Raw genomic sequence first — 115,343 nt, forward strand, 5'->3', positions numbered from 1 at the left:
TTGTTTGGTCTGATATATGAACTGACATTCTAAAACTATAACATAAACTTATTATTAAATTAATAATAAGTAGATAATTATTTTATTTAAACATTCTTACAGTATTAACAAAATCTGGTCTTAATACATATTCTGATCGATGAGAGTATTTAATTTTTTCTAATACCTGAATTCCATAAATTACTTTACCTATAGGAGTGTATTCACCTTCAAATAATGGTTCATCATCAAGAATTATAAAAAATTGACTATCCTCTGTATTATATTTTAGCGACCTTGCGAGACCAACACTGCCTTTATCAAAGTTAAATTCAGCATCTATTTCTGATTTAATGGTACCCAGTTCAGATTTACCCGTCCCAATTTTTCCATAATCAATTTTATTTTTTTTTCCAAACTGAATGTCACCAGTTTGTACAAGCTTATCCTTAATCACTCTATGAAAAGCTACATTGTCATAAGATTCTGAATTAATTAATTTTTTAAATCTTTCAACCCCGTTTGGAGATATCTCAGGATAAAGTTCAATGATAACATTTCCACACTCAGCATTAAGGACAACAATATTCTCTGGTTTTGAATAATTAATTTTTTGTGGATCAAAATTTTTTACAAACAAGCATTTATTTTTAATTATTACTGCAAAACTTAAAGCAAAAACCCCCAATAGTATTAGAAATATTAAAATTAACTTTTCATGTAGTGAGGCTTTAACTTTTTTAATCATTTTTAAAATACAAAAGTACTATCAATTTTTCTTAATTTATCTTTTATAAATTTGATTTTTTCATTCAGAATTTTATCATCTGAATTTTTATAATTCCCCATTATTAAATGCGAGTATACTTCTGCCATATCTTCAGATGGAATTGTCATCGAGTATTCAGTAAAAAAACCATTTGTTTTGTTATATGTATCAAGACCTAGCTTCTTTGAGCAAGTTGAGCATTCTGCATATTTAAAATTTGGCTGATTAAATTTTTTCCATTCATCCTCATTAAACAGTTTTTTAAAACCATCATTAATAATATGAAATAACTCGTGGTGGATTACTCTTTCAAAGTATTTTTCATTAAATTTTAAATCTATAATTAGTGTTTTCATTACATGATCTGGAATTCCAGCTGTATTTATCCCTGAAATAGATAGGTTTTCACACATGACAATATATTTAAGATTAATCTTTTTCAAAAACTCTTTTGAATATCGATTTAAATTGTTAGATATTATTTGATATTTTTTATCATAAGTTTTTTGGTCTGAATTATTACATACAATATTCTTTTGAACTCCTAGTCTAAAAGGTTTTGCTGCATAGAAATACCTAAGTTTATTGGGTGTTTTTAATTCATAGATTTCTAAATTGGGTATTTTAATAAGATTATAAATAGAATTAGAGTTTGCAGATGTTATTAAAAAAAATGATATTAAAACTAGCTTAAAAATCCTCATATGCATAATTTAGATGATATTCGATTTAAAAAGAATGTGGTACATTTTGTTTATAAATGAAAAAAGAGCGAAATAAAAATCCAGTTCAACCAGTAAGTGGAACAAAAGTTCCAAGATTTGCAGGTCCATCAACATTTGCAAGGTTGCCAGAATTAAGAGATGTTGAAAGTTGTGATGTTGCAATTGTAGGAGTACCATTTGATGCTGGCACAAGTTATAGGCCTGGTGCAAGATTTGGCCCACAAAGTATTCGACAAGCTTCAAGACATTTGAGAACCAATTATCATCCAAGTTATGATGTCGAACCTTTTAAGGTTCAACAAGTAGCAGATGCGGGGGATATTACTTGTAACCCATTTAGTATTGATGAAGCTATTAAACAAATTGAAGTGGGTGCTACAGAATTATTAAATAAAGTAGGAGGTATAATTAGTTTAGGCGGTGACCACACCATTGCTGTACCACTTCTTAGAGCGATTAATAAAAAATGTAATGGACCAGTTGCATTAGTTCATTTTGATGCACATCTTGATACCTGGGATACTTATTTTGGAGCACCCTATACACATGGCACTCCGTTTAGAAGAGCGAGAGAAGAAGGTTTATTTTTAGATGATGCTTCAATGCATGTTGGTATTAGAGGCCCACTTTATAGTAGAGATGATATTAAAAACGATGAAAGTTTTGGATTTAAGATAATTCACTGCGATGAATTTCAAACAGAGGGAACGGATAAAATTGCTGAAAGAATAAAAAAAAGAGTAGGTGATAATCCTTTATATTTATCAATCGATATTGATGTACTTGATCCAGCATTTGCACCTGGAACAGGCACACCAGAGATTGCAGGAATGACTACAAGAGAAATGGTAAATGTATTAAGAGGGTTATCTGGATTAAATTTAGTTTCTGCTGATGTAGTCGAAGTTTCACCCGCATATGATCATGCTGAAGTAACCTCACTTGCTGCCGCAACAATTGTTTACGAATTAACAAATCTATTTGCAAAATCATAAAGAAAGGATAGTTTCTCAAAATGTTAGATAAGAAAAAATTTTATATAAATGGTGAATGGGTTTCTCCAAAAAAACCTAATGACTTAAAAGTAATAGATCCTTCAACAGAAGAAGAATGTGCAGTTATATCTTTAGGTGGAATTGAAGATGTAAATGATGCTGTAAGTGCTGCTACAAAAGCTTTCGAGACTTGGGCATTTTCTTCAAAAGAAGAAAGATTAGAATATTTAGAGGCTCTTTATGTTGTGTATAAAAAAAGATGGGCTGAAATGGCTCAAGCAATAACTCTTGAAATGGGAGCACCAATTGATTTTTCAAATCAATTACAAGCTGGAACTGGAGCAAGTCATATAAAATCTTATATAAAAGTTTTAAAAGAATATACGTTTGAAGCAAAATTAGGTGAGCATGCGCTTAATAATAATATTTTACATGAGCCAAAAGGAGTTTGTGCATTAATAACCCCTTGGAACTGGCCAATGAATCAAACTTGTTTAAAAGTGATCCCAGCGATTGCAGCAGGATGTACAATGGTTCTTAAGCCATCAGAAATAGCACCATTATCTTCAATGATTTTAGCTGAAATGATTGATGAAATAAAATTACCCAAAGGTGTTTTTAATTTAGTGAATGGTGATGGAGCAGTAACAGGCGATGCTTTAACTAGCCATCCAGATGTTAACATGGTTTCATTTACAGGCTCTACGAGAGCAGGTGCTTTAATTTCCGAAAATGCAGCAAAAGATTTTAAAAGAGTAAGTTTAGAACTGGGTGGAAAAGGAGCAAACATTATATTCAAAGATGCTGATGCTGAAGCGGTTGAAAGAGGAGCACTAAGATGTTTTAGAAATACAGGACAATCTTGTAATGCTCCAACGAGAATGTTAGTTGAAAAATCAATGTATGATGAAGCCGTTGAAAGAGTTAAAAATTTTGCAAATTCAATGAAAGTTGATGTTGCAACAAAAGAGGGTGATCATATAGGACCTGTGGTTTCAAAAACACAATTTGATAAAATTCAATCTTTAATTCAAGTTGGAATAGATGAAGGTGCAAAATTAGTTGCTGGTGGAACGGGTAAACCTGATGGTTTAGATAAAGGTTACTTTGTAAAACCAACTGCTTTTGCAGATGTGAATAATCAAATGCAGATTGCAAGAACAGAAATCTTTGGACCAGTGTTATCAATTATACCTTTTGAAACAGAAGAGGAAGCAATCGCGATTGCTAATGATACTCCTTATGGTCTTTTAAATTTTATTCAAACCCAAGATCAAGAAAAAGCAAACAGAGTTGCAAGAAAACTTAGATCTGGAATGGTTGATATCAATGGTGCTGGTCTAGCACCTGATGCACCATTTGGTGGATATAAACATTCTGGTATTGGTCGTGAAGCTGGAAAGTTAGGTCTTGAAGAATATCTTGAAGTTAAAGTGGTAAGTGGTTGGAACGACTAATTCCATCTAAAATACTTAAATTTAAAAAAAAATTTCCAACTGTTCAAATTAGGTTTTTTAATTTTTTTTAGTTAATTATAATAAGTTTTACTCTAGAACATCTCTAAACAGCTCATCTTTTTTGTTTACACTACCTTATAAAGTACATAACGTCGCACTAACGTTTGAGTCGATGTACTAAATCACTTGAATATAAAAACAAAAATAAAGGGAGAAAAATATGAGTAGATCGTCAAAACTCTACAATTCAGATTTAGCTCCAACTCCAAAAGGTAAAAAAAATTGGGGATGGTTCGAAATCTTTAACGTGTGGGCTAATGATGTTCAAAGTTTATTTGGTTATACTTTGGCAGCATCCTTATTTTTAGCTTCAGGATTAAATGGCTGGGCTGTATTTGCCGCACTAATTCTTGCAGGCTTTTTTATAATGTGGCTTGTAAACTTGTCAGGTAAACCAAGTGTAAAACATGGAATACCGTATCCAGTATTCGCTCGTGTCAGTATGGGTGTGTTTGGAGCAAACTTTCCAGCAATGGCTAGAGGTCTTGTTGCAATGTTTTGGTATGGAGCACAAACTTATGCAGCATCAACTGCTGTAGCACTTTTAATTACTGGTATCACTGGTATTGAAGGTGAAGTTATGCTTCTTGGTATGACAGGTGTAATGTGGGTTTCATTTATATTTGTGTCAGCATTCCAAGTTTATTTATTTTGGCAAGGTGTTGACCTTGTTAAAAAGTTTTTAAACTTTGCTGGTCCTGCAGTTTATGCGGTTATGATATTATTAATGATAGTTATCTGGGCTAAAGCTGGTGGAGGATTATTTTCAGAAGTTGGAACTATATTCTCTGGCGGTGAAAGAACTGGTGGTTTCGAAGGTTTGGGATCATTTGGAGCTTTCTTAGCTGTATTTTCAATTATGGTTGGATATTTTGCTGCAGTAGTAATCAATTTTGGTGACTTCGCTAGATTTGTTAAAAACGAAGATGAAATGAAAAAAGGTAACCTATGGGGATTAGTAGGAAACGTGATTTTATTCTCTTTTATTACTTTAATGATTACTGGTGGAACAATCGCTATTTTTGGTGAGTATGTTTCAAGTCCTACTGAGATGGTAGCTAAAGTAGATAATCTAGGTTTAACAATTATTGCTGCATTTGCTTTCTTTGCTGCAACAGTTGGAATTAACATGGTTGCAAACTTTATACCTCCTGCGTATGACTTAGCAAACTTAATGCCTAGCAAAATCAATTTTAAAACGGGCGGACTAATAACTGCTGGTTTTGGTTTTGTAATTGGTGGAATGTGGGTTGCTGTTATTACTCAAATGGGTTTATTTCCATTTGTTAATACTTTAGGCGCAATTCTTGCACCAGTTTTTGGTATCATGATGGTTGATTATTATATCATTAAAAAAGAAAAATTAGATGTAGACGCATTGTTTGATGATAGTCCTAAAGCGAAATATCATTACAATGGTGGCTTTAACTACAAAGGAATGTTGGCTTGGATACTTTCAGGTTACATTGCTGTTGGTACTGTATGGCCAAACATTCTAGTTTTAGGATTAGGTGATTTCTTCGCTAACTTAGGCGGCGGCGGGGGATATGCTTGGATAATTGGAGCATCGTTAGGTGCTGTAGTTCACTTAGCTATATCAAAAAGATAACTAAAACTCTCTTTTTAGTTATTTAGTTATATATAAAGCCCATTGCATTAGTTGTAATGGGCTTTAATATTTTAAAACTATTTCTTCTTTATCAAAATTTTTAATAACAAGGTTGTCACCAGATCCTTTTCTATCAACAACCAGGAAATTCATATCTTCAGTAGAGATTAAAGGAAAATGCCATACATCTGCATTGTAATTAACACCTATGCCAGGTGGAACAATAAAAGACTCAACTTTATTTAAATCAGGTTTATCACCTGCGGGTGCAACAAACGCTAAAAAGGTAGTTGGCTTCATTGGAATAAATGCTTGGCTACCTAAAGGATGCTTTTCCATCATATCTATTTTCATAGGAAAAGTTCTTTTAAGGGCTGAAAAAATACAAATAGTTGTCTCTCCATTATCCTTAGAGGTATTAAGATTAGCTATACCATCAAATCTTTTTGCAAACCCCTCATTGATTTCAATTGGATTAATACCATCTGTGGTAATCATGTCTCCAAACTCAGAAAAGTTTTCTTTAGTGATTTCTTTTGGGGTGATTGTAATATTCATTATTTAGCTTTACCAAAAATTCTAAATCTAGAAATACCTCCATCAGGAAAAATATTAATCTTAATAAAGTTTATTTTATCATTTTTCATTAATACATTCCTAAAAGTATGTGTCTTATTCGCCTTTAACATAGTTTTGTTCATTAAAGTTTTCCATTTATTTGAACCACTGACAATCGAAGACGAAGATTTTTTTGTTGTAATATATGCTGCTTGTAAAGAGCAATGACTTGGAAAGTTTCCTTTAAAATGATGAGTTGATATTTCAATTTTATCAATCTTTTCACCATCAATAGAATTTAATATTAACCAATCAAATCCTTTGTCTCTTCTTCTTCTGGTTTCCCAACCATCTCCCATATTTTTTGCTTTTCCTGGAGCTAAAATATTTTCAGCCTTACCAAAATGTTCATTATTACAAGCAATAACTGATGCTCCATCCAAAAGAGAAGCAAGATTAATTGTTTTATTTTTAAAATCATTTTTTTCTTTAGATATGTTTCCATAAAGTCTTAGTCTTGCAACACCACCGTCTGGAAATATATTTAATTTGATATGTGTAAAAACTGACTTAGAAGAAGTTTTGAAAATATGAGGACTATTTGCTTTAGTCTTTTTTTTACCCAGTAATGATTTCCATTTAAAATTTTTAATATTGTTTGATTTTGAATTACAGGCTTCAATAGAAATCATCGAAGGTTGATTTCCGTTAAAATGAGAAGTATCAACATTCACTTTTGAAATTGACCCAGGTTTACCTAATTTGATGATTAAATAATCATGACCAGGAGTTCTTTTTCTTCTCGACTCCCATCCATCCATCCATTTACCATTTTTATCAAATAATCCCTCTTTAAATACAGGTGCAGAGGGGTCAATTATTCTATCCGCAGATGCAAAAAAATCATCTGTTCTGAATATAACTTTTGAACCTAATCTAGGTTGAGCTAGATCAATTAGTCCGTTTGTAAATATTATTTTTTTTGACATTATTAAGAGTAGTTTTTAATCCAATGCTTAGCTATATCAATTCTTTTACAAATCCATACATTTTTATGTTTTTTTATATAGCTTAGAAATTTTTTTAAAGCTTGTATCCGACCTGGTTTACCTATTATTCTGCAATGCAATCCTACAGACATCATTTTTGGATGAGTTTTACCTTCTTCATATAAAGCATCAAAGCTATCTTTTAGATAAGAATAAAAATGATCACCTGTATTAAATCCTTGGTTTGTTGCAAATCTCATATCATTGTTATCAAGTGTATAAGGAATAATAAGTTGTTTTTTTTTATTTCTTACCTCCCAATAAGGTAAGTCATCACTATATGAGTCACTATCGTATAAAAAACCACCATCTTCAAAAACTAAATCTCTTGTATTAGGGCTGCATCTTCCTGTGTACCAACCAAGTGGTCGTTCACCAAATATTTTTTGATGGTTTTTAATTGCCATTTTCATATGTTTTTTTTCTTCAGATTTTTTAATATTTTGATAATCAATCCATCTCCAACCATGTGAAGCGACTTCATAATCTGAGCTCATTAATGCTTTGCATATTTGAGGGTTTTTAGCCAAAGCCATCCCTACACCAAATATAGTTACTGGAATTTTTTTTTCTTTAAATATTTTATGTAATCTCCAAAATCCTCTACGAGAACCATATTCATAAAGAGACTCCATATTGATATGTCTTCCCTTAATCGGTTGTGCACCAATAATTTCAGATAAAAAAACCTCTGAATTTTTATCACCATTTAATACACAATTTTCAGCACCTTCCTCATAGTTTAAAACTATCTGAACTGCTATCCTTGCATTATTAGGCCACTTAATCTTTTTATCTTTTGAGCCATAGCCAACCATATCTCGAGGATCTTTTTTAGACATATGAAATTATAATTTACTTTATGTTGGTTAACAATTTATTAATTTAAAATAGACTCTGCTTTAATACCATCAAGCAATTTTAAACATTTTTTTAGTTCATCTAAGACGATGAATTCATCAATTTTGTGAGCTTGTTCAATTGATCCTGGGCCACAAACTACTGTACTAATTCCAATCTCTTGAAACAAACCTGCTTCAGTTCCAAATGAAACTACTTGTCTAGAATTATCTCCTGTTAAGCTCGAGATTAATTCACAAGCATCAGATTTATCTTCTCTATCAAATCCAACAATCTCCCCAATAATATCTTTTTCAATTGATGCGTTTGGAAAAATTTTTTTCATTTCTGGTAACAACACTTCATTTGCATACTTATCAATTTCCTGATTTAAGAATATACCATCTTCTTTAACCACTGGTCTTGTCTCCCAATTAACATGACACTTATCTGCTATTACATTATGAGCGATACCTCCAAAGACACCTCCAATTGAAAGCGTTGAATGGGGTGGATCAAAAATTGAGTCTTTTGGCGCTCTTTCTTTAAGTTTTTCTCTTAATTCAATTAACTTATTTACGTATCTTGATGCATATTCAACAGCACTGACACCTTTATGTGGTGCTGAACTATGTCCAGCTAAACCTTTAAAGTAAGTTGTGTATTCATAACATCCTTTATGAGCATCAATGATTTTCATATTAGTTGGCTCACCAATAATACAAATTCCATCTTTAATATCTCTCTTTTTTAATTCCTCTATTAATATTGGCGCTCCTTGACATGCGGTCTCTTCATCAAAAGTAAAAGAAAAATGAATATCTCTGTCTAAATTTGATTTTGAAAAAGTAGGGGCATACGCTAAAGCACAAGCAATAAATCCTTTCATATCACATGATCCTCTGCCAAATAACTTATCTCCTTTTATAGTCGCTGTGAAAGGATCTGAACTCCATCCTTTTGAAACAGGAACAACATCTGTGTGACCTGATAGAATTATTGGTTTTTTTGTTTGAGAACTTTTAGCTTTTAATGTTGCAAATAGATTTACTCTTTTTTTTTCATCATCGTATGTTCTAAATGAAGTTGCCCCAAGTTTTTTTAAGATATCATCACAATAATCAATTAAGGAGCTATTATCTTCTCCTGAAATAGTTTTAAAACCTATTAGGTCTGTTAAAATTTTAACTGAATTATCAAATAATTGTTCTGAATTATTTACTGTACTCATATTTAAGTTCTACTATATATTAATTGTATGAAAGAACAAATTACCTTTGATGACTTTGATAAAGTAGATATTCGTGTTGGAACAGTCATTTCAGTTAGAAAAAATGAAAAGGCTAGAAAACCATCTTTAGTTGTCGAGGTTGATTTTGGTGCAGAAATAGGAATTAAGCAATCATCGGCTCAAATTACTCACTACTATAACGAGGAAAACCTTAAGGGAAAACAAGTTATCGGAGTATGTAATTTTGCTGAAAAAAATATTGCAGGCGTGGTATCGCAAGTGCTTATTTTGGGATCGATTGATAAAGAAGGCAAAGTAATCCTAGTCCATCCATCACAAAAATCTGAGAACGGTTTACCAATCGCTTAATAAATGCATCCTGAAATTTTATCTATAACATTGTTTGGAATTGTGGCTGCATTCACTCCAGGACCAAATAATTTTGTTGCATTTTACTCTGGTTTTAATTTTGGGATAAAAAGAACGCTACCCCATATAATGGGTGTTAGCTTTGGTTTCCCCTTTCTTTTACTTTGTGTAGCTTTAGGATTGGTTAATATCTTTAAACTTTATCCATTAATTCAATTGGTTTTAAAATATTTAGGAACGATATTTTTAATTTATTTGGCATATAAAATTTCATTTTCAGGATCAGAAAATCAAGAAAGCAAAAGTAAAAATCCCGTAAAATTTATAGAGACATTTATCTTTCAATTTTTAAATCCTAAAGCAGTAATTGCTTCAGTAATTGTAGTCTCCACCTACATAAATGCAGGAGAAAATTTTGTAAATTATACGACTCAAATTATTATCTTAGCTTTACTAGTTTCAGTCACTAGCATCACTCTCTGGACATTTTTAGGCAAATTTCTAAGGAAATTCGCGACAAATCAGAAATTTATTAATTATTTTAATTATGCTATGTCACTGCTTCTTTTATTAAGCATAATTACTTTTTATTTATAATATGACACCTGGAAAAAAAAATTCTTATAAGTCTTTATCAGAAATTGCTATAGGCGGGAAAAACTACAAATATTATTCACTTAAAAAAGCTGAAGAAAACGGACTTGAAGGAACCTCAAAATTACCAAAATCTTTGAAAGTTCTTCTTGAGAATTTATTAAGATATGAAGACGATTTATCTGTTAATAAAAATCAAATTGATTCAATTAAAGGATGGTTAGAAACCAAAAAATCAAATACAGAAATTGCTTACAGGCCTGCTAGAGTTTTGCTTCAAGATTACACAGGTATTCCAGCAGTCGCAGATTTAGCAGCAATGAGAGAAGCTGTAAAAGATAAAAATAAAGATCCAAACACTATTAATCCATTATCAGCTGTTGATCTTGTAATTGACCATTCTGTTCAAGTTGATCAGTCTGCTAAATCAGATTCATTTGAAAAAAATGTTGATATAGAATTTGAAAGAAATGGAGAAAGGTATTCTTTTTTAAAATGGGGCCAACAAGCATTTAATAATTTTAGAATAGTCCCGCCTGGAACTGGAATTTGTCATCAAGTAAACTTGGAATATCTATCAAAAGTAGTTTGGTCAGAAGAATTTGAAGGTAGCAATTATCTTTTTCCTGATACTTTAGTTGGTACTGACAGCCATACTACAATGGTAAATGGTTTGTCTGTATTAGGTTGGGGTGTTGGTGGAATTGAAGCTGAAGCAGGAATGCTAGGGCAACCTATTTCAATGTTAATTCCCGAAGTAATAGGGTTTGAAGTTACAAATAAAATGCCTGAAGGAACCACTGCAACAGATTTAGTTTTAACTGTTGTTAAAATGTTAAGAGATAAAGGAGTGGTTGGAAAATTTGTTGAATTTTATGGTGAGGGTTTAAAAAACTTAACTCTTGCTGATAGGGCAACGATTGCAAATATGGCTCCTGAATATGGTGCAACATGTGGATTTTTTCCAATTGATGATGAAACATTAAAATATTTAAAATTTTCAGGAAGAGATCAGCACACAGTTGATGTAGTTGAGCAATATGCAAAAGAACAAGGTTTATGGGCAAGTGATGAAATAGAATTTACAGATACAATCTCACTAGACATGTCTACAGTAGTTCCAACTATTTCTGGACCTAAAAGACCACAAGATAAAGTATTGTTAACAGATGCACCAACTTCATTTAAAAAAGTTTTAGAAGATGCAACCAATAAAAAAGATCACTCTGTTTCAAAAGTATCTAATACGGATTATGAAATTAAAGATGGTTCAATTTTAATTGCAGCAATTACTTCTTGCACCAACACTTCAAATCCAAATGTTTTAATTGGAGCTGGGCTGCTTGCAAAAAAAGCAGTTGAATTAGGATTAGAAGTTAAACCGTGGGTTAAAACTTCTTTAGCACCAGGATCACAGGTGGTTACTGATTATTTAGAAAAAGCAGGATTAAACACTTATTTAGATAAATTAGGCTTTAATTTAGTAGGGTATGGTTGCACCACTTGCATTGGTAACTCTGGTCCATTGCCTGAAAATATTGTTAACGCAATTCAACAAGAAAATATTTATGCGGTTTCCGTTTTATCTGGGAATAGAAACTTTGAAGGAAGAATTTCTCCACATATTAAAGCAAATTATCTAGCATCACCACCATTAGTAGTTGCTTATGCAATAGCAGGTCACATGGAAGTTGACTTATATAAAGAGGCACTGGGTAAAGATAAAGATGGAAATGATATTTTCTTAAAAGATATTTGGCCATCTAATAAAGAAATCGAAGACACTTTAAAAAAATCTTTAAATGCTGAAATGTTTATTCAAAGATATTCAAATGTTTCTGAAGGACCAACTCAGTGGCAAAAAATTCAAACAGAAGAAAGTAGTATTTATAGTTGGGATGAGGGATCAACTTACGTAAAAAAACCTCCTTTCTTTGATAATCTACCAGATGAGCCTGAAGGATTTAAAGAAATTAAAGATGCAAGACCTTTGTTAATTTTAGGGGATATGGTTACAACAGATCACATTTCACCAGCGGGAAATATTCAAAAAGAAAGTCCAACGGGTGAATATTTTATGGAGCATCAAATTCTTCCGAAAGATTATAACTCGTACGGTTCAAGAAGAGGAAATCACGAAGTAATGATGAGAGGAACGTTTGCAAATATTAGAATTAGAAATGAAATGGCTCCTGGAACAGAAGGGGGTTTTACTAAAATTTACCCTGAAGAAAAAGTAATGCCTGTTTATGATGCGGTGGTTGAGTATAAAAAAAGAGGAACAGATTTAGTTGTTATTGGTGGTAAGGAATATGGAACTGGTTCTTCAAGAGACTGGGCTGCAAAAGGAACAAAATTATTAGGTGTTAAAACAGTAATCGCTGAAAGTTTTGAGCGTATTCATAGATCGAATTTAATAGGGATGGGAATTTTGCCTTTACAATTCACAAACGATGTAAATAGAAAAAACTTAAATCTTATTGGTTCAGAACTAATAAGTGTTCTAGATGTTGAAAAAGGTATCAATCCATCAGATGAAGTAACAATTGAGATTAAATATGCATCAGGCGATATTAAAAAAATTAAAACTTTATGCAGAATTGATACTAAAAATGAATTAGAATACTACAAAAATGGAGGCATACTCCAATACGTTTTAAGGAATATGATTTAGTTATGGAAGAAGATATTTCAATTATTAATAGCAATACAAGAAATGAAAAAGTAAGAAACTTTTTTGTAAACAACAAAAATAAAATTATCTCGACAATAATTGTTTTGATTATTGTGATAGTAGGTGCTTACAGTTTTGACGGCTATCAAACCAATAAGAAAAAAGAAATCTCAAATAAATTCAATTCTACTACTTTAGCTCATTCGGAAAATACCAAAGAAACAACTGTACAAAATTTAGTTGAAATTATTAAAGAACAAGACTCAACGTATTCACCTTTGTCTCTTTATTTCATTATTGATAACAAATTAATTTCTAATCAAAGTGAAATTAATGAGTATTTTGATATTTTGATTGAAAAGACCTCATTAGATAAAGAAATTAAAAACTTAGTTATCTATAAAAAAGCATTATTTAACTCAGATCAAGCTCAAGAAAGCGATCTACTAAATATGTTAAATCCATTGATTAACTCTAAAAGTGTATGGAAATCACATGCTTTATATTTAATGGCTGAGTATTTTTATTCTAAAGATCAAAAACAAAAATCTAAAGAATTTTTCAATCAAATTGCTAATTTAGAAGATGCTAACTCAGACATAAAAGCTGAGGCACAAAAAAGATTGAAAAGAGATTTGAGTGATTAGACTACTTTTATTAATTTTTACATTATTTTTTTTATCCAACTGTTCTTTAAAAGAGGGCTCAGGATTATGGAATAAAAAAGAAAAAATAGAAGATCAAAAAAAAGTAAAAAAACTTTTTTCTAAAGAAAAAAAAAAAATTACAGAGTTTAATCCTGAATTAAAATTAGATACGTCAGAAATAATATTTAATGTTGATATTAATGAAAATCAAAATAATTCTGGTGCTGAAAGCTATAAAGGACTTAATGAAAAAATTAATACTTTTAAATTTTCAACAATTAAAGATACCAATCAATTAAATTACAAACCTATTTTTTTAGATGATGGACTTATCTTTTTTGATAACAAAGGAACCATAATTAGATACGATGCAAATGGTAAGGTCATTTGGAAAAAAAATATTTACTCAAAACCTGAAAAAAAATTAAATCCAAAGTTATTTTTTGCACTAGATGGAGAAAATTTATTAGTTGCTGATAATCTTGCCAAATATTATTCAATCAATATTAATTATGGTGAGTTAAACTGGTCAATGAATAATATGTATCCATTTAATTCTGAGATTAAAATAACTGAAAACATGTTATTTGCAGTTGATTACAAAAATACTTTAAGATCTTTTAACATAAGTGACGGTTCTGAGTTATGGAATTTTCAAACAGAAAACTCTTTTGCGATTTCAGATACCATAAACTCTCTTATAGTTATTGATAATTTGGTAATTTTTAGTAACTCCATTGGTGATATTACTGCTGTTGATATTGAAAATGGTTTAATCACTTGGCAACTTCCCACCCAAAGCACTAATATTATTAATGAATCTTATAAGTTTAGAAATTCAAAATTAGTTTCTGATAAAAAATCAATTATTTTTTCAAACAATAAAGATGAATTTTATTCAATCGACATAAAAACAGGAGTTGCTAATTGGATTAATGAAGTTAACTCAAGTGTAACTCCAATTTTAATTGGAAATTTAATTTTTACTGTATCGAATGAAGGTTATTTATTTGTAATAGAAAAAAATAATGGAAATATTATTCGAATAACAGATCTCTATAAAAATTATAAAGAAAAAAAACGAGCAGATATTAAACCGATTGGTTTTGTAATTGGAAATAGAAATTTATATTTAACAAACAGTGATGGTCAAATGTTGGTGATAGATTTAGTGACTGGAAAGTCGATTTATAATATTAAAGTTGCTAAAAGCTTTGTTTCTGAGCCGTTTATTTCAAATGAAAATTTATTTGTAATTAGAAAAGGATCTATCATTCAATATAACTAAAAATGTTCTTAAAATTTTTAGATAGGATTGGAAGAAAAAAGGTAGTTTTAGACAGAGGTCCCTCGCATCCAAGATATAATGAAGCAAAACCTTGGATGAATAGATATTATGTTCTCTTTAGATATAGACCCAAATGGTTTCCCTTTAATATTTTAATCCATGAAATGTTAGCAGACGATCATGGTGAGGGGGTTCACAATCATTTGTGTCCTTATATAACAATAATTTTAAGAGGTGGTTACTGGGAGACAACTAAAAAAGGTAAGTTTTGGAGAAGACCAGGCTACATAGGGTTTCGTTCCGCAAATGCTCATCATAGAGTAGATTTAAAAGAAGACACAAACCCTATGACAATTTTTATACCAGGGCCATTTGGACTTAGAAAAGGGTCAAGATCAGAATATGGTATAGATTTTAAAACTAAAAAATGAATTTAAATCAATTATTTCAAAATCATTGTAAGAAAAATAATTTAGAAATTAATCCCAATCAATTAAATCTAATTAATGAACTTAATCATTTTTATGATTTAAATTTTAATCAGTCATTTTTAAAAAAAATATTTTCTAAAAAAAACTCTAAGTCTGGCTTTTATTTATATGGAGACGTTGGCGTTGGAAAAACTATGATTTTAAATTTTTTCTTAGATCAAGTAAATGAGAGAAAATTAAGAAAACATTTTAATGAGTTTATGCTAAATTTTCATGATTTTTTTCATGATAGAAAAGATAAAAATGAAGAAAATATAATTAATCAATTTGTTAAAGATTTAAAATTAAAAGCATCTTTAATTTATTTTGATGAATTTCAAGTAACTAATATTGTCGATGCAATGATTTTAGGAAAATTATTTGATCAAATATTCAAAGAAGATATTAAAATTATTGTTACTTCCAATACTAAAATTTCAGAGCTTTATAAAGAGGGTCTTCAACGAGATCAGTTTAAACCTTTCATAAAAATAATGGAAGATCAATCAATTGAACATGAGCTGAAAATTGAAGATGATTATAGAAAATCAAACGATAATCAAAAACAAAGATATTTTTATCCACTAAATGAAGAAACAAATTTTAAGATTAATAAATTTTTCAGAACTATCACAAAAGGAAAAAAACAATCTTTAAAGACATTAAATGTAAAAGGAAGAGATTTTAAAATTGAGAATTTTTATGAAGGTATTGCAAGATTTGATTTTAATGAACTCTGTGATCAAAATTTGGGAGCTGAAGATTATTTAGAAATAATAAAAAATTGTAAATTTATTGTAATAAATCAAGTACCTCAATTTAGTGATACTAATTCAAATCAACAACAACGTTTTATAACTTTATTAGATGTTATTTATGATAAAAATATTTCAATAGCAGTTACTGCTGACCAAAATTTAGATCAATTTACTTCATCAAGATTATTAGAAAAACCATTTAAACGTACTATTAGCCGTTTATATGAATTAACATCTAAAGAAAATAATTTGTGATACAGGAATTTTTTAATCTTCAAATAAATACCAATGGTCAAAAGCTATATGAATTTACTAATGATACCATTCAATGGATTAATAAAAAAAATTTTAAAAACGGTATGCTTAACTTAAGTATTCAGCACACTAGTGCATCATTAATTGTTCAAGAAAATGCTGATCCCGATGTTCAAACAGATTTAATAAATTATTTTGATAAATTAGTTCCAATGAATAACAAATTATATGTTCATACCACTGAGGGTGAAGATGATATGCCTGCGCACATAAAGTCAGCACTAACTAATAATCAAATATCTTTAAGTATTAAGGATGGTGAGTTGCTGCTTGGAACTTGGCAGGGATTATATTTGTTTGAACACAGACTTTACCCACAACAAAGAAAAATTATTCATCATTTTCTTGGTGAGCTTTAGGTTTTTTTTTCAGACTTTTATATTTAATTTTAATGATGAAATTGAATTAATTTATCCAAAAAACTCAATACTTTCTTGGCAGACGAAGATTTTTTAGAAAAAACACCTAATATGACCATATAAATTTTTTTTTTAGTTATTTAATAACATATAAATATTTTTTACCCATAATGGTCAAAAATTTAATATATCTATAAATAAAATGATTTAAGAAGCTTATAAATGCTTAAAAAATTAGTCAAAATATCTTTAATTGTTTCACTTGGTGCGTTGATTTCTTGTGCAAAGAGAAGTCCTGAACCAATAACATCTGATGTGATTTTAAAATCTGCTAAAGGTGACTTAGCTCAAATTAAAAAAATTAAAGAACAGAATGATCTATTTAAACAAGGCTTAAAGGTAGATTTATATACTGCAATTGCGCTCGCTATAGAAAATAATAAAGATTTAAAAGTTAAAATTTTAGAAACATCTCTTTCTTATAAAAGGATTGAAGATGTAGAATTTGACATGCTACCATCAATGACAGCTAATGCAGGTTATACTGGTAGTGACAGATATAAAGCCACAACAAGTGCAACAGTTCCAAGTAGTGATAAAGCGGGAAGCTTGGGTTCATCTTATTCTACATCAAGAGATAGAGAGGTGAATGAACAGGACATTGGTTTTTCTTGGAATATATTAGACTTTGGTCTTTCTTACATTAGAGCAGGACAAAGCTCTGATAGATATTTAATCTCAAGAGAATTGGAACGTAAAGCCGCTAGTAACATTAAAAGAGATGTAGTTAGAGCTTATTGGAATGCACTTTCAGCAAATAAATTAATCAAAAGATATGATCCATTATTAATTAAAGTAAATAAAGCTTTAAACGATAGTCAGAAAATCGAAGAACTGTTGTTACAAAAACCTATGGACGCTCTTTTATATCAAAAAGAATTATTAGATATTCAAAGAGCATTACAAAGCCAAAAACAAAGTTTTGTTAATGCTAAAATCGAATTAAGGTCGTTAATGGGCTTACTGCCTAATGAAAAAATTACTCTTGTAGAAACAGATCTACCATTGAATGAATTAAATATGAAATTAGATGAAATGGAAAATTATGCGCTAGTGAATAGATCAGAATTAATGGAAAACCGTTATGAAGAAAGAATTTCAATTGCGGAGACAAAAGCGGGTATGAGATCTTTGTTACCAGGTTTAAATTTTAATGCTTCATGGACGAGTTCATCTAATGATTATTTAATGAATAAAACTAACTTTGAATATGGATCTTCAATTGGTGCGAACTTATTTAATGTTTTTAGAGCACCAAAAATTAAAGAAATAAATAAAAAGACTACTGAAATTATACAAGAGCAAAGACTAGCTTTATCAATGGCGGTATTATCACAAGTTCACATATCTAATATCGAATATCAAATGGCTTTAGAGGAATATGAAACTTCAAAACGTTATTATGATGTTTCAAGAAAAATTACTCAGCAAGTTAGAAATGCGCAAAAAATTGCAAGATTTGGAGAATTAGAATTGATAAGAGAAGAGGCAAGTTTACTAGTTGCTGAACTAAGAAAAGATATAGCCTATTCAAAAGTTCAATTTAGTATAGCTCAAGTTTACACATCAGTTGGTATTGATGTTACTCATTTAGAAAGTAATAGTGCAGCTAAGGTAGGCACAAAAGAATATGCTCAAATTATTAAAAATAACTTCAAATTATCAGGAGAAAAATACAAATTAGATCTAAATACTGACGGAATTAATGCTAATAAAAATAGAAGAGTTGTAGATAGAGATGTAGGCAAGCCAAAGACAAAAGAAGAAAAAAAATTAGCAAGAGAACAAAAAAAATTAGCAAAAGAAAAGGCTAGGAAAGACAAAAAACAAGCCAAATTAAAGGATAAGCAGGATAAAAAATTAGCATTAGAAAAAGCTAAGAAAGATAAAAAATTAGCATCAGAAAAAGCTAAGCAAGATAAAAAATTAGCATTAGAAAAAGCTAAGAAAGATAAAAAATTAGCATCAGAACAAAAAAGATTAGCATCAGAAAAAGCTAAGAAAGATAAAAAATTAGCATCAGAAAAAGCTAAGAAAGATAAAAAATTAGCATCAGAAAAAGCTAAGCAAGATAAAAAATTAGCATTAGAAAAAGCTAAGAAAGATAAAAAATTAGCATCAGAACAAAAAAGATTAGCATCAGAAAAAGCTAAGAAAGATAAAAAATTAGCATCAGAACAAAAAAGATTACCATCAGAAAAAGCTAAGAAAGATAAAAAATTAGCATCAGAAAAAGCTAAGCAAGATAAAAAATTAGCATTAGAAAAAGCTAAGAAAGATAAAAAATTAGCATCAGAACAAAAAAGATTAGCATCAGAAAAAGCTAAGAAAGATAAAAAATTAGCATCAGAAAAAGCTAAGCAAGATAAAAAATTAGCATTAGAAAAAGCTAAGAAAGATAAAAAATTAGCATCAGAACAAAAAAGATTAGCATCAGAAAAAGCTAAGAAAGATAAAAAATTAGCATCAGAACAAAAAAGATTAGCATCAGAAAAAGTTAAGAAAGATAAAAAATTAGCATCAGAAAAAGCTAAGCAAGATAAAAAATTAGCTAAAATTAAATCTACCGAAGCTAAAAAATTAACTAAAGACCAAAGACGATCAAAGATATTAAAAGCTAAAGAAGAAAAAAGATTAAAGAAACAAAAAGCAAAAGAAGCTAAAAAATTGGTTAAAGACCAAAGACGATCAAAGATATTAAAAGCTAAAGAAGAAAAAAGATTAAAGAAACAAAAAGCAAAAGAAGCTAAAAAATTGGTTAAAGACCAAAGACGATCAAAGATATTAAAAGCTAAAGAAGAAAAAAGATTAAAGAAACAAAAAGCAAAAGAAGCTAAAAAATTGGTTAAAGACCAAAGACGATCAAAGATATTAAAAGCTAAAGAAGAAAAAAGATTAAAGAAACAAAAAGCAAAAGAAGCTAAAAAATTGGTTAAAGACCAAAGACGATCAAAGATATTAAAAGCTAAAGAAGAAAAAAGATTAAAAAAATTAAAAGCTAAACAAGCTAAAAAATTAGCCAAAGAAGAAAAAAAATTAAAGAAACAAAAAGCTAAAGTAGAAAAAAGATTAAAAAAACAAAAAGCTAAAGAAGAAAAAAGATTAAAGAAACTAAAAGCTAAAGAAAACAAAAAATCTTAGTGCTAGACTTAAGAATAAAAGATAGGTAATTTAAAGTTATGAATAAAAAAAATGATCAAAAAACTACTCAATCTAAAAATAACATTGAAATTAAAATAGATGCAAAATCTGGAAAAGCTTCAGGCAATCTATTCAAAAGAAATCCAGTAGTTTCAAACAATCCTTCTTTAAAAGTTGGTCAAAAATTATCTGGTAAAGTTGATTTTAGTGCAAATAAAAAAAAAACTAACTAGAAATAAAATTAGTTAAAAAAGTACCTTGTCATTCAGGCTTGAAAATAAAAATAAAAAATATTCTAATAAAACATCGGCAAAACAATTTGAAATTAGGGACAAATAAAATTTGTTTCTTTAACAGGTCAAGTTGATGTTCAAGAAAATATCTAGGATGATTAAAGTTTAGATTTTTTAATCTAATCTATTTTTTCAACTTATTTACCTCGAGTCTTGAATGATCAAAATGGGTTTTTTTTGCTTCTTTCACCCATAATGATCAAACTAAAAACTTCTATTTTTCATACTAAGCTAAAACTATTATATGGGTAAAAAATCCACAAAAAGTAAAAACAAAAAAATATTTATTGAACCTTTAGAGCAAAGAATAATGCTCGATGGTGCTGGTGCTTCTACGTTTTTGGATTTAATCGATGAAAGATCACAAGGTGATAGTTCAAATAAAACTATTTATGATGTTAAAAAATTTAAAGAAATAAAATCAGAGGATGGATCAAAAGACCTCCCCTTTACTAATGTTCCAAGAGATCAATTAAAAAGAAAACAAATTGTTTTCATTGATAAACAAGTTCCAGATTATGAAAAATTAGCAAAGTCGTTTAGAAAAAATGTTGAAATTCATTTTATTGAAACTAACGAAGATGGATTTAAAAAGATTGAGCAAACTTTAGAAAATGGTAGAAAATATTCAGCCATTCATATCATTGGCCACGGTAGTGCGGGACAAATTTTATTTGGAAATGCATTATTAACAAATGAGAGCCTAGATAATTACAATAATACATTAGTTAACATTGGTGAAAGCTTAACTAAAAAAGGAGATATCCTTTTTTATGGTTGTAACATTGCAGCAAACGATAAAGGAGAAGCTTTATTAAAGAAAATATCCAATTTAACTAAGGCTGATATTGCAGCATCAAATGATTTAACTGGTAAAGGTGGAGACTGGGTTTTAGAAAATAACTATGGAATTGTAGAAACAAAAAATGCCGAAGTAATAAATTATGAACACTTCTTAGCCTATGGGGTAAGCAGTGTATCTGGTCAAGGTGTTGAAAAACATGGTGCAAATAATTTTTGGCCCAGTTCATCTGGTCAAAAGGATTCTCAAATGAGGATAATGATTACTCTTGAACGAGAAAATATATCACAAGCAAATATTTCTACTATAGGTGGCCAACAAAGAACTAGTTCTTATAATAGTTTTGGTTCTGTTAGCTCATCTAATATGATTAATTCTTATATGGTCTATTTAAACGATAACACCAAACCCACTAAAAAAACAGCTTCATTTACTTTTGAAGGTGAAATTCTGGGATATTATAAAGAGGCAAAAAGAACAATAGGTGAAACTTGGACTAAAAAAGGTAAAACCTTTAACAACGAAGATTTTGCAAAACCAGGGGCAATTTATCCTAATAAAAAACATACATCAGTAGCAAAAGCTGGAAGAGAGTATGAGGAAGAAGGACAGGAAGATAAAGTTTCAATAAGTAATGGAAATAAAACATTAACTATGACAGCTCAAAATGGAAGCCCTGGAGATTTCATTAGAGTAATCACTAAGGCACCAGCAGCTAACACTGCACCTGTTGCAAGAGATGTAACTAAAGCTGTTAATGAAAATGCAATATCATCGCAAGGTGATATAGTTGCATCTTCTGATGATGCAGATGGAGATGCACTACATATTTCATCTATTTCGTATATAGATGTCAATAATCGACTTAAAAACCAGAGTATGCTTGCAAACAGGAATTACTCTCTTAATACCTATTATGGACTTTTAAACATTAATTCATCTACAGGGATATTTACTTATGATGCAAGTAGCACATCTTCTACTTACGATGCAGGTACGCAGGGATTAAGCGCAAGTACTTCCTCTTTTAATAGGATTAATCAGTTAGATGTTGGAGATACAGCGTCTGAGACTTTTACTTATACTTTAAGCGATGGAACAGCCGATGATACAGGGGTAATTACTGTTAATATTACAGGGATAAATGATACCCCTATCGCAGTAAATGACCAAAATACTATTACAGAAGGTGGAACGATTACACGATCTTCAACTACATCAGATACTAAAGAATTAGTAGATAACGATACAGATGTTGATGGCTCTGATAATAGAACAAATTTTAAAGTTACATTAGCAAAAAAAGGAAACGCGGAAAGAGCAGGTGATACAGCACCAACTGTTTGGAATGGAGATTATTTAGATCAAACAACAAGACCTAATGCAACGATTAGAGGAGATTACGGTTCATTAACAATTTATTATGATGGATCATATACGTATACAGCTGACTCACAAATTGCAGGATTAGATAGTGGAGAAGAAGTAAGCGATTATTTTAATTATTTAGTTAAAGATGACTCAGGTGAATTTAATGCAAAAATTCCAACTGACTCTTCCCCAGTGCCTTATGATAAAAATAGTTATGGTGTTTTACAAATTTCAATTAGTGGTGTTGATGATGAAGCGGTTAATGCTGCCCCTACAGTTACAAATGATACCGCATATGTATATGAGGATTATGTTGTAACAGCTGTTAATGGTGCTAGTGCTAATGATGGATATTCATCATCTCCGTTTAACAGTTCACACGCAATATCAGCAGATAGTAATTATAATAGTGCCCATGGAGATCATACAGGAGATTTGCTTTCAAATGATTCAGACAGTGATGGTGATACGCTTACAATTACAGCAGTAAGACAAAAAATTTTTAATGCTCCATTAAACATGCAAAATGATTATACAGATGTTGGCGCAAGTACATCTGTGATTGTTAATGATAATAATAGGGAACTTGGTAGTGGTGGTCAAACAGTTTCAGGTAATTATGGAACACTATCAATTGGTGCAGATGGATCCTTTTCTTATGCTGCAACTGCATCTGCTACTGATACATTAGATTTAAATGAAACTGTTACAGATTCTTTTGAGTATAAAGTTTCTGATGGAACTGATATTGCAATTGGAACCTTAACAGTAACTGTTAAAGGAATAAATGATTTGCCAGTTGGAGTGAATGATACAGACTCTGTAACTGCAGGATCAAGTATTTCTAGATCTAACGATACTGAATACGATGTTTTTGTTAATGATACTGATATTGATGGAGATGATATTCATAGTAACTTTACCATGTATGGAATTTACCATCAAACAACTAATACCCAAGGAACCTTTTCTGGTGGTAGCTCAACGATTAATGGTACTTATGGAACGTTAACGATTAATACAAACGGAAGTTACAGTTATGATACATCAAGTAATTCAAATGCATTAGCACTTGGAAACGGTGTAACTGCATCTGATACATTTAGATATTCATTTTACGATAATGATGGCTCTTCAAAGTTGAGTGGAATCAATAAATATGCTGTATCCAGTTCACCTTCAGCACAAGCGCATTTAATAATAACAGTCACTGGACAAACTCCTAGAACCACAAATGACACAGGTTATATAGCAGCTGGATCTACTTTAAATGTTGCTGATGGAGCTAGTGCAAATGATGAAGATACAAGTGGAGATAACAATGATGCAACAGGAGATCATACTGGAGATGTATTAGGAAATGATACAGGAACTTCAAATACGGTAACAGCAATTTCATCTTCAACAGGTGAAGCAGGAACTATTGGCTCAGCTTTAGGTGGATATTATGGAGAGTTAACAATAAACGCTAATGGATCATATACTTATGAAGCAAATAACGCAGCACAACTTGGTGCAACAACAGCAACAGATGTATTTACTTATACCGTAACAGATGCAACTAGCGGAAACACTGGTACTGCAACAATTACAATAACAGTTTTAGGTTCAAATGATGCACCGACTGCTTCGGATGACACTGGATATATAAATGAAAATTCAACATTAACAGTTGATTGGGATGTTGCAGATGATGAAAGTGGAACTGATAGTGATTATAACAATGAAAGCGGAGACCATACAGGTGAAGTTTTATTAAATGATGAAGACGTTGAGGGAGCTACAATTACAGTTACAGCCATTAGACATAGCGAAGATGCTAGTGCTGATGCAACTTCTATAACAGCAAGCACAACTTATTCAAATGGATCTTCTATTTTAGGAGATTATGGTGTTTTAACAATTGGTGCAGATGGAAGTTATACTTATAATGCTAACACTGCAAATGCATTAGATGATGGCGATACCGCAACTGATGTATTTACTTACACTGTTTCAGATGGAAGCTTAACTGATACTGGAACATTAACAATTACTATTGAAGGAATTAATGATGCACCAGTTGCACAAGATGATTATGGTTTTATAGATGAAAATGCAACCTTAACAGTTAGTGCAACAGCAGATGCAACGACAGATCATATAACTTTTGATACAAACAACTCATCAATCACTGCAACAACAGTTTCTGCAACAGATAGAGAGAGATATCCACAAGATCTATCATTCAATAGTGATGGTACTTCTGTTTATATTGGTGGTCCAAGTACGGATAAGATATTTGCATATGAATTAGGAACAGCTTACGATATTTCATCTTTACAAGACTCAGATACAACTAGTGTTCAGACTAATTTGGATGATGTTAGAGGTGTTACAGTTAAGGGCGATGGTACAAAAATATTTTTCACTGGAACGTCTGGTTCTGATAATGTTATTAAACAATTTTCATTAACAACTGCTAATGATTTATCCACTGCAGATACTGTTGCATACAATGCATCTTCAAATACTGATGGATATAAAGAATACACATTTACTGATTTTACATATGTTCGGCAGCATGGATTAACATTTAGTTCAGATGGAACTAAGTTTTTTGTTCTTGAAACAGACAACAGTAATTCAGATGATTTTCTGCATCAATATTCATTATCAACAGCTTGGGATATAAGTACAGCAAACCATGATGGTAAATTAACACTACAAAGTGATATTTATACTCCATTAGGTTTTTCAAGAGATATTTGGAAACCCAGAGGACTTACTTTTAATAATGATGGAACAAAATTACTTATACAAAACCAAGGTGCTCCAAATAATATTGTATTCCAGCTAACTCTTAACTCTGCCTATAACATAAACGATACGGTCACATTAGAGGAAAGAAAATTACTTACATCAAGTGGTTATGTTTATGGATTAGCTTTCAATGGTGATGGAACAGAGTTAAATATTATATCTGATGATGCATCTAATATAAAATATTATAATCTTGATTTAACAAATACAGCTTATGATATTGGTAAGTATCAAGAAACTGGTACTACAGGGGAGTCTACTGGAAATGTAATAGACACACAATCAGCTTCTCACTATGACAATGATGTTGATGATGCATCTAGCTTAACAATTTCAGCAATTAGAACAGGAACAGAAGCTGCTGGAACTGGAACTTCAGGTAGCGTTGGATCATCTTTAACAGGAACTTATGGAACACTTACTATTCAATCAACTGGTGCTTATACTTATGCTGCTAATACTGCTGCAACGGAAGCATTAGATGCAGGTGATGTTGCAATAGATTACTTTACTTATACTTTATCTGATGGAACAGCTACTGATACAGCACAACTTACAATAAAAGTAACAGGGGTAAATGATGCTCCAACTACAACAAATGATACAGGCTATATTGCTGAAGGTTCAACCTTAGCAGTTTCAAATGGAGGCTCAGCTGTTACTGGAACAAGCAACGGAAGTAATAGTGGGGATGTTTTAGATAATGATACGGATATTGATATAACTGCCGATTCTTCAGGAAATGTAACAGAAAGTTCTGATGATGCCTTAACGGTTACAGGAACAGTAAGTCAAAGTGGTGGAACAAATTCAGCTGGGGGCTCTGTCAGCACAAACAGTCAAACAGCAAGCGTTGGTTCAGCAGTTACAGGTTTGTATGGTTCTTTAACATTAAATTCTAATGGTTCTTATTCTTATGTTGCAAATAATGCAGAGTCTTTAGATGTTGGAGAAACGGTTACCGATGTTTTTACATTTACAGTAACTGATACTCAAAGTGCAACAACTACAGCTACTTTAACAATTACAGTCATTGGAACAAATGATCTTCCAACTTCAGCTAATGCAACAGTTTATGTAAATGAAAGAAACACTGATGCATCATATGGGGAAAGAACCCCTTCAGCTAATTTTATTAAAACTTTTGCATCAAGTGATTTTGCTTTTACGGATGCGGATACTTCTGATAGTAGTTTAAGTGCAATTAAAATTGCAACCTTACCATCATCTGGAACTTTAACTTTAAGTGGATCTGCAGTTTCAGCAGATCAAGAAATCGCTACAGCTAGTATTTCAAGTTTAGTTTATACCCCAACTGCTAATTCTGAAAGTAATGATAGTTTTACCTTTAAAGTTTCAGATGGAACAGGTTTTAGTGCTTCAGCTTATACAATGACAGTAAGTAATAATGCTGCTCCAGTGGTAACTGATAAAAATATTGAAACAGCTGTTATTTCTGGAGGGGGTACAAGCACAGGGGATGTTCATAATTTTGTTACAGATAGTGATGATGCTGACAGCGTTTTAGTGGTAACAGGGGTTGCCGCAGGAAATGAAAGCACAAACTCTTCAATTATTTCCAACGGTACAGGAGTTGGATCTGCTATTGCTGGAAGCTATGGAACATTAAATATCGCTGCAAACGGAACTTACACTTATACTTCAACAGTTTCTTTATCAGCTGGTGCAAGTTCAGTGACGGATACATTTACATATACAACAAGAGATAATGAAACAGATACAGATGAAAATTATGCATATGATACTGGAACAATCACATTTACTATTGTTCCATCGTTAACCTTAGTAGATGATACGGATACGGTAACAGTTGGAAATACTGTTACAGTTAATGATGGAGATGCAGAAGATGTAATTGCAGACGACAGTACATCTACAGGAACTTTAACTGTCTCCAATATCTCTTTTACTAACAGTTCAGATACTACAACTACAGAAACGGTAACAAATAGTGGGGTTACTATTACAGGATTATACGGTCAGTTAACCATTTACGAAAATGGAAGCTATACTTATACGCCAAATCAGAATGCATCAACTGCTCTTGATGCACTTGAAACTGGTACTGATGTTTTTACTTATACAGCAACCAATGGAACGGATAGTGGAAATGCTACTCTTACTTTTATAGTAACGGGTATTAATGATGCTCCAACCTCTTCTGACGCAACAATAAATATAAATGAAAACAATCAAACATCATCAGCAGGGGATAGAACACCATCAAATATTACATATACTTTTTCATCAAGTGACTTCGCTTTTTCAGATACTGACACTGGCGATGCAATTACGCATGTAAAAATAGTAACTTTACCAACTAATGGTGATTTATCTGATGATGGTACAAATATTACCTCTACTAATTATGAAATGGCCATTGGGGATATTGGTGATCTTGTTTATACCCCAGATGCAAATTCTGAAAGTGATGATAGTTTTACCTTTAAAGTTAAAGATGGAACAACTTATAGTTCATCTGCAGATACTATAACTATTTCAGTTAATGCAGCACCTGCAGCTACAAATTATACACATGGATCTTCGGTTGCAACAAGTGCTACAGCAAGTTCTAATCTTGTTTTATCAGTTGCAAATAGTGGAGTTGATAAAATTGATGATAGTGATGATGAAAGTGATAGCTCAAGCCATGTTTTAACAATTACAGGGGTTGCATCTGGTGCTGAAAGCTCAACTATTCCAAGTGGGAGCGTTGGTTCAGCTGTTACAGGAACTTATGGATCTTTAGTTTTAAATTCTAATGGAAGCTACACTTACACAGCAAATGCTTCTAATAATATTACCTTTGGAGGAACTGCAACTGATGTATTTAATTATGCAGTTCAAGATGATGAAGGAACAACAGGGAGCGCAGGATCGAATGCCTTAGATGTTGGACAATTAACCTTTACGGTTCAAGCTTTAGGAAACGTTGCACCCACTGCATCTGATGGAACAATTTATGTAAATGAAAATAACCAAGTATCCTCAGCGGGGGATAGAACACCAAGCAATATATCCCATACATTTCAAGCAAGCGATTTTTCACTTTCTGATACAAATGAAGCTGCAGGACAAGCATTAAATATTAAAATTGTAACGTTACCATCCTCTGGAACTTTATCTTATAGCTCAACTAATCTTACCTCATCCCATGTAAATTCAGGAACTTCTACAACGTACACAGTTTCAAAAGCAAATATTGGAAATTTAGTTTACACCCCTAATGCAAACTCTGAAGCTGATGATAGTTTTACTTTTAAAGCTTATGATGGAGTTACAGATAGTACATCAACTTACACAATATCAGTTTCTGTAAATGCTGCACCAAATGTAACAGATACCACGGTTTCTGGAACGGTTGCTGCAGGTGCCACAAGTACTGGAGATGTTCATGATGGTGTTGCTGATAGTGATGACGCTGACAGTGTATTAGTGGTAACAGCTGCAAAAGCTGCTTCTGAAGGTGGAAGTTATTCAACAGTAATTAATTTAGGAAGTAATAGTAATTTAGTAACAGCTGCAACAACTTCTTCTAATGGATTGTCTGTTTCTGGTACTTATGGAACATTAGTTATTGGTGCAGATGGGTCTTATATTTATACAGCAAGTGCAACTAATAATATTGCATATGGAGCAACAGCTACCGATACATTTACTTTTTCAACTAAAGATGATGAGTCAAATTCAGGCTCAACAGCTTACGATGTAGGTGAGCTAATCTTTACTGTAGGCTCATCAGTTTCTCTTGCGGCAGATGTTGATACTGTTGATGAAGATGCAACCGTAACTGTTGCTAATGGTGACGCAGAAGATGTATTAGAGGATGATACAAGCGCATCAACTGTTTCTCATATTGGAGCTGCATCAGACAGTTTAACTTCAATTTCAACTTCTCAAGCGATAACAGGTACTTATGGAACTCTAACCATGTATGCAACAGGAGCATACTCATATGTTGCAGATCAAACAGCAGCTGATGCTTTAATTGCAGGAGCAACAGCAAATGATGTATTTTATTATAAAGCAGCAGGTGCAACAACAACATTAACTATAACAGTTACAGGACTTGGCCCACTAGCTGCAAATGATACAGGCGTTGTTAATGAAGATGCAACTGTTACAGGAACAGCAACAGTTTCAGGAACAGGTGTTCTTGGAAATGATGACAATGGTGGAAGCACTTATGAAAGTGAAGACTCTACTTTAAGAGTTACACAAGCAAAACCAGATGGAGGATCTTATACATCAGTTGCCTCTGGAGGATCTTCAAGCATTGTTGGGACCTATGGAACATTAACCCTTTATAGTACAGGTCAATATTCTTACACACCCAACAATACAACCGCACAAACAATTACAAAAGATGCAACGGTAACCGAAACTTTTGTTTATGAAATAAAAGATGATGCTGATGTTAACGCTAGTACTGCAAATCTAGTATTTACAATAACTGGACTTAATGATGATATAACTGCAGTAGATGACATGGATAGTGTTGATGAAGGAACAAGTATTATAAGAGACAATACATCTGCTTCTTCATTAGATTATGATGATTTAGATCCAGATAGTGGTAACACTTTTGCAACTCATCAAATAACAGCTATAAAATTAGGAGGTACCGAAGGATCGGGTACAGCAGGGACAATAGGGGAGCCTTTAAAAGGAACATATGGAAGATTAACAGTTTTTGCAGATGGAAGTTACATCTATCAAGCAAATAATAATATTTTAGATGGAGACGGTAACAGAATTATCTCAGGCGATACCGTCACAGATACATTTAATTATACTGTATCTGATACAGATGGAGATACCGATACTGCAGTATTAATTATTACAATTAATGGAACTAACGAACCACCGGTTGCAGCAACAGACTATGGTGAATTAGATGTAGGAGGATCCTCTTTATCTAAAACACCTTTAACAGGGGTTACTTCAAATGATGCTGACATTGAAGGATCTGATTTAACCGTAAATGGAATAAGAACAGGGGGTGAAAATGATACTGGAACAACAGGGAATATAGGCTCACCACTTACAGGAACATATGGAAATATTACTATTAATGAAGATGGAAGCTACACTTATGAATTAGATAACACCAATGAAAATTTAGCTAAAATCCCTGAGGGCCACAATTTTTATGAAGTATTCACCTATACCGTAACAGATGACACTGGACAAACATCAACGGCTGAAATTGTCATTCAAATAAATGGTGTAAATGATGCTCCAACCGCTGTAGATGATGAGGCAACATTAGATTTAGAAACATCATCAAACTTAGATAATTTAACAAGTAGTTCTAATTTTGTTAAAGCAAATGATAATGATGTTGATTTATTTGATGACATTACCATAGATTCAATTCGAACAGGACAATCTTCAGACACTGGAACATCGATTACAGTTGGACAAAGTTTTACATCAACTTATGGTAATTTCTTTATTCAGTCTAATGGAGGTTATTCTTATAACGCAAACGATGGATTGGCTGACACATTAAAACCAGGTGAAAAAATTTATGAGTATTTTACTTATACGATTACAGACAGTGCTGGATTAACTGCAACTGCTCAGCTTACAATTGAAATATCTAGTTCGGCCAATCAATCAAATATTGAATTGCAAGAACAAGGTTTCCAAGACCTTATAACCACAGCCTCTTTAAATGGAAAAGATCAGTATGATTTACCAGATAGAGCACCCTTAGATTCATCAAACTTTTATGAAAGTCAATTTACGATTGGTAAATTTAATGAAAATTTAAAGCTAATTGATCTAAGAGCTCAGTTTAAAGATAAAGATGGAAACTACACAACTTTTTCAAAAGGAAATCCTGATGATATTTTAGTTCTACAGTTTTCAGTATTTAACGATCCAGGAATTGAACTTGTTCGTTACAAAGGAGAAATGAAGGATGGTTCTGCTTTACCAGACTGGGTTAAGATTAATCCTAAATCAGGAGTAGTAGTTGCAGAAATTCCATCAGACATAGATTTATTAGAATTTAAAGTAATTGGAATTGATGACAAAAACAATGAGTTTGAAATTGCGGTTATAATTGAAGCAGGTGAGTTAAGAGCTGACAGAGAACTTGCAAAAGAGTTTGCTGGTGAGATTGATGAAAACATATCTGTGGATGAAGATGGAAATGTTGAAGTTCAGTCAGGTGAAGAACAAACTAATAATGAAACTGAAAATAAATCAATTAATGGTAATGAAGTAAAAATTAAATCTAAAAAACAAATTAATGATTTTGTTAAAGGTGATGTGTTTAAATCCAAACCTTATATTAGAGATAACAAATATATCATTAACTTACCCGATGAAATTAAAAATAATTTAGAAAAAGGTATTGCAGTTTTAAGAAATGGGGAAAAAGCACCTAAGTGGGTTAAAGTAAATTTAAATAAAGGAGAATTAATTTTAGATCCTCCTAAGAATTTAAAAAATTTAAATTTAACAATTGTGACTTTAGATAAAGATGGAAACAAAATATCTAATGATGTTACATCAAAAATTAATAAACGTTCTGCTGAAAGATTTGCCAAACAAGTAGAGATTAAAGAACAATCAAAATTTGTCTCCCTGAATGATCAAGTTGGAAAAGAGAATTTTCAATTAGATGATTATGGTGAAGATATTTTGAGAAGATTATAATCCTCCAGGTTGCAAAAATTAATTTTTAAAAAAGAAAAAATTAATTTGTAATTAGCTAGGTTCAATTAGTTCAAAATGGGTTTTTTTAACTACATATACCCATTTTGGTAACCCTTAAAATCCTATTTTTTCTGCTAGGTTTAAAGTGATTTTATGGGCAAAGAATCCATAAAAAACAAAACCCAAAAATTATTTATTGAACCGTTAGAGCAAAGAATAATGCTCGATGGGGCTGGGGCTTCTACGTTTTTAGATTTAATTGATGAACGAAATCAACAACAAATTACAATAAATTCTTCAAATAAAGACATATATAAAGAGGGAGATAATTCCAATAAAGACATTCCATTTACCAATATTGCAAGAGATAAAATAAGAAATGATAAGAAAAATATAGTCTTTATTGATAGTGCCGTTGAAGATTATGAGACAATTACAAGTTCTTTTAAGGAAAATACTGAGTTTTATCTAATCAATGCAAATGAAGATGGCTTTAAAAGAATAAGTGAAATTTTAAACGATAGAGAAAATATTGATGCTTTACACCTAATTGGTCATGGCTCATCTGGACAAATTTTATTTGGAAATGCATTTTTAAATAATGAAACCATAGATAATTATAAATCAACTCTAACATCCATTGGTCAGTCTTTAACCACAAGTGGGGATATTTTATTTTATGGTTGTAATGTTGCATCCACTGAACAAGGTGAAATTTTAATTAAAAAAATATCAGAGATTACTAAAGCAGACATTGCAGCATCAGATGACTTGACTGGTAAAGGTGGAGACTGGGAATTAGAAAAAAAAAATGGAATTATTGAAACAAAAAATGTTCAAGTATTTGATTATAACAATTCTTTAGGTACCGCAGATACTTATGGTATTGCTTCTTATAATTCTGACGTAGTTGAAAAACATTCAGCAACAAATTTTAAAGCTTCCTATTCTGGAAATGGAAGTAATGATGGTGGACAAAGTGATCATCCCAACGATAGGTTTATGATAACGCAAGAACAACAACATAAAACCTCAGGTACGTTCTCATTCACTAATACTGGAGGTGAAAGTCAGCGACACAATTATGCAGCAACAAGTGTTACTGCAAGTTCAACAAATCCAATAAATATTTATCTAGTATATTTGAATAACAATATAAATAGATTAAGCTCCTCTAGTAACTGGGGAGAAATAACTTTTGAACATGAGATAATTGGTATCTATAATAGAAATCGCGATACAATTGCATGGTCAGGTGTATCTAAAGATGGAGCCACTTACCCAACTTCAAGTGCACAAAAATTTAATAGAAGGGGATTTGAAGATACATCAACAAATGGTGGGAATGACGATTGGGTAGTTTCTAATAACAACAAAACTTTAACTTTAAAATCTGATAATGGAGAAAAAGGTGACTTCATGAGAGTTTTTACTTATGCGAGTTTACCTGTTGCTAATAATGATACGGGTTATATTAATGAAGGAGAAACCTTAAGTGTTTCTAATTCTGCCTCTGCCGTTTCCGGAACAACATCGGGAAGTCATAGTGGAGATGTTGAGAATAATGATACTGACAGTGGAGGACATACTTTAACAATTACTTCTGTTAGAAAAGGCTCAACTGAGGGTAGTGGTTCTTCTGGATCAGTTGGATCTGCTTTAAGTGGTGATTATGGTCAGTTAACCCTTAACTCAAATGGTTCTTACAGTTATGTAGCAAATAATGATATTTCTGGTTTGGAAAGTGGATCCACTGTTACCGATAGTTTTAATTACACAATTTCGGATGGACTAAGCTCTGATATAGCAACAATAACAATCACAATAATTGGTCAATCTACAAACGATGCACCTTCTGCAGATAATGAAACTAATTCAGTTCTTGAAAATAATACAGTCACTGTAACTGATGGAGCTTCAGATGTTTTAGATGGAGATACTGATACTGACAATGACCCTTTAACAGTAACTCAAATTGCAGTTACTGGAAGTGGAGATAATGCAGTTACCGCAAGTAGTACTTATAACTCTGGTTCACCAGCAACGATAACAGGAACTTATGGAACACTAACTATTGGAGCTGATGGAACATACACTTACGTTGCAGACCAAAGTGCTGCAGATGATCTTGATGCAGGAGATATTGTTACAGACAGTTTTACTTATACCGTTTCAGATGGAACAGCTACCGATACTGCAACATTAATTATAACAGTCACAGGTATTAACGATGCTCCAGTTGCAGTTGACGATACTGATAGTGTTAATCAAAATACAACAGGTACAAGAAGTTCAGGATCAAAACTATTAATGGCTGATGACAGTGATGTAGATGATCATGATAGTTTCACAGTTACTCAAATTGGTTTAACAGGACAATCAAGCTCAGGTGTAAACGCTGGTAGTTCATATAATTCAAATGGAACTCCTATAACAGGTACCTATGGTACCTTAACAGTGGGTGCAGATGGAACATATACTTATGTTGCAGGGTCAAGCAATGGTACCGATAGTTTCACTTACACAATATCAGATGGGACAGCTACTGATACAGCTACATTAATTATTACTGTTGCCCCAAACTTTTCACCAACTGTCGTAAATGATACGGATAGTGTTACAGAAGGTGGAACAGTAACTGAAACCACTAATAGTCAAGGCACCGTTTTATCTGATGACAGTGATGATGATGGAGATAACTTAACTGTTTCAGGAACTGTTAGCCAAACAAGCGCAACTGCAAACGGTGGAAGTTCTATTACAATCAGCAGCCCTAACAGTGCATCTGTTGGATCTGCAGTTACTGGTTATTATGGTCAATTAACTTTAGACAGTGATGGTACTTATTCATATGTCGCTAATCAATCAACGGCAGAAGCCTTAGATGGTGGCGAAAGTGGAACAGATGTATTTACTTTTACCGTTTCTGATGGAACAACGACAACCTCTTCAACAATTACCATTACTGTAAATGGTGCAAACGATGCGCCAACTGTTGTAGATGATACTGACAGTGTTACAGAAGGCGGAACAGTTATAGAAACTACAAACAGTGCTGGTACTGTTCTATCTGATGATAGCGACGTTGATGGAGATAACTTAACTGTTTCAGGAACCGTTACCCAAACAAGCGCAACTGCAAACGGTGGAAGTTCTATTACAATCAGTAGCCCTAACAGTGCATCTGTTGGATCTGCAGTTACTGGTTATTACGGTCAATTAACTTTAGACAGTGATGGTACTTATTCATATGTTGCCAATCAATCAACGGCAGAAGCCTTAGATGGTGGCGAAAGTGGAACGGATGTATTTACTTTTACCGTTTCTGATGGAACAACGACAACCTCTTCAACAATTACAATTACTGTAAACGGTATATTTCAAGCAAGCTCAACAGTAGAAGAAGATGGCTCTGTATCAGTAACTGATGGAGGGAGTGCTTCGAGCCCATCTGCAGTTTCTCTTGCAGATACAACAACGCCGCACTCGTCTTTTGATAAAATTAGATTTATAAATTTTAATGACGATGGAACAAAATTAATTGGTTTAAATATATCCTATGATCAATTAGATCAATATCATCTTGCTACACCTTATGACTTTTCAAGTTACACTTCACATGAGGCTCAATCTATTTCGGGCTTTAATAGTAGTCCCACTGGCTTGGCTTTTAGTAAAGATGGATCAAAAGTATATACAGCCATATCAACTATCGCTGAAGATACTCTTATTCAAACAAGTTTATCAACAGCGTGGGATACTGAAACTGTAAGCTCAAGTGCTGATAACACTATAAATCTCAGAACCCTTTTTGGTATTGGTTCAAGCGAATACATAAGAGGTATCTCAACTAGTGAGGATGGAACTGAATTTTATATAATAACATCAGGTGATAAAATGCACCAAATTACTTTAGGAACAGCTTGGGATATTTCTTCTTATTTAACACCTGATGTTGAATATGATTTTTCCTCGACAGGTCCTTCAGATAATTTGGGAATGCATTTTAGTCCTAACGGAAAAAAATTATTTATTTGGGGATATGATGAAAAGATGTATGAATATACACTTGAAACAGAATGGCATTTATCATCAGGTGTCACATATGAAGGAAATTTATCCTTAAGTGAAATAAACTCTACTAATTATGGATCTTTTACTTTTAGCAAAGATGGTTCAAGACTACTAGTATTAGAAACTCAAGATGACAATCTCGTAGAGTATACTTTATCCACACCATTTTCACTCATAAGTGTTGATCAAACTAAATCTGCTGAAAATATCACAACTGTTTCATCAATTAGAACAGGACAGAGTGGTGGCAGTGGAACAACGGGTTCAATTAATACTGCTTTAACTGGAACTTACGGTCAGTTAACCATTCAATCCAATGGTTCATATACTTATCTTGCAAACCAAGATGTGGCAGATGCATTAGATCCAGGAGATGTTGTTTATGATTATTTTACAATTAATGGAAATACAGAATTAACTATTACCGTTGTAGGTATCAACGATACCCCTTCTGCGGATAATGAAACTAATTCTGTTGATGTAAGCAGCACTCTTACTGTAACTGATGATGACACTACACATGTTTTATCTGGTGATACAGATGATGACACTGATGCTTACTTAACTGTTTCTGCAATCAGAATAGGTTCATCAGAAGGTTCAGGTACTGCAGGTACAATTGGTTCAGCTTTAACAGGAAGTTATGGTGCTTTAACTATGGCAGCTGATGGTACCTATACTTATGTCGCAGGTTCAAGCGCTGGAACTGATAGTTTTAACTACACCGTAACCGATGAATTTGGTGCAACAGATATTGCAACGTTAACAATTACGGTTAATGCTGTAAATAATGCACCTACTGCATCTAATTCAACAGTATACATTAATGAAAATAACCAAGTATCTTCAGCAGGAGATAGAACTCCATCTAATATTACAAAAGTATTTGCAGCAAGTGATTTTAATTTTGCAGATACAGATGGTGGCAGTTTATCAAAAGTTAAAATTACCACTTTAGAAAGTGCGGGTGCTTTAGAATACGATAATGGATCATCTTGGGTTGATGTAACTGAAGACCAAGAAATTACAGCGTCAGATATAGGAAATAATAAATTAAGATTTACTCCGGCTGCAAACTCAGAAAGTAATCCAACGTTTGGTTTTAAAGTTCATGATGGAACGGATTATAGTTCATCTGCTTATACAATGACTATATCAGTTAATGCTGCACCTGATGTTACAGATACAACAGTAGGATCAACAGTATCTGCAGGTGCCACAAGTTCAGGTGATGTTCATGATGGTGTTGCTGATAGTGATGATGATGATAGTGTTTTAGTAGTAACAGGTGTTGCATCTGGAAATGAAAGTTCAAATAATTCAATTGTAACCAATAATACTGGGGTTGGCTCAGCAGTATCTGGAACCTATGGTTCATTAAATATTGCTTCAAACGGAACATATACTTACACAGCAAGTGCAACAAATAACATTGCATATGGTGCAACTGCAACAGACACTTTTACATTTACAACCCGAGATGATGAAAGTAATTCAGGATCTAATGCCTACGATGTAGGTACTATTACGTTCACCGTTGCAAGTTCAATTTCTTTAGTAGCTGATACTGATGCTGTTGCTGAAGATGGAACAGTTACTCATTTAACAAATTCAGAAGGCACAGTTATTTCAAATGATGCTGCTGATACTAACGGTTTAGTTGTTACAAATATTTCTCATACAAATGGAAATGCAGATACCATTGAGTCTGGTTCTACGTATACAAACTCTAGTGGAGAGCCTGGTAGTGTTGTTGGAACTTATGGAACTTTAAAAATTGGAGCGGATGGAACTTATACTTATACAGCCGATCAAACAGCAGCGGATGCATTAGATTTAAATGACGTAGTAACAGATGTATTTACTTATACTGCAGATGGTGCAACAGCCACTTTAACTATCACAGTAACTGGTATCAATGATGCACCTTTTGCACAAGATGATAAGGGAGTTATTGTTGAAGATGGAACTTTAGCAGTTGCAAATGGTGCAAATGCTAATGTTTCACTTGATAATTGGATAAATACCACAGGTGAACATTCAGGAGATGTAATTCACACTTCTTTAGCTGGTAGGCAGGATACAGATGTTGATGGTGATGATACTGCAAATCTAGTGGTCTCAGCTATAAGAACGGGTAGCTCTGAAGGAGGTGGATCAGCTGGTACAGTTGGACAAGCTTTAACAGGAACTTACGGTCAATTAACTCTTAATTCTAATGGATCATACTCTTATGTTGCAAATCAAGATGCAGCAGATGTTTTAGATGCTGGAGACACCGCAAATGATGTTTTCAATTATACAGTATCAGATGGTAATGGTGGCACTGATACCGCAACAATTACTATTGTAATTTTAGGAGCTATTGATGCACCTTCAGCTACAAATGACACAGGGTCAGTTAATGAAGATGCAACTTTAACAGTTTCAACAGCATCAAGTGGTGTAACTCAAGATAATGATACAGATGCGGACGCCGATGATAGCGCATCATCATTGGTTATTACTCAAATTAAAAAAGATGGTGGATCAAACTCCAGCGTATCTTCAGGCACAACTCACGCTAATGGAACTTCAGTTACTGGAACTTATGGGACATTAGTCATTGGTGCTAATGGAACTTATACTTATGTAGCTGATCTAGATGCAGCGGATGCATTAGATTTAAATGACGTAGTAACAGATGTATTTACTTATACAGTTTCAGACGGAAATGGTGGAACAGATACTGCCAATATTACAATTACTGTTACAGGAGCAAACGATGATCCAACTGCAGTTAATGATACAGGTTACATAAAAGAAGGTGGAACTTTAACAGTTACAAATGGTGGTTCAGCTGTTTCTGGAACTAGCACTGGCAGTAATACTGGAGACATGACTGATAATGATACCGATGCAGATGCAAGCTCAACTGCAACTATTACTAGTATTACAGCCACAACAGCAAGTGGAAATGCACAAACAACTTTTTCAAGTAGCTCTGAAACAGTTTCAGGTTCTTATGGTACTTTAACAATTAATTCTAATGGGTCTTACTCTTATGCTGCAAACTCAAATATATCAGGCCTTGATGCAGGGGATGCAAATATAACAGATGTCTTTACTTATATCGTATCTGATGGCACCGCTACATCTACTGCAACCCTTACAATTAATGTTATTGCTAGCCAAGATCTAACTGCAAGAAATGATACAGGTACTGTAAATGAAGATGCAACGTTAACTGTTGCAGATGGTGATAATGCTAACAGTATTACAACTGCTGCAACCTCATATAGTGCAGATGATGCTGAGAGTATTAGTGTTCAAGAAACTAATGCTGCTGGACTTGCTTTTAGCAAAGATGGTTTAAAAATGTTTCATGCAGGAAATGATAATGATGATATTCATGAATACACTTTAACATCGGCATTTGATGTATCGTCAGCTTCTTACGTAGATTCTTTAGATGTCTCAGCAAGAGACACCCAAATTTTTGGTATAACTTTTAACAATGATGGAACTAAGTTGTATTTCACCGGTGCTAAGACAGCTGATGCAGTTTTTCAATATAGTTTAGGTACAGCTTACGATATTTCATCAGGAACATACGATAACGTTAGTTTATCTGTTGTAGACAATAGACCTTGTGGAATTCGTTTTAATAATGATGGAACAAAATTATTCGTAACTGGATTTGATAGTCAACGAATTGAAGAATATTCTCTATCAACAGCATTTGATATATCTTCATCTTCAGCTACGTATGCAGGTAATAGTGAAAGTTTAAATACATCGTCTTATGAAACTTTACCTAGAGACATTGAATTTAATAGCGACGGAACAAGATTATTTATTACCGGAGGTACGGGTGATGATATTACGGAATATGAATTATCTACTGCTTTTGATGTTTCTACAGCAACATATCATGGCGAATACGATACGTCATCACAAGACGTAGACACTTTTAGTTTAAGGTTTAATAACGATGGATCTAAAATGTTTATGTTGGGTTATGATTCAGATAAAGTTCATGAATATAATTTAGCTAGTCCTTATAATTTAATAGATATTTCAGGTGAACACTCAGGAGATGTCATTCACACAAGCTCAACTGATAATTATGATACAGACCCTGACAGCGATACTCTTACAGTTACTGCAATTAGAACAGGATCAAGTGAGGGTTCAGGAACTGACGGTTCAATTGGTTCAGCTTTAACAGGAACATACGGTCAATTAACTATTGCAGCAAATGGATCATATACATATGTAGCAAATCAATCTGCTGCAGATGCATTGGATCCAGGTGATGTGGTAACTGACACTTTTAATTATACAGTTTCAGATGGGCAAGGTGAGACGGATATTGCAACTATAACCATAACAGTTATTGGTGTTAATGATGCGCCAACTGCAGTTGCAGATACTGCTAGTGTAGATGCAGGAAGTACTGTTAATGACACTACAAATAGTGCTGGTACTTTAGTCTCAGATGATACCGACCCTGATGCAAGTTCTAGTTTATATGTAACAAAAATTACTGGTAACAGTAACAGCTCAGAGGTAACGTATAATTCAACAAAATCATCGAATGCAGCAACCATTGTTGGCTCTAAAGGTACCTTAACATTTGGTTCAGATGGTAGTTATTCTTATGCCGCAAACTCTGACGCAACATCAGGAGACGATGTCTTTACTTATACTTTAAGTGATGGAACAGCAACACACGATGCTACATTAACAATTACAATTAATAACTCTGCACCGGTTGCACGTAATGATACCGGTAATATTAATGTTGGTGGAACTTTAACCGTTTCAAATAGTTCTAATGCAACAAGTGTGGATACAGCTACATTCAGTTCCTCAAATTCATACAGTTCACAATACCCATCTCATTCTTCTGATGTAATTTTTAATGATGATGGAACAAAAATGTATGTATCAGATGATAATAATGGTTATATATACCACTACAATCTCTCAACTGCCTTTGATGTAAGTAGTGCATCTTACCTTAATGCCTATGCGAGTGGTTCTGCCGTCCAATCCATGGCATTTAATAATGATGGAACAAAATGGTTTTTACTAAATACAAACCAAATAAGAGAATACAGTGTTTCAACAGGATTTGATACAACTACTAGTAACGTAAGCGCAACTACAACCAGTACTCTTAATTCCCAAGACTCAAATATGATGGGGGTAACCTTTAATAACGATGGAACTAAGATGTTCACCGTTGGTGCATCAAACGATAAAGTATATGAATACGCCCTAAGTACAGCCTTCGATATTTCAACAATTTCATATACTGATAGTGTTAGTATTCAATCTCAAGAAATATACCCAACAGACATAAGATTTAATCACGATGGAACAAAAATGTATATCACAGGTACAAGTGGTCGAGATATTAACGAGTATACGTTATCATCTGCCTTTGATATAACATCTACTGTTACCCATAAAGGTAGTTACAGTCTTAATGTTTCAGACTCGTATCCAACTGGTTTTTCTTTTAATAATGATGGAACAAAACTTTTTACCACAGGTCAATATTACGATAGAGTTAATGAACATAGTTTAACAACTCCTTTCAGCCTAGTGGATGTCTCTGGTGAACATTCAGGTGATGTCATTAACACAAGTTCAACTAATAATTATGATACAGATCCTGATAGCGACACACTAACTGTTACTGCAATTAGAACCGGTTCAGATGAAGGTAATGGTACAGCAGGATCCGTTGGTTCAGCCTTAACAGGATCGTATGGTCAATTAACAATTGCAGCAGATGGGTCTTATACTTATGTTGTTGCAGACAATAGTACAACGAATGCACTCGATGCAGGCGATATTGTAACGGATATCTTTAATTACACTGTATCTGACGGACAAGGCGAAACGGATATTGCAACTATAACCATAACAATTACTGGAATAAACGATGCGCCAGTTGCAGATAATGATACAGATACTGTTACGGCAGCTGGTACTATAACTGATGCCACTAATAGCGCTGGAACCTTAGTTTTAGGTGATACCGATGCTGATGCAAGTTCTAGTTTATATGTAACAAAAATTACTCACACTAACGGAAACAGCTCAGAGGTAACGTATAGCTCAACAAAATCATCGAATGCAGCAACCATTGTTGGTTCTAAAGGTACCTTAACATTTGGTTCAGATGGTACTTATTCTTATACTGCAAATTTAAATGTCACAACAGGACCGGATATTTTTACTTACACCGTAACTGATGGAACCTCTACAACAACTGCAACACTTACAATCAATGTTGTAGTTAATCATTTTGGTTATATCCAAGAAGGTAAAACATTAACGGTTGCAAATACGGCCTCACTTGTTTCTGGTACAAGTACTGGAAGTAATACAGGAGACATTGTCTTTAATGATACTAGCGATACATATACTGTAACACATATCCAACATAGTGGAGCAGGTTCTGCAACCTCTGTAACAGATGCTACTTACTCTCATGGTTCAGCAACTTCTGCTAGTGGTACTTATGGAACCTTAACCATTGGTTCAGATGGTAGTTATCAATATGTTGCAAACTCAAACATTACTAATTTAGATGCAAGTGATTCAAACGTAACCGATACATTTACTTACACCGAGAGTATTGGAGGTGTAGCCACTACAAAAACATTAACTATATATGTTATTCCAAGCCAAGATCTAACCGCACGTAATGATACCGGTAATATTAATGTTGGTGGAACTTTAACCGTTTCAAATAGTTCTAATGCAACAAGTGTGGATACAGCTACATTCAGTTCCTCAAATTCATACAGTTCACAATACCCATCTCATTCTTCTGATGTAATTTTTAATGATGATGGAACAAAAATGTATGTATCAGATGATAATAATGGTTATATATACCACTACAATCTCTCAACTGCCTTTGATGTAAGTAGTGCATCTTACCTTAATGCCTATGCGAGTGGTTCTGCCGTCCAATCCATGGCATTTAATAATGATGGAACAAAATGGTTTTTACTAAATACAAACCAAATAAGAGAATACAGTGTTTCAACAGGATTTGATACAACTACTAGTAACGTAAGCGCAACTACAACCAGTACTCTTAATTCCCAAGACTCAAATATGATGGGGGTAACCTTTAATAACGATGGAACTAAGATGTTCACCGTTGGTGCATCAAACGATAAAGTATATGAATACGCCCTAAGTACAGCCTTCGATATTTCAACAATTTCATATACTGATAGTGTTAGTATTCAATCTCAAGAAATATACCCAACAGACATAAGATTTAATCACGATGGAACAAAAATGTATATCACAGGTACAAGTGGTCGAGATATTAACGAGTATACGTTATCATCTGCCTTTGATATAACATCTACTGTTACCCATAAAGGTAGTTACAGTCTTAATGTTTCAGACTCGTATCCAACTGGTTTTTCTTTTAATAATGATGGAACAAAACTTTTTACCACAGGTCAATATTACGATAGAGTTAATGAACATAGTTTAACAACTCCTTTCAGCCTAGTGGATGTCTCTGGTGAACATTCAGGTGATGTCATTAACACAAGTTCAACTAATAATTATGATACAGATCCTGATAGCGACACACTAACTGTTACTGCAATTAGAACCGGTTCAGATGAAGGTAATGGTACAGCAGGATCCGTTGGTTCAGCCTTAACAGGATCGTATGGTCAATTAACAATTGCAGCAGATGGGTCTTATACTTATGTTGTTGCAGACAATAGTACAACGAATGCACTCGATGCAGGCGATATTGTAACGGATATCTTTAATTACACTGTATCTGACGGACAAGGCGAAACGGATATTGCAACTATAACCATAACAATTACTGGAATAAACGATGCGCCAGTTGCAGATAATGATACAGATACTGTTACGGCAGCTGGTACTATAACTGATGCCACTAATAGCGCTGGAACCTTAGTTTTAGGTGATACCGATGCTGATGCAAGTTCTAGTTTATATGTAACAAAAATTACTCACACTAACGGAAACAGCTCAGAGGTAACGTATAGCTCAACAAAATCATCGAATGCAGCAACCATTGTTGGTTCTAAAGGTACCTTAACATTTGGTTCAGATGGTACTTATTCTTATACTGCAAATTTAAATGTCACAACAGGACCGGATATTTTTACTTACACCGTAACTGATGGAACCTCTACAACAACTGCAACACTTACAATCAATGTTGTAGTTAATCATTTTGGTTATATCCAAGAAGGTAAAACATTAACGGTTGCAAATACGGCCTCACTTGTTTCTGGTACAAGTACTGGAAGTAATACAGGAGACATTGTCTTTAATGATACTAGCGATACATATACTGTAACACATATCCAACATAGTGGAGCAGGTTCTGCAACCTCTGTAACAGATGCTACTTACTCTCATGGTTCAGCAACTTCTGCTAGTGGTACTTATGGAACCTTAACCATTGGTTCAGATGGTAGTTATCAATATGTTGCAAACTCAAACATTACTAATTTAGATGCAAGTGATTCAAACGTAACCGATACATTTACTTACACCGAGAGTATTGGAGGTGTAGCCACTACAAAAACATTAACTATATATGTTATTCCAAGCCAAGATCTAACCGCACGTAATGATACCGGTAATATTAATGTTGGTGGAACTTTAACCGTTTCAAATAGTTCTAATGCAACAAGTGTGGATACAGCTACATTCAGTTCCTCAAATTCATACAGTTCACAATACCCATCTCATTCTTCTGATGTAATTTTTAATGATGATGGAACAAAAATGTATGTATCAGATGATAATAATGGTTATATATACCACTACAATCTCTCAACTGCCTTTGATGTAAGTAGTGCATCTTACCTTAATGCCTATGCGAGTGGTTCTGCCGTCCAATCCATGGCATTTAATAATGATGGAACAAAATGGTTTTTACTAAATACAAACCAAATAAGAGAATACAGTGTTTCAACAGGATTTGATACAACTACTAGTAACGTAAGCGCAACTACAACCAGTACTCTTAATTCCCAAGACTCAAATATGATGGGGGTAACCTTTAATAACGATGGAACTAAGATGTTCACCGTTGGTGCATCAAACGATAAAGTATATGAATACGCCCTAAGTACAGCCTTCGATATTTCAACAATTTCATATACTGATAGTGTTAGTATTCAATCTCAAGAAATATACCCAACAGACATAAGATTTAATCACGATGGAACAAAAATGTATATCACAGGTACAAGTGGTCGAGATATTAACGAGTATACGTTATCATCTGCCTTTGATATAACATCTACTGTTACCCATAAAGGTAGTTACAGTCTTAATGTTTCAGACTCGTATCCAACTGGTTTTTCTTTTAATAATGATGGAACAAAACTTTTTACCACAGGTCAATATTACGATAGAGTTAATGAACATAGTTTAACAACTCCTTTCAGCCTAGTGGATGTCTCTGGTGAACATTCAGGTGATGTCATTAACACAAGTTCAACTAATAATTATGATACAGATCCTGATAGCGACACACTAACTGTTACTGCAATTAGAACCGGTTCAGATGAAGGTAATGGTACAGCAGGATCCGTTGGTTCAGCCTTAACAGGATCGTATGGTCAATTAACAATTGCAGCAGATGGGTCTTATACTTATGTTGTTGCAGACAATAGTACAACGAATGCACTCGATGCAGGCGATATTGTAACGGATATCTTTAATTACACTGTATCTGACGGACAAGGCGAAACGGATATTGCAACTATAACCATAACAATTACTGGAATAAACGATGCGCCAGTTGCAGATAATGATACAGATACTGTTACGGCAGCTGGTACTATAACTGATGCCACTAATAGCGCTGGAACCTTAGTTTTAGGTGATACCGATGCTGATGCAAGTTCTAGTTTATATGTAACAAAAATTACTCACACTAACGGAAACAGCTCAGAGGTAACGTATAACTCAACAAAATCATCGAATGCAGCAACCATTGTTGGTTCTAAAGGTACCTTAACATTTGGTTCAGATGGTACTTATTCTTATACTGCAAATTTAAATGTCACAACAGGACCGGATATTTTTACTTACACCGTAACTGATGGAACCTCTACAACAACTGCAACACTTACAATCAATGTTGTAGTTAATCATTTTGGTTATATCCAAGAAGGTAAAACATTAACGGTTGCAAATACGGCCTCACTTGTTTCTGGTACAAGTACTGGAAGTAATACAGGAGACATTGTCTTTAATGATACTAGCGATACATATACTGTAACACATATCCAACATAGTGGAGCAGGTTCTGCAACCTCTGTAACAGATGCTACTTACTCTCATGGTTCAGCAACTTCTGCTAGTGGTACTTATGGAACCTTAACCATTGGTTCAGATGGTAGTTATCAATATGTTGCAAACTCAAACATTACTAATTTAGATGCAAGTGATTCAAACGTAACCGATACATTTACTTACACCGAGAGTATTGGAGGTGTAGCCACTACAAAAACATTAACTATATATGTTATTCCAAGCCAAGATCTAACCGCACGTAATGATACCGGTAATATTAATGTTGGTGGAACTTTAACCGTTTCAAATAGTTCTAATGCAACAAGTGTGGATACAGCTACATTCAGTTCCTCAAATTCATACAGTTCACAATACCCATCTCATTCTTCTGATGTAATTTTTAATGATGATGGAACAAAAATGTATGTATCAGATGATAATAATGGTTATATATACCACTACAATCTCTCAACTGCCTTTGATGTAAGTAGTGCATCTTACCTTAATGCCTATGCGAGTGGTTCTGCCGTCCAATCCATGGCATTTAATAATGATGGAACAAAATGGTTTTTACTAAATACAAACCAAATAAGAGAATACAGTGTTTCAACAGGATTTGATACAACTACTAGTAACGTAAGCGCAACTACAACCAGTACTCTTAATTCCCAAGACTCAAATATGATGGGGGTAACCTTTAATAACGATGGAACTAAGATGTTCACCGTTGGTGCATCAAACGATAAAGTATATGAATACGCCCTAAGTACAGCCTTCGATATTTCAACAATTTCATATACTGATAGTGTTAGTATTCAATCTCAAGAAATATACCCAACAGACATAAGATTTAATCACGATGGAACAAAAATGTATATCACAGGTACAAGTGGTCGAGATATTAACGAGTATACGTTATCATCTGCCTTTGATATAACATCTACTGTTACCCACAAAGGTAGTTACAGTCTTGCTTCTTCAGACTCGTATCCAACTGGTTTTTCTTTTAATAATGATGGAACAAAACTTTTTACCACAGGTCAATATTACGATAGAGTTAATGAACATAGTTTAACAACTCCTTTCAGCCTAGTGGATGTCTCTGGTGAACATTCAGGTGATGTCATTAACACAAGTTCAACTAATAATTATGATACAGATCCTGATAGCGACACACTAACTGTTACTGCAATTAGAACCGGTTCAGATGAAGGTAATGGTACAGCAGGATCCGTTGGTTCAGCCTTAACAGGATCGTATGGTCAATTAACAATTGCAGCAGATGGGTCTTATACTTATGTTGTTGCAGACAATAGTACAACGAATGCACTCGATGCAGGCGATATTGTAACGGATATCTTTAATTACACTGTATCTGACGGACAAGGCGAAACGGATATTGCAACTATAACCATAACAATTACTGGAATAAACGATGCGCCAGTTGCAGATAATGATACAGATACTGTTACGGCAGCTGGTACTATAACTGATGCCACTAATAGCGCTGGAACCTTAGTTTTAGGTGATACCGATGCTGATGCAAGTTCTAGTTTATATGTAACAAAAATTACTCACACTAACGGAAACAGCTCAGAGGTAACGTATAGCTCAACAAAATCATCGAATGCAGCAACCATTGTTGGTTCTAAAGGTACCTTAACATTTGGTTCAGATGGTACTTATTCTTATGCCGCAAACTCTGACGCAACATCAGGAGATGATGTCTTTACTTATACTTTAAGTGATGGAACAGCAACAACCACAGCTACATTAACAATTACAATTAATAACTCTGCACCTACCGCATCTAATTCAACAGTATACATTAATGAAAATAACCAAGTATCTTCATCAGGGGATAGAACTCCATCCAATATTACAAAAGTTTTTGCAGTAAGCGATTTTAGTTTTTCAGATACAGATGGTGGCAGTTTATCAAAAATAAAAATTACCACTTTAGAAAGTGCAGGCACTTTAGAATATGATAATGAAACATTTTGGGTTGATGTAACTGAAGACCAAGAAATTACAGCGTCAGATATTAGTAATAATAGATTAAGATTTACTCCAGCTGCAAACTCAGAAAGTAATCCAACGTTTGGTTTTAAAGTTCACGATGGAACGGAATACAGTTCCTCAGCATATACTATGACTATATCGGTTAACGCTGCACCTGATGTTACAGATACAACTATTGGAACAGTTGCTGCAGGTACCGCAAGTTCAGGGGATGTTCATAACGGTACTATTGTTACTGACAGTGATGATGCTGACAGTGTATTAGTTGTAACAGCTGCAAAAGCTGCTTCAGAAGGTGGAAGTTATTCAACAGTAATTAATTTAGGACATGATGATAATTTAGTTACAGCTGGAACAACTTCTTCTAATGGATTGTCCGTTTCTGGTACTTATGGAACATTAGTTATGGGTGCAGATGGAACGTATACTTATACAGCAAGTGCAACAAATAATATCGCGTACGATGCAACTGCAACAGACACATTTACATTTACAACTCGTGACGATGAAACAGCATCTGGCTCTTTTGCTTATGATGTTGGTGAATTAATTTTTACTGTTGCTTCATCAATTTCATTAGTTGCAGATACAGATACTGTTAATGAAGATGCAACCGTTACTGTTGCTAATGGAGATGCAGAAGATGTATTAGAAGATGATACAAGTGCAACAACCGTTTCTCATATTGGAACAGCATCGAATAGTTTAACTGAAATTTCAACGTCTCAAGAGATTACAGGTACTTATGGAACTCTAACTATGTATGCAACAGGAGCATACTCTTATGTTGCAGATCAGTCAGCAGCTGATGCATTAACCGCAGGGGTAGCAGCAGATGATGTATTTTATTATAAAGCAGCAGGTGCAACAACAACATTAACAATAGCTGTTACAGGAATTGGTCCACTTGCTGCAAATGATGCAGCAAATGTTAATGAGGATGCAACCGTTGCAGGAACAGCATCAGTGACTGGAACAGGTGTTCTTGGAAATGATGATGGTAATGCATCTTATGATACTGAAAGTTTAAGAGTGACTAGAGTTTCAACAGATAATTTTTCAACTGCAACAACCGTTGATGATGATGACAACGCAGATATAATTGATGGAACTTATGGAACATTAACAATTTATAAAACAGGTCAATATTCTTACACACCGGATAATGCAACTGCACAAGCACTTGCACAAGATGCATCTGCTACAGATACTTTTTATTATGAAATTAAAGATGACGGCGATGTTAATGCAAGTACTTCAACATTAATATTTACTATTACAGGTCAAAACGATGCGCCAACAGTAGTAAATGATACGGACAGTGTTACAGAAGGTGGAACAGTTATAGAAACTACAAACAGTGCTGGTACTGTTCTATCTGATGATAGTGATGTTGATGGAGACAGCCTAACTGTTTCAGGAACTGTTAGCCAAACAAGTGCAACTGCAAATGGTGGAAGCTCTATTACAATCAGCAGCCCTAACAGTGCATCTGTTGGATCTGCAGTTACTGGTTATTACGGTCAATTAACTTTAGACAGTGATGGTACTTATTCATATGTTGCCAATCAATCAACAGCTAACGCTTTAGACGATAGTGAAAGTGGAACAGATGTATTTACTTTTACCGTTTCTGATGGAACAACTACAACCTCTTCTACAATTACAATTACTGTAAATGGTCAAAACGATGCGCCAACAGTAGTAAATGATACGGACAGTGTTACCGAAGGTGGAACGGTTATAGAAACTACTAATAGTCAAGGTACCGTTCTATCTGATGATAGCGACGTTGATGGAGACAGCCTAACTGTTTCAGGAACTGTTAGCCAAACAAGTGCAACTGCAAATGGTGGAAGCTCTATTACAATCAGCAGCCCTAACAGTGCATCTGTTGGATCTGCAGTTACTGGTTATTACGGTCAATTAACTTTAGACAGTGATGGTACTTACTCTTATGTTGCCAATCAATCAACAGCTAACGCTTTAGACGATAGTGAAAGTGGAACAGATGTATTTACTTTTACCGTTTCTGATGGAACAACTACAACCTCTTCTACAATTACAATTACTGTAAATGGTCAAAACGATGCGCCAGTTGCAAACGATGATACAATCAATGTTACTGTTGGAACTCCAGCAACTGGAAATGTTATAACTTCAAGTGACACGGATCCAGATGGAGATAGTTTAACAGTTAGTGCAATTGCAGGGGGATCAGTTGGATCTGCAGTTACTGGAACTTATGGAACTTTCACTCTAAACTCTAATGGATCTTACACATACACAGTTGATACTACTAATTCAGATGTTATAGCTTGGAAACCAGGGGATAATGTTCTTAGTGAAACATTTACATACACAGTAAGTGATGGCACAACAACAGACACTGCAACAATTACTGTTAATGCTTCAGGTCAAAACGATGCGCCAGTTGCAAACGATGATACAATCAATGTTACTGTTGGAACTCCAGCAACTGGAAATGTTATAACTTCAAGTGACACGGATCCAGATGGAGATAGTTTAACAGTTAGTGCAATTGCAGGGGGATCAGTTGGATCTGCAGTTACTGGAACTTATGGAACTTTCACTCTAAACTCTAATGGATCTTACACATACACAGTTGATACTACTAATTCAGATGTTATAGCTTGGAAACCAGGGGATAATGTTCTTAGTGAAACATTTACATACACAGTAAGTGATGGCACAACAACAGACACTGCAACAATTACTGTTAATGCTTCAGGTCAAAACGATGCGCCAGTTGCAAACGATGATACAATCAATGTTACTGTTGGAACTCCAGCAACTGGAAATGTTATAACTTCAAGTGACACGGATCCAGATGGAGATAGTTTAACAGTTAGTGCAATTGCAGGGGGATCAGTTGGATCTGCAGTTACTGGAACTTATGGAACTTTCACTCTAAACTCTAATGGATCTTACACATACACAGTTGATACTACTAATTCAGATGTTATAGCTTGGAAACCAGGGGATAATGTTCTTAGTGAAACATTTACATACACAGCAAGTGATGGCACAACAACAGACACTGCAACAATTACTGTTAATGCTTCAGGTCAAAACGATGCGCCAACAGTAGTAAATGATACGGACAGTGTTACAGAAGGTGGAACAGTTATAGAAACTACAAACAGTGCTGGTACCGTTCTATCTGATGATAGCGACGTTGATGGAGACAGCCTAACTGTTTCAGGAACTGTTAGCCAAACAAGTGCAACTGCAAATGGTGGAAGCTCTATTACAATCAGCAGCCCTAACAGTGCATCTGTTGGATCTGCAGTTACTGGTTATTACGGTCAATTAACTTTAGACAGTGATGGTACTTATTCATATGTTGCCAATCAATCAACAGCTAACGCTTTAGACGATAGTGAAAGTGGAACAGATGTATTTACTTTTACCGTTTCTGATGGAACAACTACAACCTCTTCTACAATTACAATTACTGTAAATGGTCAAAACGATGCGCCAACAGTAGTAAATGATACGGACAGTGTTACCGAAGGTGGAACGGTTATAGAAACTACTAATAGTCAAGGTACCGTTCTATCTGATGATAGCGACGTTGATGGAGACAGCCTAACTGTTTCAGGAACTGTTAGCCAAACAAGTGCAACTGCAAATGGTGGAAGCTCTATTACAATCAGCAGCCCTAACAGTGCATCTGTTGGATCTGCAGTTACTGGTTATTACGGTCAATTAACTTTAGACAGTGATGGTACTTACTCTTATGTTGCCAATCAATCAACAGCTAACGCTTTAGACGATAGTGAAAGTGGAACAGATGTATTTACTTTTACCGTTTCTGATGGAACAACTACAACCTCTTCTACAATTACAATTACTGTAAATGGTCAAAACGATGCGCCAGTTGCAAACGATGATACAATCAATGTTACTGTTGGAACTCCAGCAACTGGAAATGTTATAACTTCAAGTGACACGGATCCAGATGGAGATAGTTTAACAGTTAGTGCAATTGCAGGGGGATCAGTTGGATCTGCAGTTACTGGAACTTATGGAACTTTCACTCTAAACTCTAATGGATCTTACACATACACAGTTGATACTACTAATTCAGATGTTATAGCTTGGAAACCAGGGGATAATGTTCTTAGTGAAACATTTACATACACAGTAAGTGATGGCACAACAACAGACACTGCAACAATTACTGTTAATGCTTCAGGTCAAAACGATGCGCCAGTTGCAAACGATGATACAATCAATGTTACTGTTGGAACTCCAGCAACTGGAAATGTTATAACTTCAAGTGACACGGATCCAGATGGAGATAGTTTAACAGTTAGTGCAATTGCAGGGGGATCAGTTGGATCTGCAGTTACTGGAACTTATGGAACTTTCACTCTAAACTCTAATGGATCTTACACATACACAGTTGATACTACTAATTCAGATGTTATAGCTTGGAAACCAGGGGATAATGTTCTTAGTGAAACATTTACATACACAGTAAGTGATGGCACAACAACAGACACTGCAACAATTACTGTTAATGCTTCAGGTCAAAACGATGCGCCAGTTGCAAACGATGATACAATCAATGTTACTGTTGGAACTCCAGCAACTGGAAATGTTATAACTTCAAGTGACACGGATCCAGATGGAGATAGTTTAACAGTTAGTGCAATTGCAGGGGGATCAGTTGGATCTGCAGTTACTGGAACTTATGGAACTTTCACTCTAAACTCTAATGGATCTTACACATACACAGTTGATACTACTAATTCAGATGTTATAGCTTGGAAACCAGGGGATAATGTTCTTAGTGAAACATTTACATACACAGCAAGTGATGGCACAACAACAGACACTGCAACAATTACTGTTAATGCTTCAGGTCAAAACGATGCGCCAACAGTAGTAAATGATACGGACAGTGTTACAGAAGGTGGAACAGTTATAGAAACTACAAACAGTGCTGGTACCGTTCTATCTGATGATAGCGACGTTGATGGAGACAGCCTAACTGTTTCAGGAACTGTTAGCCAAACAAGTGCAACTGCAAATGGTGGAAGCTCTATTACAATCAGCAGCCCTAACAGTGCATCTGTTGGATCTGCAGTTACTGGTTATTACGGTCAATTAACTTTAGACAGTGATGGTACTTATTCATATGTTGCCAATCAATCAACAGCTAACGCTTTAGACGATAGTGAAAGTGGAACAGATGTATTTACTTTTACCGTTTCTGATGGAACAACTACAACCTCTTCTACAATTACAATTACTGTAAATGGTCAAAACGATGCGCCAACAGTAGTAAATGATACGGACAGTGTTACCGAAGGTGGAACGGTTATAGAAACTACTAATAGTCAAGGTACCGTTCTATCTGATGATAGCGACGTTGATGGAGACAGCCTAACTGTTTCAGGAACTGTTAGCCAAACAAGTGCAACTGCAAATGGTGGAAGCTCTATTACAATCAGCAGCCCTAACAGTGCATCTGTTGGATCTGCAGTTACTGGTTATTACGGTCAATTAACTTTAGACAGTGATGGTACTTACTCTTATGTTGCCAATCAATCAACAGCTAACGCTTTAGACGATAGTGAAAGTGGAACAGATGTATTTACTTTTACCGTTTCTGATGGAACAACTACAACCTCTTCTACAATTACAATTACTGTAAATGGTCAAAACGATGCGCCAACAGTAGTAAATGATACGGACAGTGTTACCGAAGGTGGAACGGTTATAGAAACTACTAATAGTCAAGGTACCGTTCTATCTGATGATAGCGACGTTGATGGAGACAGCCTAACTGTTTCAGGAACTGTTAGCCAAACAAGTGCAACTGCAAATGGTGGAAGCTCTATTACAATCAGCAGCCCTAACAGTGCATCTGTTGGATCTGCAGTTACTGGTTATTACGGTCAATTAACTTTAGACAGTGATGGTACTTACTCTTATGTTGCCAATCAATCAACAGCTAACGCTTTAGACGATAGTGAAAGTGGAACAGATGTATTTACTTTTACCGTTTCTGATGGAACAACTACAACCTCTTCTACAATTACAATTACTGTAAATGGTCAAAACGATGCGCCAGTTGCAAACGATGATACAATCAATGTTACTGTTGGAACTCCAGCAACTGGAAATGTTATAACTTCAAGTGACACGGATCCAGATGGAGATAGTTTAACAGTTAGTGCAATTGCAGGGGGATCAGTTGGATCTGCAGTTACTGGAACTTATGGAACTTTCACTCTAAACTCTAATGGATCTTACACATACACAGTTGATACTACTAATTCAGATGTTATAGCTTGGAAACCAGGGGATAATGTTCTTAGTGAAACATTTACATACACAGCAAGTGATGGCACAACAACAGACACTGCAACAATTACTGTTAATGCTTCAGGTCAAAACGATGCGCCAGTTGCAAACGATGATACAATCAATGTTACTGTTGGAACTCCAGCAACTGGAAATGTTATAACTTCAAGTGACACGGATCCAGATGGAGATAGTTTAACAGTTAGTGCAATTGCAGGGGGATCAGTTGGATCTGCAGTTACTGGAACTTATGGAACTTTCACTCTAAACTCTAATGGATCTTACACATACACAGTTGATACTACTAATTCAGATGTTATAGCTTGGAAACCAGGGGATAATGTTCTTAGTGAAACATTTACATACACAGTAAGTGATGGCACAACAACAGACACTGCAACAATTACTGTTAATGCTTCAGGTCAAAACGATGCGCCAGTTGCAAACGATGATACAATCAATGTTACTGTTGGAACTCCAGCAACTGGAAATGTTATAACTTCAAGTGACACGGATCCAGATGGAGATAGTTTAACAGTTAGTGCAATTGCAGGGGGATCAGTTGGATCTGCAGTTACTGGAACTTATGGAACTTTCACTCTAAACTCTAATGGATCTTACACATACACAGTTGATACTACTAATTCAGATGTTATAGCTTGGAAACCAGGGGATAATGTTCTTAGTGAAACATTTACATACACAGCAAGTGATGGCACAACAACAGACACTGCAACAATTACTGTTAATGCTTCAGGTCAAAACGATGCGCCAACAGTAGTAAATGATACGGACAGTGTTACAGAAGGTGGAACAGTTATAGAAACTACAAACAGTGCTGGTACCGTTCTATCTGATGATAGCGACGTTGATGGAGACAGCCTAACTGTTTCAGGAACTGTTAGCCAAACAAGTGCAACTGCAAATGGTGGAAGCTCTATTACAATCAGCAGCCCTAACAGTGCATCTGTTGGATCTGCAGTTACTGGTTATTACGGTCAATTAACTTTAGACAGTGATGGTACTTATTCATATGTTGCCAATCAATCAACAGCTAACGCTTTAGACGATAGTGAAAGTGGAACAGATGTATTTACTTTTACCGTTTCTGATGGAACAACTACAACCTCTTCTACAATTACAATTACTGTAAATGGTCAAAACGATGCGCCAACAGTAGTAAATGATACGGACAGTGTTACCGAAGGTGGAACGGTTATAGAAACTACTAATAGTCAAGGTACCGTTCTATCTGATGATAGCGACGTTGATGGAGACAGCCTAACTGTTTCAGGAACTGTTAGCCAAACAAGTGCAACTGCAAATGGTGGAAGCTCTATTACAATCAGCAGCCCTAACAGTGCATCTGTTGGATCTGCAGTTACTGGTTATTACGGTCAATTAACTTTAGACAGTGATGGTACTTACTCTTATGTTGCCAATCAATCAACAGCTAACGCTTTAGACGATAGTGAAAGTGGAACAGATGTATTTACTTTTACCGTTTCTGATGGAACAACTACAACCTCTTCTACAATTACAATTACTGTAAATGGTCAAAACGATGCGCCAGTTGCAAACGATGATACAATCAATGTTACTGTTGGAACTCCAGCAACTGGAAATGTTATAACTTCAAGTGACACGGATCCAGATGGAGATAGTTTAACAGTTAGTGCAATTGCAGGGGGATCAGTTGGATCTGCAGTTACTGGAACTTATGGAACTTTCACTCTAAACTCTAATGGATCTTACACATACACAGTTGATACTACTAATTCAGATGTTATAGCTTGGAAACCAGGGGATAATGTTCTTAGTGAAACATTTACATACACAGTAAGTGATGGCACAACAACAGACACTGCAACAATTACTGTTAATGCTTCAGGTCAAAACGATGCGCCAGTTGCAAACGATGATACAATCAATGTTACTGTTGGAACTCCAGCAACTGGAAATGTTATAACTTCAAGTGACACGGATCCAGATGGAGATAGTTTAACAGTTAGTGCAATTGCAGGGGGATCAGTTGGATCTGCAGTTACTGGAACTTATGGAACTTTCACTCTAAACTCTAATGGATCTTACACATACACAGTTGATACTACTAATTCAGATGTTATAGCTTGGAAACCAGGGGATAATGTTCTTAGTGAAACATTTACATACACAGTAAGTGATGGCACAACAACAGACACTGCAACAATTACTGTTAATGCTTCAGGTCAAAACGATGCGCCAGTTGCAAACGATGATACAATCAATGTTACTGTTGGAACTCCAGCAACTGGAAATGTTATAACTTCAAGTGACACGGATCCAGATGGAGATAGTTTAACAGTTAGTGCAATTGCAGGGGGATCAGTTGGATCTGCAGTTACTGGAACTTATGGAACTTTCACTCTAAACTCTAATGGATCTTACACATACACAGTTGATACTACTAATTCAGATGTTATAGCTTGGAAACCAGGGGATAATGTTCTTAGTGAAACATTTACATACACAGCAAGTGATGGCACAACAACAGACACTGCAACAATTACTGTTAATGCTTCAGGTCAAAACGATGCGCCAACAGTAGTAAATGATACGGACAGTGTTACAGAAGGTGGAACAGTTATAGAAACTACAAACAGTGCTGGTACCGTTCTATCTGATGATAGCGACGTTGATGGAGACAGCCTAACTGTTTCAGGAACTGTTAGCCAAACAAGTGCAACTGCAAATGGTGGAAGCTCTATTACAATCAGCAGCCCTAACAGTGCATCTGTTGGATCTGCAGTTACTGGTTATTACGGTCAATTAACTTTAGACAGTGATGGTACTTATTCATATGTTGCCAATCAATCAACAGCTAACGCTTTAGACGATAGTGAAAGTGGAACAGATGTATTTACTTTTACCGTTTCTGATGGAACAACTACAACCTCTTCTACAATTACAATTACTGTAAATGGTCAAAACGATGCGCCAACAGTAGTAAATGATACGGACAGTGTTACCGAAGGTGGAACGGTTATAGAAACTACTAATAGTCAAGGTACCGTTCTATCTGATGATAGCGACGTTGATGGAGACAGCCTAACTGTTTCAGGAACTGTTAGCCAAACAAGTGCAACTGCAAATGGTGGAAGCTCTATTACAATCAGCAGCCCTAACAGTGCATCTGTTGGATCTGCAGTTACTGGTTATTACGGTCAATTAACTTTAGACAGTGATGGTACTTACTCTTATGTTGCCAATCAATCAACAGCTAACGCTTTAGACGATAGTGAAAGTGGAACAGATGTATTTACTTTTACCGTTTCTGATGGAACAACTACAACCTCTTCTACAATTACAATTACTGTAAATGGTCAAAACGATGCGCCAACAGTAGTAAATGATACGGACAGTGTTACCGAAGGTGGAACGGTTATAGAAACTACTAATAGTCAAGGTACCGTTCTATCTGATGATAGCGACGTTGATGGAGACAGCCTAACTGTTTCAGGAACTGTTAGCCAAACAAGTGCAACTGCAAATGGTGGAAGCTCTATTACAATCAGCAGCCCTAACAGTGCATCTGTTGGATCTGCAGTTACTGGTTATTACGGTCAATTAACTTTAGACAGTGATGGTACTTACTCTTATGTTGCCAATCAATCAACAGCTAACGCTTTAGACGATAGTGAAAGTGGAACAGATGTATTTACTTTTACCGTTTCTGATGGAACAACTACAACCTCTTCTACAATTACAATTACTGTAAATGGTCAAAACGATGCGCCAGTTGCAAACGATGATACAATCAATGTTACTGTTGGAACTCCAGCAACTGGAAATGTTATAACTTCAAGTGACACGGATCCAGATGGAGATAGTTTAACAGTTAGTGCAATTGCAGGGGGATCAGTTGGATCTGCAGTTACTGGAACTTATGGAACTTTCACTCTAAACTCTAATGGATCTTACACATACACAGTTGATACTACTAATTCAGATGTTATAGCTTGGAAACCAGGGGATAATGTTCTTAGTGAAACATTTACATACACAGCAAGTGATGGCACAACAACAGACACTGCAACAATTACTGTTAATGCTTCAGGTCAAAACGATGCGCCAGTTGCAAACGATGATACAATCAATGTTACTGTTGGAACTCCAGCAACTGGAAATGTTATAACTTCAAGTGACACGGATCCAGATGGAGATAGTTTAACAGTTAGTGCAATTGCAGGGGGATCAGTTGGATCTGCAGTTACTGGAACTTATGGAACTTTCACTCTAAACTCTAATGGATCTTACACATACACAGTTGATACTACTAATTCAGATGTTATAGCTTGGAAACCAGGGGATAATGTTCTTAGTGAAACATTTACATACACAGTAAGTGATGGCACAACAACAGACACTGCAACAATTACTGTTAATGCTTCAGGTCAAAACGATGCGCCAGTTGCAAACGATGATACAATCAATGTTACTGTTGGAACTCCAGCAACTGGAAATGTTATAACTTCAAGTGACACGGATCCAGATGGAGATAGTTTAACAGTTAGTGCAATTGCAGGGGGATCAGTTGGATCTGCAGTTACTGGAACTTATGGAACTTTCACTCTAAACTCTAATGGATCTTACACATACACAGTTGATACTACTAATTCAGATGTTATAGCTTGGAAACCAGGGGATAATGTTCTTAGTGAAACATTTACATACACAGCAAGTGATGGCACAACAACAGACACTGCAACAATTACTGTTAATGCTTCAGGTCAAAACGATGCGCCAACAGTAGTAAATGATACGGACAGTGTTACAGAAGGTGGAACAGTTATAGAAACTACAAACAGTGCTGGTACCGTTCTATCTGATGATAGCGACGTTGATGGAGACAGCCTAACTGTTTCAGGAACTGTTAGCCAAACAAGTGCAACTGCAAATGGTGGAAGCTCTATTACAATCAGCAGCCCTAACAGTGCATCTGTTGGATCTGCAGTTACTGGTTATTACGGTCAATTAACTTTAGACAGTGATGGTACTTATTCATATGTTGCCAATCAATCAACAGCTAACGCTTTAGACGATAGTGAAAGTGGAACAGATGTATTTACTTTTACCGTTTCTGATGGAACAACTACAACCTCTTCTACAATTACAATTACTGTAAATGGTCAAAACGATGCGCCAACAGTAGTAAATGATACGGACAGTGTTACCGAAGGTGGAACGGTTATAGAAACTACTAATAGTCAAGGTACCGTTCTATCTGATGATAGCGACGTTGATGGAGACAGCCTAACTGTTTCAGGAACTGTTAGCCAAACAAGTGCAACTGCAAATGGTGGAAGCTCTATTACAATCAGCAGCCCTAACAGTGCATCTGTTGGATCTGCAGTTACTGGTTATTACGGTCAATTAACTTTAGACAGTGATGGTACTTACTCTTATGTTGCCAATCAATCAACAGCTAACGCTTTAGACGATAGTGAAAGTGGAACAGATGTATTTACTTTTACCGTTTCTGATGGAACAACTACAACCTCTTCTACAATTACAATTACTGTAAATGGTCAAAACGATGCGCCAGTTGCAAACGATGATACAATCAATGTTACTGTTGGAACTCCAGCAACTGGAAATGTTATAACTTCAAGTGACACGGATCCAGATGGAGATAGTTTAACAGTTAGTGCAATTGCAGGGGGATCAGTTGGATCTGCAGTTACTGGAACTTATGGAACTTTCACTCTAAACTCTAATGGATCTTACACATACACAGTTGATACTACTAATTCAGATGTTATAGCTTGGAAACCAGGGGATAATGTTCTTAGTGAAACATTTACATACACAGTAAGTGATGGCACAACAACAGACACTGCAACAATTACTGTTAATGCTTCAGGTCAAAACGATGCGCCAACAGTAGTAAATGATACGGACAGTGTTACCGAAGGTGGAACGGTTATAGAAACTACTAATAGTCAAGGTACCGTTCTATCTGATGATAGCGACGTTGATGGAGACAGCCTAACTGTTTCAGGAACTGTTAGCCAAACAAGTGCAACTGCAAATGGTGGAAGCTCTATTACAATCAGCAGCCCTAACAGTGCATCTGTTGGATCTGCAGTTACTGGTTATTACGGTCAATTAACTTTAGACAGTGATGGTACTTACTCTTATGTTGCCAATCAATCAACAGCTAACGCTTTAGACGATAGTGAAAGTGGAACAGATGTATTTACTTTTACCGTTTCTGATGGAACAACTACAACCTCTTCTACAATTACAATTACTGTAAATGGTCAAAACGATGCGCCAGTTGCAAACGATGATACAGTTACAACAGCTGAAGATAACCCTTATGTATTTTCAACTTCTGACTTTGGTTACACAGATGCAGATGATGATGATGCATTAGTAAGTATAAAAATTACAACTCTAGAGACTAATGGGGCTTTACAATATTATAATGGTAGCGCTTGGGTAGATGTAACTTTAAATCAGGTTATTACTTCATCCGATATTACAAGTGGATACTTAAGATTAAATCCTGATGCAAGTGAAAACGGATCTCCTTATACTACTTTTAATTTTACAGTAAATGACGGCGATACAGACAGCGCAACTCCTAATACAATTACAGTAAATGTTACTTCTGTTAATGACGCGCCAACCGCAACTAATGATACTGCAAGTGTTAATGAAGATGCAACCACAACTGTATCTAGTGCATCAAGTGGGGTAATCGATGACAATGATACAGACACTGAAAGTGATACATTAATAATTACAAATATTGTTCATACAAATGGAAACACAGAAAGCGTTACAGCAAACACCACTTATTCAAATGGACAATCTATTGTTGGAACTTATGGAACATTAACCATTGGAGCAAACGGAACTTATGCTTACGTTGCTGATCAAGATGTTTCTGATGCATTAGATTTAAATGATCAGGTTTCAGATGTGTTTACTTATACTATATCTGATGGAAATGGTGGAACGGACACTGCAACCATTACTGTAAGAGTTACAGGTGTTAATGACACACCAACTTCAACAGGTGGAACTATTACAACAAATGAAGACGAAAATTATACATTAACTGTGAATGATTTTAACTTTTCAGATCCAGATGCAAGTGGAAGTTTAAATAAAGTAAAAATTACAACATTAGAGACAAATGGAAATCTTGAATATTATAATGGAACTGCTTGGGTAGCAGTTACACAAAACCAAGAAATTAATGCATCGGATATTACTAATGGATACTTAAGATTTAGACCTGATGCTAATGAAAATGGAAGTTCTTATACTACATTTGGTTATCAAGTAAGCGACGGAACCGTTTATAGTTCAGCAACTACCATGACTGTAAATGTTACAGCAGTAAATGACGCGCCTGTAGCAACTGATGATGCTAGTTCTGTAACCGAAGATAGCAATGTAAGAGTAAGAGCTAATGAGGACGATTTATTAAATGATGATAGCGACACTGAAAGTGACAGTTTAAGTGTTACTTTAATTAAACCTTTAAATGGTTCAAATACCACAGTTTCAAGTGGTTCAAGCACAACAATTACAGGAATTTATGGTCAATTAACGGTGAATTCTAATGGTGCCTACAATTATAAAGCAAACCAAGACGCAGCCGATACCTTAGATACAGGCGAAAGTGCTGAAGAAAAATTTGTCTACACTGTTTCAGATGGAAATGGTGGAACAGATACTGGAATACTAACTATTACTATCAATGGGGTTGAAGACGATCCTAACGCGGTCAAAGATAATATTAGTTTAAATATTTCAGAGTCCTTGACCTTAACTGGTAATGCAACAACTAACGATATTGATCCTGACGATAGTTTGACAATAGTTGCTTGTGGAAAAGGAAGAAATCCAAACGTTGGTACAGCTAAAACTGTTGGAACAGCATTTGATTCAAATTATGGTCAAATGACAATTAATGCAGATGGATCTTATACATTTGTAGCAGTAAGCAACATTAAAGAATTACTAGAACCAGGACAATCAGTTACTGAAAAATTTTATTATACGGTGTCAGATGGAAATTCAACTTCAACAGCCATGATTGAATTAACAGTTCAAAGAGACAATGTTGTAAATGAATTAACCAAAAAAGAACAAAAACAAATTAAAAAACAAATATCAAAAGATAGAGTGAACCAACCAAGTACTATTAGACTAGAAAAAATTCCAACTTCAGCAAAATCATTCGAGAAATCAGCAAGTGCCTTAGATAATTTAAGTAATTTAAATAAAATAAGTTTTAATGAGGGAATTAAACTAGTTGATCTTATAGCACAAACAGGATCACTTAAAACAACTGATGGCTCATTAGATAAAGTTCAAGCCAAACAAAAAAATGGCCAATTAAATTTACAATTTAAAGTATCAGCTGAGTTAGGAAATGAAATTGTAAAATATGAAGCTGTTATGCCTGATGGATCAAAATTACCAGATTGGATTACAGTAGATCCGAAAACTGGAAAAACAATAACAGAAATTCCAGAAGGAGTTGAGTTAGTAGATTTTATAATTATAGCAACAGACAAACAAAATAATAAAAAAGAAATAAGTGTCAGTATAGATCCAAAAGAAATTAAAGAAGACAAAAGTCTTTTCAAAAAAGCAAAAAAACAAAACGCTTCCCTATCAGTTGATCAGAACGGAAATGTAAATATTGTAAATACAAATGAAAGTGGAGATGTTAATCAAACAGAAACAAAAAACTTAAATGCAAACGATAAACAAAATTCTGATAACAATATAAAAGCTTTAGATTCAAATTTTGATAATACCGACTCTATTAGAAAAATTATAGAAACAATTAAATCAGATCAGGTTTATCAACTTCAAACTATTAATAATGGAGAAGTATTAGAAACAAAAGTACCTGAAACCTTAATTGGTAATTTTGAAAAAACAAAATTAGTATTAAAAGATGGGTCTGCTATACCTGATTGGGTTGAGTTTGATCCAGTAACTGGTGAAATTAGTGTAAATCTACCAGATGATATAGATAAATTAGAATTTAAATTAATCGTTGAAAGCGATGGTAAGATTATTGTTAGTGATTTAGAAATTGATGTTAGGGGTGATGAGGTTACCCAAAATCTAGATGATATAGAAAATACTAGATTTATTGCTTTTAAAGACCAGTTAAATAAAGAGCATGATAACTGGGAAGAATATGGTAGCAATATAATTAATAGACTATAATTCAATTATAAAAAAATGAGATTAGTAGTATTAATATTTATATTTATTCTTTCTGTTATGTCTGCATCTAATGCTGAAAATTCAGTATCCAATGATGATAATTCTGCATCTAACGTTGAAAACTCTGTATCTAATGAAGAAATTAAAGATGCAAGAGCTTTAGTCACTGCAACGGAAACAGTTACAATTTCAAGTGAACTAGCAGCAAGAGTTGAAAAAATAAATTTTTTATTAGGAGATGCTTTTAAAAAAGGTGAAACTCTAATTAGTTTTGACTGCGCACTCTACAAAGCGCAAAGAGATGTAATCCAGTCAAATTATGACAGTGCAAACATTCAATTAGAAAATGATAATGAATTGTTGAAAATGAAATCTATTGGAAAACTTCAACATCAATTATCAATGTCTGCTTTAAAAAAAGCTGAAGCAGAGCTGAAAATTGCAAACTTGAATGTAAATAGATGTAAGATTGTTGCGCCGTACGATGGTAAAGTTATGAAGGTAGGCACGAGTGTTTTTGAAAGCATAGAACAAAGACAACCATTGATGGCTATTGTAGGAGATGGTTTATTAGAAGCAGATATAGTTGTAAGCAGTAATTGGCTGAAGTGGTTAAAAAAAGGACATTTAATTAAAATTATTATTGATGAGACAGGTGAAACTCTGGATGCAAAAGTTATAAAACTAGGCGCAACAGTTGATGCGGTAAGTCAAACAATTGAGTTAAAAGCTCAGTTCAATAAAAAATATGAGACTTTAATTCCAGGAATGAGTGGGATAGCTAAGTTTTGAGCGAAGATAAAAATATAAAAATTGCAAGATTAATTGGTCTAGAAAAAAAATCTAGAGAAGCAAGAACACAAGATGAATTAAATTTTGTTGTTGTTAATGAAACAAGACAAATTATTGATTATGTAAATTCTTATCTTTTACTTAAAACTCCAACAGATAAATATCAAGTAAAAGCAGTATCAGATCTTGCAACAGTTGATAGAACTGCTCCTCTAGTTACCTATGTAGAAAATATTATTAATGAAAAAACAACTACAAATTTAAAAGAAATTCAAAATCACGAAGTTGAAAAAATATCAAGAAGTTTAAGAATAAAAAAACCAAAAAATATTCCAGATAATATTTTGCTAATTCCAATTTTTTCACCTCAAAGAGGTCTTCAAGGTTTTTTAATTAAAACAAGAAATGAAAAATTTGATGATAATGAAGTAGAGCTTGCTAGACATTTATCAGTTACTTACGGACATGCTTTTAATACTTTTTTGACAGATTTTTCTATTAAAGATTTTTTTAAAAAAAATTTAACTGGTAAAAGATCGTGGATTATTATTTTATCGATAATATTTATTTTAGTTATTCCAATTAAAATAACCAGTACAGCACCCGTTGAAGTAGTGCCTAATAATCCTAGATTAATCACAGCACCATTTGATGGAGTGGTCAAAAATATAATTGTTAATAATAATGATAGAATTAATTCTGGGGACTTACTAGTCCAGATCGAAGATACAGATTTAAAAAATAATTTTAATCTTGCAAAGCAATCTCTGCAGGTTGCTGAAAAACAATTATTAAGAAGTAGACAATTTTCTTTTTCAAATAATGAAGAAAAAGCAAAACTTGCAGAACTTATAGCTCAAGTTGATTTGAAAAAAGCTGAAGTTGAATCTACAGCTGTTAGGTTAAAAAATTCAAAAATTTTTTCAGATAAAAAAGGAATTGCGATTGTAGATCAAAAGAACGAATGGCAAGGAAGACCAGTGTCTGTCGGTGAAAAAATTATAACTATTGCTAACCCCCAAAAAGTGGAGTTTTTAATATGGTTACCTGTTAAAGATTCATTGATTATAAAAGAAAATACAAATGTGAAGGTATTTTTAGATATTAATCCGATAAAACCTCTAAAAGGTAAATTAAAAAGAGCCTCTTACCAATCAGCTTTGTCACCAGAGGAAGTATTGTCCTATAAAATAAGTGCAAGTTTTGAAGGAGAAGAGACACCAAGAATAGGACTTAGGGGAACTGCTAAAATCTATGGTTCTAGAGTTACTTTGTTTTATTATTTATTTAGAAAACCAATAACCTTTGTCAGACAATTAATTGGAGTATGATAATTCCTTATCTAAGACAAGATTTAGAAATATTTAGAGGAAATAGCAGAGAAGACGGATCTCCAGCATGGTTACTATATGACGCTGTAAGAAATAAATATTTTACTCTTGGCTTAACTGCATTTCGCCTAATCAAAAATTGGAGAGGGGGAGAAGATATTCAAAATTTTGAAAAAAAAATAAATACACAAGGTATTGAAACTACAGGAGATGAAATCAAAAGCTTCGTTGGTTTCTTGCAACAAAATAATTTAATCATTCAACCTCAAGGACAAGGGGTTCCTTATTTAATGCAACAAAAAAATAGCTTAAAAAAAAGCTGGTTGATGAATTTAATCCACAGTTATCTTTTTTTTAAAATTCCATTATTTACACCAGATGAGTGGTTAGGCAGAACATATAATAAAGTAAAGTTTTTAGGATCTAAAAAAATTAGAAATATAATTTATATTTTGGGATTTATTGGTCTCTTTTTGGTAATTCAACAGTTTGAAAATTTTTCTAAAACCTTTTTATATTTTTTTTCTATTAAAGGTTTAATGCTTTATTTTATAACTCTAGTTTTTGTAAAGTGTCTTCATGAGCTAGGTCACGCCTATATTGCAAAACATCATGGTTGTAGAGTATCTGCAATAGGAATAGCCTTTCTTGTTTTTTTTCCTTTTTTATACACAGATACAACAGATGCTTGGCGTCTTAGAAATCATAAAGAAAGATTATTAATCAATTTTGCGGGTATTTTTACTGAATTACATTTAGCTCTTATTGCAACTTTTGTATGGGGAGTTTTACCTGAGGGAGGTTTAAAAAGTGCTGCCTTTTTTATAGCTACTACTTCTTGGATTTCATCGATTGCAATTAATGTCAGTCCTTTTATGAGATTCGATGGATATTATGTTTTTTCAGATTGGCTAAAAGCAGAAAATTTACAACCAAGATCTTTTGCACTTGCTAAATGGAAAACTAGAGAAACTTTATTTGGTTTCAATCATAAACCTCCAGAAGAGATAAATCCTTCTAGAAGATGGACATTTATAATTTATGCTTGGTCAACTTGGGTTTATCGTTTATTTTTATTTATTGGTATCGCATTACTTGTTTATTATTTTGCATTTAAAGTTCTTGGAATAATACTGTTTGCGATTGAAATTTATTGGTTCATTATGTTGCCAATTATAAAAGAGATAAAACAATGGTGGTTGATGCGGTCAGAAATGAGAATAAATAAACAAACCTTTAGAACAACTGCTATTTTAATAATAACCTTAATGGTTTTATTTTTACCTTGGAAGTCTTCAATGAAAATTCCAGCGGTATATATATCTGAAAAATATTCTAAAATATATTCACCTTATTCTGCAAAAATTAAATCTGTGTTAATTACAAAAGATCAAGAAGTAGAAGTAGGTCAGAATTTAATTGAACTTTATTCTCCTGAACTTGATAAAGACATTAATTCTATACGAAGAAAAATACTCCTAACTAAAACGAAGATTAACCGTATGAGTGGAACTTCAGGAAATATGGACGAGTATTTAACCTATAATCAGAGATTAATTGCCCTCCAGAGCGAACTTTCTGGGTTAACAAAAACTAAAGAAAAGCTAGTAATTAAGGCACCAAACAAAGGAAAAGTTAAAGATCTTGTTAGTTTATCTAATGAAATGTGGGTCAGTAATTTAGATCAATTGCTTGGAATTGTTCATTATGGAACAGGAAACGTAAAAGCGTTCATTAGAGAAGAGCACATTGATCGTTTTCAAGAAAATACACCAGCAGTATTTATCCCAAATGATGGAGATCATAAAAAGATACATTTAATATCAAGCAAACTAGATTTATCCTCAGTGAATAATTTACCTTACATTGCACTTTCATCAATTCACAGTGGTCCAATTGCAATTAGAAATTTCACATCAGGTGAATATCAATATCGACCTGAAACAGCACATTATGTTGCAGATTTTAAGTTGGTAAATAAAAGTTCAATTAAATTTGAATTACCAGGATATGTTCATGTTGAAGGAAATCGTTACAGTCCTTTTGTAAAGTTTTTTAGAAATGTATTCTCTGTTCTTATAAGAGAAAGTGGTTTTTAATTTTTCTTTAAAGATTGAAAAGCCTCTAATGCAGAAGCTCTAGCTTTTTCATGAATTACAATTGGCTGAGGGTAGTCCTGACCAATTATCGTTTTTATTGCTTGCTGGTATTTTAATTCCATCTCCCAAGGTTTATGAATAAATTTGTTAGAAACTTTTTCTAATTCAGGAACCCATTTTTTTACATACAGACCTTCTTTATCAAATTTTTCTCCCTGAAGGATTGGATTGAAAATTCTAAAGTAGGGTGCTGCATCTGCTCCGCAACCAGCTACCCACTGCCACTGTGCAATATTGTTAGCCTTATTAAAATCTAGCAAACAATTTCTAAAATGTTTTTCCCCTTCGACCCAATTAATTCTTAAATGTTTAACCAAAAAAGATCCGACTACCATTCGAACTCTATTGTGCATCCATCCAGTTTCATATAACTCTCTCATTCCGGCATCAACTATGGGATAACCAGTCATTCCTGTTTTCCATGCTTTAAGATATTTTTCATTCTTTACCCAAGGAAATTTATCAAAATCTTTTCTATAATTTCCTTTTAAAAATTCAGGAAAATAATTAATCAAACTATGTGAAAATTCTCTCCACCCAAGTTCATTAATATATTTTCTGTAACCAATTCCTTTAGATTTTATATCATTACACTTTTTCCAAATACTCGACACATGAATTTGGCCATGTTTTATATACGGTGAAAGCTTTGATGTTCCCTCAACAGATGGAATATCTCTGGTTGTTCCATAATCTTTTATCTTATTTTCTATTAATTCATTAAGAATTTTTTTTGAATCGTTCTCAGATATTTTCCAGTATTTATCAAATTTTTTATACCAATCTTTTTTTGGCAAAATATTTTTAGCTTCAATACAGCCTTTGAAAAAAGTTTTTTCTTTAGTCTTTTTTTTAACTATATAGTTTTTAGTAGGAGGTAGACTTAAATATTTTTGTTCAGCAGTTCTCCAAAAGGGAGTAAAAACTTTAAAAGGTGTTCCATCATTTTTAGTTACTTCTTGAAATTCATTTAAAATATTTCCTTTAAAGTATTTAAAATCAATTTCATTTTTTAAAAAAATATCTCTAATTTTCTTCCCTTTAGCAATTACATCTGGTTCGTAAACTTTATTCCAATATACGGATAGACTGTCTTTCTTTTTAATTTTTGAAAAAATTTCTAACTCATCTCCTTTTACAATTTGAAGATTAATATTATATTTAGATAAGTCTGTTTTAAAAACTTCTAATGACTTTGAAACCCACCATTTTTGAGCTTCAGTCTGATTATCAAAATTTTTATTATTATAGATAAATAAAGCAATTACGCTGTCATGGTTTTGAGTTGCAAATGATAATGCAGGATTATTTTCTATTCTAAAATCGTCTCTAATCCAAAAAATCCCTGTATTTGACATGTAATTAATTTTGATTAACTAATTTCTGGTACATTTCTTGATCTGTATCACCTTCACAGCCAATTACTAAAACATTTGAACTTTGATCTAATTTTAAATTTTGTTTAATATTTTCATCTTCACAACAAGTAATTAAGCTAATTACTCCTGGCGCAGAATTTTCTCCAGCTATAATAGGCTCATCACTAAAACTTGAGTTTCCAAGTAATTTCATAGTTTTTGCAATATCATCATCGGGTAAACTAATGCAATGTTTAACTGAATTTTTTAGAATTTCCCATGGGACCAATGATACTTCACCGCAAGACATCCCACCCATTAAACTCTCTCTTTTGATATCAATTTTTTCTATTTTTCCAGTTTTAATACTTTCTAAAACACATGCTGCACTATCTGGTTCAACGACAAGTGTTACTGGTACATTGTCTAAATATCTTGCAATACCCGCAACCATGGCTCCAGCCATTCCACCAACACCTGCTTGTAAAATTATATGAGAAATTTTTTCATTATTAATTTGGTCAATAATTTCTCTCATCATGACTGTATAACCTGCCATCGTATAGGTAGGTACTTTCATATAATCTTTCCAAGCAACATCTTGAACTATTTGCCAATTATTTTCTGTCGATTGTTTAATGCATTCGATTAATGATTTTTCGTAGTTTCCTTTTACTTTAATTACATCGGCACCAAGGTCTGCCATCGCTTGACCTCTAGCATCACTTACAAATTCACTAATAAAAATTTTACATTTAAGGCCTAACCTTCTAGCACCCCATGCAACAGATCTTCCATGATTACCAGCAGTTGCAGTTGCAACTACTATATCTTTGTTGCCTTGTGTAACTTTTTCAACTGCGTAAGCTCCACCTAAAGCTTTAAATGATTTTAGATCAAATCTTTTACTTTCATCTTTGTAATAAATTTTATTTAAATCTAATTCTTTTGATAATTTATTTAATGAAATTAAAGGAGTAGGGACGTATCCATCCCACTTTGATATACTTAAATAAGCATCATCAATTTCTTTTTCAGACAATGAACTTAGAATTTGTTTTTTATCAAATGAATATCTTTTATTGTCTAAAAATTCAGAAAATTTCCACTGATGACCATTAGATAAAATTGCCATAATCTAACAGTCTAAAGTATTATCTTTTTCCCACTTAGTGACTGGTTTTTTCTTATTAAATGAAGATTTGCTTTTAAAATCTTTTATTTCAGAATTTTTAAGTTTTATATAACTGTCAATCACATCTTTCCCAAAAGCATCAGCAAGCGATTTGCTTTTTTGAAGCATGGAAATAGCTTGATTAATATCATTAGGTAGTTTTTTTAGCTTGGGGTATTTTTTATAATCTTTGTACATATTACAATGTAATGGTTTTCCAGGGTTTAATTTTTTATTAATCCCCTCAAGACCCGCAGCAATTATTCCTGCTTGAAGTAAATAAGGGTTTGCAGATCCATCCATTAGTCTCAATTCAAATCTTCCTTGATCTGGAATTCTAATCATGTGTGTTCTGTTGTTACCTGTATATGAAATACTACTTGGTGACCATGTTGCTCCAGATTTTGTTGGTGGAGCATTAATTCTTCGATAGCTGTTAATCGTTGGGTTAAAAAATGCAGACAATGCTTGAGTGTTATTCATTACACCTCCTAAGAAATTGTAAGCTAATTTACTTAAGCCCAAGGTATCTTTCTTGTCTAAAAATTTATTATCTTTACCATTCCACACTGAAACGTGTGCATGACAACCGTTTCCAGTTAAATTATGGAAAGGTTTTGGCATAAAGGTTGCTCTTAAACCATGTTTTTCAGCTAAACTTTTAACCATATACTTAAAGAATACGTGTCTATCTGCTGTAATTAATGAGTCTGTGTAATCCCAATTCATCTCAAACTGACCGTTAGCGTCTTCATGATCATTTTGATAAGGCTTCCATCCCATCGTAATCATGCAGTCACATATCTCTTTAATCAAGTCATACCTTCTCATTAAAGCTGATTGGTCATAACAAGGTTTCGATTGAGTGTCTCTTGGATCTGCAATTGATGACCCATCTTCTGTAATTAAAAAATATTCACATTCAACTCCAGACTTCATTTGTAATTTTTTTTGAGACATTTTTTTAATTTGCTCTTTAAGCATTACTCTAGGTGAAGCTTTTACAGGTTTTCCATCCATATATAAATCTGATGCTAACCAACCAATTTCTTTATTCCATGGTAATTGAATTAAACTATCAGGATCTGGAACACCAAACATATCACTATCTGCAGGTGTCATATCCAACCAAGTAGCAAATCCTGCAAATCCCGCACCATTTTTTTGCATCTCAGCTATTGCTTGTGCTGGAACTAGTTTAGATCTTAATACTCCGAATAGATCTAAAAAACTTATTAAAAAATATTTTATTTTTTTTTGTTTAGCAATTTGAGAAAGATTTTTTGGCATAATTAATCCTACTTGTTTAAAAAGTGTTAATCAATTATTTTTTTCCAGGTATCCAGTCTGTACCAGCTAAAGGTACTCTTGCCATCGCGGCAGCTTCTACAGTTAAAGCAGCTAAATCTTCTGGCTCTAAATTTCTAACATCTGACTTTCCATTAGCTCTTGCTAAAGTTTGCAACTCTAGAGTTAAAGTTGTTAAATAATTTTTAATTCTTTTTCCAGCTTCAATTGGATTTAATCTTTTTTCAAGTTTTGGATCTTGAGTTGCAACTCCAACAGGACATCTTCCCGTGTGACAGTGATGACAATATCCAGGTTCTGTTCCAAGTTTTTTATAATCTTCAACATACAAATCTGCATTACAGTTTAAAGCCATCATCGCAGCAGAACCAATTGATACTGCATCTGCTCCCATTGCCATTGCTTTTGCAACATCTGCTCCAGTTCTAATTCCTCCTGAAACAATAAGCTGAACTTTTCTATGCATATTTAATTCTTTAAGAGCATCCACTGCTTCTCTTAATGCACCTAAGGTTGGTATTCCAACGTGTTCAATAAAAACATCCTGAGTAGCAGCTGTTCCACCTTGCATTCCATCAAGTACAACTACATCTGCCCCAGCTTTAACAGCTAATGTTGTATCATAGTAAGGTCTTGCTGCTCCTACTTTTATATAAATTGGTTTTTCCCAATTAGTAATTTCTCTAAGTTCTTGTATTTTAATTTCTAAATCATCAGGTCCAGTCCAATCAGGGTGTCGACACGCACTTCTTTGATCTATTCCTTCTGGCAAAGTTCTCATTCCTGCAACTCTTTTATTAATTTTTTGACCAAGCAACATTCCACCACCACCCGGTTTTGCACCTTGTCCAACAACGACTTCAATAGCATCTGCTTTTCTTAAATCATCAGGATTCATCCCATATCTAGAAGGTAACAATTGATATACTAAGTATTTAGATGAACCTCTTTCTTCTTGGGTCATTCCACCATCACCAGTAGTTGTTGAAGTCCCCATTGCAGATGCTCCTCTACCAAGCGCTTCTTTTGCATTAGCGCCAAGTGCTCCAAAACTCATCCCAGCAATTGTAATTGGGATATCAAGTTTAATAGGTTTTTTTGCAAATCGATCTCCTAAAATAACTGAAGTGTTACATGTTTCTCTATAACCTTCTAATGGATATCTAGACATCGATGCTCCTAAAAAAACCAGATCATCAAAATCAGGAACTTTTCGTTTAGCACCCAATCCTCTTATCTGATAAATCCCTTCATTTGCTGCTCTTTGAATTTCTTTAATTGTTGAGCTTGGAAATGTTTTAAATTCTTTAAGATCTTTTTTCATTTAATATGCACCCACATTATCAATTTTAAAATTATATAAATTTCTAGAAGAACCGTATCTTTTAAATTTTTTAGCATCTTCTTTAATACCTAAATTTTTAAATAGTTTTGTTAATTCATCTATATTCTTTTTATCCATTTTCTTTTCTACACAATCCGCACCTAAGCTTTTAACTTTACCTTTTACAAATATCTTAGCTTCATAAATTGAATCTCCAAGATCTGCATCTGCATCACCCATTATAACTAGGTTACCTTTTTGAGCCATAAAAGCCGACATATGACCAACAGAACCTTTAACTATAATGTCAATTCCTTTCATTGATATCCCACATCTAGAACTTGCATCTCCTTCAATAATTAAAGCTCCACCATGACCCGTTGCTCCAGCAGATTGTGAAGCATTACCTTTAACTATAATTTTTCCTGACATCATATTTTCTGCAACACCCGTTCCAACATTTCCATGAACAGTCACAGTTGCTTTTTGATTCATGCCAGCACAGTAATATCCTGTATGACCTTTGATGGTAACATCAATATCATCTTTTAAACCTGCGCATATTGCATGTTGTCCTTGTGGGTTTAAAATTTCAAATTGTCTTGTATTTTTTTTTCGATCAACATTTTGAAGATGTTGATTTACTTCTCTTAAAGTTTTTTTATTTAAATCAAAGTTCATAATTTACCAGTGATATACTACACCAGGTTTTGGTTCAAAAATTTTTGCTGAATTTACATTTGGAAGATGTGCCATAGCTTGAAATTCAGATGCAACTGCCACATAATCTTTTGTCTCAGCTACAACTGCTGGCTTACAAGCAATTTCATCTCTTAATAATGCAAACCCATCTTTTGTACCTGCAATAAAAGTATAAAAACCATCTAAGTCTTTTAAACTATTCTTTAGTGTTTTTTCTAAATCCTTACCTTTTGATATTTGATTTGAAATATATCCAGCTGCAACCTCAGTATCATTTTCAGAATTAAAGTTTTGCCCATCTTTAATCAGTGACCTTCTTACATTGTTGTGATTTGAAAGTGATCCATTGTGAACCAAACATTCATCTTCTGATGTAGAGTAGGGGTGAGAACCTTGCGTTGTTATTGCACTTTCTGTTGCCATTCTTGTATGACCAATTCCATGCGTTCCTGAAAAAGAAGATAGTTTAAATTTTTTAACAACATCTTTTGGATTACCGGTTTGTTTAAAAATATTAATACTTTTTCCATAACCAACTAATGAGACTTCTGATATCTCTTTTTTTAATAAATTTAAGATTTTAGAGGGTTTTTCTTTAGTTTCTAAAATTACATGATCAGCATAATTAATTAGTTTAAACTTTTTTATAAATTTTGATATTTTCTTTTTAAAATCTTTTTCTTTAAGCTCATTAAGACAAATAGAATATTTAAAAATATTTTTATTTTCTTTCGTATAAATCGCAAATCCAGCACTATCAGGTCCTCTAGTTGCCATACCATCTAACATTCCAGATAAAAATTTACCTAAATGCTTTTCATACTTTTTTGTTTTTAAATAAATTCCAACAATTCCACACATAAAATTTTTTGGTTTAGTTTATTAAAGATAATAGGGCATCTTTATAGTAGATAAGATTAACCACCACAATGATGATAATAGCCGCTATCACTCCATATTTTGCTTTAGGGAAAACAACTCCCCTCATTTTGGTTGGTCTTAGTTCTTCTTTATTTTCGTCTGTCATATTTTTTGATTTAAAAAAAAGGGCGCCACAATTAAGTAGCGCCCAAATTTTTATTTTATATTACCAGTCGGTAATATTATTTTTGTGATCATTAGCACCATGTCTTTTCTTAGCTAATCTAGAAAGCTCCTCACTTTCAGATTTGTTAGTAATGACATGCCAACCGATCCATATAACTATACCAAGAATAACCAGTAAAGTTTCAGTGGATCCAGCTCCCGGATAAACTGCTCCGACAACCTCCTTAGCACTTAAATGATCTATCCAGTTTGTAACTGTAGCCATATTTTTCTCCTTTACCTGGTTGCAGATGAAACAGCTTTTTCATCTTTTTTAGCTTCTTCCATCATTTCAAAGTCTAATCCAGCTATTTCTACTTCACGTGGGATTCTTAATTTACCCATGCCGCTTAGTACTTTAGCTATGATATAGCCTGGTAGCATTCCAAGAACTCCGAACATTATAATTGCTCCTAGGAATTGCCCCAATGGATTGATCGTTGCATATGTTGATCCGTCCCACATAGCTCCTACACTGTATCCAGATGAAGGATAGCCATTTAAAACAAATCCACAAATCACGAGACCAACAAAACCAGCATAACCATGTACTGCTACTGCACCAACTGCATCATCAATTTTGAACTTACGTTCAACCCAGTAATGTAGTTTGTATGCAATCACAACACCGATCATGCCAATGATCATTGCTTGAATTGGATGATATAAGTCATTTCCAGCTGAAGCACAGATGACACCTGCTAGTCCACTTGAGTAAGTCCAGAAAGGATCACCTTTGGCGACCACATATCCAGCCAATAATCCACCTGACAATGACATCAGGAAGTTAAAGGTTATACCACTCAGTGTGGTAGGGGTTACATATATGTTTGTAGCTGTCCAGTAAGTGACACCTTCCATTCCATATTCAGGTCCAAGATCAAATATCGGTATATTACATGCCGCATAAAATCCCCAGAAACCAGTATAGATTAAGAATAATCCAACTGTAACTAGCCAAGGATTTCTTGGTCCTATATTTCTTGGCTCACCACTTGATGAGAATTTTCCAATTCTTGGCCCTAAAACAACTAGAACACCTAAAGCAAATCCACCCGCGATTGCGTGAATTACTCCTGATGCATAAGCATCGTGGTATCCTAAAATTTTAAGCATCCATCCATCAAAGTGCCATCCCCAAGCAGCATCAATCACCCAGAAGCACGAACCAATTGCAATTGCTAAAATTCCAAATGCAAAAGTTGTAATTCTTTCAATGATTGCTCCAGAAACAATTGAAGCAGCTGTCCATGAAAATAGTAAAAATGCAGCCCAGAAAACACCGCTTATGTGGTCACCTAAATTGACCGCCATAAACTCTGAGTTTGCTAAATACCATTTAGCACTAAAAGTACTATCGTCAGTAATCAACGCTGTACTTTCATTCATTATTGAAGGTGCAATTCCAGGTCCTGTTGGAAATGCCCAGTAAATCCACCAACCAAAGAAAAACCAAGTTACTGTTACCAGTGGTATCAGCATTGTATTTTTCATAAGAGTATGTTGGTGATGTTTGTATCGAGAAGCTCCAACTTCATACATACAGAAACCGACGTGAATTAAAAACATCAGTACCACTGTTACCCAGTAGTAAAATTCTGTAAATATGGTTGTAAGAGCACCTAACTGATCAGTCATAATCTCTCTCCCATATTAGTTTATGAAACCCTATAAAATTTTATGAGGTGTGACAAACGAAACAATGATTAAAAACCTAGTGAGAACACTAGGTTTTTAATTAAATATCAACTTAAGATTGTGTGATTAAAATTTTAGGTAAGCTTTTTTTAAATCAACAAGAGGGTGCTTGGGAGACATTTGAAACTTAACTAAAAGCTCTCTTGCAATCATGTCTCTATCTTGTTGGTTATTGGGTAATTTAATAGATTTTGGAATTGTAACCCATCCATTTGCATTTCTACAAAACACTGCTGGTCTATCTTCTTCATAACCCATATGAACATCTTCTAACCAGTTAAGATCATCCCAACCCATAGCTTCCACATATTTTTTTAAAAATGGTGTAATTCTTTTATAGTCTGGAAGTAAATTTACATCATATCTATAACCAATATGTTGACCAATTAGTTTTTCTCTTGCTGTTTCTTTAAAAGTACCAAGCTTTAGTTTTTTGTCTTTTTTAACTTTACTTTTTACTTTTGTTTTTTTTGTTTTTTTCTTAGCCATATTTACCCTTATATTTTGTGATAGTTGTCAACACCAACTGTATAGTTAGTTCCTGCTAATGGAACTTTCGCTAAAGCAGATGCCTCAGTAGTTAATGCAGCTAAATCCTCAGGTTCTAAAGAGTGGATATTAGTTTTACCACATGCTCTTGCTAAAAGTTGAGCTTCTAAAGTCATTGCATGAAGATAATTATAAACTCTTAGTGCTGCATCATCAGGATTTAATCTTGCTCTTAGTTTTGGATCTTGAGTGGCAACACCAACTGGACAACGACCAGTATGGCAGTGGTAACACTCACCAGCTTTTACACCCATTTCTTTTTCAAAATTAGCTTCAGGGATATCTTTATTACAGTTCAAAGCAATCATAGATCCAGTACCAATTGCAATTGCATCAGCACCTAATGCTAAAGCTTTCGCCATATCAGCACCATCTCTTACACCACCAGCATAAATTAAAGTAACTTTTCCTGTTTTACCAACATCATCAATTGCTCTTCTTGCTTCTCTTATTGCAGCAATTCCTGGAATACCAGTGTTTGCAGCAGCAATGTGAGGGCCAGCTCCAGTTGATCCTTCCATTCCATCTAAATAGATAGAGTCTGGATCGCATTTAGCGGCCATACGAACATCGTCATAAACTTTTGATGCACCCAGTTTTAATTGAATTGGAACTTTATTTTTTGTTAATTGTCTCAGCTCTTCAACTTTTAAAGCCAAGTCATCAGGACCTAACCAATCGGGGTGACGAGCAGGTGATCTTTGGTCAATACCTGATGGTAATGATCTCATTTCAGCTACTTGATCAGTTACTTTTTGACCCATTAAGTGTCCACCCATTCCAACTTTTTGTCCTTGGCCGATGAAAACTTCAATTCCATCTGCTAGTTGAGCATGATGAGGGTTAAACCCATATCTTGATTGAATACATTGGTAATACCATTTTTCAGAATATCTTCTTTCATCAGGTATCATTCCACCTTCTCCAGAACAAGTAGCACTACCAGCCATAGTAGCTCCTCTTGCTAAAGCAGTTTTTGCTTCATATGAAAGTGCTCCAAAACTCATACCAGTTATGTAAACAGGGATATCAAGTTCAATAGGGTTTTCGCATCTTGGACCAATTACAGTTTTAGTTTCACATTTTTCTCTGTAACCTTCGATTACAAATCTAGTAAGTGTTCCAGGTAAGAAAACTAGATCATCAAATGTTGGAATTTTTTTCATTAATGCCATTCCACGCATTCTGTATCTTCCTAGCTGAGCTTTTATGTGAATATCGTCTATTACCTCAGGAGTAAAAATAGCATTATGACCTAATAAACTTTTATTTCTTTTTCCTTCTTCATGTGCATGGACATCAGCTTTTCCACCAACACTTCCATTACCATTTTTCTTTTTAGTTTTTTTCTTAGGCATTAAATTGCTCCTTTCTTTTCTGTAGGTTCTAAATTATCGTAATTCCAAAGTTTTTTACCAGCTACAATTTTTTTCATTTTACTAACGTCAAAATTTTCACCAATTTCTGCAACTTTTAATTTTCTTGTAAGCCAATCTTGGTCGCTTTTAGTTAATTCTGCATCAACAGCATCACTACCATAAGAGCCAATACTGCCACCTATGAAAATTGTCCCATCATACATAGAGTCACCTAAATTTATTCCAACATCTCCTAGAATAATTATTCTTCCTCTTTGCATCATAAAACCAGTAAATGCACCAGCATCCCCACCAATAATGATAGTTCCACCTTTCATGTCAATTCCAGTTCTAGCACCAACACTACCTTTACAAATTAAATCTCCACCTCTAATAGCAGCTCCAAAACAAGATCCTGCATTTTTTTCAATAACAACTTTACCAGCCATTAAATTTTCAGCACAAGACCAACCAACTCTACCGTTAATTCTAACAGTTGGACCATCACATGAACCCATACCAAAATAACCTAAACTTCCTTCAAAAATTAAGTTTAATTTATTTAAAATACCAACACCTAGACTGTGCTTTCCTTGAGGGTTTTTAATAACAATTGTTCCATACCCTTGGCTCATCAATTTATCAATTTCTTTATTTGCTTCAGGAGCCGACATTTCTTTAACATCAAGATCTGTTCTTTTGTTAAAATCAACATCATAAGTTCCAAAGTAATAAAAATTTTCTGCCTCATCTGGATTGAAAAACTTTTGTTGAGTTCTTCCTGTTAAAACCTCAGTGTGCATACCCATTGACTGGGCTTTTGTTTTTGTTTCTGTATTTTTTATATTTGCCATACTTTTACCTCCCCATCAAATGGATCATATGTATCAATTTCTTGTGGAAGAACTGATCTGATCGCTATTTCTTCTGAACCCATTGCAACTAAATCATCTGACTCATAAAGAACCAATGGTTTCGCAGCCATTGTATCTTTTGCCATTCCTAACGAGTCTTTTGTTGCAACAAAATAAGTAAATACTCCATCAAGTCCTGTTAAAGAATCTTTCATTCCTTCTTCAAGACTTGCTCCTTCTCTCATTTTTTGAGCAATATATACTGCGATTAACTCAGAATCACATTCAGACATAAATCTCATGCCTTTATTTTCTAATTGTCTTCTATTGTTCCAATAGTTTGTAAGTTGTCCGTTATGAACTACTGAAACATCACTAAAAGGGTATCCCCAAAAAGGGTGAGCTGACTTAATATCAACTCCAGACTCTGTTGCCATTCTAGCATGACCAATAGCGTGTGTACCAACAAGCTTATCTAAAGAATATCGGTCACATACTGCTTTTGCATTACCAAGATCTTTAATTACTTCCAACGATTTACCCATTGAAAGGATTTCAACACCTGGAATACTTTCAATTTTTTGAGAAAAATCTAATAGATCTTTTTTATCGTAAGAAATTTCATATCTTAATGAGTAGGGAAGCGTTCTTTCTTCTTTAAGTACTTTAGCTCCTAACTCAGATAGATATTGATCTACTATTTTTTTTCTTTCATCATAAACAGAAACATCTTCCATAATAGATGAACTTCCTTCTCCAACATTTTCTCCTACTTTGAAACGCATGATAAAATTTTTACCATCTGTGTCTCCATACAAAGCATATCCTGTTGAATCTTCACCTCTATGTTTTAATGCTTGAAGCATACCCTGTAGTTCACTCCCTACATTTGAAGATTTGCCTCTATGTATTAATCCAGCTATCCCACACATATATTTACCCCTTTTATTTAATTTTAAGACCTACGGTAGACAATCAAGATAAGTGTCCAGATCCCATTGAGTTGTTGCACCTAAAAATCTTTCCCATTCATCATTTTTATACCAATGAAATACTTTATACATCTCATCTGGCATAGCTGATTTGATAACCTCATCTTCAGATAGGCGATCTAATGCTTCACCAAGACTTAAAGGTAATTTTTTAACTTCTTTTCCAGCTGCTTGAGCCTCATACATACTTCGCGATTCAGGTTTTCCTGGATCAATATTATTTGATATTCCGTCCTCAAAACATTTTAATAATCCAGAGCCCATTAAATAAGGGTTGTGCATCGAGTCAACTGAACGATATTCAAATCTTCCAGGAGCTGACACTCTTAATCCACAAGTTCTATTTTGATATCCCCAGTCTGCATAAACTGGTGCCCAAAAACCTGTGTCCCACAATCTTCTATAAGAGTTTACTGTTGAAGATCCAATTGCAGTTAAAGCACCAAGGTGTTTCATAACACCACCAATAGCTTTTAAGCCAACTTTACCTGGCAGCTGCACGTCTTTTGTATCTGGCATAAATGTATTTGTTCCACCCTCAACGTAAGTAAATACTTCATCCATTGCTGGAATAGATTTATGACTTAATTTATTTACTTTATCTTTTCCACCTGTCCATAATGACATGTTTGTATGACAACCACTTGCAGACACTCCCATGAATGGTTTTGTCATAAAGCAGGCGATTAAATTAAACTCTCTTGCAACTTGAGCACAAATTTGTCTGTAAGTTGAAAGCCTGTCTGCATTTCTTAACACATCATCATACATCCAGTTCAATTCTAATTGTCCTGGTGCATCTTCATGATCTCCTTGAATCATATCAAGACCCATAGCTCTTGCATACTTCATAACTTGCATAAAAACTGGTCTTAAAGACTCAAATTGGTCAATGTGATAGCAATACGGTTTTGAATAACCTTTTCCAGTTGGAGTACCATCTTCATTTTTTGTAAGCCACATCATTTCTGGCTCAGTCCCAACTCTTAATTGATAACCATGCTTTTTCTTAAATTCTTGAGCGTGAATTCTAAGGTTTCCTCTGCAATCCGAGGTTAAATGAGCACCTGGATTTTCTCTTTCTTCTCTATTTCTGAAACAAGTAACGAATACTCTTGCTACTTTTTTATCCCAAGGAAGTTGACAAAATGTTTCAGGATCAGGGATACCAACTAATTCCTTAGCTTCAGGTCCATAGCCAATATAATTGCCATGACGATCAGTAAATAAGTTTGCTGTTGCACCGTAAACTAATTGAAAACCTTTTTCACATGTTCTTTCCCAATGATCTGTTGGAATTCCTTTTCCAACAACTCTACCTGTAACAGATATGAATTGAAAAAAAATATATTCGATACCAAGCTCATCAATTTTAGCTCTAACTTGTTTTACTAGTTTGGCTCTGCCGGGTTGGTTAACGTGTTTGTCTAGATCAGTCATTTATTTCACCCCTTAATGAATTATAATTTATTCAAAGGTAGCTGAAATTTTTATTAGTGTCTAGGCTTGAAGTTTAACTCCAAGGAAACGGACTGTTCGATGTGGGGTGAAGTTCACCTTTCTCGTAACGGTTGAATCTAAACGGTTTCAATAAATCACTCTCAGTACCAAGAATTTCTTTTGCAACAAGTTCACCAACACCAATCATTTTGTAACCATGATTTGCATCAGCAATCATGTAAACGTTTTCTAAAAATCTATCAAAGATTGGAAATGAATCTGGCGTCATACATCCAAGACCACCAGAAGGTCCTTTTCTATAAAGATCAGATTTGCCTTCAAATCTTTTTTGACAATGAGCTAAAGCAGAACACCACATATCATTAAAGGCTTCAGTTGTTTGAAATTCAGGAGAGTCTAAACCGTATGGATCAACATTAACTTTATCAAAATGTTTATCAACTATGTAAGGAGAGGTTCCACCTTGCACTCCTAAACCTTCAATATCTGGTTTGTAATATATTCCCCAAATTTTATCTGTGATTAATTTTTTTGTTTTATCTGAATATAATGGTGCAGTAGAATCTACATGAATTACAGGAGGCTGTTGTCCGTTATTCATCTTTAAAAAGTCTGCATCAACACCAATTACACCTTCTTGAAGCATCCAATACGTCCACATGTCAGTTTCGTGCATTTTACCATCTTTACCTTTGATGTTTGCAGTTTTTGGAAGTTCTAGCATATTCCAAAAGTCTCTAGCCCAAGGCCCAGCACCAACTACTACTTGTTCACACTCAATAGTTCCTTTATCAGTTTCAACTCCAGTAACTGCTTTACTATTACTCCCTCTTTTGAAACCTGTAACTGTAACACCTTTCATTACTTGAACACCGTTTGAAGTAGATTTGTTTTCAAGTGCCTTAATTGAATCTTTATTAAAAGCGTAGCCGCCTTTTTTTTCATGAAGAACAGAAGTAATACCTTGAGCTTGCCAATCATCAAACATACCCTTCATGTAGTTTGTGCAATCTTTTTCACCTTCTATAAATTCTGAATCGTAACCGATAGCTTTTTGTTGCTCGTAAATTGTTGCAACATCTTCATGCATAACTTCTGGAGAAATTTGCAAATAACCTACTGCATTATATTTAAATGCTTTTGGATCACTTTCCCAAACAGAAACAGAGTGAGCCATTAATTCTCTCATTGCTGGTTGGAAATAATTATTTCTAACTACTCCGCAAGCAATACCACTTGCTCCTGCTGCAATATCTTTTTTTTCAAGAACTACAATATCCCCAGGATTTTTATATGTTTCTGAAAGTTTCCAAGCAGTACTCAAACCATGAATACCACCACCAATAATAACTACTTTTGCTTTTGAAGGTAATGTTGACATAACAAAACATTATTTTTTGGTAATACTAATTAATATAATTATTTATAGAACTAAAATTTATATATAAAAAATATATACTTTGAAATTTTGATAAATTAATGGCTAATAGCTTATGTTTTTAAGTGTAACTAAATAATCATTAAACTCGTTAATGAAGGACTCGCTGGGCATTATATTTTTAATTCTCTGGTCAGTTGAAGTTTTTTCAAGACGAAAGAATCCTTTCTCACAAGCTTCAGTAATGATTAATGCAGATTTTGGTCTAGAAGTTTTAAATAGCTTAGTTTTAAGTTTCTCTACAGATAATTTTTTATTTTCTTTATAAGCTGACATCACTAATAGCATCATGTGATAATGGGAAGGTGACTTTCTAAAAAAATAATTACTAGAAGTGTGAGACTGCTTCATTTGATCTTCCCAGAAATTTAAAAGAGTTTTTTTATCCTTAGGCATTAAACTTAAGCTCTTACTCTAGATTTTGTCGGATCGTAGAATGGAAAAGCAATAACCTTAGCCCCAATTCTTTTTTGATGTCCGTCTAGTTTTCCAATTTCAACTTCAGTTCCAATTTCAGAATATTTTACATCTATTCTGCAAAGAGCAATATTCTTTCCTAGTTTTGGAGAAAGCATAGCACTAGTTATTACACCAATTTGTGCACGGCCCACATGAACACAGTCTCCATGTGCAGCAGGTTCGTGACCGACTAATTCTAATCCTACTAATTTTTTTTGTGGATTTGCTTTTCTCTTAATTAATTCGTCTTTGCCGATAAAATCATCTTCTTTAGTTTTAAGTGGAACGGTAAAACCAATTCCAGCTTCAAAAGGATCTGTTTGATCATCAAATTCATAACCATAAAAAATTAAACCAGCTTCTATTCTAACCATGTCCAAAGCCTCTAAACCTAAAGGTGTTATGTCAAATTCTTTTCCAGCTTCCCAAACTTTATCCCAAACTTCTCCAGCATCTTTTGGGTGACACCATATTTCATAACCAAGTTCTCCTGTATAACCTGTTCTAGAAATTACAATTGGTGTTCCTGTTTCATGATCTATTCTTGCAATATTAAATCTAAACCATTCAAGTTCAGTTATTGATGGCTGGATAGGAGCAGTCCAAACAAATTTTTCTAAAATCTTTCTACTGTTTGGGCCTTGAACAGCAATATTATGAATATGATCTGTTGCAGATTTTATCCAAACTTTATAATTTTTCTTTTTAGCTTGTTCTTTTAACCACTCACCACTGTATTCATCTCCACCAATCCATCTAAAATTATCTTGTCCAAATTTGAATAACGTACCATCATCCAACATACATCCATTTTCATAACACATCGCAGTGTAGACAACTTGACCTACTGATAATTTTTTAACATTTCTTGTTAAAGTGTATTGCATTAAATTTTCTGCATCAGGACCTAAGATTTCAAATTTTCTAAGCGGAGAAAGATCTGTTGCTATCGCACTTTCTCGACAAGCGTTATATTCTTTTATTGTTCCTGAATTAGTAAAATTATTTGCTAACCAAAAACCTTTGTATTCAACAAAATTTCTAGTTAGTTCAGCTGTTTTTTTATGAAAACCTGTTTCTTGAGTTAGTTTTGGTTCTGAGTCTGTTTTCATTCTAAATGCAATTGCTTTTGAATACTTATTATTCTTTCCGTAAGTTCTAACAAATATATCAGTAGGGTTCCACCCATTAGCAGCATCAACATCACAAGGACAAGCAGACGAAACACACGTTAAATCTTTTAATGCTCTAAATAGAACATAATCTCCAGGTCTTGACCACGGCTCATCAAATGTTGCAACATTATTAGCATCAATAGCTGTATTAAAAAAAAGATTTATAGCTGACCAACTTTTTCGAGCACTAATATCGTATTTTTCTAAACCTTTATTAAAATTATCCGTGCAATTGATATGCCCCATGTAGCCTAAGTCTTCATAGTATTTAGAAGTACAGGCTAAATTAAAAGTGTCATGTCTTCCAACTGTGTCTCTTACTACCTCAACCATTGCTTCATGATCCCCATCATAAAATTTTGAAAACAATCCTGGACCTGGATAAGCACTACCCATAAAAGTTCTTGTGGCTTTATCGTCAATTATACTTTCAATCCCGTCATTTAATTTATGGGTATCAAAAGCTAAAAAATCAGAGCACTGTCTTCCACCAGTGTCTATAATTTGAATATATTCTCCTGCTTTTACTTCATAAGTTTCTGCAGTTCTTCTTTTAACAAGTTGCTCAACTATTGGATCACTTAAAGGTTCTGGTAAAATAAATTGTTCATCAGTTTCTGAAAATTTTGCTCTATTTACAAAAATTGTTAAATCAGTTGGTGGATTTTGCTCATGAACATTTAATGGGTCACCAGGTGCTGCTATTAAAACAAAACATTTATCTTTAGATGTAACTGTTATTTTTTCTCCCATCAGACAATCTTCATCGAATATAATTGATGATTTAGCTTTGTTGAGATCTAGATTTCTTTTCTTAAAAATTTTTGTAATTTTTTCATCATTTGCAATTACTTTTTTAGAGAAATCTGCATTTGCATTTTGTTTCAAATTTAAGATTGATAGATCGGGTTTACCATTAGTATCAAAAACAATTATTTCACAAATTTGTTTTCCTTCTTCATTAATAATATCAATTTTATCTTCTGCAAAAATTTCTATTACAGACAAACCTCCACCTTTGACAAAATATCTTTCAACTCCTGGTGGTAAAACTCTTAACCCTGGATTTTTTATTTCGTTGCTAGTTCCTAACATCTACTTAGCTTTTTATATGTTTTTTTATGAAGCATAATATAATCAAAATCTGTTGACTAGAAGTTTAATTAAGAACATACTTTGATTATTAATATTAATATAGAGGGGTAAAAAATGAAAAAAATAACATCATTAATATCTGCTCTGATAATTTCTGTAGTAAGTTTTTCAGGAATATCTAACGCAGCAGATAGCAAAAAACCTATCGTAATCCCAACTCATAACTGGTCAAGCCAAATTGTAATGGCTTATGTTATAGGTGGAATTTTCGAAAGTATGGGTAACAATGTTAGCTATGTAAATGCTGACTCTCAAGCTGTATACGAGTCAATTAGAATTGGTGACGTATCTATTTCTCATGAAGTATGGGAATCTGCTTTTGGTAAGTCATTTACTACAGCATTAGATAAAGGTGGTTTACTTGATTGGGGTGATCACGAAGCAAGAACTCTAGAGGATATGGGTTATCCTAACTGGGTTACTGATAAAGGATTATGTCCTGGTCTACCAGATTGGACTGCTTTAAAAAATCCTGCATGTGCGAAAAATTTCGTAACACCTGACTCAGGTGGAAAAGGAAGAATGCTGGAAGGCCCACAAACTTGGCATGGAGATTTAATACCTCAAAGGGTTGATGCTTTAGGTTTAGGAGATCTTTGGATGGTTAAATTTGCAGGAAGTGCAGATGCACTTTGGGCAGAATTATCAGCTGCTGAGAAAGAAGGAAGAGGAACAATTATCTTTAACTGGACACCAAACTTTACAGATGGTGCTGGTTTTACATTTATAGACTTTCCTCCATATACTGCTGGTTGCAGACCAGAAGATGGTGGTGACGGTAAATGTGGTTCGCCAGATGGTTATTTGAAAAAAGCTGTAAATGGTGATTTTCCAAAAACTCATCCTGCAGCTGCTGCAGCGTTCAAAAAAATGTCATTCTCTACAAGTCAAATTGGTGCAATGGCAGCTTTAGTTGACGTTGACAAAATGACTCATGAAGATGCAGCTAAAAAATGGTTAGCTGATAACAAGAGTGTTTGGCAAGCTTTTACTAAGTAAGGTCAAAAGCAAACAAAATAATAAATCTCTCCCAACAATATGTTGGGGGGGATTTTTTTTTAGAGTTGAGCTAAGTAAAATTAAAAAAAGTTTGAAATAATGTTAAAATATTTATTTTCCATATTATTAAGTTTTATGTTTTTTAATTCGTCATTAGCTAATGATATAAATATTCAAGAAAATATAAAACTTACCTTTGTGTGTGATTTAGATAAAAAAATAATTAAAAATTCAGAATATAATTATCAAACTTTTTTAGCTAAAGATTTAGATGAAAAAGGTTTAGATAAATTTGAAATCGAAGCAATTAAACCTGAACAACTTTCTATCAAAGGGCTGTCATCGTTTCTTTCAAAATCAGATAGGCTAAATGTTAAGATTGTAAATAAAGATGTAGTTTTATTTAAAGCAGTTGATAAAAAAAAAAATTATTCTGAGTCAGCGATTATAGATAGAAAATCTGGTGAATTAATTCATGAAATTACAAGAAATATCAAAAGCGAAAACTCTGAGAAAGATATTTCATTTTATTCATGTAGTAAAAAGGAAAAAAAAGCCTGATTTTTTTATATGATTTTGTGTAAAGTATTAAAATGAAAAAATATCTAATTAGCATAATTTTAAGTTTATTAATAACATCTTCAGCTTTAGCACGAAGCACTGGATGTAAAGAAGGAAATTGTGAAAATGGTTATGGTAAGTGGGTATATACAGATAAAACAACTTATGAAGGTGAGTGGGTTGGTACAAAAAAACATGGTCAAGGAACTGAAACTTGGCCAAATGGATATATCTATAAAGGTGAATTTAAAGATAGTATTTGGAGTGGTTTAGGAACTTTAAGTTTTCCTGATGGTTCAACTTATCAGGGACAATGGACCAATGGTTTTATGAATGGAGAAGGAACTTTTACTTGGTCTGATGGAAAACAAAAAACAGGAACATGGATAAATGGAAAGTTGCAAGAATAAATGTCAAAAGAAAATTATTTTTATAAAATAAAAGAGTTACCAGAAATCATAAAGCAATTTGGTGGCTTGGTAATAATGATAATAATTGTAATCTCCTCTTTTGCTATTTTGAACAATATTTTTGGTGAAGGAGATGAGTTAGTTGCAAAAATGAAAATTGAAGAAGAAAGAATAGCTCAAGCAAGAAAGCTAGATAAGCTAATTTCAAGTCTTCCCTCAGGAATTTTAGTATCTTTTGATGGAACTGATCATTTTAGATTAACTGATGAAGTGTATGAAAAGGTTTGTAATGCTACAAAACTTATTCCACAACGTGCAATTATGGGAGCCAATTTTCTAAATTTTAGAGCACATGAGCTGTATACGATGAATGGCAATAAGATTAGTGAAACGTTTGTTAAATGGGATAATGAAAAAAATAAATGTTTTGCAGGGTTTATAGTAAGTGGGAAAAATGTTGGTTTAGATGAAACAATCACTGTTAGTGGTGAAGCTTTAAGTTTTTTAAGCACAGGTATTGATACAAGAGTTTATTTTATCAAAAATTTTTAAGGAGGAAAAAACAGATTATATCGATTTTATTTTATTCTAATTTCGTATAACCTATTTACAATTTATGTCTGACCCAATAATTAAATGCGAAGGTGTTTATAAAATCTTTGGTGAGAATGCCGATAGAATGCTTAAGGCAGCTAATGGCAATGTCGATGCAAAAACTTTTCAAGATAACGGATGCATTGTTGGTGTAAACAATGCTTCTTTTGAAGTTTCTAAAGGTGAAATGTTAGTTGTAATGGGTTTATCTGGCTCAGGTAAATCAACTTTATTAAGATGCATATCAAGATTAACAGATGCAACTGGTGGAAAAATTTTTATAGAGGGTCAAGACCTACTTCAATTAAATAATAAGGAGTTAATTGATTTAAGACGTAATAAGATGGGGATGGTTTTTCAAAGCTTTGCACTGTTACCTCATAAAACAGTTGTAGAAAATATTGCTTTTCCTCTTCAAATTAAGGGAATTAAAACCGAGGATAGTATTAGTAAAGCAATGGATATGGTTAAACTTGTTGGTCTTGATGGAAGAGAAAACTATTTTCCAAGAGAACTTTCGGGAGGTCAACAACAAAGAGTAGGTATTGCTAGATCGTTAGCTGTTGAACCAGACATATGGTTTTTAGATGAACCTTTTTCTGCTTTAGATCCTTTAATCAGAAAAGAAATGCAAGATGAATTTTTAAGGCTGCAAGAAAAATTACAAAAAACAATTATGTTTATTACTCATGATTTTGATGAAGCTTTAAAGTTAGCAGATCGAATTGCTATTATGAAGGACGGTATTATTGAGCAACTAGATACACCAGCAAATATTGTTTTAAATCCAGCAACAGAGTATGTGAGAAAATTTACCGAAGAAGTTCCTAGAGAAAAAGTTCTCCTGATCGAAGATGTTATGGACGTAACTACTAAAGATAATTTAAGTGATTTAAAAGTTTCAAAAGATGAGATTATAGAGAATGTTGCAGAAAAAATTCTAACTCAAGAAAAAACAGTAGCCGTAATAGATAGTAACAATCAGATTATAGGCTCTATTAATCCATCAAAAATAATCAATACGGTCTTTGGAGGGCGTAAAAATAATAGTTAAAATATGGAATTTATAAAAAAAAATCCGAAGTTATTTCAGTGGTTATTTTTATTAATTGTATTTTTTGCACTCTGTTTTGCGATTGATGTTCCTGAAACATATAAATTTATAAGAGGACAAGCAGAATTTATTAAAGACCCTAACCAAAGCTCATATGTTTTATTCGGTAAAGAGGTAAGATATTACGCTTTTGACGTTTTTTGGAGATTGCCACCACTTTTAGGCTGGTTACCTATTTGGATAAATGACTCTTTATTTTTTTTAATGAATGAGTGGATGCCAATGGAGTTTTGGAACGAAGATACTCAAGAATTTAAAACTCGACCTTTAGTGTTGCAAATTACACGAAATGTAACCTCTTTTATGACTTTTCTTATTGATTTAATTAGAGAAATTTTGCTAGGGGGGCTTAATACAATTGTTGCATTTTCTAGTTGGGATTGGATTGATGCAAATCCTTGGGCTGAATTACCAGGGTTGCCATGGACAATCGTTGCAGCAGGAGCAACGATTTTATCTTACAAACTCAGTGGTAAAGGATTAGCATTTTTTGCTGCATTAGTGATGATTTACATTTCTATTTTTGGTCAATGGAAACCTTCAATGCAAACACTCTCTTTTATATTGGTTGCAGCACCATTATCTTTTATTTTTGGTTTAGGTTTGGGTATTGCGGCATTTAAAAGTAAAAGAGTTGAAAAAGCTTTATATCCAATACTTTTAGTAATGCAGACTATGCCTCAATATGCAGTTTTAGTTCCAGCAATTGTTCTTTTTGGAGTTGGTGATCATGCGGCAGTAATTATAACTATGGTCGTCGCGGTACCGCCAATGATATTATTAACTTTGTTAGGACTTAGAGGAATACCTCCAGAAGTAATTGAAGCTGGAAGAATGAGTGGATGCAATAATTGGCAACTAATGACAAAGGTACTAATTCCAACAGCTAGAAGAGATATCCTAATTGGAGTGAATCAAGTTATCATGGTGTGTTTTTCTATGGCAGTTATTTCAGCTTTTATTGGAGCAAAAGGTTTGGGATTTAATTTATTGCTAGCATTAAATCAGCTGAACATAGGATTAGCATTAGAAGCGGGATTATGTATTAGTTTGATTGCTATATTATTAGATAAAATGTCATTAGCTTGGGCTAATAAACAAATTGATTATTTTGGTAACCTGACATTTTTTCAACGTCATAAAAATACTTTCTTTTTCATAGTGGCAATAATATTAGGAATTTTATTTGCTTACTTAGGATCTTTTTATTTTAAAGAAGGATATAATTATCTTTTTGAAGTTCCACACAACAAAGGAATTTCAACAGCTGATTTTTGGAATAAAGGTGTTGATTGGATTTTTGATACATTCTTTGTTTACATAAAAGCATTTAATACATGGTTGATTGTAGATGTGCTTCAGCCGATGCGTGCTTTATATTTAAGAATGCCAGCTGTAGCTACATTGGTTTTAGTTGTTGGCGCAGGATATATTATAGGTGGTATTCGTTCCGCTTTAGTCGTTTGTGGATTAACATTATTTATCGCTTTAAGCCCATGGTGGGACAGAGCTTTAGTGACAACTTATATGGCAACTTTTGGGGTTGTTATATCTTGTATAATTGGATTTACGGTTGGAACATTATGTTTTCAAAATAAAAATTCAGCAAGTTTTATGCTAGGTGTTTGTGATATTTTTCAAACCTTTCCATCATTTGTATATTTAATACCAGTAATGATGCTTTTTGGAATAACTGATACTTCTGTTTTAATTGCAGTTATAGTTTATGCAACAATACCTGCTACAAGATATACTATAGAAGGTCTAAGAAGTGTTCCTACTGCTTTGCATGATGCAGCAACAATGTCAGGTGTAACGAAATTTCAAAGATTATTTAAAATAGAATTTCCTCTAGCTTTTCCTCATATGATGCTTGGGTTAAATCAAACCATTGTATTTGCTTTATTCATGGTAATTATAGGGGCTTTTATTGGAACGGAAGATTTAGGACAATATATTTTAAAAGCATTATCAGATAAAAAGGGAGCTGGTATAGGACTAACGCTTGGGATCTGTGTTGCTTTTATAGGTTTGATTTTTGATAATCTAATTAGAACCTGGGTAGATCAACGAAAAAAACACCTAGGTATAAATTAGGATAAATATTTAACTTCTGAAAAACGATCTGTTGGAAAAATCCAATAAAATTCTAAAGTTTCTTTTCCATTATTTTTTAAAGCATGTTTTGCATTACCAGCTATATAAACTACATCACCTTTCTTAATCTCTTCAAGCTGCCCAGATTTATTTAGTATACCTGTACCATTTGTAACCACATATATTTCTGCAGGTGAATGATAATGGAGTGTTAAATCTCCGCCTGGTGCGATTTCGGCAAAACCAAGAGAAAGCCCAGAACTTTTTGTATAATCAGCATCAATTAAAAATTTCCACCTAACACCTGGATATTTTTCAGTGGATGACCACTCTTGATCAGAGACAGATTTGAGGTTGTTTACAAATATCATATAATAATGACAACAAATAATTATTTTTTTTGATCTAAAAAAACTTTTAAAGAATCATCCATTGCAGTTGCCCAAGGTGTATGATGAACTGGTCCAACAGAACCTGTTACTGGTGAAGAAAAAGATTTATTTCTATAAGTCATAATATCTTCAACTTTATGATGTTCCCATTCTTTGAAATGTTTTCTTATCAATTCAAAATCAATTTTTGGATAATCAGATAAAGCATGAAGTTCTTTCGTATATTCAGTTTGAAAGTCAATCATTTGATCTGGGTTTTCTAGTTTTTCTTCCATTGATACCCATTTGTTTATATCTTTTTCTATTTCAGTATCATTTGGAACTTTAATTTTTTCCATAATAACATCTCTTGCGAACCAAGCTTGACAATCAAACATATTGAAAGTGTGAAATTGATCCTGCATACCTAAATACATTAGTTTATGATTGTTTTGCCAAACAACACCTTTATATAATTTAGGTGGATACAATCTATTAGTTGTTTGAAGTTTAAGGTCCTCAGATATAAAAGGGAAATGATGAAGGTATCCAGTGCAAAGAATTATCGCATCTGTTTCTTGTTCATGACCATCTTTAAAAATTGCTTTGTTACCCACAAGTTTATCTAAATGATAAACTTCCTTCATACCATTGGGCCATTTAAATCCCATTGGGTTATGTCTGTAGCCAATAGTTACACTTTTTGCTCCATATTTATGACATTGTAGAGCAACATCTTCAGCAGAATAACTACTTCCTAAGACAACAACATTTTTTCCCCTAAACTCTTCAGCATCTCTAAAATCATGAGAATGCATAATTCTTCCAGGAAAAGATTTCATGCCAGGATATTCAGGTATAAATGGAACTGAAAAATGCCCTGTTGATACAACAACATAATCAAATGAATCTTTTAAAATTGAGTTATCTTTTTTATTTCTGTATGTGAGTTCAAAACTATTATTGTCATAAGTTATGTTGGTAACAGTTGTATTGAACTTTATTTTATCTTTTAAATTTCCTTTTTTTACTCTGCCTAAAATGTAATCATACAAAACTTCTCTAGGTGGGAAAGAGGGAATTGGTTTTCCAAAATGTTCATCAAATGAATAATCTGCAAACTCTAAACATTCTTTTGGACCATTTGACCAAAGATATCTATACATACTATTGGGAACCGGATCTCCATATTGATCAGAACCAGTTCTCCAGCTATAATTCCAAAGACCACCCCAGTCGTCTTGTTTATCAAAACAAACTATTTCAGGTATTTTTTCACCTTTTTTTTCAGCCTGTTCAAACGATCTCAACATAGATAATCCACAAGGACCAGCACCAATGATAGCAATTTTTGTCATTTTATTGTCTCCAATTATAAATTTTATTTCATCAATTTACCCATATAATTAAGTAAATTTAAAGATAAATTTACAATTAATATGACATTACAACTTGCAAGGGTTGTAACAATTAGCTAGAAAACTTTTGGTTAATTCAAGTTTATGAAAAAGATAATAATTATAGGAGCTGGAGCAATGGGCTCAGCTTTTGCAGTTCCTTGTATCGAAAATAAAAATGATGTCACAATTGTTGGAACTCATTTAGAGGACAATTTGATAAATAATATTATTACTAATGACCATTTACACCCTGGATTAAAAACTAAACTACCAAAAGAAATAAAATTCAAGCAATTTAATGAATTACAATCTATTTTAGAAAAAGATGTAGATTTAATTGTTGCAGGAATAAGCTCGATAGGAATTGAGTGGTTTGTAAAGCAAATATCTAAAAGTTATAAAAAAAACCTACCAATTGTTTTATTAACTAAAGGTTTATCTATAGTTAATAATGAACTTACAACGCTATCAGATAAAATTAAAAATCTTTTAGAAAAAGATGGACACTCAGAAATTAATATTACAGCTATTAAAGGCCCCTGTTTAGCTGCTGGTTTAGCAAATAAAATGAGAACAGGAACTGTAATCGCTAATCGAAACATTAAGGAATGCCAATCATTGAAAGACATGATTTCAACTAATTATTATTCTACTGAAATTTCAGAAGACATTACTGGAGTAGAATTGTCTGGAGCAATTAAAAATATATATTCAATGTTAATTGGTGCATCAGAGGGATTGAGCAACTCCCAAGCTCCTAAAGATATTCAATCTAAATATTATTTAAATACTGCAGCATCATTAATCCATAGATCTATCTCAGAAATGGTTGAATTTGTTTCTCACTATGGAGGTAAATCAGAAACAGTTTATGGTTTAGCAGGCCTTGGTGATTTATATGTAAGTGCAATAGGGGGAAGAAATAGTTTAATGGGAAAATATTTAGGTGAAGGTCATTTGTATAATGATGCTAAAGAAAAGTTTATGAAAGATATAACTGTAGAAGGAGCCCAGCTTGCTTTAGAGATTGGACCAAGAATTTTAGAAGATTTAAATAGTAAAAATTTTCCATTAATGTTTAGTATGTTACATACTATTTGTGATAATAAAAAATTAGAAATTAATTGGTAAATGAAATCTAATTGGAATTACCCAACAAATATGTGGGTTGGAAAAGATAGAGTTAAAGATTTAAGTATTGCCTGTAAAACTTTAAATATTAACAAACCATTATTGGTAACAGATAATGGTCTTGCTAAATCAAAAATTGTTTCTGATGCAATAAATGATCTTAAAGAAAAAGGGATTTTAGTTGAATTATATTCAAATGTAGTAGGTAACCCAACAGGTACCAATGTAATAGAGGGTTCTAATTATTATAATAAAAATAGTTGTGATGGAGTAATAGCTTTTGGAGGGGGCAGTGGTTTAGATGTTGGTAAAGCAATTGCTTTTATGTCAGGTCAAACATTGCCTATCTGGGATTTTGAAGATGTTGGAGATAATTGGACTAAGGCAAACTCTGAAAAAATAGCACCGATTATAGCTGTACCTACAACTGCCGGAACAGGATCGGAAACAGGACGTGCATCTGTAATTTTAAATGAGGAAACTGGAGTAAAAAATATAATTTTTCATCCTAAATTTTTGCCTTCAATAGTCATTCTAGACCCAGCATTAACAATTAGCTTACCTGCAAAAATTACTGCAGCAACAGGAATGGATGCTTTGGCTCACAATTTAGAGGCATATTGTGCACCAGGATATCATCCAATGGCTGACGGAATTGCTTTGGAGGGTATGAGATTGATTAATAATTGGTTGTTAGAAGCTGTGAATAATGGATCTAATATTGAAGCACGCCAAAATATGTTATCAGCAGCTAGCATGGGATCAACGGCATTTCAAAAAGGTTTGGGTGCTATTCACTCATTAAGTCATCCTATAAATGCTTTAAATAATGTTCACCATGGTCTATCTAACGCGATATTTATGCCTTACGTTTTAACTTTTAATAAAGATGTGATTGAACAAAAAATAATCAAAATATGTAATTATTTAGAACTTAAAGATAAATCTTTTGATGGTTTCATTAATTGGATCTTAGATTTAAGAAAAAAATTAGATATGCCTCATAAATTATCAGAAGTGATTAATGAAAAAGATTTTGATCTTGATAGATTGTCAAAAATGGCTTTAGCAGACCCATCTACAGGGGGAAACCCAAAAAAATTGAATGAAGAAGACATGAAACTAATGTACCAACACAGCATGTCAGGAGAATTATTTAAATGAATGCTTTAAATATTTTAATTGTTGAAGGAAATAATAGAAAAGATAGTGAGTTTTTTATCAAAGCAGCAGGAGCTTCTGCAGCAGATAACTTAAAAAATTTAATTTTAAAAATTGATCCATCAACAAATACAGAAATTATAAATCCTGGACAGGATGACGAAACCAGTCATGCTTTAAAAAATATGCACGAATATAGTGGAATTATTTTTACTGGTGGTGCCATGAGAATAAACGATATGACAGATGTAATTAAAAAACATATAAATTTCGCATCTAATTGTTTTGCTCAACAAAAGAAAATTTTAGCAATTTGTTGGGGATTGCAAATTTGCACAACAGCTGCTGGAGGCAAAGCTCATCCAGCTACAAAAGGTGCTCATATAGGAATTGCATCGAATGTAATTGTTAATGATGAAGGCCAGAAACATTTTATATATAAAGACAAAGAAAAAATTTTTACATCACCAGCTTTTAATTTTGATGAAGTAAGTGAGTTACCAAAAGATGCTATTCTTTTATCTAGTGACAAAATAAACAATGTAATGGGTGTTAGCTTCAAAGTTGGAAACTCTGAAATTATCGGTTTACAGTATCATCCTGATTATGAATATTCTCAAATGCTTAAACTTATTGCTGGACGTAAAGAAAGACTATTTGCTAATAAAAATTTTTTAAGTGAAGAAGAATATGAAAGTCATATATCATATATAAATTCAGAAAATAAATTATTGAACTTTAACGATAGAACCTGTGAAGTTAGAAATTGGCTTAATTATCTAAAAAACTAATTTAAAATAAACCTTCAATCTCACCATCTTTATTTAGCTTAATAGAGTCTGCAGCGGGAACTCTTGGTAATCCGGGCATTGTCATTATAGCTCCACAAACAACAACTATAAACTCTGCACCAGAAGAGAGTCTGATTTCTCTAATTGGTAAAGAATGACCTGATGGTGCCCCTTTGAGACTTGGGTCTGTTGAAAAACTATATTGAGTTTTTGCAACACATATAGGTAATTCGCCATAACCAGCTTCTTCAAAGTTTTTTAATTGATCTCTAATTTTTGTATCAGCTATAACATCATCTGCTCTATAAATTTCTTTAGCTATAGTCTCGATTTTTTTAAATAAAGGGGTTTTACTGTCGTACAAAAATTGAAATTTAGCTTCATTTTTTTCACATAAATCTGCAACATGAGTAGCCAAATCTTTTGTCCCTTCACCACCATTTGCCCAGTGAGTACAAAGACTTGCCTTAACACCCATCCCATCACAAAATTCTATCAAAGCTTTTACTTCGTCGTCTGTATCTTTAATAAAGTGATTAACTGCAACCGCAACAGGTAATCCAAATTTTTGAACATTTTGAATATGTCTTTCTAGGTTTACGAGTCCTTTTTTAAGCGCATCAACATTTTCATTTTTAAGATCATCTTTTGCTACACCACCATGCATTTTCAAGGCTCTGATTGTTGCAACAATAACTACACAACTTGGTTTTAAGTTTGATTTTCTACATTTAATATCAAGAAATTTTTCAGCTCCCAAGTCTGCACCGAAACCTGCTTCTGTTACAACATAGTCTGCAAGCTTTAATCCTGTTTTTGTGGCTATTACTGAATTACATCCGTGAGCAATATTTGCAAATGGACCACCATGAATGATTGCAGGATTATTTTCCAATGTTTGAGTTACATTTGGTCTGATGGCATCTTTTAGTAATACAGTCATTGGACCTTGAGCTTTCAAATCTTTTGCATACACGGGTTTTTTATCTCTAGTATAAGCAATTGTTATATTACCAATTCTTTTTTCTAAATCTTCTAAATCATTTGATAAACAAAAGATTGCCATGATTTCAGATGCAACAGTAATGTCAAAACCGTCTTCTCTTGGAAAACCATTTGCAACACCACCTAAGTTGATATTTATAGATCTTAATGAACGATCATTCATATCCATTACTCTTTTCCAAACAATTCTTCTAACATCTATATCTAATTTATTTCCCCAATAGATATGATTATCTATTAAGGCTGACAAAAGATTATGAGCAGAAGTTATTGCGTGAAAATCTCCAGTAAAATGTAAATTAATTTGTTCCATTGGAACTACTTGAGCATAGCCACCACCAGCAGCTCCACCCTTCATACCAAATGATGGACCAAGACTTGGTTCTCTTAAACATACAATAGATTTTTTTCCAATTTTATTTAAACCATCATTTAATCCGACAGAAGTAGTCGTTTTACCTTCTCCTGCTGGAGTAGGAGTGATTGCAGTAACAAGAATTAATTTTCCATCAGGTTTATCTTTTAAAGTATCTAAATATTCTAAATTTATTTTTGCAATGTGTCTTCCCATTGGACTAAAAGCTGTGCTTTCATCTGGCACATTTATCTTTGCTAAAATATCATTTATAGGTTGCATTTTTGCTTCTCTGGCTATCTGAATATCTGATTTAACTTCACTCATTTGAAACTCCTATAAATTAGTTTTTTAATGGACAATAGATATCCTATTTGAGATTTTTGGAAACTTCTAAAAAATATATATAAAAAAAATAAGAACTATTTATATTCATTGAGATAAAAATATCTGATGCAAAAATATTCTATATTTAATCTGATTAAAAACGCTTTTTCAGGTCATCAAAACTGGGATTTAGCCTGGAAAGATCCAACTCCTAAAAAAGAATATGATGTTGTAATTATTGGAGGTGGTGGCCATGGTTTAGCAACCGCATATTATTTAGCAAAAGAGCACAACATTACAAATGTTGCTATTATTGAAAAGGGATGGATCGGCGGTGGAAACGTTGGACGTAACACTACAATTATTAGATCAAATTATATGCACGATGATAATGCTCTCTTTAGTGAGTTTGGAATGGATCTATGGAGAAAAATGAGCCAAGATTTAAATTATAATGTGATGTTTTCCCCAAGAGGAATTATCAATCTTGCGCACTCTGATGCACAAATGAATGTTTATGCAAGAAGAGGGAATTCAATGAGGCTAAATGGAATAGATGCAGTTCTACTCAATAGAGAACAGGTTAAAGAAATTATCCCAATGGCAGACTTTTCTGAAAATGTAAGATTCCCAATTTTTGGTGGATTAATGCAACCAAGTGCGGGAACTGCAAGGCATGATGCTGTTGCTTGGGGCTATGCAAGACAAGCTGATTCAATGGGAGTGGATATAATTCAAAATTGTGAAGTTACAGGATTTGATGTTAGTGGTGGAAAAATTAATGGTGTTAGAACTTCAAGAGGTGACATTAAAGTTAAGAAAATAGGGTTATGTGTTGCTGGGAGTACAAATATTTTAGCAGAAAAATTAAATATGACATTACCTGTCGAAACCCATTTGCTTCAAGCATGTGTATCAGAACCGGTAAAACCAATCTTAGATAGAGTAGTTACTTTTGGAGCAGGACACTTTTATATAAGTCAATCAGATAAAGGTGAGATGGTAATGGGTGGGGATCTTGATGGATATAATAGTTATGCACAAAGAGGTAACCTACCAACTTTACAACATGTACTTACAGAGGGTATTGCGATGATGCCGTTCTTAAGTAAATTAAAAATGCTTAGAACTTGGGGCGGTATAATGGATATGTCCATGGATGGCTCTCCGATAATTGATAAAACACATATTGAAGGTTTGTATTTAAATTGTGGTTGGTGTTATGGTGGATTTAAAGCAACTCCTGCATCGGGTTGGACATTTGCTCATACAATTGCACAAGACAGAGTTCACAAATTAAATGCAGGATACAGTTTAAATAGATTTAATACAGGTCACTTACTTGATGAAAAAGGACTTGGAACAAAAACTTGGATTTCATAAATGCTTCATATTAGATGTCCACACTGTGGAATGAGATCTCAAAATGAATTTTCTTATGGTGGAGACGCAACTGTTAAAAGACCTGAGCTTAATAAAGAAGTGTCTGACAAAGACTGGGATAATTTTGTCTACAATAGAAAAAGTTTAAGGGGAAAACATTTAGAGTTATGGCAACATTTGTCAGGGTGTAGACAGTGGATAAAAGTTGAAAGAGACACGGCAACTCATGAAATATTTAGAACATTAAAAGCCAATGAGGATAATTCATAATGGATCAAAGTTATCGGTTACCAGATATTGGTTTAATAAATAGAGATAAGAAATTATCATTTAAGTTTAACGGCAAAACTTATTACGGATATGAAGGTGATACTCTTGCTTCAGCTTTAATAGCAAATGGAATTCACTTAATTGGTAGAAGCTTCAAATACCATAGGCCAAGAGGGTTTTTTGGAGCAGGAGTAGATGAACCTTATGCAATTGTTCAATTATACAGAAATGGTGAAACAGAGCCAAATATTAAAGCTACAGAACAAGAACTTTTTGAAGGATTAGAAGCTACAAGTGTAAACTGCTGGCCTAGTGTTAATTTTGATATTGGAGCTATAAATAATTTTCTAAAAGTATTTCTTCCAGCAGGATTTTATTACAAAACATTTATGTGGCCAAAAAGTTTTTGGTACAAAGTTTACGAACCTTTTATTAGAAAAGCAGCAGGACTTGGTGTTGCATCAATCAAACATGATAAAGAAAGATACGAACATAAATATGAATATTGCGATTTATTAATTGCAGGTTCAGGACCATCAGGTTTAGCAAGTGCGTATGCTGCGGCAAAAAACGGAGCTCGTGTTATTTTAGCTGAAGATAAAGCCAGACATGGAGGAACTTTATTAACTAGTGATGTTAATATAGGAAATCAATCAGGTAAAGAGTGGGCTGATGGAATAATTTCAGAACTTAAAGAAATGCCTAACGTTATTGTTAAAAATAGATCACAGGTTTTTGGATATTATGATCATAACATGCTGGTGATGTCTGAAAGAATTAGCGATCACTTACCAAAAACAAAACAATATCATCCAAAACAAAGGCTTTGGTACATCAGAGCAAAAGAGGTTTTAATTTCTTCAGGATCTATTGAAAGACCTATAGTTTTTGGAAACAATGATACCCCAGGAGTAATGCTTTCATCGGCAGCAAAAGAATACCTAAAAGTTTATGGAGTATTGGTTGGAAGAAACCCTTTAATATTTACAAATAATGATAGTGGCTATGAAACTGCAATTGAATTTAAAAAAAATGGTGTTGATCCAATTATTTTAGACACAAGAAAAGATCCTCAATCTGAAATAGTTGATGAAGCAAAAAACTTAGGAATAAACATTAAGTTTTCATATGTGGTAGTTGCCGCTCAAGGTTATAAAAAAGTAAAATCAGCAGATATTGCAAAAATTTCAGATGATAAACAGCAGCTTGGTACGTTAGAAAATATTACGTGTGATTGCATATGTGTTTCAGGATTTTGGACGCCAACAATCCATTTAGCTTCACAATCAGGAAATAAAACAAAATTTAATGAAGATATTGATGCATTTGTTCCAGGAACATCAAAACAAAACGAAACAACTTTAGGTGCTGCAAATGGAACTTATACACTAGAGGAGACTTTGAAAAGTTCTTTTGAAACTGGTCATGAGTTATCAAAAAAAATTACTAACAATAATAATGAAATTTCATTTCCAAATGTAGTCGAAAAAAAATCAACAACGCACGACAAGTTTTGGTGTGTGCCTTTACCTGAGGGAAAAAATTATAAAAGATTTTTAGATTTTCAAAATGATGTTGCGGTTTCTGATGTGGAGATAGCACTTAAAGAGGGTTATCGATCAATTGAACATGTAAAAAGATATACAACCCTTGGCATGGCAACTGACCAAGGCAAAACGAGTAATTTAAATGGCTTACAATTAGTATCAAATATTGAAAATAAAGTAGTACCAAATGTTGGTCACACTACTTTTAGACCTCCATATACACCAGTTTCTATAGGAGCAATTGTTGGAAGAGAGGTTGGTAAACACTCAAAACCAACACGGAAATCACCAATGCACTCTTGGCATGAAAAAAACAATGCAGTTTTTGTTGATGCAGGTGTGTGGTTAAGACCAAGATACTACAAACAAGGGAATGAAAATTTATTTGAAGGATCAAAAAGAGAAGCAAAAAACGTAAGAACAAACGTGGGAGTTTGTGATGTAACTACATTAGGTAAAATAGATATTAAAGGACCAGATGCAGCAGAACTTTTAAATAGAGTTTATACAAATGCATGGTTAAAGTTACCAGTCGGCAAAGCAAGATACGGTGTGATGTTAAGAGAAGATGGGATTGTGATGGACGATGGAACAACAACAAGAATTTCAGAAAATCATTATCATATGACAACTACTACCGCACAAGCTGCAAACGTTCTTTCACATTTAGAATATTATTTACAACTAGTATGGCCCGAATTAAATGTGAATGTAGTTTCAACTACAGAGCAATGGGCAGGAGCTGCAATTGCTGGACCTAAGTCTAGAGATTTATTAAAAAAACTATTTCCAAATTCAGATGTGTCTAATGAAGGATTGCCTTTTATGGGTTTCCTTGAAGGAGATTTGTTTGGTATTAAGGCTAGAATTTTTAGAATTTCATTTTCTGGTGAGCTTGCCTATGAAGTAAATGTTGAGTCTGATAACGGAAACTTTATGTGGAAAAAAATTATGGAAATTGGTCAAGAATTTAAAATTCAACCTTATGGAACAGAGGCATTATCAACACTTAGAATTGAAATGGGTCACGTAGCAGGTTCTGAGCTTGATGGAAGAACAATACCTTATGATAATTCCCTAGAAGGATTATTAAGTAAAAAGAAAGATTTTATTGGAAAAAGATCTTTAACAAGAGAAGCATTTATAGCTGAAGATAGACAAAAAGTTGTTGGAGTTGTTCCTTTAGATAAAAAAACAAGTATTCCAGAAGGATCACATTTAGTTAAAGACTCTAATGCACCTATTCCAAATCCAAAATTAGGTTATATTTCAGCTTCATGTTGGAGTGTTGAACATGATAATCCATTTTCTTTAGCAATATTAAAAGATGGAAAAAATATGATTGGTGAAAAGTTATTTGTAATGTCTCCATTAAAAAACAAAGTAATTCCTGTTGAGATTGTTTCTTCTCACTACGTTGATCCAAAAGGGGAAAGGGTTAGATCATGAGTTTAACATCAGCTTTAGCAAATGTACATTCAACAGGCCAATTTGGAAACCATGAAGATAAAGATGAAAATAATCTTTTAAGAATATCTGAAATAAAGAATTTATTAATAGTACAAATAGTTAAGTATAAAAATTCTAAAGTCTCAATTGAAAATTTTGATATTGATGGTTTAAAATTAAAAGATAAACCACTAGTTGTGATAAATAATAATGACACAAGAATTTTATGGAATGGTCCACAAAATTGGCTTTTGGTCTCAACAAAAAAAGATTTACTTAAAAATATTTCACAAGATTTAAATGAAGCAGATTTTGCTGTAACTGATTTGTCTCATTCAAAAGCTATAATTGAAATAGAAGGACAAGAGGTAAAAGAAGTTTTAAAAAAGGGATGTCCTTTTAATTTTAGTAGTTTAGAAAAAAATAATTCGATAAATTCTACTTATAATGGAATAGCGTTTACAGTTGATTTGTTAAATGACAATCCTGATAAAGTAAGACTTTTTGCTTTGAGAAGTTTTGGTGAATCTTTGTATCATTCTATTACAGATGCGTCCTTAGAGTTCGGCTTTAAGTCTCTGTAAATACTTTTAATCTCTTGTTGCAATATAAACGCCAATTGTGGTTATTAAAAAACCCAAAAGGTCTAAATTAGTTAAACTTTCATTTAAAAAAACCCAAGCCATAAAAGCAGATGTAGCTGGAATTAAAAAAAATATAGAGACAGTTTTGCTTGCTGAGTTATTTTTAATTAAATACATCAATATTGTAAAAGCTCCAAATGATACTAAAAAAATCTGGTGACTCATTGCGATTATGAAAGTTTGTGAAAATTCTATATATGGTTTTGTAAATAAAATTATAACCAATAGATGAAAGCTAAAACCACCTATAGCTTGATACATGTTGCTAACTGATAAAGGTAAATTATTACTAATTTTTTTTTGCCAAATTGTAGAAGAAGTTATTGCAACTAATGCTATTATGGTTGCAACTAAACCAACGATTGGAATATCTGATCCAATATCAAGACCCAAAACTAAGGTTGCCCCTATAAAGCCTAGCAACACTCCAATCCATTGTTTCATTGATACTTTTTCATTTAAAATTGGGCCACTTAAAGCATTTGTTAGTATTGGTTGAAGTGTAACTATTAGAGCAGCTATTCCGGTAGGCATCCCTTTTGAAATTGAGTAAAAAACACCTCCTAAATAAAATCCATGAAAGAGAACTCCACTAAGAAAAGACTCAATAAAGTTTTTTTTATTAACTAAAATTTTTTGTTTTGAATATAAAGAAAACAAGAAAAAACCAATCGCAACTATTGAAAATCTAAAAGCTAATGCTGCAAATGGATCACTATTATCAATGATTGGTTTGGTGGTAATGAACGCAGATGACCACAATAATATAAATATGAATGGAAATATTTTAACCATTTAAATAATGAATAAATAATATCAGATTAATCTAAAATCTTTAAAGTAATTAATTTTTTTTGCTTTGTTTCATTGCACCACATTTCATAACTTTCACAAACTCTCCAAAGATGATCAAAAGCTCTTTGAGATATCTCAAGAGGAAAATGACTTTTTGTGTAGTATAATTTTGGTATTTTCATCAAAAACTTAATCATAGAGTCTTTTTGTAACTCTAAAAGCCTCATAGTCTCTTCATTAACTTTTTTGCCAGTAATATTGTCTATAAAATTATTATTTTTCAATTCTAAAAACCATTGATTATGAAATTCTCCAGAACTTATTAAGTCGTAGTCTTTTGTTGTCATAAAAACTTCAAATGCTTGGATATTAGTCATTTCAGAGTTTTCTTTTTTTATCTTATCAACTTTTTTATAGATTAACTCTGCAACTCTTAGAACATAAGGCTTATCTTTATCTTGGGACATGAATTATCTGTTGTGTTTAGACATAGCTGAATTAGCAAGAATTAAGTTTGGGTCTAAAAAGATTTTAGAAGATTTTACGTTGTTAAATGATTTAAAAGCAAAAATTGCAATTGGAAGTTCAGTACAGCCTAATATTATTTTTTTACATTTCATTTTGATTAATTCATTTATTGCAGGTTTAATTGCCTTTGCCGCAGCTTTAACATTGCCCATTTTAACTAATTTTATAGCTTTATTTACTGATTTTTTTTGAAGAGTTTGAGAAGGGTTTAACAAGTGATAATCTTTATTAAAAATTTTATCATACACACCTGTTTTTAGCGTTCCTTCAGTAGCCAATAAACCTACTTTTGAATATTTTTTACAATTTTTTTTTGTAAATTTAAAAACTTCTTTTGGCATATTTATAATAGGAATATTTATTTTTTTTTGTAAATCATCAAACCAATAATGAGCTGTGTTGCAGGGAATAACAATAAATTTACATTTATTCTTTTCAAGTAATTTACATCCATGAAGTAAACTTTTTAAAACATTGTTATATTTCTTTTTACTGACATTATTTGAAGATTTATTTGATAAATTTCCAGTTTGTACCCCGATAGATTCTGGTCTACCCGGTATATTTGATTTGTTATAAAGAATGAATAAGGGGTACTCTTGATCAATTTTTCCTCTATTTAAGATTGCAAGTTTATTACAAAAATCTAAACCTGCTTGAGTTCCCATTCCACCTAAAATTCCGATCATATTTTTTTTGAATAACTTATATTAGATTGGTTTATTTATTCCTCTCATAAATACAATAAGTAGGCAACCACTTTTAGTATGAGAGTTATGAGTAGTTCCAGGTTCAAAAGTTATAAAATCACCTTTTTTAAAAACTTTTCCATCTACATCTTCTAGTTCACCTTTAATTACATAAAATTCTTCAAATCCTTGATGTATATGTGGTAGGCTTTTTGCACCAGGATCCATTTTTAATATATATGTACCGAATCCTCCATTTTTTTTATCATAACTAACTTTGTGCCAACTCATTCCTTTTACTGGCTCACCATAATTGTCAAATGGTTCAAATTTTAGATTATCTATATTTTTAACAAATCTTTCACTCATAATAATACCTACTGTACTATTAAAATTGATAATTGAAAATTGTGTTTAAAGATTGTTTTTGGTATTGGCTGAAATCTAAAATATAAATCAGTAGATTTAAATTTTTGCTATCTCAGCCAATAGTGAAGTGTGAATATTATGCAGTTTTTAAGTTAACTGCTGAAGGACCCTTAGGACCATCTTCAACATCGAAAGTCAAAGCTTGACCCTCATCTAAACCGTTCATACCAGCATCTCTTACAGCTGAAACATGTACAAACACATCTTTTTCTTTGTCTTCTCTTTCAATAAAACCAAAACCTTTAGTTGGATTGAACCATTTTACTTTTCCTTGTAGACTCATATTTATCTTCTTACTTTTCGTTATATTAATTTATTACTTATAATTAAGTAATTCTGGCTTTGTTTAGATTTATTAAGGTTTTGTCAACTAAATTGATTAGATAAAATTATTTTATATAGATTTTGTAAGATAAACAGAATTCACATCCTCTTTATAGTGAGCAAAAGGATCACATGTTTCAAAACCACACTGTTTAAATAACTTTCTAGCAGGTTTGAAGAATTCACCTGCGCCAGTCTCTATACTTAACTTTTTAATACTCAATTTTTTTGCTTCATTGATTAAATGATTTACTACGTTAATACCATTGCCCATTCTTCTAAAATTGTCATGAATCCTAATTGATTTGAATTCTCCATGTGCATCATTTAAAAATTTTAAAGCACCACAGCCCATTAACATGCCATCATGCCATAAACTCCAAAATTTTATTGATGAAACTTTTAATCCAGGAATGTCTAGGACATGAGCACTTCCTTCAGGAGAGGCAGCTCTTAACTCAATGAAATGTTTTGTAAGAAGCTCATTAACCTCAGAATTATCAAAATTACCTTCTATTGATTTTAACATTTAAATTAAAGTTGTGAAATGACCCATTTTTCTTTTTTCTTTAATCTCTTTTTTTAAATAGTCAAAAAAAAATTCATTTTCTTTAAATTTAGCAACCTTTCTATACTCAGATATTTGATCTCCAATTAAATTAACCATTGTTGCATTGGATAATTTTTTTAACGGTATTTGCTCTAAACCACAAACTGCTCTAACATGATTTTCAAATTGACTAACGTTATAAGCATTTATTGTAAGATGACCTGAATTATGAACTCTTGGAGCAATTTCGTTAACATATAAATTATCATTTCTATCAATAAAGAACTCAACACATAAAGTTCCAATATATTTTAGCTCCTCAGCAATAGACATTGCCCATTCTTTAGATTGATCATAAATTTTTTCATCAATTTCTGCAGGAATTTTTGAAAATTTTAATATTTGGTTTTCATGTTTATTTTCTATTGGTTCATAAATTTCATATTTGTTATTTTCAAACCTGGTTATAATTATTGAAATTTCTTTCTTTAATTTCACTAATTTTTCTAAGACATATCCTTTTGAAAAATCAATATTTAGTGAATTTAATTCTTCGATTGAATTTATAGGATATTGACCTTTACCATCATAACCAAGAGTAGTTGTTTTTAAAATACCAGGCAAAAAATCTTCTAGAGAGTCTATTTCAGACTCACTTTCTACCGAAGCATACCTTGTTGTTCTAATATTTAAATTATTTACAAAATCTTTTTCTGCTAATCTATGTTGGATAATTCTATTAACCGAAGGTTTTGGTAAAACAGGTTTTAATTTGTTTATTTCATTTAATGTTTCAAAAGGAATATTTTCAAATTCGAAAGTTACACAATTAACTAAATTTACAAATTCAATGATTTTTTCTTTATCATTATAGCCACCTGAAATAAATTTGTCGCAAAAGTTTTGTGCTGGTGCATGTGGATCATCACAATAAATTACAGTTTTAATATTCAATTTCTTGGCTGAAATTGCAAGCATACTACCAAGTTGGCCACCACCAATAATACCAAGTGTTATTTCTGACATTTTACTGAGGTTTTTTTTTAATAGATTTTGTTTGTGATAATCTCAAATTATTTAAATTTTTTTTTATAATAGGATTATTATTTGCAATAATTGCAGCAGCCAATAAAGCAGCATTTATTGCTCCATCTTCACCTATAGCTAATGTGCCAACGGGTATGCCTTTTGGCATTTGTGCGATAGACAGTAAACTATCTAAACCTTTAAGTTTTTTACTTTCTATCGGCACACCTAAAACAGGAATGGGAGTTAAAGCAGCAATCATTCCTGGTAAATGGGCAGATCCACCAGCGCCAGCAATAACCACACCAATATTATTTTTCTCAGCTGAAGAGGCAAACTCGTACATTCTTTTAGGAGTTCTATGTGCTGATATAATTTTTGTTTCATATGAAACTCCAATTTTTTTTAGGGTTTTTTCAGCAAGTTCCATGGTTTTGTAGTCTGATTGACTACCCATTACTATTGAAACTTTTAAATGTTTATTTTTTTTCATGAAAAATACTAAAAGTCTTATTTCAAAATTAGCTTAAAATTTCAATAAAATTAATAGTATTTAAAAATCATTTTGATTAAAGTTGCTCATAATATGAATTTTAAAATTGATAATTTACAATACTGTAATTGGTCTAGAAAAATTTTTGAATATAATAGATCTGCTGGACTAGATGCAGTTCATGTAACAATTGTTTATCATGAGGATTATGACGAACTTTTAGAAGAAGTTAAAAAATGGGAAATTCTTTTTTCTGAAAACGCTGATTTAATATTCCTTGGTAAAGATTATAAAGATATTGAAAAAGCAAATCGTGAAAATAAGACAGCAATTTTTTTTGGTTTTCAAAATTGCTCTCCTATCGAAGATGATATTAATTTAGTTGAAAAAATTCATAATCTTGGGTGTAGATTTATGCAGCTTACTTATAACAATCAATCATTGCTAGCTACAGGCTGTTATGAAAAAATTGATAGTGGGGTTACAAATTTTGGACGTGAGGTTATTAAAGAAATGAATAGAGTAGGTGTAGTTGTTGACATGTCTCATTCAGCAGAAAAAAGTACATTTGATGCAATTGATATAAGTGAAAAACCAATAGCAATCACTCATGCAAATCCTACATTTTGGCATGCAGCGAAAAGAAATAAATCTAATGATCTTTTAAAAGCGCTAGGTGAAAGTGGAGGAATGTTAGGTTTATCTTTATATCCTCATCATTTAAAAGAAAACACTAATTGTACAATTGAAAGTTTTTGTGAAATGGTTGCTAAAACAGCTGATATTATGAATCTAAAAAATATCGGTATTGGTTCAGATCTTTGCTTGGATCAACCTGATACAGTTGTTGAATGGATGAGAAATGGTACCTGGTCCAAAAGTAAAAATTATGGAGAAGGATCTAAAAATAAACCTGGCTTTCCTAAACAACCTGAATGGTTTGAAGATGCAAGAGGATTTAAAAATATAGAAAACGGTCTTAAAAAGATAGGTTTTTCAGATAGTGAGACACAAGGAATACTTGGAAACAATTGGTATAATTTTTATAAATCTATTTAATAATGAATATTCAATTAAGAGACCCAAATACAATAATGAAATTATCCAGACTTGGTTCATTTCATCAATCTAAATTATCTTTTTTGAGAAGTTTTTTAAATGAATTTAAAGATTGGGATTATTCAAGAGATTTATTTAATCTTGATAAAAATGGATATGGAGAAGCTGTATATTCTTTTAAAAAAGGAAATAGAGTTTATTCGTTAGTATGTTTTGCCAATCAAATTAAAGATGATGAAAGATCAGATAGGGTAATAGCTACTAAATGGGATGCAGCGTTTACTTTACATGATGGTGTGCCCAGTAAAGATGATATAAAAAGATTAAAAAATGAGGTTCCTAAACAAGAAGTAGGTAGACTTTCATTTAAAGAGCTGACTTTATCAAGAGCAAATAAATCTGTAAGAGTTTTTAATCACGTAGTTGATAGTTTAAGCGAGGGTAAACAACCAGATTTAGAATTGCTATCAAAAGTTGGTTATTTGTACAGAACAACAGCTGTTTATGGATCGGGCAAATTTGGCCTTGCGGACCGATTTAGAATTAAAAATAGAGAAGAAATTAATGGTCCTTTTAGATTAGAAATGATGCTGGTGTATTTGGTTAGACAATTTACATTTGATCAAGTTAATCATGTCGCTCATTATAAAAATCCAAAAATAGCAGTAAAGTTAGATAAAAAGATCTGTAAAAATTTAGGGATAGGCAATTCAACAGGTCTTGGAATGGCTCCCTTTATAGTCAATCATCCAACATTATTAAATAATTGGATTTTAAGTAGAGAAACAGCTTTAAAAAAAATTAGAGAGATAAAAGAAGTTCAAGAAAAAGATTCTGAGCTTTTTATAGATTGTATAAAAAAATCACTAACAAACATTACTAGTTGGAATACTGATAGCGAATACCAACAAAACAAAATCAAATCATTATTAAAAAATATTAGAAATTTTATAAATTATATTGAAAATAGCTTTGATTTTAAAACTGAATATCCTTTTAATAAAATATATTTGTGGTTAGAGCAAAATGTTTGCGAAGAATGCATAGAATACGTGGTCTCTATAATGATGGAACCATATAATAATATTATAGAACCTCTTGTTAGCAATATGAGCTCAGATGAAGATAAATACTTTAACATCCCAACTAATAGAACAGTAAATGAATTGAAAAAAATTATAGAAAAAAAATATCCTAATATTTTAGATATAAATTTTGATCAAAAAGAAAGTCAGCAAAACTTTTGGTTTATTTCTAAAAACAAAGAAGAACCTAGATTGGCTGATAGATTTGAAGATCATGGCTCTGAACTTGAACAGCCACTGGCGATTGCAAGAGACATAAAAAAACTTTATGAAAAACTTATATCTGAAAACGAAAACTCAACTATTGCACAATTTTTATCTTCAAATTCAGAATTAAGACACGTAATCAGACGAGCTTTTATAGTAGAAAAATTTCCATACTCTGAAATTCAAGACAACACAATCGGCAAAGACATTATTCCAATCGACATGTTGAGACTTAAATTATCTTTTTTTGGAGCGTTAAAGTTTGATCCAAGATCAGACAAGTGGCTAAGAATTTGCATGTTTCAAGGAGCTCCCTTACCAACAGAATTAAAAAATTACGATGAGCAGTGGGTTTATAAAGCGAATAATTAATAATGAGATCTTTAAGTGAAATTGAAACTGCGGTTAAAAGAGCAAGTAGAGCAGTTGGTTATTCCTGGGGCAATTCTGAAGAAATTGGAAAGTCCATTCGTCAACTAGAGTTGTTCGGTTTTCAAGGAATTAAAAATTTAAATAAATATTATAAAGATAAACCAATAAAAAAATTTGAAGATTTAAATTTAATCAGTGAAATAAACGAGACTTCATCTGATGCCTATTGTCCAATTATACTTGGTATTAGTTTTTTAGATCAGATTAAATCAGTAGAAATTTTCAAATTAATAAAGTTTAAAAAAATTGCATATCCTGTTATTTTTTTACCCTTTTTAAGTAGAGCTTCAGAAATTAGTGGAAAAAAAATACTTGTAAGATTGGATCAAAATGAAATTTTACTCAATTTAAATGTAAATATTTGCTCAAGTTTTTTAAATCGAGAAATTCCTGAATTTGCAAATGAAATTGAGATTAAATTTATTGATAATGAAGATAATTTCACAGAGTCAGAGTGGAATAGTCTTTACAAATTAGCAGAAGATACTTTTGTAGAGGAAAGTGATAGTTTAAAAAAAGGTGCAGCTGGTGCAGGACTTACAGATAATGACTGATAATTTAGATGATAAAAAAGATGAAGAAATAATGAGAGAATTAAATAATATTTGTGATGAATGCAAAAAAGAGGACGAGAGCGTTTCACAAAATTTAATTTTAACTAGTTATAAATTGTGTTCGTCGTGCAGAGTTTCTAAAACTATTTTTCCAATTTAGCTAATCTGATTAACAGGTAGCATATTCATTCTGCTCATTACAAAAGAAATAGATAAAAATGCGATTATAAGGAATGATAAAAATACAATTCCGAAAGATTTAATACTCGATCTTAAACCCAGCACATGTTTTGTAGAGATAATTAATCCTGCAAAAATCCAAAATTGTGTAAGAAAAATTATAGGTATCATCATATTTGGCGTTACCGCAAAAAATCTTAGTAAACCTGGTGCATGAGCAAAGCCAACTGCTGTTAACACTTTTTTAAAAGGAACTTTTGTTTTCTTGTCTGGAAAAAGTTTAACTCCAATTACATATATAAAGATTGCCCACACCAACCAAGTTAGAATTGATGTTAGACCAGACATTGCAACAGCAGTTTTAATTACTGTGTTTGCAGCTACCGCACCTGCAATTCCATCTAAGATCATTATAAGACCAGCAAAATAAACAGAGGCTTCACCAAAGTTTTTATTATCTGTATATAGAGATTTGTCTAATTTAATTGACTTAAAAACTATATTTAAAAATTCACCAAACATTAATCTTTATTCTTTTTATTTTTTTGTGCTTTATAAGAAATTAGTAGCGGAAATATTATTAAAGCAATCGCAATGATAATGCAAATTACGATTAAAAAGCCTTTAGTCATTGAGAATATGGGGGAGCTTTAATATTACTCCCCCACAATAATAAATTTAGCCTTTTACGACTTCTCTAGTATTAGCATTGAAAGACTCTTTGAATGGAATATCCACTACTACTGCATCAACAGGTGTTCCTGGTGTGTCAGAGTATTTTTCAGGTAAGTGAACTTTAAATTTAGTTCCAATAGTACCTTTTGGAAAACCATTAGAGTTTAATGTTCCATCAAATGGCACATATCCCATAGCAATGTTTTGTTTTTTCTCTGGGTGATACCAAGGAGAGGTAATAAATCCAACAGGATCTCCACCATTCTCAGGTGATACTAGCCAAAAATCAGGAGCATACTCTTCAATTGGTTTTCCACCTAATTCAAGCCCAACTAATTGAAGCTTGTAAGGTTTTTTACCATCTTTAAGTTCTGCGCCCATTTTTTCTAATGCAGCTTTACCGACATAATCACCTTTTTTGTTCCATTCGCCTTTTCCAGATAATGAAACTTGGTAACCTAGGTTACACTGAAACGGATTATGTTGAGCATCCATATCTTGACCCCATGAAAGAATTCCTGCTTGAATTCTTCTATGGTGAGCAGGAGCAATAACCATTAGGCTATGTTTTTTACCTGCTTCAAGAACAGCATTCCACATATCCTCAGCATATAAAGTAGAGTCTCTTAAGTATATTTCATACCCAGCTTCTCCAGAGAAACCAGATTGTGAAATGACACAACTTCTTCCACCTACTTTAACTTCTGCTAAACCGTAGAAAGGCATATTGTCAAAATCAACTTGATCCCCACAAAGATCTTTCATTAAAGCTTTTGATTTAGGTCCTTGTATTTGTACAGGACTGACATCAATTTCTTCAATTGTACAATCAAATCTTCCATCAGCATTTACACCCTGAAGGTACATGCCAATATCAGAGTCTGATAATGAAAACCAAAATTCATCTTCAGAAATTCTAAGAAGAATTGGATCGTTTAAAACTCCACCATATGCATTACACAAGATTACATATCTTGCTCTCATAGGAGAAATTTTTGTAGCATCTCTAGTTATTACATAGTCAGTAAATTTTTCTGCATCCGGACCCTTAACTCTGATTTGTCTTTCAACAGCAACGTTCCACATAGTAACGTGATTTACAATTGCATCATATTCAACCATTGCTCCACCATCTTCTGGTTTTACATAACCTCTTGGGTGATAAATACGATTGTAAACAGTTGCTCTCCAGCAACCTGCCTGCATTGATAAATGCCAATAAGGTGATTTTCTTACTCTTGTTGAGATAAGTAATTCAACTTTTGTTGGCCCACTTTGTCTTAAATTGTATGGTACTGCACGATCAGATTGATCAACTGAAGTAGCATGTTTTAACTTAGTATAGTCAAACTCACTAGACATAACTATTCTCCTTCAACCACTTGTTTGTTTCCTTCAAGCCGCCGAATGTATAAATGTGGAAGTTATCAGTATGCGATTTAACTTTCCCAATTAAATCATTAGGGTCTTTAGGTTTCAATAAATCTAACGCCTTACTAAAATTAGATTTAAGAAAATTTATGGAATTTTTCGCCCCGACAATATTAGCAAATTTTATTAAGCTAGATATTTTCATTGGCCCAGTAATACCCACATGCACTGGTACGCTTTGTTTAGAAATGAAATCAACAATAGGCTGACTATCTAATAACCATTGAGTTACTATGTAATCTGCATAAGGCTTTTTATCTATCATTGCTTTTTCTAAATTTTGTTCTGGTATATCAGGGCTTCCCTCTGGATGTCCTGCAATACCAATTTTAATTCCTTCAAAATAACCTGTTTCTAAAATTTGATACGAGCTATCAAACTTACCAATCGGCTCTCTACTTCCACCAATAACTAAAGCTTGTTTAACACCTTGATCTTTACATCTCGATACATAATCTTTTAATTCATCTTCATTGTTTATTGATCGGGCTGGAAAATGAGGAACAGGATTAAAACCTTTTTTTACAAGGTCTCCTGATTTATCAGCAGTCTCTTTATAATCTCCACCAGGTAACATTGTAACGTAAACATCCTTTACAGGTGGCAAAGTTTCAAGGTCAGTATGAGGACCAATTTCCAATGAAAAGTTCATTTTTCCCGATCATTATCTTATTTGAAAAAGCTGTCAAAGAAATTCATCATGGCTTAAAATGGAAATTTGTTGCCAAAAATTATGTCCATGATAATTTTTTCTGGTGCAAAATCAGAAATATAAATCTCTCTCAGAGATCTTGGATATCAAGAAATTGATGAATGTGGATAGACCTATTGAGAGCGCAAATGGACTTCCAAATGAGTGTTACACCAGTGATCATTATTTAGAGTATGAAAGAAATAAGATTTTTTGTGATAAATGGACAGTTATAGGAGTTGGTAGCTCAATACCCAATTCTGGAGACGCGAAGCCATACAATCTACTCGGGATT

The 115,343-nt window shown here is 33.2% G+C and carries 74 protein-coding genes (2 of these 74 only partly in view); 36 read left to right on the forward strand and 38 right to left on the reverse strand.

Features of this window, described 5'->3' with window-relative positions:
• The 3 genes in view from AC5SLZ_RS01450 to AC5SLZ_RS01460 are tightly spaced (at most 54 nt apart) and all read right to left on the reverse strand, a layout consistent with a single transcriptional unit that may run on beyond the window.
• Positions 1–28, reverse strand: the beginning of a protein-coding gene (locus tag AC5SLZ_RS01450) for a thioesterase family protein (RefSeq protein ID WP_494615859.1). Its footprint begins 440 nt before the window's first position; 28 of the gene's 468 nt are visible here — the first part of the coding sequence; it begins with the start codon at positions 26–28; its stop codon lies off the left edge, out of view.
• Between the two features lie 54 nt (positions 29–82).
• Entirely contained in the window at positions 83–727 is a 645-nt protein-coding gene (locus tag AC5SLZ_RS01455; RefSeq protein WP_028036423.1) for a peptidylprolyl isomerase, read from the reverse strand.
• Positions 728–729: 2 nt separating this feature from the next.
• Positions 730–1,458 carry a putative zinc-binding metallopeptidase gene (locus tag AC5SLZ_RS01460; RefSeq protein WP_494615861.1) on the reverse strand — a complete coding sequence of 243 codons (729 nt, stop codon included), beginning with the start codon at positions 1,456–1,458 and terminating at the stop codon, positions 730–732.
• A 50-nt stretch (positions 1,459–1,508) separates the two neighbouring features.
• On the opposite strand from AC5SLZ_RS01460, the gene speB reads away from it, so the two are divergent.
• The 3 genes from speB (at position 1,509) to AC5SLZ_RS01475 (ending at position 5,594) form a co-directional block, all read left to right on the forward strand.
• Complete coding sequence (speB, locus tag AC5SLZ_RS01465; protein WP_028036425.1) at positions 1,509–2,468, forward strand: agmatinase; 960 nt, start codon at positions 1,509–1,511, stop codon at positions 2,466–2,468.
• 20 nt (positions 2,469–2,488) lie between these two features.
• A complete protein-coding gene (locus tag AC5SLZ_RS01470; protein WP_494615863.1) occupies positions 2,489–3,925 on the forward strand; it encodes an aldehyde dehydrogenase family protein in 1,437 nt (478 codons plus the stop codon).
• Between the two features lie 220 nt (positions 3,926–4,145).
• The gene (locus AC5SLZ_RS01475; protein WP_028036427.1) at positions 4,146–5,594 is read left to right on the forward strand and encodes an NCS1 family nucleobase:cation symporter-1; all 1,449 of its coding nucleotides are present in this window, start codon (positions 4,146–4,148) and stop codon (positions 5,592–5,594) included.
• A 63-nt stretch (positions 5,595–5,657) separates the two neighbouring features.
• On the opposite strand, the gene AC5SLZ_RS01480 is transcribed toward AC5SLZ_RS01475, so the two are convergent.
• The 4 genes from AC5SLZ_RS01480 to argE are packed head-to-tail and all read right to left on the reverse strand — an operon-like array spanning position 5,658 to position 9,272.
• A complete protein-coding gene (locus AC5SLZ_RS01480) occupies positions 5,658–6,152 on the reverse strand; it encodes an ureidoglycolate lyase (protein ID WP_494615865.1) in 495 nt (164 codons plus the stop codon).
• Positions 6,152–7,141 (reverse strand): allantoicase, encoded by a 990-nt coding sequence (alc, locus tag AC5SLZ_RS01485; RefSeq protein WP_034412134.1) that lies wholly within the window; start codon positions 7,139–7,141, stop codon positions 6,152–6,154. Before alc ends, AC5SLZ_RS01480 begins: the two co-directional genes overlap by 1 nt.
• 2 nt (positions 7,142–7,143) lie before the next feature.
• On the reverse strand, positions 7,144–8,043 hold the full coding sequence (gene puuE / locus AC5SLZ_RS01490) for an allantoinase PuuE (protein WP_028036430.1): 900 nt from the start codon (positions 8,041–8,043) through the stop codon (positions 7,144–7,146).
• A gap of 38 nt (positions 8,044–8,081) precedes the next feature.
• Positions 8,082–9,272: an acetylornithine deacetylase gene (gene argE, locus AC5SLZ_RS01495; RefSeq protein ID WP_494615867.1), complete on the reverse strand. Its 1,191-nt coding sequence runs from the start codon at positions 9,270–9,272 to the stop codon at positions 8,082–8,084.
• Positions 9,273–9,299: 27 nt separating this feature from the next.
• Between argE and AC5SLZ_RS01500 the strand changes: the two genes are divergently transcribed.
• The 15 genes from AC5SLZ_RS01500 (at position 9,300) to AC5SLZ_RS01570 (ending at position 68,140) form a co-directional block, all read left to right on the forward strand.
• Positions 9,300–9,641, forward strand: a complete 342-nt coding sequence (locus tag AC5SLZ_RS01500; protein WP_028036432.1) for a tRNA-binding protein — start codon at positions 9,300–9,302, stop codon at positions 9,639–9,641.
• Between the two features lie 3 nt (positions 9,642–9,644).
• A complete protein-coding gene (locus tag AC5SLZ_RS01505; protein WP_028036433.1) occupies positions 9,645–10,238 on the forward strand; it encodes a LysE family translocator in 594 nt (197 codons plus the stop codon).
• 1 nt (position 10,239) lies between these two features.
• Positions 10,240–12,909, forward strand: coding sequence for an aconitate hydratase AcnA (gene acnA / locus AC5SLZ_RS01510; RefSeq protein WP_494615869.1), 2,670 nt, complete (start codon positions 10,240–10,242; stop codon positions 12,907–12,909).
• Between the two features lie 2 nt (positions 12,910–12,911).
• Complete coding sequence (locus tag AC5SLZ_RS01515) at positions 12,912–13,556, forward strand: hypothetical protein (protein WP_494615871.1); 645 nt, start codon at positions 12,912–12,914, stop codon at positions 13,554–13,556.
• Positions 13,549–14,844, forward strand: coding sequence for a PQQ-binding-like beta-propeller repeat protein (locus AC5SLZ_RS01520; RefSeq protein WP_028036436.1), 1,296 nt, complete (start codon positions 13,549–13,551; stop codon positions 14,842–14,844). Before AC5SLZ_RS01515 ends, AC5SLZ_RS01520 begins: the two co-directional genes overlap by 8 nt.
• A gap of 2 nt (positions 14,845–14,846) precedes the next feature.
• The gene (locus tag AC5SLZ_RS01525) at positions 14,847–15,275 is read left to right on the forward strand and encodes a hypothetical protein (RefSeq protein ID WP_028036437.1); all 429 of its coding nucleotides are present in this window, start codon (positions 14,847–14,849) and stop codon (positions 15,273–15,275) included.
• Entirely contained in the window at positions 15,272–16,327 is a 1,056-nt protein-coding gene (gene zapE, locus AC5SLZ_RS01530; protein WP_028036438.1) for a cell division protein ZapE, read from the forward strand. Before AC5SLZ_RS01525 ends, zapE begins: the two co-directional genes overlap by 4 nt.
• Entirely contained in the window at positions 16,324–16,746 is a 423-nt protein-coding gene (locus AC5SLZ_RS01535) for a secondary thiamine-phosphate synthase enzyme YjbQ (RefSeq protein WP_494615874.1), read from the forward strand. Before zapE ends, AC5SLZ_RS01535 begins: the two co-directional genes overlap by 4 nt.
• Positions 16,747–16,968: 222 nt before the next feature.
• Positions 16,969–19,947, forward strand: coding sequence for a TolC family protein (locus AC5SLZ_RS01540; RefSeq protein ID WP_494615876.1), 2,979 nt, complete (start codon positions 16,969–16,971; stop codon positions 19,945–19,947).
• A 38-nt stretch (positions 19,948–19,985) separates the two neighbouring features.
• Positions 19,986–20,180, forward strand: coding sequence for a hypothetical protein (locus AC5SLZ_RS01545; protein ID WP_028037256.1), 195 nt, complete (start codon positions 19,986–19,988; stop codon positions 20,178–20,180).
• Between the two features lie 304 nt (positions 20,181–20,484).
• Complete coding sequence (locus tag AC5SLZ_RS01550; protein WP_494615877.1) at positions 20,485–31,908, forward strand: cadherin-like domain-containing protein; 11,424 nt, start codon at positions 20,485–20,487, stop codon at positions 31,906–31,908.
• A 153-nt stretch (positions 31,909–32,061) separates the two neighbouring features.
• Positions 32,062–63,918, forward strand: coding sequence for a cadherin-like domain-containing protein (locus tag AC5SLZ_RS01555; RefSeq protein WP_494615879.1), 31,857 nt, complete (start codon positions 32,062–32,064; stop codon positions 63,916–63,918).
• A 15-nt stretch (positions 63,919–63,933) separates the two neighbouring features.
• Positions 63,934–64,710 carry an efflux RND transporter periplasmic adaptor subunit gene (locus AC5SLZ_RS01560; RefSeq protein ID WP_494615881.1) on the forward strand — a complete coding sequence of 259 codons (777 nt, stop codon included), beginning with the start codon at positions 63,934–63,936 and terminating at the stop codon, positions 64,708–64,710.
• On the forward strand, positions 64,707–66,041 hold the full coding sequence (locus tag AC5SLZ_RS01565; protein ID WP_028037251.1) for an HlyD family secretion protein: 1,335 nt from the start codon (positions 64,707–64,709) through the stop codon (positions 66,039–66,041). Before AC5SLZ_RS01560 ends, AC5SLZ_RS01565 begins: the two co-directional genes overlap by 4 nt.
• Positions 66,038–68,140 (forward strand): site-2 protease family protein, encoded by a 2,103-nt coding sequence (locus tag AC5SLZ_RS01570; RefSeq protein ID WP_494615882.1) that lies wholly within the window; start codon positions 66,038–66,040, stop codon positions 68,138–68,140. The genes AC5SLZ_RS01565 and AC5SLZ_RS01570 overlap by 4 nt, the downstream gene beginning before the upstream one ends.
• Here the strand turns inward: AC5SLZ_RS01570 and AC5SLZ_RS01575 are convergent.
• The 17 genes from AC5SLZ_RS01575 to AC5SLZ_RS01655 form a co-directional block, all read right to left on the reverse strand.
• Positions 68,137–69,558: a cryptochrome/photolyase family protein gene (locus tag AC5SLZ_RS01575; RefSeq protein ID WP_494615883.1), complete on the reverse strand. Its 1,422-nt coding sequence runs from the start codon at positions 69,556–69,558 to the stop codon at positions 68,137–68,139. The two genes, AC5SLZ_RS01570 and AC5SLZ_RS01575, sit on opposite strands and share 4 nt — an antisense overlap.
• Before the next feature lie 4 nt (positions 69,559–69,562).
• Positions 69,563–70,693 carry a diaminopropionate ammonia-lyase gene (locus AC5SLZ_RS01580; RefSeq protein ID WP_051348079.1) on the reverse strand — a complete coding sequence of 377 codons (1,131 nt, stop codon included), beginning with the start codon at positions 70,691–70,693 and terminating at the stop codon, positions 69,563–69,565.
• A gap of 3 nt (positions 70,694–70,696) precedes the next feature.
• On the reverse strand, positions 70,697–72,022 hold the full coding sequence (gene glnT / locus AC5SLZ_RS01585; protein ID WP_494615885.1) for a type III glutamate--ammonia ligase: 1,326 nt from the start codon (positions 72,020–72,022) through the stop codon (positions 70,697–70,699).
• 34 nt (positions 72,023–72,056) lie between these two features.
• The gene (locus AC5SLZ_RS01590) at positions 72,057–73,364 is read right to left on the reverse strand and encodes an FMN-binding glutamate synthase family protein (RefSeq protein ID WP_028037246.1); all 1,308 of its coding nucleotides are present in this window, start codon (positions 73,362–73,364) and stop codon (positions 72,057–72,059) included.
• Positions 73,365–74,045: a GltB/FmdC/FwdC-like GXGXG domain-containing protein gene (locus AC5SLZ_RS01595; protein WP_494615886.1), complete on the reverse strand. Its 681-nt coding sequence runs from the start codon at positions 74,043–74,045 to the stop codon at positions 73,365–73,367.
• A gap of 3 nt (positions 74,046–74,048) precedes the next feature.
• Positions 74,049–74,927: a class II glutamine amidotransferase gene (locus AC5SLZ_RS01600; protein WP_494615887.1), complete on the reverse strand. Its 879-nt coding sequence runs from the start codon at positions 74,925–74,927 to the stop codon at positions 74,049–74,051.
• 13 nt (positions 74,928–74,940) lie between these two features.
• Positions 74,941–75,093, reverse strand: a complete 153-nt coding sequence (locus AC5SLZ_RS01605; RefSeq protein WP_028037243.1) for a hypothetical protein — start codon at positions 75,091–75,093, stop codon at positions 74,941–74,943.
• A gap of 60 nt (positions 75,094–75,153) precedes the next feature.
• On the reverse strand, positions 75,154–75,378 hold the full coding sequence (locus AC5SLZ_RS01610; protein WP_028037242.1) for a hypothetical protein: 225 nt from the start codon (positions 75,376–75,378) through the stop codon (positions 75,154–75,156).
• Positions 75,379–75,389: 11 nt separating this feature from the next.
• Positions 75,390–76,790, reverse strand: a complete 1,401-nt coding sequence (locus AC5SLZ_RS01615; protein WP_028037241.1) for an ammonium transporter — start codon at positions 76,788–76,790, stop codon at positions 75,390–75,392.
• Between the two features lie 126 nt (positions 76,791–76,916).
• Entirely contained in the window at positions 76,917–77,339 is a 423-nt protein-coding gene (locus AC5SLZ_RS01620; protein WP_028037240.1) for a hypothetical protein, read from the reverse strand.
• 8 nt (positions 77,340–77,347) lie between these two features.
• Complete coding sequence (locus AC5SLZ_RS01625) at positions 77,348–78,757, reverse strand: FMN-binding glutamate synthase family protein (protein WP_028037239.1); 1,410 nt, start codon at positions 78,755–78,757, stop codon at positions 77,348–77,350.
• Positions 78,757–79,611 (reverse strand): GltB/FmdC/FwdC-like GXGXG domain-containing protein, encoded by an 855-nt coding sequence (locus AC5SLZ_RS01630; protein ID WP_028037238.1) that lies wholly within the window; start codon positions 79,609–79,611, stop codon positions 78,757–78,759. Before AC5SLZ_RS01630 ends, AC5SLZ_RS01625 begins: the two co-directional genes overlap by 1 nt.
• A complete protein-coding gene (locus AC5SLZ_RS01635) occupies positions 79,599–80,543 on the reverse strand; it encodes a glutamine amidotransferase (RefSeq protein WP_028037237.1) in 945 nt (314 codons plus the stop codon). Before AC5SLZ_RS01635 ends, AC5SLZ_RS01630 begins: the two co-directional genes overlap by 13 nt.
• A 30-nt stretch (positions 80,544–80,573) precedes the next feature.
• Positions 80,574–82,043 (reverse strand): glutamine synthetase family protein, encoded by a 1,470-nt coding sequence (locus AC5SLZ_RS01640; RefSeq protein ID WP_028037236.1) that lies wholly within the window; start codon positions 82,041–82,043, stop codon positions 80,574–80,576.
• A 73-nt stretch (positions 82,044–82,116) separates the two neighbouring features.
• Positions 82,117–83,445: an NAD(P)/FAD-dependent oxidoreductase gene (locus AC5SLZ_RS01645; protein WP_028037235.1), complete on the reverse strand. Its 1,329-nt coding sequence runs from the start codon at positions 83,443–83,445 to the stop codon at positions 82,117–82,119.
• Between the two features lie 102 nt (positions 83,446–83,547).
• On the reverse strand, positions 83,548–83,898 hold the full coding sequence (locus AC5SLZ_RS01650; RefSeq protein WP_028037234.1) for a hypothetical protein: 351 nt from the start codon (positions 83,896–83,898) through the stop codon (positions 83,548–83,550).
• Between the two features lie 5 nt (positions 83,899–83,903).
• Positions 83,904–86,231: a trimethylamine N-oxide demethylase gene (locus AC5SLZ_RS01655; RefSeq protein ID WP_028037233.1), complete on the reverse strand. Its 2,328-nt coding sequence runs from the start codon at positions 86,229–86,231 to the stop codon at positions 83,904–83,906.
• Between the two features lie 114 nt (positions 86,232–86,345).
• Between AC5SLZ_RS01655 and tmoX the strand changes: the two genes are divergently transcribed.
• The 6 genes from tmoX to tmoV all read left to right on the forward strand — a co-directional run bounded on the left by tmoX (position 86,346) and on the right by tmoV (position 92,066).
• The gene (gene tmoX / locus AC5SLZ_RS01660; RefSeq protein ID WP_028037232.1) at positions 86,346–87,290 is read left to right on the forward strand and encodes a trimethylamine N-oxide ABC transporter substrate-binding protein TmoX; all 945 of its coding nucleotides are present in this window, start codon (positions 86,346–86,348) and stop codon (positions 87,288–87,290) included.
• A 135-nt stretch (positions 87,291–87,425) separates the two neighbouring features.
• Positions 87,426–87,851, forward strand: coding sequence for a hypothetical protein (locus AC5SLZ_RS01665; protein ID WP_494615892.1), 426 nt, complete (start codon positions 87,426–87,428; stop codon positions 87,849–87,851).
• Positions 87,852–87,883: 32 nt separating this feature from the next.
• Positions 87,884–88,261 carry a hypothetical protein gene (locus tag AC5SLZ_RS01670; RefSeq protein WP_028037230.1) on the forward strand — a complete coding sequence of 126 codons (378 nt, stop codon included), beginning with the start codon at positions 87,884–87,886 and terminating at the stop codon, positions 88,259–88,261.
• Positions 88,262–88,813, forward strand: a complete 552-nt coding sequence (locus AC5SLZ_RS01675) for a hypothetical protein (protein WP_028037229.1) — start codon at positions 88,262–88,264, stop codon at positions 88,811–88,813.
• A gap of 64 nt (positions 88,814–88,877) precedes the next feature.
• Positions 88,878–89,909: a trimethylamine N-oxide ABC transporter ATP-binding protein TmoW gene (gene tmoW, locus AC5SLZ_RS01680; protein ID WP_494615893.1), complete on the forward strand. Its 1,032-nt coding sequence runs from the start codon at positions 88,878–88,880 to the stop codon at positions 89,907–89,909.
• A gap of 3 nt (positions 89,910–89,912) precedes the next feature.
• Positions 89,913–92,066, forward strand: a complete 2,154-nt coding sequence (gene tmoV / locus AC5SLZ_RS01685) for a trimethylamine N-oxide ABC transporter permease protein TmoV (RefSeq protein WP_028037227.1) — start codon at positions 89,913–89,915, stop codon at positions 92,064–92,066.
• Here the strand turns inward: tmoV and AC5SLZ_RS01690 are convergent.
• A complete protein-coding gene (locus tag AC5SLZ_RS01690) occupies positions 92,063–92,437 on the reverse strand; it encodes a cupin domain-containing protein (RefSeq protein ID WP_028037226.1) in 375 nt (124 codons plus the stop codon). The genes tmoV and AC5SLZ_RS01690 overlap by 4 nt on opposite strands.
• A 20-nt stretch (positions 92,438–92,457) precedes the next feature.
• Complete coding sequence (locus AC5SLZ_RS01695; RefSeq protein WP_494615895.1) at positions 92,458–93,795, reverse strand: trimethylamine monooxygenase; 1,338 nt, start codon at positions 93,793–93,795, stop codon at positions 92,458–92,460.
• Positions 93,796–93,939: 144 nt separating this feature from the next.
• Between AC5SLZ_RS01695 and AC5SLZ_RS01700 the strand changes: the two genes are divergently transcribed.
• The 3 genes from AC5SLZ_RS01700 to AC5SLZ_RS01710 are packed head-to-tail and all read left to right on the forward strand — an operon-like array spanning position 93,940 to position 96,920.
• Positions 93,940–94,968, forward strand: a complete 1,029-nt coding sequence (locus AC5SLZ_RS01700; protein ID WP_028037224.1) for a glycerol-3-phosphate dehydrogenase — start codon at positions 93,940–93,942, stop codon at positions 94,966–94,968.
• Complete coding sequence (locus AC5SLZ_RS01705; RefSeq protein WP_494615896.1) at positions 94,969–96,132, forward strand: iron-containing alcohol dehydrogenase; 1,164 nt, start codon at positions 94,969–94,971, stop codon at positions 96,130–96,132.
• On the forward strand, positions 96,129–96,920 hold the full coding sequence (locus AC5SLZ_RS01710; RefSeq protein WP_028037222.1) for a glutamine amidotransferase-related protein: 792 nt from the start codon (positions 96,129–96,131) through the stop codon (positions 96,918–96,920). Before AC5SLZ_RS01705 ends, AC5SLZ_RS01710 begins: the two co-directional genes overlap by 4 nt.
• Before the next feature lies 1 nt (position 96,921).
• Here AC5SLZ_RS01710 and AC5SLZ_RS01715 read toward each other — a convergent pair whose 3' ends face one another.
• Entirely contained in the window at positions 96,922–98,607 is a 1,686-nt protein-coding gene (locus tag AC5SLZ_RS01715) for a formate--tetrahydrofolate ligase (RefSeq protein ID WP_494615898.1), read from the reverse strand.
• Positions 98,608–98,733: 126 nt separating this feature from the next.
• Here AC5SLZ_RS01715 and AC5SLZ_RS01720 point away from each other — a divergent pair, with 126 nt between their 5' ends.
• Genes AC5SLZ_RS01720 through AC5SLZ_RS01735 form a run of 4 tightly spaced genes read left to right on the forward strand, consistent with a single transcriptional unit; the run spans position 98,734 to position 103,840 of the window.
• Positions 98,734–99,990, forward strand: a complete 1,257-nt coding sequence (locus AC5SLZ_RS01720; RefSeq protein ID WP_494615900.1) for a sarcosine oxidase subunit beta family protein — start codon at positions 98,734–98,736, stop codon at positions 99,988–99,990.
• Positions 99,991–100,260 carry a sarcosine oxidase subunit delta gene (locus tag AC5SLZ_RS01725; protein WP_494615901.1) on the forward strand — a complete coding sequence of 90 codons (270 nt, stop codon included), beginning with the start codon at positions 99,991–99,993 and terminating at the stop codon, positions 100,258–100,260.
• Positions 100,260–103,256, forward strand: coding sequence for a sarcosine oxidase subunit alpha family protein (locus AC5SLZ_RS01730; protein ID WP_494615902.1), 2,997 nt, complete (start codon positions 100,260–100,262; stop codon positions 103,254–103,256). The genes AC5SLZ_RS01725 and AC5SLZ_RS01730 overlap by 1 nt, the downstream gene beginning before the upstream one ends.
• Entirely contained in the window at positions 103,253–103,840 is a 588-nt protein-coding gene (locus AC5SLZ_RS01735) for a sarcosine oxidase subunit gamma family protein (RefSeq protein ID WP_494615904.1), read from the forward strand. The genes AC5SLZ_RS01730 and AC5SLZ_RS01735 overlap by 4 nt, the downstream gene beginning before the upstream one ends.
• Before the next feature lie 6 nt (positions 103,841–103,846).
• On the opposite strand, the gene AC5SLZ_RS01740 is transcribed toward AC5SLZ_RS01735, so the two are convergent.
• The 8 genes from AC5SLZ_RS01740 to purE all read right to left on the reverse strand — a co-directional run bounded on the left by AC5SLZ_RS01740 (position 103,847) and on the right by purE (position 108,734).
• Positions 103,847–104,695, reverse strand: coding sequence for a DMT family transporter (locus AC5SLZ_RS01740; RefSeq protein WP_494615905.1), 849 nt, complete (start codon positions 104,693–104,695; stop codon positions 103,847–103,849).
• 26 nt (positions 104,696–104,721) lie between these two features.
• Positions 104,722–105,162 carry a hypothetical protein gene (locus AC5SLZ_RS01745; protein ID WP_494615906.1) on the reverse strand — a complete coding sequence of 147 codons (441 nt, stop codon included), beginning with the start codon at positions 105,160–105,162 and terminating at the stop codon, positions 104,722–104,724.
• A gap of 3 nt (positions 105,163–105,165) precedes the next feature.
• Entirely contained in the window at positions 105,166–105,912 is a 747-nt protein-coding gene (locus AC5SLZ_RS01750; RefSeq protein ID WP_494615907.1) for an aspartate/glutamate racemase family protein, read from the reverse strand.
• A gap of 21 nt (positions 105,913–105,933) precedes the next feature.
• Entirely contained in the window at positions 105,934–106,281 is a 348-nt protein-coding gene (locus tag AC5SLZ_RS01755; protein WP_028037213.1) for a cupin domain-containing protein, read from the reverse strand.
• A gap of 136 nt (positions 106,282–106,417) precedes the next feature.
• The gene (locus AC5SLZ_RS01760; RefSeq protein WP_008545539.1) at positions 106,418–106,624 is read right to left on the reverse strand and encodes a cold-shock protein; all 207 of its coding nucleotides are present in this window, start codon (positions 106,622–106,624) and stop codon (positions 106,418–106,420) included.
• 111 nt (positions 106,625–106,735) lie between these two features.
• Positions 106,736–107,194: a GNAT family N-acetyltransferase gene (locus AC5SLZ_RS01765; protein ID WP_494615909.1), complete on the reverse strand. Its 459-nt coding sequence runs from the start codon at positions 107,192–107,194 to the stop codon at positions 106,736–106,738.
• Positions 107,195–108,241 carry a 5-(carboxyamino)imidazole ribonucleotide synthase gene (locus AC5SLZ_RS01770; protein WP_494615910.1) on the reverse strand — a complete coding sequence of 349 codons (1,047 nt, stop codon included), beginning with the start codon at positions 108,239–108,241 and terminating at the stop codon, positions 107,195–107,197.
• 1 nt (position 108,242) lies between these two features.
• On the reverse strand, positions 108,243–108,734 hold the full coding sequence (purE, locus tag AC5SLZ_RS01775) for a 5-(carboxyamino)imidazole ribonucleotide mutase (RefSeq protein WP_494615912.1): 492 nt from the start codon (positions 108,732–108,734) through the stop codon (positions 108,243–108,245).
• A gap of 93 nt (positions 108,735–108,827) precedes the next feature.
• Here purE and AC5SLZ_RS01780 point away from each other — a divergent pair, with 93 nt between their 5' ends.
• Genes AC5SLZ_RS01780 through AC5SLZ_RS01795 form a run of 4 tightly spaced genes read left to right on the forward strand, consistent with a single transcriptional unit; the run spans position 108,828 to position 112,231 of the window.
• Positions 108,828–109,793: a membrane dipeptidase gene (locus tag AC5SLZ_RS01780; protein WP_494615913.1), complete on the forward strand. Its 966-nt coding sequence runs from the start codon at positions 108,828–108,830 to the stop codon at positions 109,791–109,793.
• Positions 109,794–109,795: 2 nt separating this feature from the next.
• A complete protein-coding gene (locus AC5SLZ_RS01785) occupies positions 109,796–111,457 on the forward strand; it encodes a hypothetical protein (RefSeq protein WP_494615914.1) in 1,662 nt (553 codons plus the stop codon).
• 2 nt (positions 111,458–111,459) lie between these two features.
• Positions 111,460–112,071 (forward strand): DUF3726 domain-containing protein, encoded by a 612-nt coding sequence (locus tag AC5SLZ_RS01790; protein WP_494615915.1) that lies wholly within the window; start codon positions 111,460–111,462, stop codon positions 112,069–112,071.
• Positions 112,064–112,231 (forward strand): hypothetical protein, encoded by a 168-nt coding sequence (locus AC5SLZ_RS01795; protein ID WP_196228262.1) that lies wholly within the window; start codon positions 112,064–112,066, stop codon positions 112,229–112,231. Before AC5SLZ_RS01790 ends, AC5SLZ_RS01795 begins: the two co-directional genes overlap by 8 nt.
• On the opposite strand, the gene AC5SLZ_RS01800 is transcribed toward AC5SLZ_RS01795, so the two are convergent.
• The 3 genes from AC5SLZ_RS01800 to AC5SLZ_RS01810 form a co-directional block, all read right to left on the reverse strand.
• Positions 112,228–112,773, reverse strand: coding sequence for a hypothetical protein (locus AC5SLZ_RS01800; RefSeq protein WP_494615917.1), 546 nt, complete (start codon positions 112,771–112,773; stop codon positions 112,228–112,230). The two genes, AC5SLZ_RS01795 and AC5SLZ_RS01800, sit on opposite strands and share 4 nt — an antisense overlap.
• Before the next feature lie 156 nt (positions 112,774–112,929).
• A complete protein-coding gene (locus AC5SLZ_RS01805; RefSeq protein WP_494615918.1) occupies positions 112,930–114,288 on the reverse strand; it encodes an aminomethyltransferase family protein in 1,359 nt (452 codons plus the stop codon).
• Positions 114,281–115,009, reverse strand: coding sequence for a methylenetetrahydrofolate reductase (locus AC5SLZ_RS01810; protein ID WP_028037204.1), 729 nt, complete (start codon positions 115,007–115,009; stop codon positions 114,281–114,283). The genes AC5SLZ_RS01805 and AC5SLZ_RS01810 overlap by 8 nt, the downstream gene beginning before the upstream one ends.
• A 157-nt stretch (positions 115,010–115,166) precedes the next feature.
• Between AC5SLZ_RS01810 and AC5SLZ_RS01815 the strand changes: the two genes are divergently transcribed.
• Positions 115,167–115,343: the 5' end (the start) of an aromatic ring-hydroxylating oxygenase subunit alpha gene (locus tag AC5SLZ_RS01815; protein ID WP_494615920.1), read on the forward strand. 960 nt of this gene lie beyond the right edge of the window; only the first 177 of its 1,137 coding nucleotides appear in the window; the start codon lies at positions 115,167–115,169; the stop codon falls past the right edge of the window.

The sequence above is a fragment of the Candidatus Pelagibacter sp. PS_06 genome (genome assembly GCF_059418045.1).

Bases quoted from the DNA above. Each gene is read 5' to 3' on its own strand.
- AC5SLZ_RS01800 (WP_494615917.1), bottom strand. From the start codon at position 112,773: ATGTTTGGTGAATTTTTAAATATAGTTTTTAAGTCAATTAAATTAGAC.
- tmoX (WP_028037232.1), top strand. From the start codon at position 86,346: ATGAAAAAAATAACATCATTAATATCTGCTCTGATAATTTCTGTAGTA.
- AC5SLZ_RS01615 (WP_028037241.1), bottom strand. From the start codon at position 76,790: ATGACTGATCAGTTAGGTGCTCTTACAACCATATTTACAGAATTTTAC.
- AC5SLZ_RS01630 (WP_028037238.1), bottom strand. From the start codon at position 79,611: ATGGCAAATATAAAAAATACAGAAACAAAAACAAAAGCCCAGTCAATG.
- AC5SLZ_RS01620 (WP_028037240.1), bottom strand. From the start codon at position 77,339: ATGGCTAAGAAAAAAACAAAAAAAACAAAAGTAAAAAGTAAAGTTAAA.
- AC5SLZ_RS01770 (WP_494615910.1), bottom strand. From the start codon at position 108,241: ATGTCAGAAATAACACTTGGTATTATTGGTGGTGGCCAACTTGGTAGT.
- AC5SLZ_RS01670 (WP_028037230.1), top strand. From the start codon at position 87,884: ATGAAAAAATATCTAATTAGCATAATTTTAAGTTTATTAATAACATCT.
- tmoW (WP_494615893.1), top strand. From the start codon at position 88,878: ATGTCTGACCCAATAATTAAATGCGAAGGTGTTTATAAAATCTTTGGT.
- puuE (WP_028036430.1), bottom strand. From the start codon at position 8,043: ATGTCTAAAAAAGATCCTCGAGATATGGTTGGCTATGGCTCAAAAGAT.
- AC5SLZ_RS01525 (WP_028036437.1), top strand. From the start codon at position 14,847: ATGTTCTTAAAATTTTTAGATAGGATTGGAAGAAAAAAGGTAGTTTTA.
- AC5SLZ_RS01610 (WP_028037242.1), bottom strand. From the start codon at position 75,378: ATGGCTACAGTTACAAACTGGATAGATCATTTAAGTGCTAAGGAGGTT.
- AC5SLZ_RS01805 (WP_494615918.1), bottom strand. From the start codon at position 114,288: ATGTCTAGTGAGTTTGACTATACTAAGTTAAAACATGCTACTTCAGTT.
- acnA (WP_494615869.1), top strand. From the start codon at position 10,240: ATGACACCTGGAAAAAAAAATTCTTATAAGTCTTTATCAGAAATTGCT.
- zapE (WP_028036438.1), top strand. From the start codon at position 15,272: ATGAATTTAAATCAATTATTTCAAAATCATTGTAAGAAAAATAATTTA.
- AC5SLZ_RS01550 (WP_494615877.1), top strand. From the start codon at position 20,485: ATGGGTAAAAAATCCACAAAAAGTAAAAACAAAAAAATATTTATTGAA.
- AC5SLZ_RS01455 (WP_028036423.1), bottom strand. From the start codon at position 727: ATGATTAAAAAAGTTAAAGCCTCACTACATGAAAAGTTAATTTTAATA.
- AC5SLZ_RS01480 (WP_494615865.1), bottom strand. From the start codon at position 6,152: ATGAATATTACAATCACCCCAAAAGAAATCACTAAAGAAAACTTTTCT.
- AC5SLZ_RS01675 (WP_028037229.1), top strand. From the start codon at position 88,262: ATGTCAAAAGAAAATTATTTTTATAAAATAAAAGAGTTACCAGAAATC.
- AC5SLZ_RS01760 (WP_008545539.1), bottom strand. From the start codon at position 106,624: ATGAGTCTACAAGGAAAAGTAAAATGGTTCAATCCAACTAAAGGTTTT.
- AC5SLZ_RS01545 (WP_028037256.1), top strand. From the start codon at position 19,986: ATGAATAAAAAAAATGATCAAAAAACTACTCAATCTAAAAATAACATT.
- alc (WP_034412134.1), bottom strand. From the start codon at position 7,141: ATGTCAAAAAAAATAATATTTACAAACGGACTAATTGATCTAGCTCAA.
- AC5SLZ_RS01715 (WP_494615898.1), bottom strand. From the start codon at position 98,607: ATGAGTGAAGTTAAATCAGATATTCAGATAGCCAGAGAAGCAAAAATG.
- AC5SLZ_RS01605 (WP_028037243.1), bottom strand. From the start codon at position 75,093: ATGACAGACGAAAATAAAGAAGAACTAAGACCAACCAAAATGAGGGGA.
- AC5SLZ_RS01580 (WP_051348079.1), bottom strand. From the start codon at position 70,693: ATGGCAATTTTATCTAATGGTCATCAGTGGAAATTTTCTGAATTTTTA.
- AC5SLZ_RS01600 (WP_494615887.1), bottom strand. From the start codon at position 74,927: ATGTGTGGAATTGTTGGAATTTATTTAAAAACAAAAAAGTATGAAAAG.
- AC5SLZ_RS01560 (WP_494615881.1), top strand. From the start codon at position 63,934: ATGAGATTAGTAGTATTAATATTTATATTTATTCTTTCTGTTATGTCT.
- AC5SLZ_RS01695 (WP_494615895.1), bottom strand. From the start codon at position 93,795: ATGACAAAAATTGCTATCATTGGTGCTGGTCCTTGTGGATTATCTATG.
- AC5SLZ_RS01785 (WP_494615914.1), top strand. From the start codon at position 109,796: ATGAATATTCAATTAAGAGACCCAAATACAATAATGAAATTATCCAGA.
- AC5SLZ_RS01640 (WP_028037236.1), bottom strand. From the start codon at position 82,043: ATGACTGATCTAGACAAACACGTTAACCAACCCGGCAGAGCCAAACTA.
- AC5SLZ_RS01575 (WP_494615883.1), bottom strand. From the start codon at position 69,558: ATGTCAAATACAGGGATTTTTTGGATTAGAGACGATTTTAGAATAGAA.
- tmoV (WP_028037227.1), top strand. From the start codon at position 89,913: ATGGAATTTATAAAAAAAAATCCGAAGTTATTTCAGTGGTTATTTTTA.
- AC5SLZ_RS01470 (WP_494615863.1), top strand. From the start codon at position 2,489: ATGTTAGATAAGAAAAAATTTTATATAAATGGTGAATGGGTTTCTCCA.
- AC5SLZ_RS01475 (WP_028036427.1), top strand. From the start codon at position 4,146: ATGAGTAGATCGTCAAAACTCTACAATTCAGATTTAGCTCCAACTCCA.
- AC5SLZ_RS01750 (WP_494615907.1), bottom strand. From the start codon at position 105,912: ATGATCGGAATTTTAGGTGGAATGGGAACTCAAGCAGGTTTAGATTTT.
- AC5SLZ_RS01570 (WP_494615882.1), top strand. From the start codon at position 66,038: ATGATAATTCCTTATCTAAGACAAGATTTAGAAATATTTAGAGGAAAT.
- AC5SLZ_RS01655 (WP_028037233.1), bottom strand. From the start codon at position 86,231: ATGTTAGGAACTAGCAACGAAATAAAAAATCCAGGGTTAAGAGTTTTA.
- AC5SLZ_RS01460 (WP_494615861.1), bottom strand. From the start codon at position 1,458: ATGCATATGAGGATTTTTAAGCTAGTTTTAATATCATTTTTTTTAATA.
- AC5SLZ_RS01625 (WP_028037239.1), bottom strand. From the start codon at position 78,757: ATGCCTAAGAAAAAAACTAAAAAGAAAAATGGTAATGGAAGTGTTGGT.
- purE (WP_494615912.1), bottom strand. From the start codon at position 108,734: ATGAAAAAAAATAAACATTTAAAAGTTTCAATAGTAATGGGTAGTCAA.
- AC5SLZ_RS01645 (WP_028037235.1), bottom strand. From the start codon at position 83,445: ATGTCAACATTACCTTCAAAAGCAAAAGTAGTTATTATTGGTGGTGGT.
- AC5SLZ_RS01725 (WP_494615901.1), top strand. From the start codon at position 99,991: ATGCTTCATATTAGATGTCCACACTGTGGAATGAGATCTCAAAATGAA.
- AC5SLZ_RS01635 (WP_028037237.1), bottom strand. From the start codon at position 80,543: ATGTGTGGGATAGCTGGATTAATACATAGAGGCAAATCTTCAAATGTA.
- AC5SLZ_RS01665 (WP_494615892.1), top strand. From the start codon at position 87,426: ATGTTTTTTAATTCGTCATTAGCTAATGATATAAATATTCAAGAAAAT.
- AC5SLZ_RS01735 (WP_494615904.1), top strand. From the start codon at position 103,253: ATGAGTTTAACATCAGCTTTAGCAAATGTACATTCAACAGGCCAATTT.
- AC5SLZ_RS01700 (WP_028037224.1), top strand. From the start codon at position 93,940: ATGAAAAAGATAATAATTATAGGAGCTGGAGCAATGGGCTCAGCTTTT.
- AC5SLZ_RS01755 (WP_028037213.1), bottom strand. From the start codon at position 106,281: ATGAGTGAAAGATTTGTTAAAAATATAGATAATCTAAAATTTGAACCA.
- AC5SLZ_RS01505 (WP_028036433.1), top strand. From the start codon at position 9,645: ATGCATCCTGAAATTTTATCTATAACATTGTTTGGAATTGTGGCTGCA.
- AC5SLZ_RS01745 (WP_494615906.1), bottom strand. From the start codon at position 105,162: ATGTCCCAAGATAAAGATAAGCCTTATGTTCTAAGAGTTGCAGAGTTA.
- AC5SLZ_RS01705 (WP_494615896.1), top strand. From the start codon at position 94,969: ATGAAATCTAATTGGAATTACCCAACAAATATGTGGGTTGGAAAAGAT.
- AC5SLZ_RS01650 (WP_028037234.1), bottom strand. From the start codon at position 83,898: ATGCCTAAGGATAAAAAAACTCTTTTAAATTTCTGGGAAGATCAAATG.
- AC5SLZ_RS01810 (WP_028037204.1), bottom strand. From the start codon at position 115,009: ATGAACTTTTCATTGGAAATTGGTCCTCATACTGACCTTGAAACTTTG.
- AC5SLZ_RS01540 (WP_494615876.1), top strand. From the start codon at position 16,969: ATGCTTAAAAAATTAGTCAAAATATCTTTAATTGTTTCACTTGGTGCG.
- AC5SLZ_RS01690 (WP_028037226.1), bottom strand. From the start codon at position 92,437: ATGATATTTGTAAACAACCTCAAATCTGTCTCTGATCAAGAGTGGTCA.
- AC5SLZ_RS01780 (WP_494615913.1), top strand. From the start codon at position 108,828: ATGAATTTTAAAATTGATAATTTACAATACTGTAATTGGTCTAGAAAA.
- AC5SLZ_RS01730 (WP_494615902.1), top strand. From the start codon at position 100,260: ATGGATCAAAGTTATCGGTTACCAGATATTGGTTTAATAAATAGAGAT.
- AC5SLZ_RS01740 (WP_494615905.1), bottom strand. From the start codon at position 104,695: ATGGTTAAAATATTTCCATTCATATTTATATTATTGTGGTCATCTGCG.
- AC5SLZ_RS01720 (WP_494615900.1), top strand. From the start codon at position 98,734: ATGCAAAAATATTCTATATTTAATCTGATTAAAAACGCTTTTTCAGGT.
- argE (WP_494615867.1), bottom strand. From the start codon at position 9,272: ATGAGTACAGTAAATAATTCAGAACAATTATTTGATAATTCAGTTAAA.
- speB (WP_028036425.1), top strand. From the start codon at position 1,509: ATGAAAAAAGAGCGAAATAAAAATCCAGTTCAACCAGTAAGTGGAACA.
- AC5SLZ_RS01555 (WP_494615879.1), top strand. From the start codon at position 32,062: ATGGGCAAAGAATCCATAAAAAACAAAACCCAAAAATTATTTATTGAA.
- AC5SLZ_RS01515 (WP_494615871.1), top strand. From the start codon at position 12,912: ATGGAAGAAGATATTTCAATTATTAATAGCAATACAAGAAATGAAAAA.
- AC5SLZ_RS01595 (WP_494615886.1), bottom strand. From the start codon at position 74,045: ATGAACTTTGATTTAAATAAAAAAACTTTAAGAGAAGTAAATCAACAT.
- AC5SLZ_RS01710 (WP_028037222.1), top strand. From the start codon at position 96,129: ATGAATGCTTTAAATATTTTAATTGTTGAAGGAAATAATAGAAAAGAT.
- AC5SLZ_RS01765 (WP_494615909.1), bottom strand. From the start codon at position 107,194: ATGTTAAAATCAATAGAAGGTAATTTTGATAATTCTGAGGTTAATGAG.
- AC5SLZ_RS01795 (WP_196228262.1), top strand. From the start codon at position 112,064: ATGACTGATAATTTAGATGATAAAAAAGATGAAGAAATAATGAGAGAA.
- AC5SLZ_RS01590 (WP_028037246.1), bottom strand. From the start codon at position 73,364: ATGAAAAAAGATCTTAAAGAATTTAAAACATTTCCAAGCTCAACAATT.
- AC5SLZ_RS01790 (WP_494615915.1), top strand. From the start codon at position 111,460: ATGAGATCTTTAAGTGAAATTGAAACTGCGGTTAAAAGAGCAAGTAGA.
- glnT (WP_494615885.1), bottom strand. From the start codon at position 72,022: ATGCCAAAAAATCTTTCTCAAATTGCTAAACAAAAAAAAATAAAATAT.
- AC5SLZ_RS01500 (WP_028036432.1), top strand. From the start codon at position 9,300: ATGAAAGAACAAATTACCTTTGATGACTTTGATAAAGTAGATATTCGT.